A 115343-nucleotide genomic window follows, 5' to 3' on the forward strand; every position below is an offset into this window, starting at 1 on the left:
AACAGATGCCGTTAAGGTTGGCGATGCGACTTTAATTCGTTTTTGTCAGAAGCTCGGTTATTCAGGTTTTTCTGATTTAAAAATAGCGATTGCTAAAGATGAATTTACTAGTCAATATGAAGAAGAGAGTACAGATAAGTTTTATGATCAGATTCTAGATAATCAAATTAAGGTTTTGGAATCGACTAGACAACTGATTGATCCAGAAACACTTTTAGACGCCATCAATCATATTACGAATGCAAAGCGTATTTATATTATCGGAGTGGGATCGAGTGGCTTGTCTGCGGCTTCCTTGGAAAAAATGCTGTTGAGGGTAGGCGTTCATGCCAACCATACCATTGATCCGCATTTTCAAGCTCATGCCTTATCATTATTAGATGAAACTGATTTGGTGATTTGCTTTTCATTGAGTGGTCGCACAAAGGACGTCTATGATTCCTTGGCCATCGCTAAAAAGAATCATTGCCCGATTATTGCGATTACCAATTTTAAAACGTCACCTATTGCGGAATTGAGTGATATTGTTTTGCAAAGTGCGAATGAAGAGTTTTTTGATGGGGGTTCGTTAGCTGGAAAGATTTCCCAACTTTATGTATCAGAAGTATTGGTGCGAGGGTATGAAATCAATAACAAAATTCAAACAGTGGAATTACGTGAAAAAGTCTTACGGTCTATTCTAGACAAATTTATTGATTAAAAAGAGAGTGGGAAAAAAGGCGTTCAGCCCCGAATCACTGGAGCGAATAAGCGCAAGATGGTTGCAGACCATCTGAGCATGATTCGTGAAGTGGACGTCGGGGCTGCCTTTTTGAGCACATTTACGCTATATTATTCGGGTATAGGAAAGAGGTTGGTAATTTTTCCAACCTCTTTTTTTATTAAAATTCTAACGCTTTTAAGTCGTCAATTGTAACTGCTTCTTCGACATAACCATCAACATCGAAGCCGCTTAGATTCATGAATTCTTTCATGAACATGCTGTAGCCTGTTTTGTCTGAATTGAAGTTTCCTTCGTTAATCTCTTTAATGAGTGCTTCCGTTTGAGCTTGGACTTCTGGATCAAGTTCCCAGCTGTCTGGGCGTAAGCGGCCAAGTTCATCATACTCAGCTTTGTCGCCGTAGACCATATCTCTAAAGGTGCGGTCGATATGCATAATCGGTGTTTCATGCGTGCCATTGTCAGCCATCACACGGTAAAGTCCCATGCAGTAAACAGGGAAAAATGGAATAACTGAACTTGCTTTAGTCGTGACAGCTGTTGCAATGATAATGGTCGCTTTACCCTTAATGTCTGTTAATAGGTCATTAATATGAACTGCTTTTTCTTCACAATCTGCTTTGGCACGACCGAGTGTGCCGTCACCGTAGTAAGGTTTATTTAAATCAGAACCCAGGTAAGAATAGTTGGTTGTTTGAACGCCTTCTGCTAGAACATCAGCTTCTTTAAGAGCTTGCATCCAGAATAACCAGTCTTCACCACCCATAACACTGACTGTATCAGCAATTTCTTCTTCGGTGGCAGGTTCTAAAGCCTGTTCGTAAAATTCTTGTTTCTCAATGTTAATGTTTGGTCCAACAACATTTTGTCCGATTGATTTGATAACAGAGTTGATTCGTTCGCCCGTTTCAGGATTGATACGGATTCCTGAAGCCAAACTATAAACCACTAGATCAATTTTTCCGCCAAATTCTGCTTTGATGTAATCAATAACATCTTGCTTTGTTTGGTTGCTGAAGGCGTCTTGGACAAAGTTTTTAGCGATTAAGCCTTCTTTTTCTGCGGCTTGTTTAAAGTAGATGTTGTTATACCAGCCAGCAGAACCTAAGCTTCGCTCTGACTTTGGTCCTTTTTCAAAAGAAACGCCAATCGTATCAGCACCAGCTCCAAAGGCTACGTTGATACGAGAAGCCAATCCATAGCTAGATGAGGCGCCGATAATCAATACTTTTTTAGGGCCTTCATAGTGGCCTTGTTCTTTTACATAGTTAATTTGATTTAAAACATGTTGTTTACAGCCAATAGGATTCACGCCTAGAGAGACGTTCCCACGCATTTTATGTTCGAATTTAATCATCATTACCTCCAAAAGTGTTTCATAGTAATACAATAACAAAAAAGCACATCATTGGGTAGTATATCTATCATGAAAGATTCATTATTTTTTAATAGTGGTCGAATCGCAACTAGGATTGTTATAATAGAGAAAATGAAAGATGGAAGGAGAAAAATAATGACGACTCACATTCATCCTATTTCTGCTTTTACGGATAATTATATTTGGCTGCTCGAACAAGAGGGACGGGTTATTATAGTTGATCCCGGCGAATCAGAGGGCGTGTTAGCTTATATAAAACTTAAAAATCTAATTCCAGAAGGGATTATTTTGACTCACAAGCATGATGATCATACAGGTGGTGTTTTGGAAATTGTAAACCGTTACCCTGAAACGCCTATCTATGGTCCGATTGAGACCGGTCATTTAGCAACAACTGTTGTAAAAGAAGGCGACAGCATCCAACTTTTCAACCAAACCTTCGAGGTTATTAAAACGGCAGGACATACAGAAGAACATATTAGCTACCTCACTACCGATGCTCTTTTTTGCGGTGATGCCTTATTTTCTGCTGGATGTGGTCGCGTCTTTACTGGTGACTACCAAGCCCAATACGATGCCCTTCAAAAATTAAATAAGTTGGCAGACACTGTCGTCGTTTATCCAGCCCATGAATATACAGAAACTAATTTGCGTTTTGCTAAAACGCAGGAGGGCGGAAATTCAGCGATTGACCAAGCATTAGAAGAGACCATTCAATTGCGCCAAGCGCATAAACCGACCTTGCCAACGACGATGGCAAAGGAACGGATGATTAATCTATTCCTGCAAGCAGAAAATTTAGAGTCATTCATTCAATTGCGACAAGCACGAGATCAGTTTTAAGGAAAATAACCAAGTAGAATTAAAAAGAGAGCCAGTCGACATTTTTTCCGAATAAATGTCAACTGACTCTTTTTTTTCGTCACTCGACATATTCACTCCGTAACCCCACTTTGTGCCTCTAGTCGCAAACTTTTAAATGTGATAAAATGCTTGTGAAACGACTGATATGTGAAATTTTTACATCTGATAAAGACTATAAATATGGCTATGCAGCTATTAAATGTGTCTATATGAACATTTAATTTTTGATGTAAAAATAGATTGCATAATAAATGATTCACAAAAAGAAAGAAGGTTACTGAATGATTGAGTTGATTGCAACAACTGAATCGCTTGAACAAGGAAAGTTACTCCTAGAAGCTGGCGCTGACCAGTTAATAGTAGGAGAAGAGGTCTTTGGGTTGCGTGTTCCAGGTTATTTAAGAGATGATGAAATTGGTGAGTTAGTGGCTATCGCCCATCAAATGGGTAAGCAAGTTATTGTTGCTGCTAACGCGATTCTCCACAATGACAAAATTGAACAAGCACGACCATTCTTGAAGCGAATGAAAGCATTAAAGGTTGATAAACTAATGGTAGGAGACACAGGGCTCATCCAGATTATGAAAGATCCTGACTATTACATCCCCTATATTTATGATGCATCTGTGTTGGTGACGAGCCACGGCCAGATAAACTTTTGGAAAAAGTATGGGGCTGTCGCAGCGCTAATTGCTCGAGAAGTTCCCTATGTCGAGCTAGAATTGCTAGTTCCAAAAGCAGAATTGCCCGTCGTGACGCAAGTTTACGGCGCACAATGCATTCATCAAAGTAGACGAGAACTCCTTAATAATTATTTTAACTACATTGAAAAAGACGCATTAAATTTTGAAGACCGCCATCTCTTTTTATCTGAACCGGGTAAGGATGATACTCATTATGCCATTTACCAAGATAGCCACGGCACTCATGTGTTTGCCAACAAGGACTTGAACTTGATGGTGCAGTTGCCGATGCTAGCTGATATTCATGCAGACAATTGGTATTTAGATGGTCTTTATACACCGGGGCAAGCCTTTGTCGAAGTGGTCACTGTTTTCCACCAAGCGCGTACGCTAATCGAAAATAATGAGGCGACGCCTGAATTGCTGGCGCAGTTAAATGAACAAATCATCACCCATCACCCTGAAAATCGAGAAACCGATACTGGCTTTTTCCTTTATTCAGCGGATAAAGTGCGATAAGAGAGGAAGCAAATAATGAATACAACAATGAAACGCCCAGAATTACTAGCACCAGCGGGCACCTTGGAAAAATTAAAAACAGCTATCCACTATGGTGCTGATGCTGTTTATATTGGTGGCGACGCCTATGGTCTTCGGAGCCGAGCAGGAAATTTTTCTTTTGAAGAAATGGCAGAAGGGGTTGCCTTTGCCCATGAAAGAGGTGCCAAAGTTTATGTGGCTGCTAATATGGTAACCCACGAAAATGATCAAATTGGAGCAGGCGATTTCTTCCGCACCATTCGGGACATCGGCATCGATGCTGTTATTGTGTCCGACCCTGCTTTGATGCAGATTTGTGCCGCAGATGCGCCTGGCCTTGATATCCATTTATCTACCCAACAATCGGCAGTGAACTATGAAACACTTAACTTTTGGCAGGATGCAGGGTTGACCCGTTGCGTACTCGGTCGAGAGGTTTCTATGGCTGAGGTAGCAGAAATTCGTGCCAATACTGACGTAGAAATCGAAGCCTTTATTCACGGAGCGATGTGTATTTCTTACTCAGGTCGTTGTACCCTATCCAACCATATGGCTGACCGCGATGCTAATCGTGGCGGTTGTTGCCAATCTTGCCGTTGGAAATACGGTTTGTTTGACCTTCCAACACTCGGTGACCGCCAAATGGTCGGCAAGGGCGAGGAAGGAATTGACGAGGCCTTTTCGATGAGTGCTGTTGATTTATCAATGATTGAGCACATTCCTGACATTGTTGAGAACGGTATAGATTCCTTGAAAATTGAAGGTCGGATGAAGTCCATCCACTACGTTTCCACCGTTGTTAATGTTTACCGCAAGGCACTGGATGCTTACATGGCAGATCCAGACAACTACGTTTTACAAGAAGAGTGGTTGGACGAACTGTGGAAAGTAGCCCAGCGTGAGCTAGCCACAGGTTTTTACTACGGCAAACCGACAGAGAATGAGCAACTATTTGGAGAGCGTCGTCGCAAGCCTCGCTATAAATTTATCGGCCAAGTGCTTGATTATGATGAAGCAACCCAAATCGCGACTATTCAACAACGGAATCTCTTCAAAGTGGGTGACCAATTAGAATTTTACGGACCAGGCATGCGCCATCATCCAGAATTACTAGTCGAGATGTGGAATGAAGAAGATGAAAGTATCCGTTCAGCTCCTCATGCGATGCAAATTGTTAAAATGAAGGTTAGCCAAGCTGTTAAGCCGCAGGATATGATTCGAAAAACAATCGTTGAACGCAGCCGCCTTCGCCAAAAAGTAGCACAAGATTAAAAATCAGGGGACTGGGAAAAAACTCAGTCCCTGAATAAAGAAAATCCCCAACTCTTTCTAAATTGAAGGAGTTGGGGATTTTATTGTTTTAAAAGACATAGTGAGCCAAATACCTTATAATTTAAGTACGACCAAAAACCAAAGGAGTGACTCACCATGTATCAAAATTATAACACAATGGAGACGGCCTTAGCACTACAATTGGATTTTACAATCCCGAGTGATCACGAAGCACGCCTCATCAGCCGTTTCGTCGATTCGATTCCTTCGGAATTTCTCCTGGAAGAGACGTCTCATACAGGTCGCCCTGCCTTTCATCCCGCGATGCTTTTGAAGATGTGCTTATTTGCCTATAGCCGCACCACATTTTCCGGACGCAAAATGGAACGCATGAATGAAGAATCGATTCCCATGAAGTGGTTGACAGGCGACACTTCTGTTAGCTACAAGACAATCAACAATTTCCGTTCAAGCGAGCATGCATCAAAGCTTATTAAGTATGCCTTCATTCTTTTCACAACACTCTTGAGTGACAACGGCTTGATTCACGAAGATGCGTTATATATCGACGGTACGAAGATACAAGCCGATGCAAATATTTATAGTTTTACTTGGAAGAAAGCAATCGAACGCTATGAAGCAAAACTCAATGATAACGTTTCGAAATTGTATGATGAACTCGTCCAAGCAAAAGTAAACCTCGCTTTATCGGAAGAGACATTGAAAACAGCAGAAGGTATTAAAGAAATAATCGGTTCTCTCGACAAGGAACTTGTGGCCGTCGAAGCTGCGATTACAGAAGAAAAAGTGGTTCCTAAAGGTGGTTCGGAACAGAAGCGACGTCGTCGCATCCTCAAAAAATACCGGAATAAATGTAAAAAAGATTTCTTACCGCGTAAGCAACGCTATGAAGAAGCAAACGCCACATTTGAAGACCGAAACAGTTTCTCTAAAACAGATACGGACGCAACGTTCATGTGCATGAAAGAAGATCCGATGAAGAACCGTGAGTTGAAACCGGGCTATAATCTTCAGGTCGCATCGAGCAATCAGTTTGTCATCGCCTATGATATTTTTTCAAATCCGACGGATACACGCACGTTTATCCCTTTTTTGGAATCCATTCAAACGTTGGATTTATTCACGTATATCGCTGCAGATGCCGGTTATGGCAGCGAAGAAAATTACGAGGCGGTTCTGGATACCTTTGGTAAGGTTCCGCTCATCCCATACGGCATGTATCATAAAGAAAACACTAAAGCCTATCGCTCTAATCCTAAACACCGCTATAACTGGGATTATGACGAGATCGAGGATGCCTATACAGATTTAGACGGTGTACGCTTTAGTTTCTCGCATTACAGTACGCGAAATGATAAGAATGGTTTTCAAAGACAATTTAAAGTATACAAGGCTGATGTGGAACAACAGGACGAGTCGCGCAATCAATTAGCCAAGACACCGAAAGGTGCCCAGCGCCAGACAGCGGTCAACTATAACTGGGAATACTTCAAGCAGCATGTAAAAGAAAGCCTTGAGAGCGATCGTGGAAAAGAAATCTACGCACAACGAAAAATCGACGTAGAAACTGTTTTTGGTCGTATGAAAGGTGTATTTGGCATGCGCAGAACTCATGTCAGAGGCAAGCAAGCCGTTCATAATGACATCGGGATCATGCTTATGAGCATGAATCTTACAAAACTAGCCCTTGAGGCTAGAAGAAAAGCGGAAGCTTTTTACAAAAATCCAGTGAAAAATAAAAATCGCAATGAAACAATCAGAATTATGATTATTTCATTACGCTTTTTTTATTTAAGGCTAGTTATTTCCCAGTCCCCTGATTTTTATTGATGGTTATCAGCGTAGATAGCCATGGCATCGCGCATAAATAGCGCCAATCCATCACCAAATTGATCAATATTTTTTCTGAAACGATCATCGTCTACATACATCTGACCTAATCCCTTAAATGCTTCAAGAGAATAAGTCGCAATCGACTGTAAATGGAGATACCACTTTTCAATCGACTCTTGAGCTTGTTTAGAAGCCGGGTCTAAATGACGAACTTCAGCCAAATCACGGAAGATTTGATTGAATCGATCTTGATCTGTTGCCGTCATCTTACTCACGTTTTGATTGGCTTGGTCGACTGCATCGTTTCCCCAACGCTTCCGGGCCTCTTCTTTGTAAGGGTTATGTTTAAAATCAAAGCCTTTAAATTGTTCTTCTTTACTCATTTGTCTCTCTCCTTTTCCTGCTTCTATTGTTTTTTCAATGGTTTCAATCATCTGCGCCAGCTTCTTTTGCTTGTCCAGCAGCATCTGATGTTGCAATATTAATGCGTCTTGCCGGTCAAAATCGGGTTGATTAAGAATATCTTTTATTTCTTTCAAAGGAAAACCAAGTTCCTTAAAAAAGAGAATTTGCTGCAGGCGCAGGAGGTTTGTATCTGAATACAAGCGATAACCTGCTTCGGTCAGTTGGTCTGGCTTAAGTAAGTCAATGGCATCGTAGTGATGCAAGGTACGGACGCTAACACCGGTTAATTGAGCAACTTCTTTTATTTTCATCTGATTCTCTCCTTTCTTCCTTACTATAAACCATGACGTAAGGTTAGGGTCAATACTTTACGAAAAAAATAAAATTGTGACAAAAAGCACATAATGGTGAAAAGTAAAATAGGCCTGTGATATAATGATATTATCAAGAAGCAAAAGGGAGTATCCAAATGAATATTGAAACTATTATGCAAATTTTGCAAGATCAAATGAAAGTTGCTGTTTTTGCAACTGTTGATGAAGATAATAAACCTCATGCTCGTCACGCAAACATCGGAGTTGCTAACGAAAATGGTGTGTTTTTCATGACGCATCCACGAACTGACTTCTATAAACAACTCCAGCATAATCAAAATGTTGCGCTAACAGCTATGTCTGAAGAGGGTTACTTGATTCAAGTGATTCGTATTGAAGGACAAATACGCCAAATTGGTAAAGAGCACCTACAAGAAGTGTTGAAAGACAATCCATATGTGCAACATGTTTATCCCAATGAATCGGATCGTCAAGGGGCACAAGTTTTCCAACTCTATAAGGGAGAAGGATTTTATCATAGCTTAACGCAAGGCCATCGCTATGTCTTTAGTTTTGACGCTGAATAATCATTAACCTTCAGAAGGAGTGTCGCTATGGATATCGAAGAAGTCATGCAAGAATTAGCCCTATTAGGAAAAGAACGGATGAAGAAGATGTACCTGTCTAATGGTGCCCACGAACCCGTTTTTGGTGTCGCGACAGGTGCGATGAAGCCGTTATCCAAACAAATAAAAATAGATCAGCAGCTATCAGAAGAGTTGTATGCAACAGGTAATTATGATGCGATGTACTTCGCTGGAGTGATTGCAGATCCTATTGCCATGACAGAAGCAGACTTTGATCGTTGGATTGATCAGGCTTATTTTTATATGCTGTCAGATTTTGTTGTAGCCGTCACCTTGTCTGAATCACCATTAGCTCAAGGGGTTGCAGATAAATGGATTATGTCAGGAGACGATTTGAAAATGTCTGCCGGTTGGAGCTGTTATTGTTGGCTTTTAGGAAGACGAAAAGACCATGAGTTTTCTAAAGAAAAGCTAGATGGACTGCTTAGGAAAGTTGCAACTGATATTCAGACAGCTCCGGAACGGACAAAAGCATCCATGAATAATTTTGTTTATACGGTTGGTCTATCGTACCAGCCACTGCATCAAGAAGCGATTCAAGTCGCTCAAACAATTGGTACCATTGAAGTCAATCGGCCAAATAAAAAGCCGCTTGTCCTCAATGCATACGAGAGTATCCAAAAAGAAATTGAAAAGGGCAGAATTGGGTTTAAACGTAAGTATGTCCGTTGTTAATAAAGAGGTTCAAGCATCTAATTTTGCTTGAACCTCTTTTATTTACGATGACATCATATAAAAAATTAATCATCAAATCACAAATCGTATATAAAATTTTATATATTTCATTGACGAGCGAATTTATTAGGCGTATAATCAAACATGTTAAAACTTGTGAAAATAGACACAATAAAAGGGGGAGCTAATGAATATTGAACGTTTTATTTTGGCTAGGAAGGCCAGTGGCTTATCTCAAAACGAATTAGCGGAGGGGATTTGTACGCAAGCGACTCTTAGTCGGTTTGAGAATAATGGTCACGTCCCTAATCTAAAAATTCTGATACAGCTATGTAATCGACTCAATCTCCCTTTAGGTGAACTATTTCCAAAAGTAGGCGTTAAGCACTCTGAAACAATTGAAAAAATGAATCAGGCAGAGTTCTTTTTAATTACGAGTGAATTTGATCAAGCAGCTGATCTCCTTCAGACAATTGTCGGTAAAGAAGTTGATGATAACAGCTTAATCATGCGCTATCACTACTTAAGAGGCTTTGTGATGATTTTTAAAAACCAGCCAGTGATGGATATTCTATTTTTATTCGATCAGATTCTTCTAGAAGAAACGACTGATGACCTCTCCATTTTTCGACTGCTAGCCTACACCGGAACCGGAATGGTTTATGCTAGGGAAGGTGATCGTCAAAAAGCAGAATTTTATTTCAACAAAGTTCAAGAAAAGATTTATAGCTACCCGACACAGGAAATGTCAGATACGTGGCGTGTCTTGAACATTGTTTTTCAATGTGGTGTCTTTTACGCAGAAATTAATGAACTTGAAATCAGTAATGCACTCTTGGAATATGCTGTTTCGATTTGTTCAGATAATCACGTGACGTATTATTTAGCAAGAGCAGCCTTACAGCGTGCGAAAAATGCCATTGTAGAAGGTGAGCCTAAGCAAAAATTATTAGAACGTATTTATGATGCGCGTGCTTATTCTAAAATTAACCGTAATAAAATTGCTCTGAAGGAATTGGCTCAAATGGAAGCGTCGCTGGAGGAATCACAATGATACAGAAGAAAGAACGCATCCATATGATGGGGACGGTCATTGATTTACTCATTGAACATGACAATCCTGACCCAATTATGGCTGATACCATTGAGCGATTAAGGGTCTATGAGCACCGCTTTAGCGCCAATCGTCACGATTCAGAACTCATGGCGATTAACCATCAAGCTGGCCAAAGACCAGTAGTCGTCCATCCCCAACTATATGACCTGATTAAAATCGGGAAATACCATAGTTGCGCAGACGATAGTCATTTAAATATTGCGATCGGTCCCTTGATTCAAACATGGCGAATTGGTTTTCAAGATGCCAAAGTACCCTCGCAAGCCGAAATTGATGAGCTCTTAAGACTAACGAACCCTCATCATATTATCCTAGATGACCAAGAACAAACGGTTTTTTTAAAGGAAAGCGGCATGAAAATTGATCTCGGTTGCTTAGCCAAAGGATATATGGCAGATTTATTAGTCGATTTTCTGAAAACTACTGGTGTAACAGCAGCACTCATTAATTTAGGCGGTAATGTTGTTGGTTTAGGTCCTGTCAGACAGGGCCAGGCTGAGAAGTGGCGAATTGGGATTCAAGACCCACAGAAAAATCGCAACGATTACGTGACGGTTCTTGATATAGCCAATCAATCGGTGGTAACTTCGGGCATTTACGAAAGAAGCCTTAAAAAAGACAATCAAACCTATCACCATATCTTTAATCCAAAAACCGGTTACCCAACCCAAACGGATGTCGCCAGTCTAACGATTCGATCGAAACAGTCTATCGATGGGGAGATTTGGACCACGCGCTTGTACGGCCACCAATCAGAAACCATTATCGACACGCTCAATCAGTTGGACGATATTGATGGCATTGTCATCACCCAAAACGGTCACGTTTTATATTCAAAATAACCAACCATGGAAGGAAGTAAACAACTATGCAAACATTTATCGGTCTCGTAGGAACAAACTCAGAACAATCAACAAACCGTCAACTGCTCCATTTTATGAAAAATCATTTTTCTGAAAAGGTAAACATAGACGTCGTTGAAATTAAGGACCTGCCCGTTTTTAACAAGCCAGAAGGTAGTGACCTGCCAGCAGAAGTGTTGGCGTTGGCAGAAAAAATTGATCAGGCAGACGGTGTCATTATTTCAACACCTGAATACGATCATGCAGTGCCGGCGTCACTAATGAATGCCTTGAACTGGTTATCTTATGGGATTTTCCCATTTGTGGATAAGGCAGTGATGATAACGGGTGCCTCTTATGGTGTCCTTGGTTCGTCTCGCGCTCAAATGCACTTACGCCAAATTTTAGATTCACCTGAATTAAAAGCGCGAATTATGCCGAGTTCAGAGTTTTTGTTAAGTCATTCGTTACAAGCGTTTGACCAAGATGGCAAGTTGTTAGATCAAGAACAAGTTGAGAAATTAGACGGTTTGTTTGAAGATTTCTTAACCTTTGTTGAAATCACTAATCATTTGAATCATGCGCATGCGATTAAGAAAAAAGAAGCAGAAAATTTCAAATGGGAAACTATTTAAGAAAAGGGGACTATTAGGATGAAATTAGTTGGTATCGTTGGATCAAACGCAGAAGTATCTTATAATCGTACATTGTTAACATATATTAAGAAGCAATTCCAATCACTATTTGAGCTTGAAATTCTAGAAATAACGGACGTTCCGATGTTTAATCAGAGTGATGACCAAACAGACAGCCCAGTCATTCAAAATATTCACAATAAAATTTTGGCAGCAGATGGGGTTATTATTGCGACACCGGAGCATAATCATACCATTCCAGCTGGTCTAAAAAGCTTGTTAGAGTGGCTATCATTTAAAATTCATCCCTTAGAGGACAAACCGGTAATGATTGTCGGAGCATCTTATTATGATCAAGGCTCATCTCGTGCGCAGCTTCATTTGCGCCAGATTCTTGATGCACCAGGCGTAAACGCTATGGTATTGCCAGGAAATGAATTTTTATTGGGCAAAGTGAAAGAAGCTTTTGATGAAAATGACAATTTAAAAGATGCTAGAACAGTTCAATTTTTAAAAGGAACGCTAGAAAAATTTGTTAAGTTTGTGGCTCTTGTTTCTTCAATAGAAGAACCAACGCCAGCTCAAGAAGATCTTTATGCGACTGGCAAAATTGATACGACCATTGAAGGTGTCGATATGTACGCAGAGGATTGGGTGGAGCAAGCTGCTAAAAAGGTAAATGCAGTAGAAGGCAACACTTATGTGAAGCTCGATCGCGGTATTTTGACAGTTGATCAATTGAATTATTTCTTGGCGTCTATGCCGATGGAACTCACTTACGCTGACCATAACAACCAATTCCTATACTATAACCATACTAAAGAGGCAGAAGACATGTTGGCGTCTCGGACTCCTGGACAAGCAGGAAACCCATTGGCGAAATGCCATCCAGAAGGAAAGCACAACAGTGTGGCTTGGGTTATTCAACAGTTACGCTCCGGCGCAACGGATGCCGTTCGCGTTAATGTGCCAACTCATGGACCCGACAAATACGTTGTTCACAACTACCAAGCTATGTATGACAAAGAAGGAAATTATAAAGGCATTAATGAATACATCCTTGATTTCAAACCAATTATTGATTGGTACTTGAAACAAACCGGCCAAAAACTAGTCGGCGATGTGGATGCTGTATCAGGCGCATCTGAAAAAGATAGTCACGGAGAAGTTGACGCTGTGTCAGGAGCATCCGCTAATGACAACAAACCAGAAGCACCAACCGCAACAGTAGATGCAGTCTCAAGCGCAACGGTAAAAGCATAATTAATAAACCAGCTGGGAATCTTTCCAGCTGGTTTTTTTGTAGACTAGGGGATTATAAGTTCAGCCACCAATGTCTAGCTCCCAAGTCCTGACCTAGTGAAAAAAAGATAAATTTGCCCCATTGCGCGCTTCGCTGCTCGCTAACGCATATCATTCGGCTAACCCGCTGAAGCGTGAAGTCTCCTGACAATTCAGGGTCAAATTTCCTATTTTTTCATAGGCCAAGGCGGACTTGTCCGCTTTTCTTAAATTTAAAAAGCTTGGATAAGGAAGTTCAGCACGAAAAAAATGTCTGAAGTTCCTCGAATTGGCATTTCAAGGATGATCAGCGTCAAAAATTCCTCTGAAGTTCCTCCAACAACCACTACATAGGTAGAAACAGAGTGAAGCTCGAGCAATTAAACATTAGCTTCATGATTCATTACTTTTCTAGCTGCGAATAAATGGCGATGGCATCCATAACATGTAGCGGATCAACAATATCGACATAATCTGGACCAGCTTTTTGGGCACCAGCACCAAGGGTAATTAAAATGTAAGGTTCATCATTAATAATAGCTAGAGACGCTAAACAAACACCAGCTTCTTCTGTGAATCCCGTTTTAGCTCCAATAATGTAATCCAGCATTTTAGGATATTGCTCACCATGACGAAAAACAGAATTCACTAAATAAATCCCGTATGGATTCATATTCGTTGGCTCAACTTGATAGTCAATAGTCGTAAAGACTCTATAAAAATCGTCATTTTCAAGTGCATATTCCAGCAAGACACTCAAATCTTTAGCAGATGAATAATTATTTTTATCATGCAAGCCAGTAACATTACTAAATCGAGTGTGGCTTAAACCGAGTTCACCAGCTTTTTGATTCATTAAGGCAACAAATTTTTCTTCAGAACCGGCCAGTTTGTATGCTAAGGCTAAGCAAGCATCAGCGCCAGAAGGAAGGATAGCACCGTATAAAAGGTCATTGTAAGTGACGACCTCATCCACAAGAAAACCGGTAATAGCAGCCTCTTGTTCAAACAAACCATCAAAGAAGACCTCTTCCATTACCACATCCTCGTTTAGGTCATCAATCAAATCAATCGCCGTAATAACCGTCATTATTTTTGTTAAAGAAGCAGGATAGAGAACTTGGTCAGGATTCTTAGACGCAATGACTGTTTCATCATTTAGCCGAGTTAAGACAACACCGCTACTGTTTACCGCTGACAAATCAATTAAGGCCGAGTCACTCTCGATTACCGTTTCAATAAAATCATCATTTTGCTGATCAACGGCATTTGCTTGAGGATCCGGACCTTCAACGACACCTTCTACTACCGCTTTATCATTTGGGAAAAGTAAAGTCGTTTCTTCAGCAATGTAATAGCACACACTGATACAGATTGATGAAATAAGAAGTTTTTTACCAAATTTCTGTTTTCGTTTCCTATTCCGCATTTTTTTTCTCTTCAAAATTAGAACAGTCCCATCTTTATATACTATTATCGATTCTCGGTATTTTTTTCGTTCATTTTATAACTATGATACCGTTCTAATCCATTTTTTTAAATAGCGTCAGCCATTTCTTAATATTAATTTTAGTGCCCTAGCCAAGATTGTTGAAAGGGACAGGGAAAAGCTCTAGATTCATGTTATGATAGATACATTATGCCTAAGGGAGAAGGATTGTATGAAAGTACCAATATTATATGAAGATAATCATCTTTTATTGGTAGAAAAACCAGTTAATATTCCAGTTCAAGAAGATGCGAGTGGCGATAAAGACGTGCTCACACTTTTAAAAGAAGACATCAAGGACCGTTACCGAAAACCAGGTAATGTTTACTTGGGACTTGTTCATCGTCTCGACCGTCCAGTCGGTGGTGCTATGGTATTTGCAAAAACCTCTAAAGCAGCATCGCGGTTGTCAGATATGATGCGACGACAGGTGGTTGAACGCAAGTATCTAGCCGTTGTGCATGGAAAGCCTAGACAGAAAAAAGGGCAGCTTATTCACTATCTACACAAAGACAGTAAACGAAACCAAGTAGCTGTTGTTGATGCCAATCATCCGAAAGGGAAAAAAGCTATTCTAGATTATGAATGGCTAGAAAGCAAAGAAGGAATGAGCCTACTTGCAATCCAGTTGCAAACCGGCAGGCCTCACCAAATTCGTGTTCAATTATCAGCAATTGGGCATCCTATTTTTGGCGATCAAAAATACGGGGCTAAACTGAGCAAAATCGGGGAACAAATCGCCTTGTGGGCACACACGCTCATACTCGACCACCCTGTAAAAAATGAACCCATTAAAGTGCGATCACTTCCGCCAACAAAAAAACCATGGCAGATGTGGCAGTATGATTTTCAACAATGAGTACTTGAAACAACGCAAACACGATAGGACGTTTTTTTTAACGTCCTATCGTGTTTGTTATGACTGAGGTCATTTTCCATGACTTAAGTCGCAAAGTCTATTTTGTTAGCCAATTGTTGTCATAAGATTGGTGAAGAGGTCTACAGTACAACACTTGAAGAAATTGGAGAAGTATCAGAAGGGTTTAAAAAAGGAACAGTTGGTAGTAGCACGATGCCTCATAAAATAAACCCAAAATTAGCTAAAGGTATTGTCGCTGACTCACAAAAGTTATACTCACTACCTGGAGTCGGTATGTATTCAGCAGTTAGACCTTATGAAGCTGATAGTAGTTCGTACATGTTGTTTGATAGTATCTTAGAAGAAGTATTGCAATTAACGACAGAAATTCTTTTAAGGACAGAAGAGCTTACGCGAACGATGGTTCCTCACCCAGATCGGATGTTACATAATGCGCTACGTAACGCTAGCCTAGATAATTGTGAGCATGTCATGATGGAGCTAGCTAGCAAGCTTGGAAAAGATAAAGCCCATTCCTTAATGTATGATATCGCCATGAAAACAGCTGCAGAGGGAGAAGATTTCTATACAAACCTCATAGCTAATCCGTTGATTTCAAGTGAATTCACGACTGAGGAAGTAAAAGCGATGATTGATCCTCGAAACTATGTCGGTTTATCTAGCTATTTAGCACAAATGCAAGCAGACCGAGCTAAGAAAATGGTTGAAGAAATAAAAAACACTTTCTCTTAACCATTCATACATTTATGTGGAGACCTCTGGTAAAATACATGAGAGGTCTCTTCCTTTATTCTAATCTGATTGATAGAAAGGTGTGGAACAATGAATACAGATGAGAAGAGTTTAGCGTTGCACCAAGAAAAAAGAGGAAAAATTTCCGTTGAAAGTAAAGTAACGATTAATAGTCGAGAAGACTTGGCTCTTGCCTACACACCAGGAGTCGCAGAACCGTGTAAAAGAATTGCTGAGGATGTGACACAAGCATATACCTATACATCTAAAGGGAATTTAGTCGCTGTTGTAACGGATGGGACGGCTGTTTTAGGTTTAGGTGACATTGGACCAGAGGCGGCTATGCCAGTTATGGAAGGCAAGGCCATTTTATTTAAAGAATTTGCAGGTGTGGATGCATTTCCGATTTGTTTAGATACGAAAGATCCTGAGGAAATCGTTCAAACCGTAAAATTACTAGCCCCAACATTTGGTGGCGTTAATTTAGAAGATATTTCGTCACCACGTTGCTTTGAGATTGAAAAGCGTTTGGATGAGCTATTGCCGATTCCTGTTTTTCATGACGACCAACATGGAACAGCGATTGTCGTTGCGGCTGGTATTATGAATAGTTTAAAACTAGTCGGTAAGCAGTTAGCTGATGTAACGGTGGTTTTGAATGGTCCTGGTGCTGCTGGAACAGCCATTATTAACATGTTAATGGAGATGGGAATTGGTAAGGCTATTATTTGTGATGAACATGGTATTCTAGCAGGGAATCGTCCAGAGCCAATGGATGATCATAAAAAAGTATTAGCTCAAAAATCTAATCCTGAACAAATAACTGGTGATTTAGCGGATGCTATGAAGGGTGCTGACATTTTAATTGGGGTATCTGTTGGGGGGATCGTCAGCCAACCAATGGTACAATCAATGAATGCCGATGCCATTATTTTTGCTATGGCGAACCCGATTCCTGAAATGATGTATGAAGAAGCGAAAGAAGCTGGTGTTCGTGTGATGGGGACTGGACGTTCAGATTTTCCAAACCAAATTAACAACGTACTGGCTTTCCCTGGTATTTTTAAAGGTGCTCTGTCTGTACGTGCAATCACCATCAACAAGGCGATGAAAGTTGCTGCTGCTCAAGCCATTGCCGATATGATTCCAGAAGAGCAACTGCGTGAAGATTATGTGATTCCAGATGCACTAAATAAAGAAGTAGCGGAACAAGTGGCTCGCTATGTGGCTCAAGCCGCTATTGAGAGTAATGTTGCGACACTAAAGGAGGGGCTTTAATGTACCGGATTGAACGCGATTCGATGGGTGACATTAAAGTGCCAGAAGCAGCTTTATGGGGAGCACAAACGCAAAGAAGTTTAGAAAATTTCCATATCGGATCAGAAAAAATGCCCTTGAGAGTCGTTGAAGCCTTAATTTATATCAAAAAAGCTTGTGCAAAGGTCAATGAATCAGAAGGGAAACTTTCAACCGAAAAGACACAAGCGATTCAGAATGTAGCAGATCAGTTATTAGCTGATTTATCCGATTACGCGGATCAGTTTCCACTTAGTTTATGGCAAACGGGTAGTGGAACTCAAACGAATATGAATGTTAATGAAGTGATTGCCCACCTAGCTTCATCCGATGAAGCGCCGATTCATCCGAATGACCATGTTAACTTATCGCAAAGTTCTAACGATGTCTTTCCAACGGCTATGCACATTGCGGCTTATCAAGCTGTTGCAAGAGATTTATTACCAGAATTAGCGGCTTGGATAAACGAGCTAGGCGGTTTAGAAAATCGCTATCTAAAAACAGTCAAAATTGGACGAACTCACTTACAGGATGCAACGCCTTTAACCTTTGGACAGGAAGTGAGTGGCTGGAAGAGTATGATTGAACATAGTTTGGTTGCTATTCAGACAAGTTTAGCATCAATCAGCCCTCTTGCTATTGGCGGAACAGCTGTTGGAACAGCTATTAACGCTTCGTTAGAATTCGGAGACAGCGTTTCCCGAGAATTGGCTAATCTAACTGGTTTACCTTTAACAAGTGAGGCCAATAAGTTCTTTGCACTGACAAGCCATCAACCACTTAGTTACGTTCATGGTGCGATGCGCGCCTTGGCAGGTGATGTGATGAAGATTGCGAATGATATTCGTTGGCTAGCAAGTGGTCCCCGTAGTGGTTTGGGTGAATTAACATTGCCAAGTAATGAACCGGGTAGCTCTATTATGCCGGGCAAGGTGAATCCAACCCAAGCAGAGGCACTGACTATGGTTGTGACACAAGTTATGGGAAATGATACCACCATTCAAATGGCAGCTAGCCAAGGGAATTTTGAGTTGAATGTTTATAAACCAGTCATTATTCATAACTTCCTGCAATCGGTCACCTTATTAGCAGACGGCATGCAATCGTTTAGAGAAAAATGCCTTCAAGGCTTAGTCGTTAACGAAAATCGTATGGCAGACTTGGTTTCGTCATCACTCATGTTAGTGACAGCACTGACGCCTCATATTGGCTACGAAAAAGCAGCTGAAATTGCTCATAAAGCTCTTGAAGAAGGAACCAATTTAGAAGAGGCTGCAGTTTCATTGAACTATGCAACTAAAGAAAATCTTCAAAAATGGTTAGATCCTAGCAACATGATTTAAAAATGAACGCTTTCAAAAATCGTTATGGCCTTGTCCGCATTGATTTGGAAAATCGAAACCGAATAAAAAAACAATCGGCTTACTGGTATGAGGAGATGATTAACAACCGCTTCTTAGAAGTGGCAGACCAAGAATATAAATAGAATCCACCACTTGTCTATGTACAATGAACAAGAATTGATTTGTAAATACAAATCATAACTTGCATGGATAAGTGGTGTTTATAATGGCTAAATATAAAGAAATCGCAAATGAACTTAGAAAACGAATCAAAAAAGGATTCTATCATGTGGATGATCGCTTGCCTAATCAGGAAGAATTGGCAGAGGAATTTGAAACGAGCCGGATGACAATTAAAAAATCTCTGGATTTATTGAGTATCGCAGGGTTAGTTTATACCATTCAAGGATCGGGAACTTATGTTAAAAAGAATGCTGTTCGCCTAGCTGAAAAGAGTATTAAGATTGGTCAAAACATTGGCCTGACAGCAGCTGCTGGTGATAGCCTAGATTTGAAATCACACGTTTTAGATTTCAATGTTCGTTTTCCAGATGAAGAAGAGGCAGTGCAATTAAGCATCTCTCAAGAAGAACCAGTTTACGCAATTGCAAGACTGCGTATTCTCGATGATAAGCCTTATTCTTTGGAACATACGATTATCCCCATAAAGCTGGTACCAAACATTACAACCGAAGTTCTCAGCCAATCTTTGTATGATTATATGCAGCATGAATTGGGCATTGTTTTTGGTGATAACCGCCAATTAACGGTCAGTCAAACCTAATCAAGAAGACCAAACTCATCTCGATTGTCGAACAGATGATCCAGTCTTAGAGGTCGTAAAAGTAATGTTTTTAGAAAAAGGCACACCAGTTGAGTATTCAGTCGTTCACCACCATTATGACATGGTAGAAGTGTCTTTCGTTAATGTCACACGAGATGCGATTATTGGCTAAAAAAGAGATGAAAATCTGCTGTATCGTACACCTAATCTAAAAAGAAATGCAGAGCGCTTCAAAAGCGTTCTGCATTCCTTTTTTTAAACGGATAAATGAAAAGGAGTATCTTGATAAATGAGCCAGCGTAAGCCTAAAGACATGGCAGCTTCATAATCTGTAACATATTCAAAGTCAGTCCGATTAGGCTGTCTAGAAATATCGGGATGGTTGTTTAATTGATCGACTACTTTTCCAATCTCCCAATAATTGGAAGATAAAACAAAACGGTGAGGTGCAATCGCTACGTTATAAATGCCGACTAATTGAGTCAGGCGCTCAATATGCTCATCGGTTGATTGCGGTGGCTTGGCATCAATGAGGAAGGGCAGGTACTTTGCTTCACCAGCTAGCGATAGATGCCCTTCTAAAAGTTGACCATTGGTGAAGATAGTAACGCCGGGCATACTTGTATTTGGGTAATAAATGCCGACAACCGTTTCATCAAAAGGAATCTTATTCTGAATGCAATGGCCAATGGTAACGAGATGAGCATCATTTTGGACATAGAAAGGCAAATCGGTCACTATCTTGACTGCTTCAACGATTGGCCAGCCATCAAAGACGACGCCGTAACCAGATTGGATGATACCATCGTGAACTTTGCCTGGAAATAACAGACCGATTCGTTCAACATTTGGATGGTTTTTCAACAAAGCACTCAACAAATCTAAAAAATCATTCAAAGATTTATGGTTAAAACCAAATTCGTCTTTAGCTAAAACAGTACCATTTAAATCCACACACTCGACTTTTAATACCAACTGACCATTTTTTTCCAATATCGCCAAAAGGAGGGCGTGAGAATAGTTATCGTTAAAGTGATATTCAATCGCAGGGCGACCAATATCACGTTGGACTAATTCACCTTCGTAAATGCTACCAGACTCCATTAATTCTTTTAAAAGAGAGTTAATGGTTACCATACTAATCCCTGTTTCCTTAACTAAATCTGAAGCGAACATACGCTTGTGCTGGAACAACGTTCGCTGGATAAGAGTTCTGTTTTTTTCTCTAATACTATTTTTACCCATGAGAGTATCGCTCCTTAGTCTATTCATAGTCCGCCATTAGTTCAATCAGATTTCATTGCTTACTGAATCGAAATAGCGGTTATAAAACTCTCTCGTTTTTTCTAAACCCTTCACCCATAACCCAATATGCTCAATTTTCATTTCTTATACCTCGATTTCTTTTATAATTCGCGCAGGATTTCCTGCAATAGCGACATTATTCGGGAATGATTTTGTGACAACTGAGCCGGCTCCAACAACGACATTATCCCCCAGGGTCACACCTGGTAAAATAATCGCACCACCGCCAATCCACACATTATTTCCAATTGTAATTGGCTTACCAAATTCCACACCACTGTTTCGTTCAAGAGGGTCGAGAGGATGGGTTGCTGTATATAATTGAACATTTGGAGCTAGCATACAATTATTGCCAAAGCGAATGGGACAAATATCTAGTAGTGTGGCATTAAAGTTTGCATAAAAGTGCTCACCGACATGGATGTTATAACCATAGTCAAAAGCAATCGTTGGCTCGATATACACATCTTCACCGCTACTTCCAAAACTATTTTTAATCAATGCTGTACGTTGATCATTAGCGTCGCAATGGTTAATCGCTTTCATGTTTGCTCGTGCCTGTTTACGGTCTGTTGCTAATTCAGGGTCAGCTGGTCGGTAATATTCGCCAGCAATCATCTTTTCTTTTTCACTTTTTAACAAGATAACATCCTCCATCGTTTAATAAAGTTATTCTATCATCATAAAGGTTATTAATAAAGATGATTATCTAAATTATTTCTGTTATTCTAATGTAAATGTAATAAAAAGAGAGGTTTGCTATGTATTCGTACGGTCCATCACATGTTAAGCAACATAATATTCATTTTTTAAAACGCATTTTAAAAGAAGAGCGTCAACCAATGACGAAAAATCAATTATCGAAGCAAAGTGGGTTAAGTGTGGTAACGATCAATAAACTGATTCCCGAAATGGTTGAAGGCGGAGAGGTGTTGGAGATGACGAATCCGATTGTAACGGGTGGACGCCGAGCAGCTGTTTATCAACTTAACCAAAATCATCAGTTGTGTTTAGTCATGCTCTACATTGAAGAGGATAAAGAAATTAAAACCCATGTATCTGTCGTTAATTTGTATGGTGATCGCTTGGCTTGCGAAGAGGATATTTTGCAGCTGACAGACTGGGATTCAATTGAAAGTTGTATTCAGTCATACTGTCGTAAGTTCCCTAATATAAAAATGATTTCTATTGGGTTACCTGGAATGGATATGTCTAGTATCTTAACAGTAGTTGATGCGGAAACAATGAAGGGGATAATCTTACATAAAAAAATTGAAGAGCGATTTGCACTTCCTGTAATCATCGAAAACGACATTAATGCTGCCGTCTTTGGTTATAAGCATACTAAAGCAAAGCCAGATTCGATCATCGTTTCTGGCTTATACTTTCCAGAACACTATCCTCCCGGAACAGCCTTAGTTTTTGATGATTATATATATCATGGGAGTACTGGACTGAGTGGTGAAACTCAACATCTACCTGTTTTTAATGATCTCACCTTTCCTTTGTCTGAGAAATCGAACTTAACGTACATTTGTGAACAAATTGTTCAAACAGTTATAACAATGTATGACCCGAATGAACTGATTCTATATACGAAGGCTAGTGTAATGAGAAGAATTGAGTTAGAGACGATTAAAGAAAATCTGCCGCTGGTCTTTTCTTATGGAAAAGAAGTAGTGATAACCAATTCAGAAGATTTTCAAGATGATTATTACCAAGGATTAGTATTATTAGGGATTAAAGAATTAGAGATGCAAGATTATACCTTCAAAAATAAGTAGAAAGTAGGACGGATTTGTAACGTTTAAGAAAAAAATTCTCTGAAATTAATCAAACAGAAAAAGCCATCCAATTTTTGGATGGCTTTTTTAATATCCTATAAAAATTTTTCAAGCGCAACGGCGATACCGTCTTCGTCATTTGATAGCGTAATGTGGTCAGCTGCGCCTTTAATTTCATCAGTGGCGTTCCCCATCGCAACGCCGATACCAGCGTAATCAATAATAGAGCGGTCGTTTTGGCTGTCTCCAAAGGAAATGACCTCTTCAGCTGTAATGCCGCTACTAGCTAAAACCGTATGTAATGCATGAGCTTTACTAATGTCTTTAGCTGTTAATTCAAAATAGAATGGTGCAGAGAATACGCCTGTTGCTGTGTCAGCAAATGGTGTATGGATATCTTTATGTACCGCTTCTAAATAGTCTGGATGACCAGCAACTAAAATCTTATTCAGTGGGAAATCAGCAAAGGTTGCTAAATCGTCCATCTCACACAACTTAAACGTTCCAATTTCTGCTTCGTATTTAATAACATTGAAAGGCTCATCTAGCATTCCGTCGATAAAGTTGTAAACATCATTTACAAATAAATGTGTATCCTTCACGATCATTGGAATAACATCAAACTGCTTCAAGTGATTTAACATCGCTTGACCTGTTTCAATCGACATTGGTTGGTTAAACAAAACCTCGTTTGTTGTACAATCAGTTACCATTGATCCGTTATATGACAAAATAAAGCCATTATTTTCTGCTAGTTCTAGTTCACGAGCTGCTTCCCACATTCCTAAAGTAGGACGACCGGATGCTAGAATTACTTTCAGGCCATTTTTTTGCGCATCTAACAATGCCTCTTTTGTTTTTGGTGAAATTTTTTTTTCAGATGTTAGTAATGTTCCGTCCATATCAAGGACAATCGCTTTAATTCCCATTGCTCAATCTCCTATACCATTTAATTTATCTGTTCAAGTATACCATTTTCTGCTAGTAAATTAATAACTTCCGACGATTATTAGGACTATTGTTAAAAAAAACACCGATAGGATTGACAATCAGCAACATTTAGGTTAAATTGCTTAAAACGATTAAAATTTGATTAGGTGATTCTAATGATAAAACAAACCACACAAACTTTCGAAAACTTATTATTAAACTAGCAGACACTTTATTAGACGTTAAAAACGGATAACTAAAGGGTCTGCTTAGCATTGCTTAAAGTAATTACACTTTGACGCAGTGCTATTTTTTTATTCTAAATAAATGAGAAAATGAGGAGAGAATACTATGAGACAGATTCAATTTTTTGATACGAGCCTAAGAGATGGCGAACAAACACCAGGGGTTAACTTTAATACGAAGGAAAAAGTTCAAATTGCCTTGCAACTAGAAAAATGGGGAATCAATACGATTGAAGCTGGCTTTCCAATTACTTCTCAGGGGGACTTTGAAGCGGTTCAAGCAATCGCAAAAGCTGCAACTACAATGACTGTTGCGGGATTAGCTAGATGTCAAAAGAAAGACATCGACCGTGCTTATGAAGCGTTGAAAGAAGCGAAATTCCCACAAATTCATGTTTTTCTAGCGACCAGTAATATCCATATGCGCGATAAGCTGAAGATGACTAAAGAAGAGGTGATCGCTTCTATTAAGGAACATGTCTCTCATGCACGCAGTTTGTTTGAAAAAGTTCAGTTTTCACCAGAAGATGCGACACGCTCTGACCGTGACTTTTTGCTAGAAGCTGTTCAAACGGCGATTGATGCGGGTGCGACTATTATTAATGTTCCCGATACAGTCGGCTATTCTAATCCCAAGGAATATGGGGAACTGTTTGCCTTTCTTATTTCTAATATTAAGAGTGATCAAGAGATTATTTTCTCTTCCCATTGTCATGATGATTTGGGTATGGCGACTGCCAATGCGCTTGCAGCGATTGAAAATGGCGCTAATCGAGTCGAGGGCACGGTTAATGGTATCGGAGAGCGGGCGGGTAATACAGCGCTAGAAGAAGTGGCGATTGCTCTTCACATTCGTAAAGACCATTACCAGTGTGAATCATCCATTGTGTTGAATGAAACCAAACGAACGAGTGACTTGGTTTCACGTTTGTCTGGTATGGCTGTTCCACGTAACAAAGCAGTTATTGGCGGCAATGCCTACGCTCATGAATCAGGTATTCATCAAGATGGTGTTCTGAAAAATCCAGAAACCTATGAAATTATTACCCCACAATTGGTTGGTGTGCATAACAATGCTTTGCCGCTGGGTAAACTATCGGGACGCCATGCCTTTACAACGAAACTGGCAGAACTCGGTTATACCGTAACCGAAGAAGAAACAAATGCACTCTTCAAGCGGTTCAAGGATTTGGCTGATAAAAAGAAACAAGTGACTGACGAAGACTTGTTGGCACTAGTTGCTGATCAAGTTCGTTCAGGCGATGAAGCCTACCACTTGGAAGCTGTGCAATTGCAGTATGTTTCAAATGGCCATCAAGGTGCAATTGTTTCTATTAAAGATACAGAAGGTCAAGAAAAAGTGGCTTCTGCCGTTGGATCAGGAAGTATTCAAGCCATTTACAATTCAATTGACCATGTTTTCAGTCAGCATCCAACCTTAACACACTTCAAGATTGTAGCATTAACTAGTGGTGAAGATGCGCAGGCAGAAGTACGTGTCACGATTGAAGACGAAGCGACTAAGGAACAGGTCAATGGTATTGGCGTGGACTTTGACGTTCTACAAGCCTGTGCAAAAGCTTATGTTCAAGCGAGTGGTATTTTAAAAGCAAAGCGAGGAGCCTAATATGCCTAAAAAAATCGTTGTTCTAGAAGGAGACGGTATTGGACCAGAAATCATGTCGAGTGCCATTGCCGTCTTACAAGCAGCAGTTGAGAAAACAGACATCACGTTCGAATTTACTGCCTACCCATTCGGTGGAGCAGGTATTGATCAAGCAGGTGATCCCTTGCCACAAGAGACATTAGTGGCCTGCCAAGAGGCAGATGCAATTCTATTAGGAGCCATTGGTGGACCGAAATGGGATGATGCAGAGAAACGCCCTGAACAAGGCCTGTTGCAGTTACGAAAAGCCTTAAACTTATTTGCTAATATTCGCCCTATACGTGTCTCTGATGCGTTATTGCCTTTTTCACCCTTGAAAGAAAAGATTGTTAGTGGCACAGATTTTGTGGTCGTTCGTGAATTGACAGGCGGGATTTATTTTGGTGAACCGCGCCACTTGAGTGCAGAAGAAGCGTATGATACGAGCCGTTACCAACGTTATGAGATCGAGCGGATTGTCCGAGCAGCATTTGACATTGCGCAATCACGTCAGAAAAAATTAGTATCTGTTGATAAAGCCAATGTCCTCGCGGCAAGTAAGCTGTGGCGGAAAACAGTGGAAGACGTTGCCAGTGATTACCCAGATGTAGCGGTATCGCATTTGTATGTGGATGCAGCAGCGATGTTGATTGTCCAAAAACCGACATCATTTGATGTTATTGTCACAGAGAATCTATTTGGCGATATTTTAAGTGATGAAGCATCTGTTTTACCGGGAACGTTGGGCGTCTTACCAAGTGCTAGCCATAGTGAATCTGGGGTGTCCTTATACGAACCAATCCATGGCTCTGCTCCTGATATAGCTGGTAAAAATATTGCCAATCCTGTATCGATGATCTTATCAGCAGCATTGATGTTAAGACAGTCATTCGGTTTCCATGACATTGCAGATCAGATTGAGGAAGCTTGTGAGGCTGTCATGAACGCGGGTACGGTCACGGCAGATTTAGGCGGCACGACTACGACCACTGAGTTTACTCAGGCGGTTATTGAACAGTTGAAAGCTTAATTGAGACAACTAAATATTTTTTATTCGAATTAAAACTAAAAGCATATTGCTTTCCACAATAGCATCGGGTATAATTGATTAAAATTAAATGTGAAAACGATGAAGAGAAGAAGTAAATAGTGCAATTTTACGAGAGAGCTTCCGCTGGTGGAAAGAAGCAAAATGAACTATTGAACCATGGTCTCAGAGTTTTACTAGTGAGTGGTGCGATAAACAAGCTAGTAACGAAATGGCAGTCGTTAACCTGCTAAAGTCATGTTCGATGATGACTTACTGAGTCAAGTTTGTGCGAGCAGCTTGAAAAGTAAGGTGGTACCACGTTAGCTAACCACGTCCTTACCGTTTATTCGGTATGACGTGGTTTTTTTGTCGAGAAAAAATAAAGGAGGAATTAAACAAGTGAATAAACAATTGGTTTTACAGACGGATTTTGGTTTGGCAGATGGCGCTGTTAGTGCCATGTATGGGGTAGCTCTCAGCGTAAATCCGCAACTCAATATTTATAATTTAACCCATGAAATTCCCCGCAAAATGGCAGTCGTTTTTATAATCCGTTTCAATGAAATAAAGGGAGCCATATGATAGCTTTAAATGGTTAGAAGGTGAATAAAAATGACAACACAAGATATGATCTAACTCGTGGTCATGTTTCTGTTATTATTAGCAATGCTATTTATTAGTATTGCCGTTTGGCTTTGGTCTAATAATCGAGCTATTGAAAGAGGAGCGACTAGAAAAATTCAAGGAGAAGTCGTTGGCTATTCCTACAATGGTAATGGCGGTGGACCACCGATTGTTGCTTTTGAGGTTGATTGTAAAACCTATCGATCCAAGCTTCGTTACCGGAATGATAGGGTCACATCTACAAGCTTTCATAAGGAGGCAGTTGTAATAGGTGATCCACTTGATAAAACGTTCCGGATCAAACGAAATAGATACGTCTCTATGAATCCCTTAGAAAGTCATTTCCCCATTGGCTCAAGACTGACCGTTTATTATAATCCAAATAACCCCCAACAAAACTATGTCGAACGTCACGCAGGTAGTTTAATGCCACCGCTGTTTTTATTAGCGGGTATGATTCTAGTAATTATTAGTGTTGGTTTGTATGTGGTGATTTAAAAGTAAAGTGGAATAAAATCTATATTTTCTTAATACGAATCGCTATGATTTGTGCGGAGGTAGTTTAGAAGAAGGTGAACGATTAGAGGAAGCCGTCATACGCGAAGTGAAGGAAGAAACTGGATTAGACGCTACTATCAAACGACAGCTAGGAGCAGTCTCTTACCGATACCCATGCGATACCCATGGAAATATGAGCATTATACTGACAATGTACATATCGCTATCTTTTATGAAATGACTGCCTCAGACTTAAGTGTATTAGGAAAGATTTTAGAGTTTGATGGACAAGATTCTGTAGGAGGCGTTTTATGACACATCATCCAGATCACAGCAAAGAGAGTATAATTAAACGCCTGAATCGTATTGAAGGTCAAATTGGCGGGATAAAAAACATGATTATTGACGAGCGGCCTTATGACGAGGTGATTGTTCAGTTGAACTCTTCACGATCTGCATTACAAAAGATTAGTCAGATTTTATTGGAAGCTCATGCCGACCATACCTTTAGGGACGCTATTGCGAGCGGTCAAACTGAAAAAGAACTAGAGAGTTTACGTCGTGCTATTAAACAATACAGTAAGATGATTTAGGAAGGTTAATCATTCATGAAAAAATTAAAAGAAAATAAAGTCCTTTCTTTAGCAATTCCAGCCACGATTGAAAATATTTTACAGACACTCGTTGGTTTTATCGACACTCTGATGATTTCTAGAATTGGATTACTGGCCGTAACCGCTGTTGGAGTTGCCAACACTATACTAAATGTCTATTTAGCTGTTTTTATTGCCTTAGGGGTGGGTTCATCTGCTTTAATTGCTCAATATCTAGGAGCAAATAAAGAAAAAGAATCCCAAAAAGTCACCAACCAATCGGTTGTTTTAGCGACTGGTGTAGGCCTTGTTTTCTCTCTTGGCTCTCTTTTCCTTGGAGAACCTTTGTTAGCGACTATGGGTGCTTCAGCTGAAGTTTTAACGTATTCAAAACAATTCTTTTATATTGTTGGCGGAAGTTCAGTCTTTATCTCCCTCATGACTGTATTAGGCAGCATCTTGAGAGCAACTGGAGATACAAAAACACCCATGAAGGTAACAGCTGTCGTAAATATAGGAAATATAATATTAGACTATATTCTCATTTTCGGTTTAGGTCCCATTCCAGCATTAGGTGTGGTTGGAACAGCAATTGGTACTGCGATTTCACGATTAATGGGTACAATTTTGTTGTTAAATAGGGTTCAAAAATCTAGCAGTCCTATAGATTTCTTAACTATATTTAAAAAATCGAATTATCAGTCATTAATTAACCTTACTATTCCAGCTACTCTAGAACGCCTAGTTATGCGCTTAGGTCAAGTTCTTTATTTTGGTTTAATTATAAGTATTGGCGCAAAAACTTTTGCTGCTCATTCGATAGCTGGAAATATTGAGAGCTTCACTTATATGCCTGCATATGGGTTAGCTACAGCAGCAGCTACTTTGGTTGGAAATAGCATTGGGGCAAAGGACTTACCGAAAGCTAACCATTACGCTTATTCATCTGCTAAATACGGAGTGATATTTATGTCCTTTTTAGGCGTCATTTTATTTTTCGGTTCACCATTATTCGCCACACTATTTACCGATGATACAGAAGCAATTAATCAGATAGTAACAGCTCTTAGAATCGATTCATTCGCACAGCCTGTTTTAGCTATCAGTTTGATTACCACTGGTTCATTGCAAGGTATGGGGGATACCAAATCACCTTTGTACAGCACGGCATTTGGCATGTGGGTTATTCGAGTGGTTGGAGTCATTGTATTATCAAAAATATTTAATCTAGGTATAGCCGGTGTGTGGTTGTCAATCGCTATAGACTTATCTTTACGTTCTCTATTTTTAGTCTATAGATTCAAAAATAATATTAAGACCTTAGATAATAAATATCAAAATTTATAAACCAAATTAATACATGAAATTGAATAGAATCATGTATTGCAAAATAAGAGATTAATTTGACAAACCGTCATAAAAATAAAAACCAGTCAAAACTAATAATAATATAGGTATTCCATAAGCTAAAACTCTTATTAATCGATCTACTAAAAATAAATAAAAAAATTCTTTTCTTGATGAGCGTCAATTTTTTTAACGGAAATCTATCCTATACTAAATTCAGTAAAGGAAAAGGAGGAATCAAAGGAAGCTATTTTAAACAAACCAAAATTATAGGAGGAATAGATCATGACTGAAAATAAAGCTTCTCAAGAAAGAACACCCCAAGAAAGATTTCAAGAAGAACAAGAACACAAGGAACATGTCCATCATACAAAAATTAATGCAGCGGCCATTTCGGATCATCTTTTAGGGAACATGCATACTTTACATGTGAAATTGCACCAATATCACTGGTATGTAAAGGGCGCTAATTTCTTCACCCTGCATGAAAAATTTGAAGAATTGTATAATCAAAACGAAGAATGGTTCGACAAACTAGCAGAACGCTTGATTATTTCCGGTCATAAACCGGCTTCAACCACCGCTGAATTTGAAAAATATTCCATGCTTTCAGAAGATGCCATCAATAAATACGCTAAAGCAGAAGACATGGTTGAAAATATTATCGACGATTTCAGAAGTACCCGTGAATTAACGATTCGTGCTATTCGTTTAGTACAAGATGAGGGTGACGATGCTTTAGAAGATACACTGATTGCTTTTAAAAATGACTTAGATAAAAACATTTGGATGCTGCAAGCGTTCATTGGTAAAGAGGCATTGGAAGACGACGATGCGTTTGATGAGGATGAAGATTAGGTTCTTCATAAACATACATTTAAAAATTAAAGATTTTGGGGTTGGGACTCTTTCCAGCTCCTATTTTTTTGCCGTTAAAAAGACTTTTCTTGATGAGCGTCAATTTTTTTGAGCTAGGGGGCCTTTATACTAAATATAGGAAAGTTAAAAAAGGACAATAAACTGATAAAGGGGAAGAACGAATTGACTCAATATACCCAACCACATGCAGCAGGAAACCACTCAGCTTGTATCCGCTTAGTCCCGATATTCAATCATTTGGAGGAAAGCTCGATGGATCGCATCGCTGGAAAAGCTCACACGAATCACTATCAAAAAGGGGAGTTTCTGTTTCGCTCGCAAGAAAAAGATGATGCCTTGTATATTGTGAATCGCGGAAAAGTCCGCATCTATCGCTTGTCTGATTCTGGCAAAGAGCAACTAGTTCGTATTTTGAATCCGGGTGACTTTACGGGAGAATGGACGTTGTTCAATCCTGATACTGTGCACGAGGAATACGCAGAAGCTACTCGAGATACGTCTGTCTGCATGATTCAACAACATGATGTACAAGAGTTTCTAAAAGAGTATCCTGCAATTTCGTTAAAGCTGCTAGGAGAGATATCGCAGCGGTTAGAAAGCTCCGAACGTCAAACCGCACAAGTAGCCGTGGAGAGCGTCATTACCCGGTTAGTTTTGTTTTTGGCAGAAAATGTGGAACCTGAAATGGGCAACTCTCCCACCATCGCCCTGCCGATGGCAAAAAAGGACATTGCTTCCTATTTAGGAACAACACCTGAGACCATCAGTCGCAAATTTGGAGAATTGGAGGACGAGGGATTGATTCAACAGCTGTCTGGGAAAAGGATCAAGATTCAGGATTTAGATGATTTATTGCTTTACAGCGTATAATCGGACACACTTTTTTCTACACGTTGGTGTTCTGGCGCTCTTCATTAACAAGGGGACAGAACTCAGTGCTTTTGCATCCATCTGTCCGTTTTTGGCTTTTTTAAGACAGAACGACCTTCATTCATTGGAAAAATAAAAGCACAAACATGATAACCCTCAATTTTTTTGTTTTATTTTTCTTTAAGATAGGGTTGTCGAACAAAACGTAAAAATAAATAGGGGTGAATGTGCATTATTTTTGGGTAATCGTTGCCATCACGTTGTCAGCAGCGGGTGCATTCTTTGTCGTCCCTTTCACCAAGAACACGATTGGCGGCGAAGCAAAAACGTCTAACGTGTTGAGGCAGATAGGTTAGCTATGGAAAAAGAAGAGGAAGTTGTAAAAGGAGCCGGCGTAATCGGACACGGAAAAGTGGCGTATTACGAAGCGAGTGACCAGGGAGATAAAAGTGTATTCACTGTTTGGTTTCCATGGAGCTTAGCCGGAATCTTGTTCAGCATCACCCTGACTAGAATGACGCGAAAAATTGAAGAAATGGAGCAAATAGAATGGAATTCGTATTAGGCGTTTTGAATCCCCATGCGGTGGAGATTGGTTCTGTTGTGATTCATTGGTATGGAGTCATTATTGCAGTGGGCATATTAGCGGCTCTCCAGTTGAGCACCAAGGAAGCAAAGAAAAAAGGACTGGAAGAGGATACCATTATCGATATGGCCTTATGGGCAATTCCGATTGGACTCCTCGGCGCTCGGCTTTATTATGTGTTATTTGAACTTGGTTATTATCTGCAAAATCCAGGACAAATCCTTGCGATTTGGAATGGCGGCATTGCGATTTATGGGGGATTGATTGCAGGAGGGGGTACGCTATATTGGTATGCAAAGAAAAAAGGTACTTCTTTGGCACTCGTTCTTGATATTTTAGCGCCCAATGTATTGTTAGCCCAGTCCATTGGTCGTTGGGGCAATTTTATGAATCAGGAAGCTCATGGTGGACCGGTTACTCGTCAATTCTTGGAAAATCTTTATTTACCTGAATTTATCATTGAACAAATGAATATCAAAGGTACCTACTACCATCCGACTTTTTTATACGAGTCATTGTGGAGTTTGTTGGGCTTTGTCCTCATCGTCACTATACGGAACCGAAAACAGCTTTTGCGTCAAGGAGAAGTCGCTTTGAGTTACGTTTTGTGGTACTCAGTGGGTCGGTTCTTCATTGAAGGTATGCGAACGGACAGTTTATGGATTGGCGAGTGGATCCGCGTTTCGCAAGCCTTGTCCCTGGCCCTGTTTATTGGCGCGATTGTAGTATGGTTTATACGCAGACAAGACTATCCACCAATTTCTTATTATTCTGATGGCAATAAGGGGCAGAAAAAGACTATTAAGATGGTGAATTGAGCAAAAAGATAAAAAGAAGTGCAAAACTTGATATGCGTCAATTTTCGTTTGCTAAAAGTGAGCTATACTACAGTTGTAAAGAGGAAAAGGCAGTGTTCATTAATCTGCTGCCGATAAAATAAAAACACATAAAGGAGATAGGAATTATGGAAAAAGCTATATTGCAATTAGAAACGTTGTCTTGTCCAAGTTGTATGCAAAAAATTGAAGGTGCCTTGAAATCAGTTAACGGTATTGATAAAGACAGCATTAAAGTATTATTCAACTCCAGCAAAGTCAAAACCAATTTTGATTCAGCTGTCACTTCGATTGAAGAGATTCAAAAAGCTATCGAAAACGTAGGCTATCCGGTCCTTAAAGCAAAAGTCAAGGCCGCTTAACAGATTAAATGAACTAGGCAATTCTGGAAGAAAAGCTATTTTTCTGGGATTGCTTTTTTGTTGCAATCCGATTCGAGGTGCTTAGAAACGATAAAAGAGAACGTTCTAGACTTGATAGCCGTAAATTTTTATTCGATAAAAAGAGGGTATCGTTATAACTGTAAAGAGGAATAAGTGTCATTGAGGCTGTTAGATCAAAAAAATAGTGAAAAGGGACACGTATTTTTTCAAAACTTGATGTCAGTCAATTAATTACTTAGGCAATTATCTTATACTGTGTTTATCAATAAAAGAGAAATTAAATTTGGAGGGAAAAAGCATGCAACAATATATATTAAGCAAGAAAAATGTTATCACCGTCATCAGTGGATTGTTAATCGCACTCGGTTTCTTCAGTCACTTTGTTTTAGAAAACGTAGGACTTTCAGAGTGGTCTTTGATCATCGCCTCTGTCTTTGGGATTACGCCAATTGCCATTCAAGCGTTTCAAGCAATAAAAGTCAAAGTCATCAGTATTGATGTCTTAGTCAGTATTGCAGCGATTGGTGCGCTTTTTATTCAAAATTATGAAGAATCGGCTATTGTCACATTCTTATTCTTATTCGGACACTACTTGGAACAACGAACATTGAACCAAACGCGATCTGCTATCAAAGAATTGACTGAAATGGCACCCGAAAGCGCCTTGAAACAAATGGATAATGGCGAATTTGAAGAAGTAGAAGTGGATGATGTAGATGAAGGGGATATCTTGCTCGTTAAAACGGGTGCGAAAATTCCAGTGGATGGCACAGTCCTTACGGGTGAAGGGCATATCAATGAAGCTAGCATTACAGGGGAAGCTGTTCCGGTCAACAAGCTAGCTGATGCAGAAGTTTTTGCAGGAACCATTTTAGAAAACGGAACGATTCAAATCAGAGCTGACCGAGTTGGTGAGGACACCACATTTGGAAAAATTATTGAACTCGTGGAAGAAGCACAAGATTCTAAATCCGAAGCGGAACGGTTCATTGATCGCTTTTCTAAATACTACACACCAGCTGTCTTGGTTCTGGCAATTGTTGTATGGGCGTTCAGTCAAAATATTGAGTTAGCAATCACCATCTTGGTTCTAGGTTGCCCAGGCGCATTAGTTATCGGAGTGCCTGTCTCAAACGTTGCCGGTATTGGGAATGGTGCTCGTAACGGTGTTCTTTTAAAAGGGAGCGAAGTCATTCAAGACTTCAGCAATGTGGATACAATTGTATTTGATAAGACAGGTACTTTAACTGTCGGAAACCCAACCGTTGCAGCGACTGAACTGTATGAAAAAGATTCTGCTGAAACGCTTGCCTATCTGGCCAGTGTGGAACGGGAATCCGATCATCCATTAGCAAAAGCGGTCTTAAATCAAATTGGAGAAACAAACTTTTATCCTGTTGAAAGAACTGAAGTCGTGAAAGGCGGCGGAATCGTTTCAAGTGTAGCTGGACATAGAGTGGCTGTTGGGAATGTGGCCTTGATGGAAAAAGAAAATGTCACTCTCAGCAAAAAAGTGCAAAAAGATGTCAAACGGTTTGAACAACAAGGGAACTCTCTCGTTTTGACAGCGGTCGACGGTGAATTAAAAGTACTGATGGGCATTCGCGATCAAGTCCGTCCGGGTGTGAAAGCTAATTTGCAGGAATTAAAAGACTTGGGCGTGAAAAATCTAGTCGTTCTTTCAGGAGATAACCAAGGAACCGTTGATGTGGTCGCCGGCGAACTGGGTTTGACCGAAGCTCACGGCCACATGTTGCCGGAAGACAAATCGGCTTATATCGGAAAACTTCAACAACGTGGTCAAATTGTAGCCTTTGTTGGAGATGGCGTTAACGATAGTCCGTCCTTAGCTTTAGCAGACATTGGCATCGCAATGGGAAACGGAACGGACGTAGCGATTGAAACATCCGATGTCGTTTTAATGAACTCGAACTTCAGCAACTTACCTCACGCATTAGGATTAGTAAAAGCCACCGCAAATAATATGAAACAAAATATCGTGATTGCAATTGGAGTAGTGTTGATCTTGTTGACCAGCGTCTTCTTCAGCGAATGGATGAATATGTCTATCGGAATGTTGGTTCATGAAGGTAGTATCTTGGTGGTGATTTTCAACGGCATGAGATTAATGAAGTATAAGTTGAAAGGTCGAAAAGAACAAAAAGAAGTATCAGCACCTGCAGAGAAAGTAAAAATATCTTAAGAATAAATTAGAAGAGGCTGAGACAATAGTCCATCCTTGAAATGACAAAAGCGGAAACTCAGATTTTTAAATCTGGGATTTTCCGCTTTTTTGAGTTCTTGAAAAAAATAAGAGTATAGAGTATGCTCTTTATAAAATTAATTTTCGTGTAAATGATTAAAAAATTTAATAATAAAATTTAAATTCCTATTAAGTTGTAACACATGAAATTACATAGTTTCATGTATCTAAATTAATACATCCTATTCTGATATAATAATTAGCAAAGGAGTTATATAGAATGAATAAACAAATTAATTACTATATTACGCACTATCATAAGGATTTTGAAGATAGTTGGATTAGATGTAAAGCTTTATCATACTTATATAGTCGTTTTAATGACCAAATTGAAGCTAAAAAAGACACCTATTCTTCTGAGGAGGGTTATTTAGAAGCTATAGAATTAGTTGCATTAAATCAAGATGATGTTGTTATTGGAATTCTTGATATTGGTATTTTTGACGATGAGCAAAATAAAAGTTACCCATATGTAAAACATTTAAATAAAGGATCTTATATGGATATAATTGCTGTTCATCCGGATTATCAAAAATTAGGAATTGCTCAAGCTCTAATAAAGGAAGCTTTGACAATATTAAGGGAAAAAAGAATCGAGTATGTAGCTATATTTACTCGAGATGATAAACCGGCTAATAACCTCTATCAGAAAATAGGTGCATCCTTATTAACAAAAAACCATCGAGTTAAAGGGACTTTAAAAAATACAGATGAATACATTGGTTCTTTTTTAGTAAACAATGAAGCTGAAAAAATAGAGGTTTTAGACACTAAAGGTAATGAGCTGCCCTATGTTTATGATTCAGGATACTACTGGGTTTACAATCCACAGAATCTAGACTTGTTTGATATTGAAGACTGTATGGTAGAACATTCTTATGCGTTGTATCTGTGATCTTGTATTTTACAGAGTGGTATATCGGACCCAGTGAAAGTTATATTAGCAGAACCTTATTTAATTTTAGGTATGAAAAGCAGACTTATTTTTATAGTTAAAACTTCAAACAGATAAAAATCATCTAATAAATGAAATTAGATAGTTTCTTGTACTAAAAATAAAGATATAATATTTTTGATAGAGTAAATATAGAATAATTTTTAATCAAAAAATAAGTAAGGGAGGAAAAAATGGACATTAAAATTGATAAGTTAAGTCAACAAAATGCTGTAAAAATTGCTGATGAATGGAAATATGATGGTGAGTATTCTTTTTATAATATGACAGAAGATCCTGAGGATTACGAAGAAATAATCTCACCTATATTAAGAGAGAACAACTATTTTCAAGTTATAAGAAATAATGAATTGTTTGGCTTCTTTGTCTTAGAACAGACTGATGATATAGTAAATATGGGAGTAGGTATTAAACCAGAATTGACGGGAAATAGATTAGGTGTGCAATTTATCTCATTGATTTTGGATTTTATTAAGGAAAATTATTCCATACCGGCTGTACGTTTAGGGGTAGCAAAGTTCAATATAAGAGCTCAAAAAGTATATGAAAAAGTAGGTTTTACTAAAACTAGAGAATATCAGCAACCCACAAATGGAACTACGTATACTTTTGTAGAAATGGAATTTATTTTTTAGTTTTTCCCCAAATACATGAAATTATATAAAATCTTGTGTTCCAAACCTTGTGTAATCAAGCTTATTTTTCATCTTAAAAAGAAAAAAGATAGAGCATAAAATCTACTCTATCTTAATCTTGTCAGCCCTTCTAGCACTTTTTCTGAGTTTGTCATAATTAGCATTAAGACAAACTCATTTATTGAATTTGAAGAGGTTATTTTAATATCTTTTTATAAAAATTTATTTATTTCATTAAGTTGCCATTCTCGTTCAAGAGTAATTGACTCTAAATCATTAGAACTCATTAATCCTATAGTCTTTACTGCGTAATCAGAAGCTACCATTGCGTGTTCTTTCATATGGCCACTTCCTACAGCTTGGCCAACTACCCTTAATGCAGTTTTACTTATTTCTGAATCACTTTCACGAGCAATTTTGTGGATTTTGAAACCTGCTTGTCTTACATCGTACATTCTGGCTTCTTTTATTTGCCATAATTCATTTATCCTAAATCCTTCTTCTATCTCATTTATTGATTTATAATCTATATTAACAATTTTCAAGATATGTTTTGCCATTGATAAAGACCATTTTGCTACGTTTATCTGATTCATATTTTCATATATTTCATCAATTTCTTTTCTCAGTTCATTATTATCTATTATTTTTATTTTTGGTTTTGTTGGCATGGTAACACCTCCTTGAATACAAACAATTCTACTGAATTCTTGTTGGGATAAACTCAGACCTACCAATTTAAAATACACTATTTTAGATAAAATCATGTATTTAAAAAGAGAGGTAGCCGCTAAAAATAAGCGGCTACCTCTCTTAAAATTAGTCCTGTAAAAGATTTTTTATTTCAATTTCAGAGATGCTTTTTTCGTCTTTTTTCAGCGGTTAAAAATACTTTTTCTTCTTCTCTTTTGCCAATGGCCACAATCTCAATAATTTCTATTTGATTGTCTGTTGTTGGTTTAAAGATGAGACGAATACCTAATTTTTGGTTCTTTAATTCTTTAAACCCGGCTAATTTTGAATACGTTGTATTTCCAAGATCTTTCCCAATTTCAGATCCTCGGATCCTTAACCGTTCTCCAGCAGCATCTACCCATTGTTTTAACATGCCGTCTAATTTTTTATAGTCTTTTTCTGCTTCTTTCCAAAAAAACACCTTTGCCATTAATCAAATAGATCCTTATCGGATAAAGCAGCAAATGGGTTATGCTCTTGATTTGATTCAATCACTTCAGTAGCTGAAATGAGTTCGCCTGGTCCGGCTGTTACTCGATCATTTAATTGACTATAAAATAGTTTATTTTCCAGTTCGTTGTAATCTTTCACTAATTTTTCATACACGGCATTACTGAGAATAACGGCTTCAGGTTTATTATGGTTAAAAATAAAGGTTGGCTCTCCTGTTTTACTCGTGTCTTTTATAATTTTTGAAAAGTCTTTTTTAGCTTCTGTGATCGATTTTGTTTTTACATCTACCATTTTCAACATACGAAGCACCTCACTTTTTTATTTGTATAATTATTGTAACACAAAAAAGACCTTAATTAAAGCCTTAATAAAGGTCTTTTTTATATTTCTAAATACATGAAAAAGTTTATAATCGTGTATTCAGAATCTTGTACAATCAAGGTTCTCATTCATCCTAAAAAAGAAAAAATATAGCTAGTACTACCGTAGACATAATTGACAGAAAAAAATTAAATGTATACCTTTTATTGCTGGATTTTATAATTAAGTTAGCCACCTAAGCTAAAATATGATTTTTTTATCTTTAGGATGTTAAATTCAATAGTTCAATATTCTTTAATATCAGAAATTAGCATATAGTGTTTAACAGGAATATGTTCTATATAAAAGTCACCACTAATATATTTTTCAATATATCCTTGAGTCTTTATATAATCAATATTACAAATAGTCTCTCTAAGATCATCTATCTCGTCTAAAAATATTAACTCTAAATCATATCCCTCGAAATCAAATAAACCTAAAGCTCGGTCAAACAAATAATCAAATTTCTTTTTATCTATATTACCTACAGTAATTAATCTATCTATATCGCTATAATCAACTCTTGTTACACCAAAACGAATTTTTCTAGTTACATCATAAAGTTTGATTATTATCAGTAATAGATAATAGACAAGGGCTTGTTCGTAGTTCTTGTAGTAAACTTCTAAATGGTGCCCTTTCACTTTTAAACATTCTCTAAGTGGAAAGCTAAGCGGAAAGAGCCATTTCTTTTTAGAGTATTCTTCAATTAAAATATCTAATACACCTAGTTTCAATTCTTCAAAACGGATTGGATACTGGAATGATTTCCTATATCTCGCAGCCATATAAACTGGGAAATATTTATCTTTATGTGCTGATACAATGTGTTCATTATACTCAAGGATTTTCTCCCCCTCATCTGTCAACTTAAAAACTTCAGGAATATTTGAAAGGTGTATGTCGTTATCTAATAGTCGTTGTACGAGCTCTTTCTTTATTCCTTTAGACTCGATTTTATTATGTTTTAGTAATTCACTTAACTGTGCAACTGTCAGGGCATTGAGCTGCTCATGATAGTTACCATGTTCTAAAAAGTTTTTATTAAGTAATCTATCAATAGATTTAGCAACATCAACAGCATAACTACTATAAAAGTAGTTAGAAATTATTTTTTCAGCGCTTTTTGCTATATGTCTACCTCTTTTGATAGAATGAACTGACTGGAATCTATTATTATTTATTAGGGGTTGAAAAGATGAAGTGCATATTTTGTAATGAGATAAAAGAAGAACAAATATTATTAGAAACAGCTTCATTCAAAGTTATTTTTGATAGTGATCCAATACAGTTAGGACACTTATTAATCATTTCTAAGATTAATAAAGTACTTAAGTTTATTTTGAGAGGCGGATTAACTGTTTATGGTAGTATAATTTATATAAATAACGCATTCGTTTACGAAGTTTATTTTATTGGGAGGAACAGATATTGATGAAAAAATATGGACTTTATGCATTTCATTTATTGTTGTTATTGCTGGTTGTTCAAGTGGTTTGGGTGCTTATTTGGAATTATTTCTTTTTCTTGTTTTCCATGGTTGCTCTTTTAATTCCATGGCTTTTATATCCCGAGTATTTTGAAAGGCGCAACTACCAGTATAATTCTTACATTTTATTGCCGCTTACCTTTACCCTCTCAATCGTTTTCTCACGTTTTTTTCATCTGATAGTACTTTACATAGCAAAGCCAGGAATAAACAGAATTACAATTCCTGTTGCCTTACTCTTTTACGCTCTGCCTAGCTTTATCTTTAATGAATACTGGGAAATGAGAAGAGAGTATATAAATAAGCTGAATGCAAGACGGATTTTCATCGACATAGTAATCATCCTCGTTGTTTTGTTGATGGTATATATTTTTTATAATACACTTCCATGGACAGTTAATTGGGCACCAGAAGAAATACCTTATTTAAAGTCAGGAGAAGCCTACTTTGGAAGGTAAAGGCTATGAGTATTGAGTGGTGCTATTCCTCATTGTAAACACTTGACTGTCTTTAGGTATAATCAGAAAATAAAAAACCTATCAAACCGCATTAGCGAATGATATGCTCCCCCTAAAGTAGACACTTGAAAAAGTAAAACTACTTTAGGGGGAGTTTTTATGCGTTCGGCTATGGTAAAATGAGTGTAATTCATGACGATTCCTCCGTTCGAATGTTAGTGTGGTAACTTCATTCTACACGAGGGCGTCATGGGTTTCTTTTATTTTCCCCTAAGTGTTGCACTTAATATTACAATTCATCACAAAAAATAAAAAGATGATTGAGTTTTTTAGAACTCAATCATCTTTTTGATTAGCTGAGATATTTTGTCCCAACCTCGATTTTGTTATTATTCTACTTCTACTCCAGGAGTACCTGCTTCAGAATCTAATACAAAGCGTGCGACTACTGCAGCTAGAGCGCCACCTAAAAGTGTTGATACGGTGTACATCCATAGTTGTGATAGCGCAGTTCCGCCCACTAAGATTGCTGGACCAAAGCTACGAGCTGGGTTTAATGAAGCACCTGATGTTGTTCCGCCCATTAAGATCATAGCAGCTAATGTTAAACCAATAATAAGTCCTGCGAAATGTGAATCGCCATTTTTTCCAGTTGAAACTAGAATAACTAAGACAAAGATAAAGGTTAAAACAAGTTCAATCATAAATCCACCAAATAATGTTACGCCGTCAGCCAATACGTTAGCGCCAAGATTTGTTAATTCATAGCCTGATTGAGACAAAAATAATTTTAGCGTTAGTGAACCAGCTAGAGCGCCGGCTAACTGAGCGACAATATACGTTACTAATAATTGCAAATTAATGCGTTTATTGACATACATAGCTAAACTTACCGCCGGGTTTATATGTGCACCGGAAATGGTACCAATGCTATATGCCATAGCTACAAGAGCCAGACCAAAAGCAAGTCCAATTCCTAATAATCCTGAACCACCGTCTCCTAGGACGATTGTTCCCGTTCCAATAAGAACAAGTACGAATGTACCAATAAATTCTGCGATACCTTTTTTAAGCATAGATAAATCTCCTTCTGTATAAAATATTACTGCAAAAACCATTATAGCCTATTATTAAAATTTAATGAAACAAAAAGGCAGCTTAATTTAAAATAAGTCTGCCTTTAGTACTCCTATGGATTAATCTTGTACTTCTGTTGTTGAAATAAAGAAATAGTAAACACCAATTAATCCAGCTAGAATTGCAGCAGTAAAGAATGCCTTGTATGCAGTGATGAAATCAATGGTGTTAATAATCATTTCAAAGATAAAAGGACTTTCTATTGAGCTTAAAGATGAAATGGTTAAAACAAACAAAGCGAAAAGAACAGCAATAGGTATAAAAATTTTTGATTTAAAGCGATAAATGGCTAGGGTAAAGCTTGCTAGTAATAACGTTCCTAAAAATTCATAAACAATATAAGCTAGAGAGAGATACTCTTTACCGATAATAGCAAAATAATTTGAAATTGAGCCAGCCCAATCTACTTCAGAAATGCCTGTAGCAGCTGAAACAAAGATGGATAAAATGCTATAAGTGATTAACTGGGAGATAAAGTAGGTTCGTCTGGAGACACCTAACCGTATTGAAGTATCAAAAAATAATGTACCATCCCATACGGTATAGATAAGTGAAAATAAAAGCAGAGGTGCTGCTATAAGAAATAAGATAGTTACCCATATTGGTTGATCCGAGATTGAAGTCAGTATGGTTTGACCATAAAAATAAGAGATAGCAAGTGTAAGCGCAATTCCCACATAAGAAATGATAACGGCATATAAGAGTGATTTTTTGATGTTTGATAACTGAAATTTAACTGTACGGTTCATAATATCCTCCTTAAGTAAATTCTATTAGTTTTGCATAAGTTCATTAAATAACTGTTGTAGGTTTATCGGTTTAACTTCTCCGCCATTAGCTTTAATTGTATTGATATCATCATCGGATAGGTCATCATAAATGATTTGTTCAGTACGAGATCCAAAAGTAGTTTCGCTGATGACAACTTTGTTTTCCAATTGATAATTAGAAACGAGATGTGATTTTAATTGAATACGTTCTAATGTGTCAGCAATCAAAATAGCAGAATCTTTTAGAATGACAACATCTGTTAAATAGTTTTCAACCTCTTGGATTAAATGTGTTGATAACATAAATAATCGTGGATGATCGGCATAATCTTCCATCATAAACTGGAAAAAAGTTTGTCGATTAACAGAATCTAAACCATTAGTAGGCTCATCTAAAATCGTAATAGGTGCACGGGTCGCGAGACCAATTGTATTTTGAACGAGTGTTTTATTTCCGGTTGATAGTTTAGAGAACTTTTGCTTTGTTGAAATACCGTATCGTTCTAGCATTGATTCTGCATAGTCTTGATCAAATGAGTCGTACATCATGCGGTATTCCTTGAGTAAGTCTTTAATCTTACCTTGGTAAAAGCTATTGTACTTATTTACTTCGCCACCAGAGTAAACCATATTTTTCAAAAGCTTATCATTATTTTTCGTAATTTCACCATTTAGTTCAATTTGACCTTGGTAACGTGTAATCATATTAAAAATAATTTTCATGAGTGTTGTTTTTCCGACACCATTACGACCTAGAATGCCATAAACGCCTTCTGGGTTATCAAAATTTATCGTAATGTCATTCAATACGACGTGACTCCCATATTTTTTCGTGATGTTTTTAAGCTTCAACATTATAATCACTCCTAATCATTTCAAGTAATTCATCCTTCGTTATCTTTAATTGTTTAGCTTCATTCAAAAAATCAGGTAATAAGTTTTTTGTGAAATCATCTTTCCGCTGATTGACGATAATTGTTTTAGCCTCTTCTGTAACGAACATACCTAACCCTCGCTTTTTATATAAAATCCCTTGAGCAACGAGCTCATTCAATCCTTTCCCCGCAGTAGCAGGGTTCACATTCATTGATTTGGAGAACTCATTCATGGATGGAACTTTATCATCTGTAACTAAACGGTTACTAATGATCTCGTTTTCTATAAACTGTGAAATCTGTAGATAAATAGGAATATTTGAATCCAACGATAGCGCCTCCTATATAATGGTTTGTTGGTTAGTTAGTCGACTAACTAACCGATGAACTAATTTTATATGAGAATTATTAAAATTGCAACTTTTATTTTAATGACTACACGGTCATCCAAATGTATCATGCTTGTAAGCTGATAAAGCAGCAACAATCTTGACAAAGTGGCGTCGACACTGCCAATTGGAGTGGGGGAAATCGAGAAAGTATAATGTTGGTAATTTTAGAATCGATGATTTTTATTAGAGAATTTCACGAGCTTTTTGAGGTGCTATAACCGACAGATAGCGAACAAATTAATTTGGAAAAGGCTTGTTTAATCTAAAAGTATTGAGATAATAAGAAATATAATAAAATATTAAATCAAGCATAATTCGCAATAATAACATAGACTATAATAAGGTAGTAGTACCTTACATTGAAAGGAGTGAATAGATATGAAAAGAGGAAATGTGCTAGTAATTGGAAATTCAGGGGTAGGCAAGTCAACTTTAATTAATTCTGTTCTTGGGGGCGAGAAAGCGAAGACGAGGTATGGAACTTCAGGTACAACAGATAAGCTCGAGTTATATTAGAGTGAAGACATTCCCTTTAGAATTATTGATACGGTTGGATTTGAACCGTCATTGTTTAAGGAAAAACAGGCAATCAATGTTATTTGGTTTTGTGTGGAGGGTACAACACGGAAGTTATTTCCAAAAGCTATCAAAGATTTATCAAGAGCGACTGCTGTGTGGAAAACAGTTCCGGTTATTGTAGTAATCACGAAATCTTATTCTGTTCCAGAAAGAGTAGAGAACATCGAAATGGTAAAAGAAGCATTTGCAGCACAAAAAAGATATTCTAAAAACCTTAAGAATATCATTCCTGTTGTAGCAGCGACATATACACTGAATGACTCTGCTTTTGCAGCACCTGAAGGGATAACAGAACTCATCGATAAAACAAATGTATTAATGCCAGAAGGGATAAGAGCAGGAGCCCACGACGTTTATAAATTTAAGCTGAAAAGAAAAAAAGCTCTTGCTCAAAGTATCGTTGTAGCTTCAACAACAGCAGCAGTAACAGTAGGAGCTATTCCTATTCCAATTGCTGATGCACTAATCCTGTCTCCAATCGAAGTAGCCCAAATTAACTCACTAGCCAGACTCTATGAAATCAATAAAGACGAGCAAACTAAACAATTATTCAATTCAATTGTTGAGGTTGGAACAGTAAGTGTCGCAGCGAAAACCGCAATCAGTGCATTGAAAGCTATTCCAGGGATCAACATAGGAGTAAGTGTGCTGAATGCGATTATGGCGGGCGCGATTGTTGCAGCAATTGGAGAAGGTTCCATTTATGTATTTGAAAAAATATAAACCGGTGAAAAAAGCGCTGAAGATATCGACTGGGTTAAAAATGTTATGGAGTCTGAACTATCATCGCAATTTATTGAAAATGTAACAGTTATTGTAGAACAAATAGTGAAGAGTGGAAATACTAAAGATATTGGCAAACTCATTAACTCATTAGTATCAACTATGTCTACGGCTAAAGAAAAGAAGACGGCATAATAAACATATTTTACAAGATAGCAAGCTACCTTTAGATAACGAATAAGGCGGCTTTACGAAAGGAACTCCATGGCTTCCGACAGGAAACACAGAGACTATTAATGTGGAAGCAACTTTGAAAGATAGTAATTCTTTGCTGTATACTTACAAAAGATTAATTGATTTGCGGAAAACAGAGCCCGTTATAGTGGATGGTGATTACACAAAGGTAGAAACTGGGAATGCCAATGTATTAGCTTATTTGCGTGAATTGGCTGGTGATTGTTAATTTTAGTCCTAGCGATCAAAGATATCAGTTAGATTTCTTTTCTAGCGTAAAAAATGGTTAATCACAAATTATTCGGAAGAACTCTCTAGTAGCCTGGCTCCATACGAAGCTTTTGCAATAAAAATAAAATAATCAAAACCACCAGTTCACATTGGTGGTTTTGATTCAGGTAGTATTTATTCGTACTATTCTTTCATTACATCAACCAATGATGATTTTTCCTTTTGCATAAGTAATGTTTTTTGTGAATTCATCTTTTCTTAACAGACTATCAACTAATGTAATCGGTCCAACTCTGCCTGCAAACATCATGATCATAATGATAATATGACTGGCAACTCCTAAAGATGGGGTTAAGTTTACTGTCACACCAACTGTAGCAAGGGCTGAAACTGTCTCGAACATCAAATGTATGTAAGGTACTTCAGGATTCAATAATAATAGTAAAGTGGATCCAAGCAGAACAGAAAAAATAAAAATGACCGATATTACTAAGGCGTTGCGTACTAAGGATTCAGGTATGGTATGTCTAAGGACATTGACATTTTTCTGCCCTCTCAATTCATTGTAGACGAGCAAGATAACCATGACAAAGGTGGTTGTTTTCAAGCCGCCTGCGGCCCCTCCAGGAGAACCTCCTATGAACATTGAAAAGATAAAATTAATCAAAGTAAAGGGATGGACAGCGCCGTAATCAATGGTTGAAAAACCAGCAGTTCTCATGGTGATTGACTGAAAGAAGCTAGCTAGAATTTTTTCAAAAAACGAAAACGTTCCTATTGAATACACATTATTATATTCTACAACGAAAAATAAAAATGCACTAATAAAAGTTAGAGAAAACGTTGTAAAGATAGCGATCTTGCTATGTAAAGTTAATTTGCGAAATAATTGGATAAGATTAAAAGGAGATTGTTTTCTTGAATAATTATTACTTAACACACGTGCTACATCAAACCAAACGATAAATCCTATTCCACCTAATATGATTAAAAAGCTGATAACAATATTTACCAAGGGCTCATGTACATAATTATTTAAAGAAGTTGCTCCAAGATTATCAAAGCCTGCATTATTAAATGCCGAAATTGTTAAAAAAAGAGAGGTAAAACTTCCTTTTTTAAACCCTAGAGCTGGAATAAAATAAATACAAAGGGATAAGAAGCCCATGGCTTCAATAAAAAAAGTATATTTGACTATGTTACTTAAATAAGTCTTAAGGTCTTTGGCATCTGACTGATTAATTCCTTCTTGCACCGCTAGTCTTTCCCTCAATCTCATTTTCCTTCCTAACGTCGAAGCAGCACTTGCTACTAAAGTCATCAAACCTAAACCACCACATTGTATTAAAAGTAAACTGACAGAAAGTCCAAATGGTGAATAAATACTGCTGATAGGGACTCTCGATAAACCTGTCACAGATACCATCGATACAGAATGGAATAGATGATCCATATAAGTTGTTTTTACATCCTCTAATTGACTAATCGGCATGGATAGTAGAATAGAACCAACTAGAATTAAAAACAAAAAACTAGCTACTATTTTTTTTGAAGTTGTCCACTTATAAAACCGCTCTTTCATATTGTTCATTCCTCTTTCAATTTATAAGAAATAATATAGTCAGTTGTTATTATCAATCTTCAAGGTAAAAAATGGAAAAAAAGATGACCTAAATAGTTATCGAGATCACCTTCCATAGATTGTGTAAGAAATAACTTCTTTAAATTTCTCTTATTTTCTATTCATAAGGTTCTTTCAAATAGTCATGACGCTCAAATATATCAGACTCAGAAATTCCTAAAAATATTAAATCTTCTCGAACAAGTGTATCTGCTAACACACTAACGTTTAGTGGCGCATTTTTTGATTCTCGCATGCCAATCAAGTTGATGTCATATCTTTTACGTAAATCCAGTTCTTGAATCGTCTTCCCAACCCAGCTTTTAGGAGGTGAAAATTCTACAATGGAAGTGTGGTCGTCTAGCTCCATAATATCTTCAATTTTGTTTCGCATCAATTTTTTTGCGAGACGGACTCCTGATTCACGTTCAGGCAAAATCACTTCGTTTGCGCCAATTTCTTGAAGAACATCGCGATACATATTATTTTTTGCTTTAGCAATAATTTTAGGAACACCTAACTTTTTACAATGCATAACAGCCAAAACACTGGATTCTAAAACCGTACCGGTAGAGATCACAACTGCATCGCAGTCTCCAATGCCGATGGTTTCCAGTAAATCAAGGTCAGTAATGTCACCAATCACGCCTTTTGTAATAAGGGGTTCTAAATCATTAATGTTTTCTTCACTTTTATCAACTGCAATCACGTCATAATCAAACTCTGCTAATGTCCGGGCAATACTTCTCCCGAAAATTCCTAATCCTAATATTCCAATGGTTCTTCTCATTATATTACTCCATCCTATCCAATAATTATTTTTCCAGAAGCGTAGGTAATGTTTTTCGTTTCTTTATCCTTACGTACCAAACTTTCTGCCATGGTAATCGGTCCGATTCGCCCTGCAAACATGAGAACCATCAAGGTAATCTTGCTCATTATTCCTAAAGATGTCGTCAGATGTGCACGGATTCCCACCGTTGTAATGGCAGAAACAGACTCAAACATCAAGATCATAAACTCCACATCCGGATTTAATAAGGACAAAATACCTGTCCCTAATAAGAAAGCGGAAAAGAAAACTGAAAAAATGACAAATGCATTTCGTACCAGCGTTTCCGAAATTGTATGATTCCATATGTTAACGTTTTTCTGTCCACGGAAGACGTTATAAATGAGCAAGACAATCATCGCAAATGCGGTGGTTTTCAAACCACCTGCTGTACTTCCAGGAGAGCCGTACCATAAGTAAATGAGGTTTTTAAAGGTCATTAAAATTATGATTATATCAGGTATGTAGTGAATTTAAATTAGATGGGGATAGAAATATAGTTAATACTGAGTGAACATGATGCATAGGAACTAGCACGCCATCGTATAATTTAACAGAACGATTCTAGAAAGAGCCTAAATCTTAATCAAAATGGGTTAGGCTCTTCATTTACGAATCAGTACTACTTAGAAAGTACTACCCAATATTCAAATTCCATTAAAGAATCTTAAAGTGAGTTTATGTGTACATGCTATTGTAAGTGAAATAGAAATAATCAATTATAATGATAATGAACAATACATGCTAGAAATAGTTACCGATAATAATCATGAAATTTAAATGAATATGTCAGTACATTACATCTTAAAAAGAGAACAGGGATTTTCCTCGTATGGAGTTCTCCCAACCAAAAAAATAAGCTTATTCTTTCTTTAAAAGTACTTAATAGTAATACATTACCGCATTCAGATGATATAGCGAAGATTGATGATATTAGAGCATACGAAATGCGGTTTTAAAAATACTCCTATAGTTTTTACATAAGTTTATCTAATCCAAACAGTAAAGTTCATAATAGGTTTAATTTCCACTTAATTCCGTTAAAGTATACCATATAAAGATTAGGATAGAGATTTGGAAAAGCTCAGATCCATAAACTCTATGCTTTTTCAAGCGAGATATTGTGGGATATACTTGTGAATTCCAATATAATTTAGTCTGTTATGTTAGATTTTCTCCACAATATCGAGATACTTACAGATGTTTAATTTCATTCTGATAAAACAATGATATGGAATCTCCGCCAATTTGTTTTGAATGATAAAGAGCTTCGTCAGCCTTACTGATTAGTTGCTCTTTTTCTACTAGATTTGCAGAAGTAGAATGGGCAATTCCGATACTAATTGTTACTGTATCTGTAACCGTTGAAGTTTTATGTTGGATTTTTAATTTATGAATGAGATCATTCATATCTTTAGCTATATCAACGGCTTCTTCAACGGATTTCCCATCTAATAAAGCAAAGAATTCTTCTCCGCCATACCTTGCAAAGAATCCTCCAACCATATCCAATCTATTTTTCAATGATTGAGCGACTAATTTTAGTACCTCATCACCTTTTTGATGACCATATGTATCATTAAAAAGCTTAAAATAATCTATATCGATCATAAATACCGTAATTGGTTTCAATAAATCCTTGTTCATCTCCCAAACCTCTTCATAATTTTGGTCGAGTGACCGTCTATTCGGAACATTTGTTAGAGTATCAATGTTTGAAAGAATTTCGAGCTTCTGATTCAGTTGTTTTAGTTCATTTTGTGATCGCTCCAGTTGAGAAGTTCTTATTTGCACTTTTTCCTCAAGGGTGTTATTTAGTTCTCCTAAACGAATAGACAGGGTTTCAACTTTTTGAAAGGTAGATGCATATTTAATAGCAAGAACGATGGATTGAGCAAGGACAAAGATATATAATCCAACACTTGTAAAATCACCTGTATGAATCCATTCATTGTAATAAAGGACATCATTTAAGGCTGTACCAGTAAAAATGACGGTTGAGATCAATAAAATCTTTACACCTGGAACATTTCGCTTCCACGCTTTGGTCAATTCAAAAAATACATACAACATCATCGCTGTCATGATCAGTTGATAAAAGTTAATCGTATACGAAAAAACTTTAGCAGGTGTAAATAAGACAAATAAAGAATAAAGTAAACTTATAAAAACGAACATTTGTAAAATGGATTTTTTTATATAGTTAAGAAACATTGCATTAAGAAACAATAAAAATACTGGAAACGAGATTGAAATGGTCCAATATTCGATTTTTCTGAGCCATTCCCAAGAGAAATTAGGGAGTAGATCGGTTAAAACTACCTCGCCGACTATCAGCGAGCGAAGAGCAATTAGTAAACAAAGAATCCCAAAATAGAGAGCAGCTCGATCTTTTCTACGTAGAATATAAATAACAAAATGGTAAAATCCGAAAATAGTTAAACCACCAATAATAAACATTTCTTTAAGCATTCGTTTCTCAGCCATACTTATTAATTCTTCTGCATTTCCGAATAAAAACTCTCCCCAAATTCCACCGTTTCGTGCAGAGTAATTGGAAACCTGTAAAACTAGATCAATTTCTGGCTTATCTAAATCAAGAGTGATGACTTGTGGATTATAGGTTGGACGTTCATCTTTTGAGCTCATACCAATTTCACCAATTTGACTCACTAATTTCCCATTGATCCATAGTTTCGATGCATTCGAAATAAGCGGTACATAAAGGCCCTTATGAGTTGATAAGCTCTCTTCATTTACTTTTATTTTAAGTGTATATGTGGCATGTCCCTCACCTGGTAATGTCTCATTGTTCATTTCAGAACCCATCCACATATGAGGAAATGAAACAAAAGTTGAGGGATTATCTGGTACTTTTTCTGGTTTGAGGAATTTGTTCCAATATAAACCCCACTCCCCACTCATCTCTATATAATTGTGCTCTTCAAAATTTATATCACGTAAATCAAGTACCCCATTTTTTGCTGTTATCTCATTACCATGAACTGCAAAATTAACAGTTGGAGCAACTGTCAAATAAGTAAACACCATCAGAAACAATAATAAAAGGAATTTTTTAATTCTTTCCATACTTATCTCTCCATTCGTCTTGGGAGCGTCAATAATTTTGTGTAAATAAATCGTCCTTCTGCAAAATAATTAGTTACTCAGTAAACATTGAAACTAATGTATCGGTTACTTGTTGGAAACCTTTATGGCTTCTGTTTAGAAATTTTTGTTTGTATGTATCAAAAATGCTAACTAGAAAGCGTTCTAGTGATTCTTCATTTTGAAACTGCTCTTTTCTGCGGCTGTACTTTTTAATTTGCTTATTGAAAGACTCGATTAGATTGGTTGAGTAAATGGTTCTACGAATACTGGGTGGAAACTCATAAAAAGTCAATAAATCTTGGTTTTCTATGAGTGACTGCGTCACTTTAGGATAGTTTTTCTTCCATTTCTCAATCATACAGGATAAGAATGTATTCGTTTTTTCTAAGTGCGAACGGTATAATTCATTTAAATCGCCTTTAGTGACTAGAGTTTGCACAAATTCTGTAGTAAAATCATTCATAGGGAAGTCCTCTTTTCTGTGAATTGGTTGTCGTTAACTTTATTATACAGAAGGGACTTCCTTTTTTGTATGGATTTTTTTCATTTACACAAAACATTTTACACGCTCAAAACATCTAATGCTACCACAAACATTATTTTCTCCTCTCGTTCTCGTTTGGTTTGAAGGCCCCTCACTGATTCATTCCGATTCTCATTTCCTTTACACGGACTCGTGGTCCCACATACTCAACCTGATTCTGAAATGACAGTGAAGGAGCCACGTTTTTGTTTCAGACTCTTAGTGCTCGGGGCTATGGTCATACTTCCTTTCACCACTACTATATCCCCCAAAAAAAAAAGAAAATAGTAGACAGTACTTCCCGTCGGAGTTTCTGCCTACTAATCTTAGTATGTTTTTAATGTTTAAATAGTTATACCTCTTTCGAGCTTAAATAAAAGCCTTTTTGTGCTTTCACAGTGAAGCTGACCAGTTTATTTGTTGTGGGATGGATGAATGAAATACTAGATGCGTGTAGTCCCAAACGTTTCAATGGATTTGAACGCGCGCTATATTTTTTATCGCCAGCAACAGGGTGACCAATCGATTCCATATGAACACGGATTTGATTTTTGCGACCTGTCTCTAACTGGACTTCTAATAAGGAATAATTTTTATTGCCTTGGATTTTTTTGTAGTGAGTAACAGCGTGTTTTCCACCATTGTCGTAATTGTGAGAGTGAACTTTCATAGACTTAGTATTTTCTGTTAGCCAAGATGAAATTTTTCCAGTGTTATCCGTTTCTCCTTCAACTAAGGCAGTATAAGTCCGTTCTTTAACCATTTCGTGCCAGTTTTCTTGTAGTTTTGTTTTGGCTGCTTCCGTTTTAGCATAAATCATAACGCCGGAGGTATCTCGGTCTAGTCTGTGAACAACAAAAATACGGTTAGCTTTATTGCTTTCTTTCACATAAGCAGAGAGCTGGCGGTAGGCAGTTGCTTCGGAAGGATCTTTTCCAGAAACAGAGAGGATCCCTTCGTCTTTTCGAATAACGATAAGGTCATCGTCCTCATGTAAAATAGAAATGCCGTGAAGTACCGTTTTATTCATGGCTACGTGATTGCTTAAAACGCTGACGACTTGTCCAGGTTTAAGGGGGTGGTTGTGCTGAGTGATGGTTTTTCCATCAACAGAAACTTGACCACGTGTCAAAATGGCTTTGATTGCGTTACGGCCACCTTTTAAGTTCTCAAGTAGGAAGGGCAGTAATTGTGCGTCTTCTTTAATTGGGTAGTTGGTTACTCCTGTAGCTGCGGGTGCTTGTTTTTTATGATTAGGTTTGTGGTGCTTTTGTTGTTTTTTTATAGTAATCGCTCCTCGAAATGCTTGTTGTTTGTAGTATAGCAGAAAAAAAGGCGAAAATTTGGTATAATCAACAAGAATACGATGAGAAATGAGGGACAAAATGAATCATAACGACCGATTAGTGCGTTTGCGCTACGCCCTAGATATTAAAGATAACGATATGGTGACAATCTTTAAGTTGGGCGGTATGGAAAAAACCAAAGAAGACATCAAAGCCATGCTAACAAAACTAGCTCAAGAAGATGAAGAAACTAATTCAGAAAACGTCTATGAGTTAATGTGTGACGACGAAAGCTTTGAGCGCTTTTTAAATGGCTTGATTACGTCGCAACGTGGCGTACAAAAGCCTAAAGAAGGCCAAGTCGCTCAAGAACCAAAGTTAGAGTTAACAAGAGGCAATGCCAATAACCTATTATTGAAAAAAGTTAAAATCGCTTTGTCACTAACAAGTGACGATTTGCTGGATATTTTAGACGAAGCTGGCGTATCAATTTCAAATAGTGAGTTAAGCGCAGTTCTTCGTAAAGAAGGTCATCGAAACTATAAGCCTTGTGGTGACCGCTACGCTAGAAATTTTTTGAAGGGATTAGCCCTTCGTTACCGATCATAAAAGGAGCTTATTTAAAATGGAAACAATGAATTGTCCGAAATGTCAGTCAGAATATACTTATCAGGATGGTGCATTATGGGTGTGCCCAGAATGCGCACACGAGTGGGTGCCAGGAGCAGAACTAGCGCAGGATGACGCAGTCAAGGATGTAAACGGAAATGTCTTGGTAGATGGTGATGATGTTGTTGTCGTTAAAGATTTGAAAGTAAAAGGTAGTAAACAAGCCATTAAGCAAGGAACAAAAGTGAAGAGTATTCGCTTAGTCGAAGATTCGGGCGACGGCCACAATATTGATTGTAAGATTGATGGCTTTGGTGCCATGAAATTAAAATCAGAGTTCGTTAAAAAGAGCTAAAGAAGAAGGACGAATAGAATGTATCTAACGATTCAAGAAACAGCCGACTATCTAGACTTGCCTATCAGTGAGATTCATCGCTTGATTCGTGAAAAACAAATTCGGGTACTTCGTCTAGAAGATGAGATTATGATTTATCGTGAGCAGTTCAATTTATTCTTAACAGAACGAGAAAAAGAAAAGGCCACTCTAGAAGACTATCTCAACACACCTGTGCCTGAAGATATTGATATTAAAGATGAAGATTAAAATAGTCTCCAAAAAATCAGTCCAAACTGACTTTAGGAGACTTTTTGTTTTAACAGCGATAATGTCTCCTAAAGCAAAGACAAAGAGTCTCCTTTATGAATGTTAATATTACCGAAACCAACAAAAGTTTTGGTTGTAAATGTTTGTTTTGAAAGCATTTTTTGATTAAAAAACGATGATAATCGAATTTGACAGACAAATGTTAAATCGCTATAGTAGACCTACTGAAAAGATATCAGGTAAGGGAGCTAGACACATGAGCCAAATAGAAATAAAAGTAAATCCAACAGTTAAAGACATCATTTTATCTAAAGAAAGCGACATGATCGTCTTTCGTCGTTACTTACATGCACACCCTGAATTGTCGATGGAAGAGTTTGAAACGACAAAACTGATCGCAGCAAAACTAGATGAATTTGGCATTCCTTATCGTTTAACGAAACCAACCGGTGTTATTGCAGAAATCAAAGGGGCAGGTCCTGGTAAAACCATTTTACTGAGAGCAGACATGGATGCCTTATCTGTTCAACAAATGAATGATGTTTCCTACAAATCAAGTGTCGAAGGAAAAATGCACGCTTGCGGACATGATACGCACATTTCTATGCTGATGAGTGCAGCTTATGCCTTGAATGAAGTGAAGGATCAATTTAACGGAACAGTTCGCTTAGTGTTCCAACCGGCAGAAGAGATTGCGCAAGGCGCTAAGCTGATGGTCGAACAAGGGGCTGTTGAAGGTGTTGATAATGCCTTTGGTATCCACATTTGGTCAGTGGGCAAGTCAGGTACTGTTTCGTGTCCAGCGGGTCCGTCTTTCGCGGCAGCTGATATTGTAAAAATTAGTTTTAAAGGAAAGGGCGGCCATGCGGCGCAACCTAACTTAACGATTGATGCAGCGATTATGGCATCTCAATTTGTTGTGAATGCGCAATCGATTGTTTCTCGCGTGATTGATCCCTTACATCCAGCAGTTGTAACGCTTGGTAAAATGGAAGTAGGAACACGGTTCAACGTTATTGCTGAGAATGCAACGATTGAGGGAACTGTTCGAACGTTTGATCCAGCAACGCGCGATACGGTAGAAAAAGCTTTGAAGCACTATGCGAATGAAATCGCTAAGATGTACGGTGGAGAGGCTGAAGTGGTCTACGATCGCATGACTGAACCCGTTAATAATGAGGAAAAAACAGCGAATTTAGTTCAACAAATCGCTGCTCAAGCCTTTGGGGAAGAAGCGATTGATAACTGCCCACCAACCATGGGAGCAGAGGACTTTGGTTATTATATGACTCAAATTCCAGGTGCTTTTGCGACAGTTGGTAGTGCTAGCGATGACGACGCAACACAATGGCCGCATCATTCTGGAAACTTTAACGTAGACGAAAATGCTCTGAAAGTTGGGGCAGAGTTATATGCGCAATACGCATTAGCTTACTTAGGTCAAAATGAATTTTAAATAAAAAGAGAGTGGGAAAAAAGGCGTTTAGCCCCGAATCGTTGGACCGAAAAAACGCAGGGTGGTCGTAGACCATCCGAGTATTATTCGGGAAACGCATGTCGGGGCTGCCTTTTTGAGCACGTTTGCGCAACAATTATTCGTATATAAAAAAGGGACTGGAGTTATTTCCCAGTCCCTTTATGCATCTGTTAATAGGCGATTAATATGAATGGTTAAGAAGGTCACTTCATCGTCGGCAATATCAAAGTGGAAGTCTTGATAAATGTAACTTTTAATCCCTAATGCAATTTGATATTCTTTTTCAAATTGTTGGCGAATAGTCTCGTTCAGCATAGCGTTGCTGCCAGTATTTTCTTTATTAGCAATAATACGTTGTGCTAAAGCTAAAAGATGGCGTAAGAAGCGTTCGTAAGCCAAAGAGCCTTCATTGATTAAAATACCGCTTTTTATTTCGATAATGCGTAGGCAATTGGTTAATAGACTAGTGATTTCGTCAGTATGGGACATATTGCCGTCTAACTGTGCATTGATTAAATGCATGGTAATATGAGCGGCCTCATCTTCTGGCATATCCATGTTGAGTTCGTTTCTAATGAGGGTTAAGGCATACAGTCCAACTTCAAACTCTTTAGGAAACATCTTTTTAATCCAGACTTTAAAATCATTGGTTAATGGAATCCCACTCTTCACTCGCTCAACGGCAAAGTCAATATGATCGGTTAGTGTCAAAATTAAGTTCTTATTTAGTTGCTTATCGAGATAACGATGGGCATAATCAACGACTTTTGAACTAATGGAAATGGAAGAGAGTTCCACTTCCAAGAAGAGTTTCTTCATTTTAGTTGAAGAGGTGACAGTATCCATGCGGAATATTTTTTCGATTTTACTTTCGTCAACAAGATCGCCAGTTTTTAACTGCCAACCTAATCCCTTACCCATAACAATGATTTCGTGTCCATCCTTGTCAGTGGTGCTAATTAAATTGTTGTTCAGAATTTTATTCGCAATCATCTTACGAATCTCCTATCTTAAATACGGTGATATCAGTAACTTTTATAAAACAGTATGAAGATAGTACCATGTTGATCAGGAAGTCGCAAGTTTGCTGTTTTGAAATTTTATTTTAAAAGGGCTTGCATTATCTAAGTGGGCTGTGATAGAATCGTAACTAATTGCAAAGAGGGCTTGTTACGTTTAGTCGGCAATACCCAAATCAACCTATACTTGGATGGCAGTGGTGTATCCATTTTTAGGCTGGTTTGGGTATTTTTGCGTTTAGGGGAGGCTAAACCAACTGTCTTTGTCTGCAATGGGAAACAAAATAGGGGTGGAATAGATGAAAGACCAAATTTTTGGTGTGTTACAAAGAGTTGGACGCTCTTTTATGTTACCGATTGCCATTTTACCGGTAGCAGGGTTATTTTTAGGGATAGGTGGATCTTTTACTAACCCAACAACTCTAGAGACATATGGACTAACTTCTGCGATGGGGGAAGGAACGTTCATACATAATATTTTACTTGTTATGAATGCGGCTGGTAGTGTCGTATTTGATAACTTGCCACTAATTTTCGCAATCGGTTGTGCGATTGGGATGGCCAAATCTGAGAAAGCTACAGCTGCATTGTCGGCTGCTATTGCCTTCTTAGTGATGCATTCTTCAATTGGCGCAATGATCCAAGTTCAGGGTGGGGCTGAACAATACTTGGACGGATCGATTGCAACTGTTTTAGGAATCGAATCACTTCAAATGGGTGTATTCGGTGGTATGATTGTTGGTTTAGGTGTAGCGGCGCTTCATAACCGTTTCTACAAAATCCAATTACCAACTGCTTTATCTTTCTTTGAAGGAACACGCTTTGTTCCAATCGTATCGTCAATTGTTTTCTTAGTTGTCGGTATTTTAATGAGTTATGTGTGGCCGCCAATTCAAGGTGGTATTTACGCAGTCGGTGAATTAGTACAAGGTTCAGGTTACGCTGGAACTTGGTTATACGGATTCATGGAACGTTTGTTGATTCCATTTGGTTTACACCACGTATTCTACTTGCCATTCTGGCAAACAGCTGTTGGTGGAACAATGGAAGTGGGCGGACAATTAGTTGAAGGTGCGCAAAACATCTTCTTCGCACAATTATCTGATCCGTCAACAACTGTATTCAGTGTTGAAGCAACTCGCTTTATGACTGGGAAATTCCCATTGATGATTTTTGGTTTACCAGGTGCTGCTCTGGCAATGTACCGTACAGCTAAACCAGAAAATCGTAAAGTTGTTGGTGGTTTATTACTATCAGCTGCTCTAACATCAATGTTAACAGGAATTACAGAGCCGCTAGAATTTACATTCTTATTTGTGGCAATGCCGTTATATGCGATTCACTCTATCTTAGCTGGTGCAGCTTACATGTTGATGCATTTCTTCAGCGTAGGTGTGGGGATGACCTTCTCTGGTGGATTTATCGACTTGTTCCTTTACGGTATTTTACAAGGTAACGCAAAGACAAATTGGATTTGGGTAGTCCTAGTCGGTATTGTTTACTTTGCAATTTACTACTTACTATTTACATTCTTAATTAAGAAATTTAATTACAAAACGCCAGGTCGCGACGACAGTGCAGAGGAAATTAAACTGTATACACGTGCTGACATGAACGCTAAAAAAGACGGTTCAGCTGCAACTGAATCAGTTATTGAAAACGAAACAGATGCTTTATCAGCTTCTATTATTTATGGACTAGGTGGTAAAGATAACATCGTTGACGTGGATAGCTGTGCAACACGCTTGAGAACAACGATTGCAAACAGTGACTTAGTAGACGTAGAGCTATTGAAATCAACTGGTGCAGCTGGTGTTGTTCACAAGGGGACTGGGGTTCAAGTTGTTTACGGACCAAAAGTTTCAAACATTAAATCAAACCTAGAAGAATTTATTGAAAGTGGTAAAGCAGCAAAACTACCTTCAAAAGAAGACTTTTATGGTCAAGCTGCTGTTGAAGAAACAGTGGCAGTTGCAGAAGACGTTGTTGAAACGGAAGAAGTAGCAGCAAAAGACTTAGCAGTTATTGGTACCATTCAATCACCAATGGCAGGAAATCTTATTCCGCTAAGTGAAGTACCAGATGCAGCCTTTTCAAGTGGCGCAATTGGTAACGGGTTTGGAATCGATCCAACTGACGGAAAAGTAACATCACCAATCACTGGTACAGTGATGATGGTCTTTGAAACAAAACATGCCATTGGTCTTGTATCAGAAGAAGGCGTAGAAGTGATGATTCACGTTGGTTTGGACACTGTAAGTATGAAGGGCGAAGGCTTTACTGCTCACGTGGCAGCGGGAGATACAGTAAAAGCTGGAGACCTACTACTTGATGTTGATTTGGACGCTGTCAGAGCGGCTGGCCATCCAACAGTCACACCAGTTGTGATTACCAATACCGCTCAATACCAAGCAATTGAAGTGCTAAAATACGGTGAAGTCTCTCATAACGAAGAAGTCTTAACTGTTAAGTAAGCCAAAAAACACCTCGGAAGTCCTCAGCTTCCGAGGTGTTTTTTACCTTGTAGCAGGGTTAGTAGTGTTATCAGGAGAAAGGTTTTGATTAACATCTGGCTGCATCAAGTCAACTCATCTAATCAAAACAAAAAGCTTGGGCGGCTGCCCAAGCTTTTCTTATATACTAGGGGATTATAAGTTCAGCCATCAATGTCTAACTCCCAAGTCCTGGCCTAGTGAAAAAAAGATAAATTTGCCCCATTGCGCGCTTCGCTGCTCATTCAGGGTCAAATTTCCTATTTTTTCATAGGCCAAGGCGGACTTGTCCGCTTTTCTAATATACATTCTTATTCTGCGTCAGTTTCTTCAGCTGGTGCTAAGCCGAGCTCGCGTTTCATACGAGTTAACTCATCTTCTACAGCTGCAGATGTTTGGCTAGCATATTTTTCTTCTAGCTCTTTCGCTTTATCAATTGGTTCTGAGTTTAATTCGGACATAGAATTTGCTTCGTCTAATAAACGGTTTGCTTTGTCTTCCATACGTTGGAATGAACCCATAGCGCTTTGAGATTTCGATACGCTTTGTGTCACGTCATTCAGTTTCTCTTGTGTCTTAGCAACAGACATCTTACCTTTAATCATTGCGCGACGTTGTCTTAACTTTTCAATGTCTTCAGCTAATTTGTCATGCATTTGACGCATCTTAACAGCATTTTCATGCGCTGATGCGTAAGCTGTTGCTAGACCAGCACCAACATTTTCAATCTCTTGCTTTTTAGAAAGGAAAACACGTGCATCATCTTCGTTACCAGCTTCTAGTGCTTTTTTAGCTAGCTCTTCGTACTTTTTCACTTCAGCTTCATTTTGATCGACTTCGCGTTTAGCGCGTTTTTCTTCTGCCATAATGCCAGCAGTACTTTGTTTCACTTCAGCTAAATCGTCCATCATGTCACGCAAGTATTGATCGATCATCTTTTCAGGATTTTCCATGCGGTCGATAACGGCATTGATGTTGGCACTTAAAATATCTGTAAAACGGTTTAGAATTGACATAATTTATTTCCTCCTTTTAATGGGTTATTGCTTGTCATCACTGTATTTCTTAGCTAGGTCATCCGCTTCTGATGAGCCTCCAAACGTGCTAAGTGGCTTGTTTAAAATATCTTCGGTGCGCTTAGCTTCAATAGCTTGCTGTTCCTTACGCTTCTTCCACCAATAGAATAGAAGAAAGGCAATTGCAGCAGCGCCAGCGATCATAAAGACAGGAATCCATGGCGAGGTTGTCACTGTCATAATCCGATCAGCTGCATCCCTAAAGGCTTTGCTAAAGAACTGCGCATCAGTTAAATTACTTTCATAGTAATAGCGATCAATGTAGTCCAGCAAAATATCAGCTGCTTCCGTATCAATCACTTGCTTGGCTTGCGTTCCGGTGACATATTGAGTGATGTAGTTATTTGGCGTGCCTTCGTAGAAGACTAATAGCAAATGAGCTTCATCCGTAAATAAACCATCGTAAAGCGTTGCCGCAAAGGCTTCAACATCAGCTATGGTCGCTGACGACGAGCCGTTAATGGACTCGGTAATGTAAACATGTGGCTGTACGCCTGTTTCTTGATAGAAATAACGTAAGCCATCTATCATCTCTGTTTGACTCTCAATCCAACCCGCTTCATCTGTGAAGTAGTCTGTCTCGTTCACGGAACCGGCTGGTAATGGTTCACGCTCAATCGTCGAACGCGTGATGGACGATGACGAACCACTACTGCTGCTGCCACCACTAGACATCAACGGAATTAACAGAAAGAAAATAAAGCCAAGAATGAGTAGTGTGATCATCGCTGTTCCACAACCCGTGCCACAACCGCCACCACCAGATGGACCACCATAATAAGGTCCACGTCTTCTACGGTAACCACCACCAGTGTTTACAAAAATAGGACCTGTTCGCGGTCGATTATAAGAACTGCCACCGCCCCAAGAGCCGCCTCCACGACCTCCTCCGAATGAACCGCCACCGCGGCCACCAGAACTACTTCGGCCACCGGATCCTCGTGAACCGCCGAAGGATCCACCACCGCCACGGCCTCCTCCAAACGAGCCGCCACCGCCACCGCGGCCACCACCTCTTGCCATAGACACCCCTCTTTTCTTCTTTTACGCTCTTATTCCATCGGATAAAAAAATAGTGCTTTATATAATTTCAATATAGCATAAGCGAGGTTTAGAGGCAATTTACAACCCTTTTTTTGACTAAAAATCCATCTAAAGTCTGATTTTTATGCTAAGTTACTTGCGTTTCCTTTCTAATCGAAAAGCCTTATACTTAAACTAGCACAAACAGAAAGGAAGAGTGAGATGACTCATCAAAATCGACTTTCTCAAGAAAAATCCCCTTATTTACTCCAACACGCCAATAATCCAATTGATTGGTATCCGTGGGGAGAAGAAGCATTCAATAAGGCAGAAAAAGAAGACAAGCCTATCTTTCTATCTATTGGCTATTCAACTTGTCATTGGTGCCACGTCATGGCCCACGAATCCTTTGAGGACGAAGGTGTTGCTCGTTATATGAACGACCATTATGTCGCTATTAAAGTGGACCGCGAAGAGCGTCCAGATATTGATTCTGTCTACATGAAAATTTGCCAAATGATGACAGGGCAAGGCGGTTGGCCCTTAACGATTGTGATGACGCCTGAAAAACGACCTTTTTTTGCGGGGACTTATTTCCCTAAGGAGCGAAGACAGCAATTGCCAGGCTTAGTAGATGTATTGTCGCATGTTCACCGTATTTATAAGGAAGATAAAAATCAGCTAGCTGACATCGAAAAAAATGTAAAAGCTGCTTTGGATAAAACAATTGAGCGAGAAAAAGGAGAAGGCTTATCGAAAGAAACCATTGATCAAGCCTATCAAACACTTGAACAACGTTTCGATTCGGTGTTTGGTGGCTTCGGAACGGGACAAAAGTTTCCGCAAGCGCAAAACTTACTATTTTTATTGCACTATTATCAAGTGACTAAGACTAAAAAAGCCCTCTATATGGTGGAACACACGCTAGTTAATATGATAAAGGGGGGCATTTGGGATCAACTTGGTTTTGGGTTTTCACGCTATACCGTAGACCGTCGTTGGAAGACGCCGCACTTTGAAAAAATGCTCTATGATAATGCCATGCTATTAATGGTGCTAGCAAGTAGCTATCAAATAACTAAAAAGCCATTTTATAAGGAAAAAGCTCTTCAACTGGTGACCTTTATTAAAGCTGAAATGACAGCTGAGGAAGGTGGGTTTTATTCAGCCATTGACGCCGATTCAGAAGGTGAAGAAGGAAAATACTATACATGGACATTCTCAGAAATCTACGACCATTTAGATGAAGAAACGGCAGATTTGTTTGTCGATGTTTATGGTGTGTCGCCGCGCGGAAATTTTGAAGGGAAAAACATTCTTTATTTACCGCAACTTGATTTTTCAACTTATGCAGCAGACTATGGCTTATCTGAAGAAGAAATCGTTATGACATTGAATCAAGCGAATCAAAGCTTGTTAGCTGTTCGGAAGGAGCGGGTTTACCCGCATCTGGATGATAAAGTACTAACGAGTTGGAATAGTTTGATGATTGCGGCTCTAAGTCAGGCAACTGCCGTTTTCCAAGACACTGATATGCTGAAAATGGCAAAAACGGCGATTCTCTTTATAGAAGAGAAGCTTTACGAAAATGGCCGATTACAAGCCCGCTACCGTCAAGGTGAGGCCAAGTTCCATGCCTACTTAGATGATTATGCCTTTTTATCATGGGCTTATTTAAGCCTCTATGAAGCAGGGGCTGACCGCAAGCATTTAGAAAAAGCGATGGCGACGTGTAGAGAGATGGAAGATTTATTTTGGGATACGGAGTTAGGCGGCTTTTTCTTTAGCGGCAGTGACAGCGAACAAATGATTGTTCAGGAGAAAGAAGTCGTTGAAGGCGGCTTGCCATCAGGTAATAGTATCGCAAGCTTTGTTTATGCCAAGCTAGCCTTAATGACAGCTCATAGCCACTATGAAAAGCGGTTAAATGAACTCCTAAGTATTTTCAATACCGATATAAAAGAAGCACCGGCTTCCACACCAAGTTTAATGAGAAGTTTGCTCTTAACCCATTACCCAAGTCAGCAGGTCCTTGTTTTCGGCAAAGAAAAGGAGCGCTTTTTAGAAAAATTACAGACCGCTTACTTACCAAATGTGGTGACCTTGATGGCTGATGACGCAGCGGACTTGGCCGATTTGGCTCCTTATACAAGCGATTATCCGAATAATCCGGGTCAAACCATGATTTATGTGTGTCAGAATTTTACTTGCCAACGACCGACAACGGATATGCAAGAAGCAATGGCACAGATATTGGAGGGTTAGTCGTATTTTATTGAAAATTTAAAGACTCTTGTCTTGCATTCACTTTGTAAAAAATCTACACTATTGTAGGTAATGATGGACTGCGAAGATTGTTTGGTGGAGCTGGCAGTAGTCATGATGAAAGGTGAGAGATAATGCTAGAGTTAAAGAATATTACAAAAGAGTATCGAACAGGTGACGAAACCGTTCAAGCATTAAAAGGCATCAATTTGAAATTCCGCAGCAACGAATTTGTGTCTATTCTGGGTCAAAGTGGTTCAGGTAAGACAACGATGCTGAATATTATTGGAGGATTAGATCAATACAGTAGCGGTGATTTACTAATCAATAACAAATCAACAAAAGACTTTAAAGAAAAAGATTGGGATACTTACCGAAATCACTCGGTTGGGTTTATTTTCCAAAGTTACAACTTGATTCCCCATCAATCTGTTTTGGCAAACGTGGAGCTTGCCTTAACCTTATCAGGGGTATCAAAAGATGAACGCCGTGACCGTGCGCGTAATGTCTTAACTAAAGTTGGGTTGAAAGACCATATGAATAAACGTCCCAGCCAATTGTCAGGTGGACAGATGCAACGGGTGGCCATTGCGCGTGCTTTGATTAATGATCCGGAAATCTTACTGGCAGATGAACCAACAGGTGCCTTGGATTCTGAGACAAGTGTTCAAATTATGAACCTGCTAAAGGAAATTGCCTCTGATCGTTTAGTCATTATGGTTACCCATAATCCTGATTTAGCAGCAGAATATTCAACACGAATTATCAAAGTGCTAGACGGTGACATTTTGGAAGATTCCAACCCGACAGCAGAGAGCGAATTACGTGAGAGCACCGTTCTAAAAAATGAAAAAACCTTTATGTCCTTCTTTACAGCACTAGGACTAAGCTTTAATAACTTATTGACTAAAAAAGGACGGACCTTCTTGACGGCTTTCGCCGGCAGTATTGGGATTATTGGAATTGCCTTAATTCTTTCCCTTTCTAATGGGGTTCAAAACTATATCTCACGTATTGAAGAAGATACCTTGTCGTCTTATCCGCTAACGATTGAAGAGTCGACTTTGGATATGTCGGTGATTATGCAGGCCTTAATGGGTGTGAATGCTAGCGCGTCAAACGAAGCGACAGACGGTGAGGTAACGGCAACACCGATTATGAAAGATGTTATGGATACCTTGTCAAATCGCCAAGGTTCAAATAACTTAGAAGCGTTTAAAATATTTTTGGAAACCGATAGCCGTGTAGGGGATGTGACAAATGCCATTCAATACAGCTATAACCTTCCAATCAATATTTACAGCCAAGACAGTGTTGATGGTGTGCTAAAAGTGAATCCATCACAAGTTCTTGATGCTATTGGGATGGGCCAAATGATGGCAGGCGGTGGTAATCCGTTGCAAAACGCATTATCTGGTGGTAGTGCGGCTTCTTCTCAAATGAATATCTGGACTGAGATGCTAGATAATCAAGACTTATTAGAAACACAATATGATACCTTGACTGGTCGCTGGCCAGAAGAGGCAAATGAAGTAGTTTTAATTGTGGATGAAAACAATAGTGTCAGTGATTATATGTTGTATGCACTCGGCTTGTTGAGTCAAGAAACGCTAGCAGATAATTTTGAAAAAATCATGAATGGTGAAGGCGTAGATATGGAAGATGCACCTGCTTATTCTTATGACGAATTAATGGCAATGACCTTCCAATTAGTGTTAGATACCGATATGTATGAAAAAGAAAATGACCATTGGGTAAATCGCAGTGACGATGAAGCCTTTATGGAAGACGTGATTGCCAACAGTCAAGCGTTAAAAATTGTTGGGATTATGCGTCCAAATGAGGAAGCAATCACTGGACAAGAAACAGGATCGATTGGGTATACAATTCAGTTGAAAGAATGGGTTATTAACCAAACAAACGAAGCAACGATTGTAAAGGAACAAAAAGAGAACCCAGAAATTAATGTCTTTACGGGTCTGGAATTCCCAGAAGATAGTGGCGAAGAATTTAATTTAGCTAATTTATCAGATGAACAACGTGCCTATATGGCAACCTTGTCTGAAGAAGAACTGGCAGAATTAATCACTACTTATCAAGCCAATGCCAATGCCACTTATGATGCAAACCTAGCAACATTAGGTGCAGTTGATTTGGCTAAACCATCATCTATTAATATTTATGCGAAAGACTTTGAAGCGAAAGACAGTTTGGAAGACTTAATTGCTGAATACAATGATGCAGAAACAGAAGCAGGTCGTGATGAAAATACGATTACTTACTCTGACTTGGTGGGAACGTTGATGAGTTCGGTAACATCAATCATTAACATTATTTCTTACGTGTTGATTGCCTTTGTAGGGGTATCCTTAGTTGTATCTTCTATTATGATAGGGATTATTACTTATATCTCTGTTTTAGAACGAACAAAAGAAATTGGTATTTTGCGAAGCGTCGGAGCATCTAAGAAAGATATTTCTCGCGTCTTTAATGCCGAAACCTTTATTATTGGTCTCTTATCAGGTGTGCTAGGAATTGGTATTACCTTACTATTGAATGTTCCGATTAATATCATCATTAAAAATATGACAGGTATTTCAGGTATCTCTTCGCTACCAGCAATGGGTGGTATTGGCCTCATTTTAATCAGTTTAATTTTAACGGTTATTGCAGGCGTGATTCCATCTCGTATGGCAGCTAAGAAAGACCCAGTAGAAGCACTTCGCTCAGAATAATAGAAGCTAGTCAGACGTTTTTAACGTCTGACTAGTTTTTTTGTTGGCAACTGTAAGATACAACTCCCACAGCTAGCTCTGTATCTTACATTCTCATGTCAAAGTGTAAGATACAGCGCCTTTTTTTTAGTTGTATCGACAGAGGTGGTCGAGGTGGTTGCAATTGTCCAGCAGAAACAGCATCTTTCCGCAAAATGGGTTGTTTTTTTCTGACTTTCATTTCCATTTTTCGTTAACTTATGCCAAACTAGATAAGACGAGAATGACAGGAAAGAAGTGACAGAGATGAAAGCACAACGGTTGTTTTTGATGCCTAGTGAGCAGGATGAAAAGCGCTGGGTAGCTGAAATTACAGGTGAAGATAAGGTCTTTCGAGTGAAACGTGATTTTCAACCGGAAATCAGCGAGGGACAGTGGGATATTTATGATGGCTGGTATCAAATTCATGGTACTGCTAATGGCGTTAGTCCATTTACTAAGGAGTATGTCCATGTAAAAGAGGGCAGGATGCTGCGTCATTTGCCTTTCTCCTATGTGTTGGGGCATTTGGAAGAGATTAAGACAGCTCAGCCACAGCGGATGGAACGGATGCGCAAACAAATTTATGCGATTTTAAATGAGATTAAGCTAGCTGTTCCTTATGAGCCAGTGGAAGAAGCGATTGAACGCCAAAAGGAAGATTGCGATATGTGTGATGAGCCGGAACAGTTGTTAGGCGCGCTATCGACCTTATTGAAACGAAAAGAAGCGATGATTAAGGAGTATCAAAAAACATTTGAAAATTGGCAGCAAGACTGGTAATAAAAAAAGAGGGTGCTAACGTTGCAATCGGCTAGATTATCTTTATAATTAATAGAGTTGAACAGTAGCAGAGCAGAATGAAAAGTGGGGGTTTGGTATGAGTAAAATAGGCTTTGATTCCAAGAAATATATTGAAGAGCAGTCGCGTTATATTTTAGAACGCGTCAATCATTACGACAAATTGTATTTAGAATTTGGCGGCAAATTAATCGGAGACAAACATGCCAAGAGAGTCCTTCCAGGTTTTGATGAAGATGCTAAAATTAAGTTATTACAGCGGTTAAAAGACCAAGCTGAAATCGTGATTTGTGTGTACGCCGGCGATATTGAACGTAATAAGATTCGCGGCGATTACGGTATTACTTACGATATGGATGTTTTTCGTTTGATTGATGAATTTAGAGAGTTCGGCTTGCAAGTCAATAGCGTTGTGATTACACGCTACCACGGTCAGCCATCAACCAAGTTATTCATGAACAAACTGACAAAACGCGATATTAAAGTATATACCCACAACAGTATCGAGGGTTATCCATCAAATATCGACTTGATTACAAGTGAAGAAGGATTCGGCCAAAACGACTATATTGAAACCACAAAACCAATTGTTGTCGTGACGTCACCAGGTGGCGGTAGCGGGAAATTAGCAACCTGTCTAAACCAGTTGTACCATGAAAATCAACTCGGTCGTAAAGCAGGTTACTCTAAATTTGAGACGTTCCCAGTTTGGAATATCCCATTGAAACACCCCCTAAACGTTGCTTATGAAGCAGCGACCGTAGACCTAAAAGATGTGAATATGATTGACAACTTCCATTACGACAAATACAACAAGATTGCGGTTAATTATAATCGCGACATCGAAACGTTTCCGATTATCAAACGGATTATCGAGCGTATCACAGGTGAAGAATCCATTTACCAATCACCGACTGATATGGGCGTGAACCGTGTTGGCTTTGGAATTACAGATGACGCTGTCGTTCAAGAGGCTTCTAAACAAGAAATTATTCGTCGTAGTTTTGCAACAGACTGTGACTATAAAAAAGGTTTAATCGGTGAAGATATTATGTACCGTATGAAGATGTTGTTGGAAGATGTGGGCGTGCAACAAGAAGACCGTCCGCCTGTTCTACCAGCTCGTCGTTATGCAGAAAAGTTACGTGCTCAGACCGAAACCAATGATGCGAAATCAGTGATGGCCTTTGAATTAAGAGATGGTCGCATTGTAACAGGACGTACCTCTAATTTAATGGATTCTTCTTCTGCGGCTATTTTGAACGCTATTAAAGTATTAGCCAATGTTGCTGACGAGATTCCGTTATTGTCATTGACTATTTTAGAAACCATACAAAGAACTAAAGCAGATGTTTTACATAATCGTATGCCTGTTTTGAACGCCAACGAAATTTTAATTGCTTTAGCGATTAGTGCGGTGACTAACCCAACTGCCCAATTGTGCTATAATAAATTATCTGAATTATCGGGTGTTCAAGCCCATTCAACGGTGATGTTGAAAAAAGATGACGAACAAATTTTAAGAAATCTTGGTTTGAATATTACCAGCGATCCAGTTTATTCATCAGAAAACCTATATTATATTTAAGCATGAAAAATTAATCGGACTGCCGACGCTGCAATCCGATTATTTTTCGTAAAGAGGAGGGTAACAAATGTTATCATTTGAGGAAAAAAAACGTATTTTTGATAGCTATTCAGAATTAGAAAGCCAAGCAATTTCCATGAACCGCTTAAACTATCACTTTAAAGGTAGTGCAGTAGCTAAAACCGTATTGGTTCGCTTCTTACATCCGAACGGTAATGCCTTTATTTATGCCGGCTATCTACCAAAAGAAGAAACTAAAAAAGGTTATATTTCTGTTTTAGAGGAAGATGAAGAAACGATTCGCGGTCTAGTAGACGAGGCTATCAGCTTTTTAAAGAAAACAGAACTAGGTTATGAAGATGGCTATTCAGAATTGTGGTTTAGTCAAAGTGGTGACGTATTGCGCCTACAATTTGAAAATCCAGTATGGTCGGTTTTATTACCAAGCAATCAAGTAGAAGGGATTTTTAAAACAAAAGAACAAGCTGAATCCTATCTGCATGATGAAGGATTCCAGAAAGGATAGTTGAAGACAAAAAGATGGCAACAAGAGGAAGAAAGAAAAAAGATGAATTAGATGTTAGTTTAAAAGTTGTAAATGGTATTTTAGCCGCTGCAGCGGTCTTATTTATATTAATGACCCAGCCACTACCGGTAATTCAAGGGTGGATAGAGGATTTATTTTTAACAGAAACGGTACCCGCATCTGAACTTACTTATTTAGAATACGATGGCGTCAATCAAGTGATTGAAGTGAACGGCAACAAGCCGACTTTTGACGCAGATGAACTGTCGCTTGATGATGGGAGCTGGCAGTCATTTAGCGAGCTAGACCGCTTAAACCGTGTGGGCGCTGCCCACGCCATGTTGGGAACTGATTTATTCCCGCTTGAAGAACGCGAGCCATTATACATCGATCCAACCGGCTGGAAACAGAAAAAATTAGATAACGGCCAATGGTTATATAACCGTAGTCATTTGATTGGCTTTCAATTAACGGGTGAGAATAATAATATTCGTAACTTGATGACAGGGACTAGAAGTTTGAATAACCCCCATATGCTACGTTTTGAAAATGATATTGATTATTACTTAGAACAAACGAATAATCATGTGCGCTATTTAGTTGAACCGATATTTAGAGATGATGAATTGGTCGCTAGAGGCGTTCATATGATGGCTCAATCGGTTGAAGATGAAGGGTTAAGCTTTAATGTGTATATCTTTAATATTCAAGATGGCTACGAAATCAATTATCAAGACGGCAGTAGTCGTAAGAGTAAGTAATAAAAAGAAGACAGTAAGCAAGTGAGAGTGGTAAAATAAAGCCAATTAAACTTGCAAACGTTAATTGGAGGACTCACGATGAAATTAACCTTTCTGCCAAAAACAAAGTTGGGTAAGCTTTCAAATTGGGCAATGGTCTATTTTTTACTTTCCTTTGGTTTTGTCGCTGTTATTCGCAGTATTTGGGGTGGCCCAGATGTCACCCAAACGATTTTGAATTGGCTATTACTGCTCGTTCTTTTTTCAGCAGGTGTCGCTGCTTTTATTAGTCTGTTTGGTAACTTAGTGGCGATTGTTTGGCGAGAAGATCGTTCGATTATTGGTATTATTATCTTTATTTTGTCTGTTCCCTTATGTGCACTTGTGGCAAGTTTCTTGTTAGGTAGCTATATGATATAGGAGGGAATCCTCATGCAAAAATTGGTTCCAAATTTGTGGTACGATACGCAAGCTCTTGAAGCAGCCCAATTTTATACGAGTTTGTTTGATGATTCTCGTATTAATTGGATGACAATCGTTGAAGATACGCCATCTGGTGATTCAGAGCAGCTGTCTTTTACACTAGCTGGGCTTGAATTTTTCGCCATATCGGCAGGCCCTTACTTTACCTTTAATCCAGCCATTTCACTGACGGTTCGCTGTAGCCAAAAGGAAGAAGTTGACCGCTTGTTTGAACAGTTGTCCGAAGGCGGACAGGTTATGATGGAGCTTGGCAGCTATCCCTTTAGCGACCGCTATGTGTGGCTGTCTGACCGATTCGGTTTATCGTGGCAGTTGCTGTATACAGAAGAAAAATTTGACCAAAAAATTGTGCCATCGCTGATGTTCGTAGGCGACCAACATGGCCGTGCAGAAGCAGCTCTTAAGACCTATACTGCTCTTTTTCCAGATAGCCATATCCATAAAATGGATTTTTATGATGAAGGGATGGGCGAAGAGTTTGAAGGAGCGCTGGCTCTGTCTTCTTTTGAACTAGCAGGTGTCGAGCTAACAGCCATGGATGGCGGAAAAACTATGCATGATTTTCAGTTCAATGAAGCCATTTCGTTTATGGTTTACTGTGAGGATCAGCAAGAACTTGATTATTACTGGAACAGCCTATCTGCGGTTCCAGAAGCCGAAGAATGCGGTTGGTTGAAAGATCAATACGGCGTGTCTTGGCAAATCGTGCCGAGAGAATTCGACCAATTATTTTTATCTGATGACCAAGAAGCAGTGAAACATATGCTAGCCGTCTTGTTGAAAATGAAGAAAATAAGTATTGAAGAAATAAGAATGGTCTTTGATGGTGAAGGACTAGTTGAATGAACTGTTTTGTGCCATGTATGATACGTCATACATGGTTTTTTTATAGACTAGGGGATTATAAGTTCAGCCATCAATGTCTAGCTCCCAAGGCGGACTTGTCCGCTTTTCTTATTTGAATAGGCGACCCAAATATTTAATAGTTAAAGTTGATTGTAATTGTATACACCAATATACTAAGTATAAGAGGTGATGAGTATGAAAATAATTCAGAGCAGTACACAAAAATCTGGGCATAGCGTGATGACGACATTACCACCGGATGTCTTAGAGAAACTCGATATGAGCGCTGGAGATCACATTGAATATGTTATAAAAGAAAATGGTGTTGAAGTTCGTAAAGCATCTGATAGAGAAAAAGCTTTTTTAGCAACGGTTAATGCTGCGATGGACGATTACAATGCGGCACTTGAAGAGCTTATTAATCGATGATTCGTTATTTAGCTGTGATGATTAATGAAAGCTAAGTTACGCAACTACATTTACCACGTATAATAAAAACATAAAATTGACATAAATTAGTTTAAAGGAGGTTATTAAATGGATTATGACACAGACGATATTTTGTTTGAAACCATCCGTGAACAAAATAAACAATACTTGAACATTTTTGAAGCTGACTTGAAAGCAACTCATTTAAAGATGAATACTATTAGCAATCATTTGGCTACTGTTGATTTCTATATTAATACCTATCTTTTGTATTATGAACCTTTGGAAATGGCTGCTGGTTGCGGCAATGAAATTCATGGGTTTTTAGGCGACTTCTTCATACGAAAAGCTATGTGGTCAACACCTGTAACAATAAAATCAACGGCTGCAAGCATCAAGAAGTTTTATAAATCTATGCTGGAACACGGTCATGTTGATAAAGAAAGTTACTTGATTCTATGCGATGATATTAAAGAAAATATGTCAGATTGGCAAGCTGAGTGTGAGGGTTACAATAATTCCGATGATTTAGATTGGTGAGATTCTTTCGTGTAGTAATGAACGGGTATCTCCAATTTACCTAAAGAGCTAACCTTTGATGTATACTGTAAAAAACCAACTGTGAAAGAGGGATTTCATGCCATTACGTGACTTAATAACGCAATATCAAGCTTATAATCAACAAGAAATAACGGACCAAAAAGAGATGTTGGCCTATTTAGACCAGTATGACAATCTCTTAACGCGAGAAAATTCGGCTGCTCACTTTACGGTATCGGCTTGGGTAGTGAATGCAGATTGGACCAAAACGGTGATGGCTTATCATAACATCTATCAATCGTGGTCGTGGTTAGGTGGTCATGTCGATGGCGAACCAGATTTACTTCAAGTTGCTCTAAAAGAAGTCCAAGAAGAAACAGGCTTGAGCCAACTCAAACCTGTGCAAAATAGTATCTATTCGATTGAAATTTTACCTGTGCCTGCTCACGTTAAGAAGGGCCAACCGATTAAAGAACACCTGCATTTAAACATCACCTATTTAATACAAGCTGATGAAAGCGAGAAACTGAGAGTCAAAGAAGACGAAAACAGTGCCGTCGCTTGGATGCAGCTTGAAGAGGCTGTTGAAAAAAGTACAGAAGCCGAAATGAAAGTTGTTTACCAAAAACTAAATGATAAACTTGCTGAACTAAAAGCCGCGCCTCACTAAGGCAGCTTTTAGTTTTTTTAGTTGGATGTCTAGTTGTTTAGTCGGCAGCGCCACATTAATCCGCTCAAAGCCGTCACCTTCAGATCCGAATATATAACCTTCATCCGTGAAAAATTCTGCTTCTTCATGTAGAAAGTGTTCGAGCTCATCATTGGATAAACCAAGCGCTCTAAAATCAAGCCACTGCAAGTAAGTTCCTTCAGGAAGGGGTGCTTTGATCAAGGGGAATTCCTCTTTAAAGAAATCATGGACTAATTGATGGTTGGTACGAATGACTTTTAACAGCTCATCCAACCATCTTTCTGATTGGGTATAGGCGAGTTCGCATGCCTTATAACCAAAAGCATTGATGAGATCACCACGCACTAAGGCAACTTCTTTTTTAAAGCGGCTGCGAACATCAGGATCTTCAATAATAATATTAGAGAGGCCTGCGCCAGCCAAGTTAAAACTTTTAGATGGAGCGGTACAGCTAATCATCCGACTAGCTAACTGGGGATGGATGGTTGCTGTGACATGATGGTGGTGACCACTTGCCACAAAGTCATACCAAATCTCATCTGAAATCAAAAATAAATCATGTTTAATAACAATATCGGCTAGCTTTTCTAGCTCTTCTTTTGTCCACACACGACCAACTGGATTATGAGGGCTACAAAACAACAAAATCTTATTATCGCTGTGAGCAGCAGCCTTCTCAAAGGCTTCAAAGTCAATGGTGTAATAGCCATTCGTCTCGATTAAAGGCACATTGACTTCCTTGCGGTCATTATCTAGGATCGCCTCTAAAAATGGATGGTAAACGGGGCGGAAAACAATGACCCCATCGCCAACTTTTGAAAAAGCACGAATTGCCGCATAAAAAGCAGCCACAATCCCTTGCGTATGCACAATCCAATCCGCTTCAATCGTCCACTGATGGCGCTTCTGTTGCCAATCAATCACTGCTTTTTGAAAGCTCGCATAGGGAGCCGTGTAACCTAAAATACTGTCATCTAAATAAGCTTTCAGTCCCTCAATAACTTCCGGGGGATTTTTAAATTCCATATCCGCGATAGACAAAGGCACCGCGTCGGGAGAAACATCTGCCTTCCAAGCGAGCATCTGGTCCCACTTCACTGAGCCACTCCCTCTGCGATCCACCAATGATTCAAAGTCGTAAGTCATCCGCCAACACCTCCATTAATGATAGCTTTAGTGTACCATGTTAACCCCCTTTAGAAATAAAAAAAAGAGCTTCAGCTCTATAAAAGTCTCTGTATCTTACATCTAGAGCTCCAAATGTAAGATACAGCCACCGCAATAAGTCAAGTCCTAATTTATGTGTAAATTTGTAGTTACAGTTATGTTTTATTCGCATTTAAATCTTACTAACTAAAATTAGTCATATTCTTTTTATCCTGTTTCTATTTTTTGATAATTGAAGGCAACCTAAATAACCCTTCTTTTTTAGGTATCTTTCTAGGATAAGAGTGATGGTCTTGACAAGACTCCTAAGGGAGTTAGCCTTTAGGAATCTAACAGAGGAACAACACGTAAGAGTCTCCGTTTTGGCTTTTGAAATTCCTCTTGAATATCCATTAATACTGCACCAAATAATCGTGTGACTGATTCTGTATTTGGAAAAATGGAAATAACTTGTTCGCGTGAGCGTAAGTTACGATTGAGACGTTCTAGTGAGTTGGTTGATTTTAACGAGCAATGATAAGCTTCGGGTTCGTTTAGGAATTGTGTCGCATCATCAAATCCTTCCTCAAGAACACGCAGGGCGTCTGCAAAACGTTTGTCTGTACCAACGAGCTGAAATAAGGCATCTCTTCTTTCGCGTGCTAACGATAACGTGCTTGATTTAAAGATACTTTTTAAAATTTCTCGTGCTTGAACAGTATCTTTCTTCGGCATTCTAGTAACAATGTTTCTCATAAAATGAACAGCGCACCGTTGCCAAATGGCACCTGTCAATTCCTTTTGAACAGCTAAAACAAGACCTTTGTGAGCATCTGAAATGACCATTTTAGGTGTTGCTAGACCACGTTCTTTGAGTTCTGAAAAAAAGTCACGCCAGTTATGTTCAGATTCCACATCAGCTACTTTAAAGCCAACAAGTTCCCGAAACCCGTCTTCTCGAACTCCTTGAGCAATATAAACTGCCTTAGATACAATCTTTTGATTTTCTCGCACTTTAACATATAAGGCATCCGCATATAAATAAGGAAAGGCTGGTGTTAACGGTCGATGACGAAACGCTTTTATATCAGGATCAATCTTTGCGACAAGTGAGGATACCAATGATTTTGAAACACTCTCGCCAACTAGGGCTTCAACTACTTTAGTGACCTTACGAGTTGAGACACCATTAATATAGGCTTCAATTATAGTGAGAACAAGAGCCTGATCCATTCGTTTATATTTCTCGAAAACAGCTGTTGAAAACTCGCCAGATCTTGTCCTAGGGACGGTTAACGTCATTCTCCCAATGTTCGTGACAAATTCTCTTTTATAATAACCATTTCGATAATCGACACGTCCTGTAGTCCGTTCATAATGTTTCGCCTTAATATATTGGTCACGTTCGTATTCCATCGTATGATTAATCATCATGGTCAACTGACTTTTAATCAGACCTGACAAATTACTCCCCATAACTTGTTCTATTAATTCTTCCATGTTTATAGTAAAATTAATTTGAGTCATATCAATACACCCTTTCTAATGTTGTGTCGTAACTACATTATACAAGAGTATTGATAGGGCTCTTTCTTTTTACACAATTATACGGACATAACCCCGCAATAATCGTGTATCTTACATTTTGGTAGTGAAATGTAAGATACAGAGCAAAAAAAGTCGCTGTATCTTACTGGAGACAATAAAAAAAGCACCCAGCTAGTGGGTGCGCGTTCGTACTTAATCAAATGATCGTCTTTCGTCATCAATATCAACAATATGCTCGATGTCTTGCACATATTCGTAGGCTCCCATATAGGTGCCATCTTCATCACGAAGGGCTTTATAAGTCACCATCACGAAATTGCCGCGTGCACGGAACCAAAGTGTTTCAGAATCTTTGATGCCTGCTTTAAAGTCAGCAATCAGTTGACGAACCATGGGCTGGCTCTTTGGTGGGTGGCAGTTATAAACTTCACGCCCTAAGGCATTTTTAGTGCGTGGGAATAATTTTTTGCCAGGCCCATTATTAAAGTATTTTACTTTATCATTGGCATCAACAAAGGTTAATTCAAGCGGCTGTTCGTTTAGAATTTTTTCTAATTCTTTCATGGTTAAATAACCAGTCTCGAATTGGATATTACCGTCTTTGTCAGTTGGAATACCATTTGTTTGGAATTGATGGCGCTCGGGCTGCCATTTTGCTTCGGGTTGAATCATGCAGTAGCCAATTTCTTCTGATTCAGCAGCGATAGACAACCAGTCATCTTCATTGAAGAAGGGCATAATCATCGGTAACATGATTTCTTCTTCTTTGACAATCATCTCTTCGATTTCGTATTTCATTTTATCAAAAGCTTCGACTGCTTGGTCTAGTTGGTCTGTTTCGATTATGAGACGGAAATCCTTAATAAATTGACGAATCTCGTCATCGACTCCCCACATCACTTTTGGTGGTGCAGTTAGGCCGTAGCGTTCCATAATAGGAAAGAAGGAGTTTTCCTTGCGGCTATAGTGGTTGTCGATTTCCCACAGGATGTCGAGTTGCAATAGTAAACCATGCTTTAAGTCGGCAGCTTGTTCTTCTAAGTAAACAACTAATAGCTTTTCAAGACGATCAAGTGCGGTCTCGATAGCAAGATTTTCTTCCTTAATCACACGAATTGGGTGGCCAGGTTTGTCTTGTTCTTCGCTAAATTCATAGACTGATTCAATCGAACCATTAAACAAAGAAGCGTGGACATTACAGAGCAACATAATCTCTTCAGCTTGAATACCTTGGCTCATTAAACGACGTTCCATAACGGAGATTTCAAAGGCACTCACTTGTTCGAAGTGTTCTTTAAATTCAGCTTTAATGTGTTCTTCGTCTTCTCCAGCATGGAGCCGCAAAATTAAGTCTTTTAAAATGACTTGGCGTGCTTCAAACTCTTTTGAACGTTCACTTTGTAGTTTCAATTAAAGTTCAGACTCCTTTACTGTAAAACCATGCTCTGCTAATTTTTGCGCAACAGTCTCATAACTTAAACCGAATTGCTTAGCTGCACGACCTAATGTCATCATTCTGCCAGCTGTTTGAAGCATTTTATCATCGCGTAAAGGTGCAAACCCAAGGCTGATAATAACTTCACGAATTTCAGGAAATTTAGAAACTGTCTCAAATACGGTATCTTTAAGGCTAATCTCTTTCATTGTTCATTCCTCACTTTGTTCATCTATATTAATGTATGATTATTCACATAATTGCTTTTATCATAAAGAAAAGAAAGTGAGTTTGCAAGGAGATTTAGGGGGAGTTACAAAAATAGCTGAGTCGTGTTAAAATAATGGACAAAGACTAAATAAGTTAAAGAGGATAAATGATGAAAAACTATTTTAGAGCCGTGTTCTTGTTGTTATTTTTAGCAATGGGATCTACTTATTACCATGAGCAAAAAGAAAGTCAGCCAGTCGTTTCTGTTATTAAAAATAGTAAAGGTGAGCCAACCATTAGTCGTATTGATGTCATTCCAAGTCGAGATGAACAAGCTACATCTGTCGATTTAGTGCGGACGAGTGATGTGCCTTTATTTTTACAAACAGCAAATGAATGGAAAGATATTTCGTACGGCAGTGACGGTGATAGAAATATAGCTGAAAATGGTTGTGCTATTGTCACGTTAGCGATGGTAGGCAATTATTATGGCCTAGAATCCACACCCTCAACGATTAAAGATTGGGCGCAAGAAGACTATTATGTTGAAGGTGCGGGAACCAGCTGGGAAATTTTCGGTGACTTTGCCCTAGAACATGACCTTGAATTCTTGAATCTCGGTAATGATATAGAATGGGCCAAGGAAGAATTAGCAGAAGGGCACTTAGTCGTGGTGTCTGTTGATGTCAGCCAGTTTACAGAAGTCGGCCACATTATGTTGCTAACAGGAGTTAAAGATAATCAATTCAGTTTAAACGATCCGAATGATGATGAAGAAACAAAGTTCCATAATTATAATTGGCACGATAGTGACATCATTGAAGGTGCTGCTATTAACTATTGGTCGTACTCGCTCTAAATTGTAAACTAGTAATAACATCATCATCGCTGAGCTGGTTAAACTGCTCATAATAAGCACTGACAGCCCCTAAGTAATGGCGTGTGCGTTCCACAGTAACCACCTCTTGAATTGCTTGCTCCAATTTTTGAGCCATGAATTCAGGGATGACAGGAATAGCCACGACAATTGCTTTTGGGTTTTTCTTTTTAATATCATCAATGGCCGCTAGCATGGTGTAGCCAGTAGCGATGCCATCATCAACGAGAATAGCGGTTTTGCCAATTAAAGACGGATGATCGTCCTGCTTTTTATATTTAAGCCGCCTTCTTTTAATTTCATTTTTTAGCTTGGCTTCTTCATACATCAGCCAGTCATCATCTACTTTCATAATTTCAGAAGGATTATAAATGGCTTTGCCATTTTCAGAGATTGCTCCAATGGCATATTCGGTGTTAAAAGGATGACCAATTTTGTGAGTGATGAGAAGTTCTAAAGGGGCAGAAAGATAATGGGCAATTTCATTCGCAATTGGCAAACCACCTCGTGGTAAGGCATAAACAACAACATCTTGATGCTGATAGTGAGATAGCTTAGTTGCTAACTGGCTACCCGCGTCCTGTCGATCATGAAAAAGAGCCATAAGACAACACCCTTTCTGTTTTTTTTGAATGCGTTTTCTACCCTTATCATACCACGAAAGATGAAAAAGAGCACTCTGAGAAAGAGTCAGTAAGACTATAACAGTATTCAAAACAGATTAAAAAAATAAAAAAATAAGTAATAGAAGCAAATAAAAGGAATCGTAGTCGGTAAATATGGTAATATATAGATTGATCATTATGACAGAAAATATAAAGTAAGAAACAGGAAGGAGGCATAAGCATGGAGAAAATTGTACCTGAGGAAACCGTTAATCATATTGAAGAAGATGAGTCTAGCAAGATGACCCTTCAGCAGTTAGAAGATCGATTGCGTGGTATGGAGTATAATATTAAACATAATATGGCATTGAGCAGTGGACCTGTTTTACGAGAAGCTTATCAACAATACCCATACCATCCACAGGTAAATTATTTGATGGGGCTTAGTTATTATCGTAAGCACGACTACCACAAAGCCTTTGCTTATGTTCAAAAAGCAGTTGAAACCAATCCTGAAGCAGATGCTTATTTAGTTCTGTTAGCGCAACTTTATTTAAAAAAGAATTTTACAGAAGAAGCCAATCAATATGCGAAACGTGCTTATGAACTCAACCAACGCAATTGGGAAGCAGCTCGTATTTTGTCGCAGCTTGCATTCGAAAGAAATCAATTAGACCAAGCGTTAGACTTGTTGGCTGTTGTTTTAGAACGCCAGCCGAAACATTATGCTTCTTACCGTCTTCGGACTAAGATTTATTTACAACAGGAAAAACCATTAGAGGATATTTTGCAGTCGATTGATGAGTCAGAAAAGCATGGGTACGACGATGATATAGAATATGACCGTGTTTATGCTCATTATATTCATGGTGATTTTGAAGAGTGTCGAACGATTTTTGAAAATTTAAAACGGACCCGCCCACTGTCACATAGTACGGCTAGGGTAGAGTCATTAATTGACAGCATGCAGCCTAAACGTAGTAAGCGTGCGGGGATGACTAATCCATTCGGACTAGAGCCAGCCCAACCTTACAAAAAAACGCGTCCAGTTCTTGAAGATGCTTTAGATGAATTGAATCAGTTAGTAGGACTGGATGAAGTAAAAGAAACCATTAATCGGATTGTTAAGTTGATGGAATATGACAAGCGCCGTGCTTATATGTTATCGATTGAAAAGAGTGAACAGCCTAGCTACCACTTTGCTTTTTCTGGAAATCCAGGAACAGGAAAGACAACAGTCGCTCGAATTTTAGGAGACATTTTCCATTCTCTTGGGATTTTGGAAAAAGGTCAATTGATTGAAGTAGATCGTTCTGATTTAGTAGGTGGCTATATGGGACAAACTGCTCAAAAAACGCGCGAAATGATTGAAGCGGCTAAGGGCGGTGTTCTCTTTATTGACGAAGCGTATTCTCTTTCACCAGCAAATGGTGACCACGGTGATTATGGATCGGAAGCCATTGAAGTTTTGATTAAGGCAATGGAAGACTATCGGAATGACTTTATCGTAATTTTAGCTGGCTATGATGCGGGGATGAAGGACTTGTTGAAGTCTAATCCGGGATTGTCTAGCCGAATTAATATGCAGATTAATTTTGATGATTTTTCTGACCGAGAGTTGTTGGAAATCGCTACAGATCAAGCTAGATCTAACCACTACACGCTGACAGAAGAAGCAGAAAAAGCCTTCTTAGTTAAAATAAACCAAGAAAAGGTTCTCCCTCAATTTGCAAATGCGCGAGTGGTTCGTAATGTGATGGAGTCAGCTATGCGTGAACGAGCTTATCGTTTGAGTGAGCAGAAACTGACTGAGGAAGACTTAGTGATTTTAGAGCCACTTGACTTTGGGATTAATCCAGATCAGCTTTTCGGTGATGATATGAAAGATTTAATGGAGGAGCTGCAGAGTTTAGTTGGATTGGCTGATGTCAAAGAGCAAGTTCGTTCGATTATCAACTACGTTCGAGCTGAAAAACGCCGTGAAGAAATGGGGTATGGAACGAACGACTTGGCTCTCCATATGGTCTTTACTGGTCGACCAGGAACCGGGAAAACAACGATCGCCCGATTAATTAGTCAAATTCTAAAATCCATTGGCGTATTGAAGCGCGGTCATATGATTGAGGTAACACGCGATGATTTAGTTGGCCAATATATCGGTCAGACCGGCCCTAAAACACTGGAGAAAATTAAAGAAGCTTACGGTGGTGTTCTATTTATTGATGAAGCATATGCGCTTTATTCCGGTTCTGAAAATGACTTCGGTTATGAGGCAATCAGTACTTTGATTAAAGAGATGGAAGACAACCGTGATAAGTTAGTTGTGATAATGGCAGGCTATTCGCATGAGATGGCCCAAATGCTGAATATGAATTCTGGTATTCGCAGCCGTGTTTCCTATACGATTGATTTCCCCGACTACGACAGTAAAGAATTGACGGCGATTTTTGAAACAGGCGCTCACCAACAAGGTTTTGTGTTAACGGATGATGCGAAAGACACTGTTCAAGCTGTTTTTGAAAAAGAGTTCCAAAAACGAGATAGCCACTTCGGAAATGCTCGCTTTGCCAGAAGTTTATTTGAAAAAACAAAGCTGCAACAAAGTAATCGCTTGGCTCTTGATGACGAAGCTGATTTATTTGTTATTGTTGCTGAAGATATTGAAAAAGCATCATTATTGAAATAGGCTCCAGAAGGGTTTTATTACCTTTTGGAGCCTATTTATGTTGACTGACAGTTATTATTGAGCTCACTCGACAGTCTTGGCCATCAATCACTTATTTTGTCGCCAAATAATAAGGGCTGAGCAGACGGAAGCCTTCTAAAATAGCTGTTACGAGAGACTCTTGATTGGAATAGGATGCTATCTTTGGAATATCAATCTTGACTAAGACCTTACGTACCGTTTTATTGTCAACGGCTTCTTGTAAAAAGAGACGGTTTTCTTCAGTCGCCTCGTAGCGGCTGCTGACACCATTCGACTGAGCGAAATAGTAGAGTGGTGCTTGAATCGGCACAGCTAATACTTGATTTTGTCGGACGATGGTTTCTGGAACGACGCCTCTTTCAATAAAACTAACTTCTACTGAAATCCCCAAGCCATCATCTAACGTGATAAGGCGAATAGCGAAATGCGGATCGTGTTTACTTTCCTCTTCCCTTTTAAAGTAGCACCAAAAATGAGGCCGCCCAATTTGAGCCTGATTCATCCAGCCACTCACTTTCTGCATATGAAAATCTTGAAGGGACTGATCAACTGATTGGGCTAATTCGGTGAAAGCTTGACGAGCAGTCTGTCCGTCTTTTTTAAATGTTTCCATGATGTCTTTTTCTTCGCCTGCCTTTGCTGGCGCGATATATTTTTGACCGTGATAATTTAAAAAATGCTCGAGAGCGGCAATTTGAAATGCCATTTACACTCAACTCCTTTTTCTTATTATAGGAGAGGGAGCTTGGAAATGACAAACTTAATTTTTAATGAAGAAGTTAAGCGACCGCTTGCAAGGGGTTCGATGGTCGCTTATCATGGAGGTATTAAATGAAAATGAGGTCTTAGTATGTTAGAAAAATGGTGGCACCAATCTGTGGTGTATCAAATTTACCCCCGAAGCTTTCAAGACAGTAACCATGATGGCATTGGCGATATAAGAGGAATTATTTCCCGTTTAGATTATTTAAAGGGATTAGGAATTGACGTTATTTGGTTGAGTCCCGTTTACCAATCACCTAATGATGATAATGGTTATGATATTAGTGATTACCAAGCCATCCATCCCGACTTCGGCACGATGGCAGATATGGATGACTTAATCCAACAAGCCAAAGAACGCGGTATTCGTATCGTGATGGATTTAGTGGTTAATCATACATCTGACGAGCACAAGTGGTTTGTCGAAGCTAGAAAAAATAAGGACAATCCTTACCGCGACTACTACGTTTGGCGCGACCCCGTTGACGAAAAAGAACCAAACGGCATGCGGTCAACATTTAGCGGTCCTGCCTGGGAATTTGACGAAGAAACGGGCCAATATTATTTGCATTTATTTAGTAAAAAGCAACCCGACTTGAATTGGGAAAATGAAGCCGTTCGCCGAGAAGTTTACGACATGATGAATTTTTGGATTGATAAAGGTATCGGTGGCTTCCGCATGGATGTCATTGACCTCATCGGAAAAATACCCGATCAAGAAATGACAAGTAATGGGCCAAAACTCCATGATTATTTGCAGGAGATGAACCAACAAACCTTTGGAGCTGCAGATTTATTAACGGTTGGCGAAACATGGGGCGCAACCCCTGAGATTGCCAAAGCTTACTCTCATCCTGACCGTCATGAACTGTCGATGGTCTTTCAATTTGAGCACGTTGGCTTAGACCAGCAGGAAGGTAAAGACAAGTGGGATCTGAAAGCTTTATCGATTCCGGAACTCAAAGCAGTGCTTTCCAAATGGCAAGTATCGCTCGGTGAGGAAGGCTGGAATAGTTTGTTTTGGAACAACCATGACCTGCCGCGGATTGTGTCACGTTGGGGAAATGATGGCGAATACCACCGTCAAAGTGCCAAGATGTTTGCGATTTTGCTGCATATGATGAAGGGGACGCCTTATATTTATCAAGGCGAAGAGATTGGCATGACTAATTATCCAATCGCTGATATTTCTGAAGCCGACGATATTGAAACGATCAATATGTATCATGAACGCCTTGCGGAAGGTTATTCAAAAGAGAGCTTGCTGGCATCTATTAATGCCAAGGGTCGCGATAATGCGCGCCGTCCTGTGCAATGGGATAGCAGTGACCACTCTGGTTTTACAGATGGCACGCCATGGCTGGCGGTTCATCCCAATTATCAAACCATTAATGTGGCTGATAGTTTAGCCGATGAGGATTCTATTTTCTATACCTATCAAAAACTGATTCAGTTGCGCAAAGAACATCCAATTATCGTTTATGGGAGCTATACTTTGTTACTGGAAGAAGATCCAGTTATTTTTGCTTACTTGAGAGAGTATGAAGGGAAACGGTGGTTGGTGTGTGCCAACTTTAGTGAAGAGATTCAAAATCTACAACTAGAAGTGGATGAAACAGAGTCGAAACCGATTATTCAAAATTATCAACGCGACTTTTATGACCTTTCGGAGCTAGTTCTACAACCCTATGAGACATTTGTAGTTGAATTAGACTAAGAGAGTGAATAGAAAGTTGAAAAATCGTTTCTATTCACTCGAAACGACAAAAGGCACACCGAAAGTTAATCGGTGCGACTTTTGTCGTTTCATTTTTCGATACCTGCAATACCAAATGCAGCTGGGCCGCAGTGGCAGCTAATGACGCAACCGGCTTGAACCCAGTCAAAGTGGTGGAAGCCACGTGCGATAAGTGATGCTTCGACAGCTTCTTTAATGCTATCATCTAGCCCAATAGAATAAATCAGATAAAGTTGGCTATTATCTAATTGATAACGAGTAAAATAATCATCGAGTAAATCGTTAACAGCTCGTAACATTTTACCGCGATATTTTTTAGTGGATACCAATTTGCCATCGACTAACTCGATTAATGGCTTGATTTTTAAGAGCTGCGCACCTAAGTATTGGGCGTTCGATACTCGTCCGCCGGCACGCAAATACTCTAGTTGACCAGGTAGAAAGCTTAATCGTGTCTTGGCAACCGTTTGCTCGATGGCAGTGATGAAGTCCTCGAGGGATATGTCCGGCTTTTCTTCTAATAATTTTGCTGCGTAGAGAACGACTGCTCCTAAACCGGCAGTAACGTTTAAGGCGTCAATAAAATGAATATTTTCAAATTCTTCTCCTGCGATCAAGGCATTTTGGAATGAGGATGATGCTTTAGACGTGTAGCCAATATGAACGATGGTAGCATCAGGATGTTCTTGGCGAATCTCGCTGAACAATGCCTCATATTCATTGGGGTTGGTCGAAGTTGTTGACGGGATTTTTTTCGTTTTGTCGTAATAGTCAAAAATAGCAGTGACTGGAAAATGGCCATCCTTGTAGTCGATGTCATCCATAATCACATGCATGGGAACAACGCGAATCGGGTAATGCTTGATAAGTGATTCTGATAAATCTGCACCACTTTCGGTGGTAAGAATAATGTTACGCATAATGTCTCCTTTGGCTATTAAGCCGATGTTTTTTTAAATCATACCATTCTTTTTTGTGCTATAGTAGTAAAGATTAGAGCAAGTGATAAGGAGTTTTTAAATCATGACAAAATCATTAGTTTTAGCTGAAAAACCCTCTGTTGCTAGAGATATTGCAAAGGTTTTAAACTGCAATAAGCAGGGTAACGGCTTTTTAGAAGGTGCACAATACGTGGTGACTTGGGCGCTTGGTCATTTGGTGACGCTAGCCGAGCCTGAACACTACGATCAAAAATACAAAACATGGCAGCTAAATGACTTGCCCATGCTTCCTAAAGACTTAGAATTGACGGTTATTCGTCAAACCAATAAACAGTTTCAAGCTGTCAAAAAGCAACTGCAACGTCAAGATATTACGCAAATCATTATCGCAACGGATGCCGGCCGTGAAGGGGAATTGGTTGCACGCTGGATTCTTGAAAAAGCAAAAGTTCGTAAACCAATCAAGCGTTTGTGGATTTCCTCGGTTACTGATAAAGCCATTAAAGAAGGCTTTAGCCGTTTGAAACCAGGTAAAGACTACGACAATCTTTATCAATCAGCTGTTGCGCGTTCAGAAGCAGACTGGTATGTGGGCTTGAATGCAACGCGCGCGTTGACGACTAAGTTCAATGCCCAACTCAATGCTGGCCGTGTGCAAACGCCGGTCGTTGCAATGATTGCCAAACGCGAAGAAGACATCAATCAATTCAAACCGAAAACCTATTATGGAATCAAAGCTGTTACAGAAGACGGTATGACCTTAATTTGGCGAGACAGCCAAACGAAACAAACCCGCTCCTTTGACCGTGAAAAAGTAGAGAAGTTAGTTCAGAAAATTGGTCAACAGCCACTAACCGTTTCGGCTGTCACGAGAAAAGAAAAGAAAAGTTACTCGCCAGGTCTCTATGACTTGACCGAATTACAGCGTGATGCCAACCGTTTATTTGGCTATTCGGCTAAAGAAACGCTGACAACTATGCAGAGTTTATATGAGCGCCATAAAGTATTGACTTACCCAAGAACGGATTCGCGCTATTTATCGGCGGATATTGTTGCGACCATTCCTGACCGTTTAAGAACGATTGCCACTCCGCAGTACCGCAGTCTAGCAAACAAGGTCATGAGTAAGCCGATTAAAGCCAATTCGTCCTTTGTTGACGATAAAAAAGTATCCGACCACCATGCGATTATTCCAACTGAACAATCGATTCCTTTGCAAAAATTGTCAGACCGCGAGCGTAAAATTTATGACCTAGTCGTGAAACGCTTTATCGCAGTCATGCTGCCACCGGAAATTTGGGAACAGGTGACCATTGAAGCAGAGAGCAGCGGTGAACAGTTTATCGCCAAAGGGAAAACCGTTCTGCAAGCTGGTTGGCGAGAAGTCTATGATAACCAAGCCGATGATAACTCTGACGACGATGATATCAAAGAACAAGTTCTACCTAAAATTGAAAAAGGAAACACACTAGCTTTATCTTATGTGTCCCAAACCAATGGTCAAACCAAGCCACCAGCACCATTTACGGAAGCCACACTCTTATCGGCTATGGAAAATCCAACCCAGTATATGGCGTCTAATGACAAAAAAATCAGCCAAACGCTGAAAGAAACAGGCGGATTAGGAACTGTAGCAACGCGGGCGGATATCATCGACAAGCTATTTAGTTCCTTTATGATTGAAAAAAGAGGAACAGCAATCCATACAACCGGAAAAGGACGCCAACTATTGGAGCTTGTACCAGCAGATTTAAAGTCAGCTGAACTAACGGGCGAATGGGAATTGAAACTAGAAAAAATTGCTAAAGGGCAGTTGAAAAAAGATAGCTTTATCAATGAGATGAAAGACTATGCCAAAGCAATTGTTTCTGAAATTAAAGCCAGTGATGCTAACTTTAAACATGATAACCTCACTCATAAGCTATGCCCAGACTGTGGCAAGCCTATGCTAGAAGTCAATGGCAAGCGTGGAAAAATGTTAGTTTGCCAAGACCGTGAATGCGGCCATCGCAAGAGCCTCTCTCGATTGACCAATGCCAGATGTCCTGTTTGTCACAAAAAACTGGAAATGGTTGGTGAAGGAGACGGTCAGATGTTTGTCTGCAAGTGTGGTCACCGTGAGAAGCTGTCTGCCTTCCAAGAACGCCGGAAACATTCAGGTGGTAAAAAAGCAGATAAGCGTGATGTGCAAAAATATCTGAAAAACCAGCAAAAAGATGAACCAGTCAACAACGCTATGTTTGAAGCCTTGAAAAAACTACAATTAGATGACTAACAAAAAAGCATTTGGACTAGCCGTCCAAATGCTTTTTTGTCCAAGCGTGTAAGATACAGCTAGATAAAATGAGCTGTATCTTACATCTCACAGCCCCAATGTAACTTACAGGCGAGTATTAGGGAGCTGTATCTTACATTTACACCACCCAATGTAAGATACAGCGCTCAAATTATTTCTGTACGGTACATTCAGTCATATTTTTACTACTAACATTCTCTTTGAACAGGTACAATGGAATCAAAATGGCTGAAAGGTGGTGCAATCATGGACTTACATCATTTTTTGGAAATGATTATTCCAATATTAGTAAGTTTGATTGAAATTGTAGGTGTATTAGTTGTTGTTTATGGCGTAGGCCGCTCTATTTTGCTATTTATACTGGCAGGTGGGGACTTGATGGTCAGTGATCCCAAGTTGGACTTGGCCAAAGCCCTCGCTTACAGCTTGGAGTTTAAATTGGCAGCTGAAATTCTAAAATCAGTTGTGGTTCATACCCTAGATGAATTTATTAATTTGGCGGCGATTGTCTTTTTACGCGTGATTCTAACCTTTGTGATTCATTGGGAAATTGAATCTAGCGAAAAAAGTGCTGCTATTGAACACAAAAATCTAGGTCAGCGCTTCAAAAAGAAAGGGGATTAAGTTTGCGAGTTGATAAAGTATTAGAAGAAAGACAATTCGGATCACGCAAAACGGTCAAGCGTCTCATCCAACAAAAACGTGTAAAAGTGGATGGTATCGCCATCACAAATGGGAGTTTCAATGTTGAACAAACCATTCACCAATTGACTGTGGATGATGATCTCATCGCGATTCCGCCTCACCGCTATTATATGTTGCATAAACCAAATGGTGTTGTGACTGCTAAAACAGATGCCAATTGCCAGACCATTTTTGACCTCATTTCGGATGATGATCAAAACGATCAGCTCTATCCAGTCGGACGACTAGATCGTGATACTGAAGGCTTGCTATTGGTTACCGATAACGGACAGCTCGGCTATCAGCTACTTTCGCCCGATAAAAAAGTCGAAAAAGTTTACGAAGCCACTATTAATGCCATCGTAACTGAAGCTGACGTTACGGCTTTCGCTGAGGGTATTGTCTTTATCGGTGGTGAAAAATGCCAGCCAGCCAAGCTTGAAATTTTGAATGATCACAGCACTTATAGCCACGTTCGTGTCACCATCCAAGAAGGTAAATTCCACCAAGTGAAAAAAATGTTTCTCGCCTGTGGCAAAAAACTAACCTATTTGAAACGAGTCGAAATGGGACCACTTGTGCTCGACCCACATGTAAGAGTCGGCGAATATCGCCCATTAACGACAAACGAGCTTCTCGCATTAAAACCCTATTTTCGCTACAAAACAACATAAAAAGGATGCTGAGACAAAATCCCAGCATCCTTTGTCTATTCATCTTCTTTTTCACTAGTCTCTTCAGACTCATCAGCAATCACATTACCGTTAGCATCTGTTTGAACCGTGTCGCCAGCTAAGTCAGGATCAATCACATAAGGCCCGTCAGCCATAGCATAGTAGCGGTTGTAACGTTTTTTGAATTTCTCAAAGAAGTATTCGAGCAACACTTTAATAATCGCGAACAAAGGTACACCTAAAATCATTCCAACAATACCTAACAAATTACCCATGATGAGTAAGACAATGATAATCGTCAATGGATGCATCTTCAATGTTTTACCCATAATACTTGGTTCGATGACATTACCTTGAATGAATTGTGCAATCACCCAAACAATGGCCATCTTGAGTAACATAAAAGGTGAGGTAAAGGCTGCTACAATTAAAGCAGGTATGATCCCAATTGTTGCTCCGATATAAGGGATAATCGCCGTTACAGTTGCAATAATAGCTAATACAAAGGCGTAATCTAATCCGATAATCAAATATCCGGCTAAGAGCAAGACACCTAAACTTAATGCTACTAATGATTCACCGACAATATATGACCCCACCACATTTGTCATACGGTTAGATAGGACAGTCACATCATGACGGAAAATGGGAGGCAGGTATGACATCACAAAGGGATGGAATTTACCACGTTCTGATAGCATAAAGAATAGAATGATCGGGAAAGTCACAATGACAACAAAGACATTGGAAATCGTTGAGAAGACATTAACAATTTTTTGTGATGAATTACTAACCCAATCCCAGATCATGGATGGAATGTCGCCGACAATACTATTGAGGTTTTCAACACCATCATCGTAGTAGGATTCAAAAATACTACCTGATGCAAAATTTTCTATATTTTTAGTTAAAGCATCAATATAGTCGGGAAAATCACCCACAAAATTAGTGATTTGATCAACTAAAACAGGAACTAGTAAAATAAGTCCATAGGCCAATAATAAAATAAAGGCCACAAAGACAATGGCTGTTCCAATAGTTCGATTGAGTCCTTTTTTTTCTAGCCAAGTAACAAGCGGGTTAAGGATATGGAAAAAGACGACAGCTAAAATAATGGGCGCTATAATTGTAGAGAAAATTACTTGAAGTGGGCGGAAAATAAATGATATATGATTAAAAATCATAATCAAAACGCCAAGCATAATAAGTGCAGCAAATGTAAAGATGAGCTTTTTCCCACCCCAAAATTTGATAAAGCGCATATCGTCTTTTTCAGATTGAATCCTATCACGATTTTTTTCCATAAAAGACACCTCTTTTTTATATAATGATACTGTTAGTTTAACATAGTCCCTCTAAAAACTTCTCATCCCAAGGTCGCAGATATCGCCTAAACATCAAAAATAACATACAATAGTGAGAAAGGAGTTGTATAAAATGAGCTATTCTATTTATACCCGAACAGGGGACAAAGGAAAAACAAGAATTGGTGGCGGAAAAGCTGTTGAAAAAAACAACGCGCGTATCCATGCGTTTGGTGAGGTCGATCATATTAATTCATGGTGTGGTGTTCTAGAAGCGAAACTAAGCCAAGATGACCAAGCTACCGATATACAATCGGATATTCGGAACATCCAACAATTTTTATTTGACTGTACGTCAGATTTATCCGTACCAAGAGGTCACCGAGAAGATAAGATTACAGCAAGTCATATTGAGTGGTTAGAAGGGCTGATTGATCGCTACAGCACTGAACCACCAGAAACTATGTACTTTATTATTCCGGGTGGAACCGAAGCATCATCGTGGGCACATGTTCTAAGAACCACTACCCGCAATGCCGAACGTGTTATCGTAACCTTTATGCAAGATGAGCCAAATGAAGTCAATCCGTTTGTTTTAACCTTTATTAACCGTCTATCCGATTACTTTTTTATCATTGCTCGTGTATTGAATGTTCGCCACAATCAAGTGGATGTTCCCTACGAACGCAGCGAAAAAGTATTCCACGTTTCTAAAGAAACAAGAGACGCAGATAAAGACTAATTAACCATATCGTTAGTCATTTCCAACTATTATTGCTACAATTTTCATGTAACAGTGAAGCAAACGAATAGGAGGAAACGACATGACGGATAAAGAAAAAGACATAATTGAAACAGAAGAGCCGAAAAAAGGGTACTTCCAAGACGATGACAGTCACGCTATGAGTCCCGAAGAACAAATCGACAATCCTTATTACCGAGCTGCTAACAAGTTAGAGGGGAAGGTTGCTGTGATTACCGGTGCTGATAGCGGGATTGGTGCAGCAGCAGCGGTTGCCTTCGCCAAAGAAGGAGCGAAGTTAGTCCTCACTGATTTAGATAATGAGGCCGATGCAGAGAAAACACGCCAGCTATGCGAAAAATATGGAGCGGAAGTCTTGTGGCTAACGGGTGACGTTGGTGATGAAGCATTTGCAGCTGAGATTGTCAGTCGTACTGTTGAACATTTTGGCGATATCGATATTTTAGTCAACAATGCTGCCCAACAACTAGAGCAAGAATCAATCTTGGATATTAGCGCAGCCCAGTTAGACCGAACATTCCGTACCAATATATTTGCCATGTTTTATTTAGTGAAGGCGGCCTTAAAGCATTTGGCTAAGGGCGCAAGCATCATCAATACAGCATCCATTACTGCCTACCGTGGATCGCCCAAGCTGCTTGACTACGCATCAACAAAAGGTGCCATCGTTGCCTTTACCCGGTCTCTAGCCCTTAACGATGAGATTACTGAACGTAAAATCCGCGTTAATGCCGTAGCACCAGGCCCAATTTGGACACCACTTATTCCAGCAACAGTCGGTCGTACGAAAGAGGAACACGGTGGCAGCCAGCCACTAGGTCGTGCCGGCGAATCGTACGAGTGTGCGCCAGCCTATGTTTACCTAGCAAGCGATGATTCCAGTTATGTGACTGGTCAAACCATCCACATTAACGGCGGCGAAGTCGTTAATGGCTAGAAAAAGATGCAGTAGAAATCGAATGACTGATTTCTACTGCATCTTTTTTTATTTCTTCAAAACAACATGCAAGGCTTCGATAATATCGGATGCCATCATGCTGTATTCATTTTTTTCTTTGGCAGCTTGATCGCCAGCTAAACCATGGATATAAACGGCTAGCTTGGCTGCTTCAAATGGTTCTAACCCTTGAGCAAGCAAGCCAGCAATAATACCCGTTAAAACATCACCACTGCCAGCAGTTGCCATACCGCTATTACCTGAATCATTGATATAACGTTCATGATCATGGGTCACAATCGTTCGGGCATCTTTAATCGCATAAATCAGACTAGAATCCTTCGCACACTGGTCAGCTGTCGTTAATAAATTGTCTTGTAAGTCAGATATGCTTCGATCCATTAAACGAGCAAGCTCTTTTAAGTGCGGTGTAATAATAGATTGGGCGGGCAATGTATTTGAGAACTCATTTAAACGCACACAAGTATTGTTGCGCAATAATGGGAACGTATCGTAGTAATTCGAAATCACATTAATCGCATCTGCATCAAAAACAACGGGATTTTCGACATATAAGGTAACTAAGTCAAGCAGTTGATGACTTGTTTCTTGAATGCCAATCCCTGGTCCAATCACGACGGTATCAGAGCGCAAGATGGCTTCTTTGATTTTATTTTTTTCATCAACATCATTAAGCATGTCAGGATTATAAGTAGTTAAAACAGCTTCTGGAACTTGAGCTTGGATAATATTGCGGTTTGATTCAGTTGTTAATACTTCGACAAAACCTGCGCCAGTTCGGTAAGCTGCCTTAGCTGAAAGGTAAGCTGCACCACTCATATTTTCAGAACCTGCAATGACTAAGACACGGCCAAAAGTCCCTTTATTAGAATAAGCTTTTCGACGAGGCACTGTAGCTAAATCGGATTGATCATAACTATAGTAGTGTGAGGACACAGATTCCATTGCAACTGGAGGAAAGCCAATGTCAGCAATGCTGACTTCGCCACAGTAGTCACTTCCAGGGAATAACAATTGCCCAATTTTACTGTAACCAAAGCTAATGGTATAGTCAGCTTGCACAGCGACTTTCATGACTGTACCATTGTCAGCCGAAATACCAGTTGGCATATCCACCGCAAAAACTAAACCTTCGTGTTCGTTTATTTTGTTTACGACGGTCATATAGTCATCACTTAGATCAGCCTGCAAGCCAATCCCAATAAGGGCATCGACAACTATTGTGTAATTACTAATATTAATTTCATCAATAGAGTCCCAAATAACCATATCTAACTTTTCAATAATCGCCATTTGTTTTGCTGTTTCTGTTGTTAATGAGGACTCTTTACCTGCAAAAAAGACATCCACTTGGTAACCTCGATTTAAAAGGATTCGGGCAATAGCCATGCCGTCACCACCGTTATTGCCGCTGCCACAAGCAACTAGGATAATGTCTTCTTGGCTAATATGGTCAGCCATATGATGAACCACTTGGTTAGCAGCATTTTCCATTAAGACCAATGACGGTATCCCAATCGTTTCAATTGCATAATCGTCAATTTGTTTCATTTGCTGGCTATCTACAATTTTTTTCATCTACATACAACTCCTATTTTTCGTTCATTTTCATTATAACACTTGAATCCGATCAAATAAATTTATCTCCCTTTAACTTAAAAAAGGTAAAAAGAAATAGAGCCCTAAAAAGAGCTCTAGCTTAATTATTTATTAGGATTAGGTTGAAGGAGGAAGTTGCAGCTTCCATTTCAGGTTAATCAGAAAAATATCAGGTTTGACTATATATTACTGGAAAGATGTGAAGACTTCTTGAAAGTATTGTAATAGTTTAGCGAAAGTTTGATTAAAATTTATAAAAAGTATTCTCACAAAAAAAGATAAGTTATTGTTTTAACAAAATCATTCTGTTATACTAATCAAAGCAAAATCCTTTAAGCTGATCCAGAGAGATCAAGAAGGGTACAAATTCCATATTTGATACCACTAATAGGCCCTTTTGCGAATTTATTCAAAAAGAGAGGCATTTTTTTATGCCCAAAATTAGGAGGAAGTCAATATGGCGATTAATACAAAACCCTTATTATTAGATGTGGATGAGAAGCCACCCGTACTAAAAGGTATTTTATTGAGTTTTCAACATGTTTTTGCAATGTTTGGAGCAACAATTTTAGTTCCGTTAATTTTAGGAATGCCTGTTTCTGTTGCTTTGTTTGCAAGTGGAATCGGAACGCTTATTTATCAAATTGCTACAAAAGCGAAAGTTCCTGTTTATTTAGGCTCATCGTTTGCCTACATTACAGCGATGGCCGTAGCCATTGAACAAATGGGTGGCGACATTAGCGCTGCTCAAACAGGTGTGATTCTTGTTGGTTTCGTTTATGTGGTTGCTGCCATTTTAGTTAAGTTAGTCGGAACAAAATGGATTGATACCTTATTACCACCGATTGTTATCGGACCGATGATTATGGTTATCGGTCTAGGATTAGCTAACTCTGCTGTGACTAATTCAGGCTTTGTCAGCGGGGGCGACTGGCGTAATATTTTTGTTGCAGTCGTAACTTTTCTGATTACCGCATTTGTTAACACAAAAGGAAAAGGCTTCTTCAAAATTATCCCATTCCTATGTGGTGTTATTGGTGGTTATATCGTTGCTATGATGGTTGGTATTGTTGATTTAGCACCAATCGGACAAGCAAACTGGTTTGAATTGCCACAGTTTTACCTGCCCTTTAAAACAGAATATTTCCAAAGCTACCGTTTATACTTTGGTCCTGAAGCCCTAGCTATTATCCCGGTTGCATTAGTAACCATTTCAGAACATATCGGTGACCACACAGTATTAAGTAAAATTTGTAACCGTCAATTTTTAAAAGAACCTGGTTTATCACGCACCTTAATTGGTGATGGCGTAGCTTCACTTGTATCAGCTACTATTGGTGGACCTGCTAATACGACTTATGGTGAGAATACAGGAATAATTGGAATGACGCGTATCGCATCTGTATCGGTTATTCGTAACGCAGCTATCTTTGCTATGATTATGAGTTTCTTAGGTAAATTTACTGCTCTTATTTCAACCATTCCTAATGCTGTTTTAGGTGGGATGTCAATCTTGTTATACGGTGTTATCGCAAGTAACGGATTGAAAGTGTTGATTGAAGAACAAGTTGATTTTGGTAAAATTCGTAACTTAATTATTGCTAGCTCGATGTTAGTATTGGGATTAGGTGGCGCAACATTGGATATGGGCTATCTATCATTATCAGGAACGGCATTGAGTGCGCTGGCAGGTATTATCTTAAACCTTGTTTTACCTCATGAAGAAGATTATCAAGCAGAAGGAAAATAAATTTTGGAAAGCTGGCTCTAATAGGAGCTAGCTTTTTTGTCTTCTCTCTCACTGTGGTATAATAGTGAGAGAGAAAAATTTGAAGGGATGGTTCCATGGGAAAACGCTTGAGTATTGCCATTGATATGGATGATGTGTTGTGTCAAACGACAGAACGTTTGATCGAACGATTTAACGCTCATTTTCAGCAGCAACTAAGTGCAGATGATCTCGGACACATGATGAAAAAAAGCGAATTACCTAAAGAAATGATACAGTTTGTTTTAGGGGAGTTTAATCAGCCGGGATTTGCCCGTAAATTGGAAGTCAAAGAAAATGCCGTTGAAGTTGTTCGTGCTTTAAATGATCAGTATGATGTCTATATTGCCACCGCAGCAATGGAAGTTCCTGGAACTTTTACCGATAAATTTCATTGGTTAGAAGATCATTTTCCATTTCTAGATCCTCATTATTTTATTTTTTGTGGCAACAAAGAGGTTGTTCGTGCCGATTATTTAATTGATGATACAGTTAAACAGCTGCATCAATTTAAGGGGACGGGTATTTTATACACAGCTCACTTTAATCGAGGGTTGGAGACTCCCTTTAAACGAGTGGATCAATGGTCTGATGTTTACGATCATTTTATTAAGCAATTTGACGAACGTCTAACAGAAAGGGCAAAATTTAACTAATCCCTAATAAAAAAGTCATCAAATCGTCTTATTTTAAGCGTATAATTATTTTATAAAAGCGAACCTTAAGGGAGGAGAACACTATGCCATTATTTTTTCCAATGGACAGCACCTATATTTTGGTGATGATTGGTTTAGTTATTTCGCTTGCAGCACAAGCTTATGTGAAAAGTAGTTTTTCAAAATACAGTAAAGAATTGAGTAGAAAAGGCTATACAGCAACTCAAGCAGCGCGCTATATTCTTGAAAAATCTGGTATTCGTGATGTGAGTGTGGAGCGGATTGCAGGGGATCTAACAGACCATTATGATTCAAGAAATAAAGTCTTACGACTATCAGATGCGACAGCACAATCAACATCGGTTGCAGCTATTGGGGTAGCAGCTCATGAAGTGGGGCATGCTATTCAAGACCAAGAGAACTATATTCCGTTGCGTGCTCGTGCCGCTTTGGTACCAGTTGTTAATATTGGACAATCTATTTCAATGCCAATGATTTTAATTGGATTCTTTTTGAACAGTAACTCATCATACTTCTTGATTCAATTAGGATTGTTACTATTTTCATTGACCTTTATTTTTCAAGTGGTGACATTACCGGTTGAATTTAATGCATCAAGACGAGCGTTACGTATTTTGAGTAACGGTGGTATTTTAGAGCAAGATGAAGTACCAAAGGCTCGAAAAGTACTGAATGCAGCAGCTCTGACTTATGTTGCAGCGGCGATTATGAGTTTCTTGCAATTACTTCGTTTAGTCTTGCTATTTGGTGGCGGCAGAAGAAGAGATTAGCCTAAAAAAGCTTGAGCAATTGCTCAAGCTTTTTTTGTAGTATAAGGGATTATAAATTAAACGCTGATAGGACGCAGTTGGTTAACGTTTTGTCTCTAGATTTTATGAGGGTGAGTGGGAATAATGCTGATACTTTTGAATGCGACGGGTGGAAAAGAGTCACAAACGCATGCCACTGGGTTCATACTGTGGGATGAACCAGAATTCGTGTTCCATCGTGCACATACCACCGTATGAGTCAGAATTCGTGTTCCATCATGCACGTATCACTGTATGAACCAGAATATGGTGGTTTCAAGTTTATTCTACAGTACTCACCCCGTGGGGTGAGTTTGTAGCCACAAAATTTGTGTGCAACCACTTGCCCAGCTGTTTTGATGAAAATCTCGTGGAGATTTTCGACATCCTCTCAAAGCACAATAAGGAAGGCGAGCCAACGCTCGCCGGATTGGAAGATAAGATCAAAAAGCGGATGCTTTTTCATTTTTATAAGTTCTGTAATATTTAGAATCTAGATTATTTATTCTGGTAAACTCCTTACTTATAATTCCCAAAATGTGGGCCCACGCCTGTGGCTCCTTGTAGTTCTAGTAGTTGGGAGACAGTGACGAAGGTATAGTCTTGGTTTTGGAGATTGGTTAAGATCGTTGGTAGTGCTTGAGCTGTTGCATCATGGATATCATGTAACAAGATGATAGAACCGGGTACGGTTTGTGACGTAACCATCTGATTAATCGCTACTGGATCTTGCGATTGCCAATCAAGTGAGTCAACAGACCACATAATGATTTTCTGACCATAGTTGACTGCTTGGTTAATGACGGAACTATTATACGCGCCATATGGTGGTCGGAACTGTGTTGGATAATACCCGATAATGTCTTTGATGCGCTCGTTTGTAAAGGCGAACTCATTTTGCAGTTGGTCTTGTCCAATTACGGTTAAGTCAGCATGTGTTTGACTATGAGTACCCACTTCATGACCTTCTTGGGCGACTTGTTGGACTAAGTTTGGATAGAAATCGACTTGGTTCCCCAGCATAAAGAAGGTGGCCTTTGCATTAAAAGTTCTTAGGGTTTCCAAAACTTGTTCGGTTACTTTTGGATGGGGACCATCATCAAAAGTAATCGCTACATATTTACCATCTACCTGTGGTCCGGCAGACGGAGGTGGTGTAGGCACGGTGGCTATTTCACCAGATGGTTCTTGATCTTCTGGTTCTTCGGGTTCCTGTTCCTCTTGCTCGACGGATGTTTCTGGCTCTTCAACCACTTCAATCTGTAAGATGTCATGCGCTGTTGTGGTTAAGAGGTGCTCGATTTCGGCGAGTGGAACCTCGATTTGAATATTTCCGACTGCTCCAATGGCGATTTCGTATTTGTCCCAGTAAATCGTAAGTGCATCTTTGGTTATTGTCCATTGTAGCTGGTCGATCTGTTTGAGTGAGTCAGTCAGGGCGTCTTCCCTAAGGTTTTGCTGTAAGTTTTCATCAGCATTTAGTTTGTTGCGAATGAGCTCCTGGAAAGCTGTGTGGTTCTCGTTTTCTATATGAAGGAAATCATACAAGGTATACATTTTATCTTCGGCAATATTGATGACGAATGTTTTTGCTTCAGATATTCCATTAGCACCGCCGTTTATTTCATAGACATTAAAAATGATATTATACATCGTTTCTGAGAGGGGCAGCATCTCAAGCGTAATGTTTAAATCTGCCGGTCGCTCAGAATTTGCAAATTCTTTTACATTTGCTATGAACGTTTCTTTTTTATTGGTGAGCCAAGTTTGTATCGTTTCTGTTAGTGGCTCGCTGTCTGTTGTGAGAGAGTGAATAGCATAGTGGTAAGTGTCTGTGTCCGCCGTTTGAATTTCGAGATGCAGACCGGGATAATTACTTTCGGCGACTTCGACTTGTTCGATTTCAGTCGAATCGGGTTCATCTGGAGTCTCCGGTTCTTCGGTATTTGGTACGTCTGCTTTAAAGAATGAGGGCAAAGTAAAGCCAACGATGAGTATAATAAGTGCTAAAAGACTGAAAAATATTTTTCCACGAGTTGTTAGTTTTTCCATGAATGAAAACCTCCCGAGTAATCGTGTCTATAATATCACTTATAATTTTCGGAATCAATTCATAATATAAGTAAACAAAATTGAGTTTTATGCTACCATGAATGTAAGAAGATGTAGGTTGAGTGCTAGGAAAGAATGAAGTTGAGAGGAGGAGTGATTATCAAGAAAACAGTAGATAAGAAACGGATTGGAATTATCGCGATCATCCTATCGGTATTTGTACTTGGTGCAGCGTCATTATTGAGTAAGAATGTTCAGTCTGAATCCAATATTATTGGAGGAAGCGACGGACCGACGGATATCTGGGTTACAGATGAAGGCGAGTAATTGAGAAGATGAATAGAAGAGACAAAAATTAGTGTCTTATTTTCGATGGGAATCGAAGATAGGACGCTCTATTACTTTAATTCCCTCTTTCAGTAGTTAGACAAAAGATAGTTCGTGGCGAGGGTATGACCAATTCAAAAGATCGCATCAAAAAAGCTCACCGCTAAAAACGCAGGGAGCCTTGATTTAACAAGTTTTCTGCTCTTTTTGTGAGTTTGTCATACTTACATTTAAGACAAACTCAGTCTCTGATGAATCGCTGCTTCAAACTTAATTCGAGATATGCTGTTTAATAAAAGCGATCCATTCTTTCTCTTCTATTGAAGAGGAGAAGAAGTGTTTTGGAATAGCCATAGGCTTTTTCTTTCGCGTGTATAAAAGAATCATTCGCTTTAAAAAACAACTTTATTTATATCACTTCACTGGACACTTCTTTTTCTTTATTCCCATATAAAAGTCCTTCTTCACTAAGTTGTATCACCCTTTCATGAAGTCTCTTACTTAAGCGCCTATATTCTCTCACTTAATTTTACAACTTATCATATTATTTAATTTTTTAAAATATTATTATAGCTATTAATATTTCTAATGTATAATAATCTTAATGCACATAAGTAAACGCTTATTTATTGTGAGGCTAATACTTATAGGAGAGGGTTTGTTTTACGACTAAAAAAAATCGTTTTGTAGTATTTTTTTCTTAGGAATTTTCGCATTCACATCTTTATTTTCTGTTGATCATGTAGAGGCAGCCACAGTTAACGGTGAACGTATAGACTGGAATAGGAGAATGACTCAAGGAGTTGATATAAGTTATCGAATTAATTCTGGGGTAAAATATACAGTTTCTATTCCTAGAGCAGTACAAATGCTGATGTACCCTGGAGGTGGTTTGTCTAACAGACTTATTTTGAGTCAGACATCCTCATATAATGCTTCAAAGATGGATTTCTATCAATATCGAAACACTAATGATGCTGCGGTAGCTAAAACTAAAAACTTTAGAAAAAATTCGAGTGGAAGTTACTATGCAATGCCGGTTGTCACAAAAGATACTTATGATTGGGTGTATGCTGAGGTACATATAAATGATGGTCGTATCTATTCATCAAATGGAACCCAATTATTTTCTAATAGTAAAATACAAGCTGTTTTAATTCACGAGATGCTGCATGGGTATGGTTTAAAGGATTTATATAATTCATCGAATAGAAATTCAATTATGTATGGTTATGTAAGTGGTACAGCTACTGGTTTAACAAGTGATGCCAATAAAGTTCTGAATTCAAAATATTAAGGAGGTATGTCATGTTTAAGAAAATTATTATTACTTTAATCACTATATTAGGTTTAACTGCATGTAGCACTAAGACAGAAAATGAAGCGACTAACAATAATATTGATCTTCCAGAAGATAATGTGATTTTAGAAACAAAAGAAGATGATAAAATAATTATTCCTGTAGATATTGAAAAAAGTTGGGCTTTTGACGTGTCACAACCCGAGGAGATTTTTAAAGATGCAGAATTAGCGGCAGCAGTTCGCATTAACAGCGTAGATGAACTAGGTTTTTTTATTGACCCTAAAGCAAGTTCACCTGTAACTCCTATTCACGTTGATATTATTGATGTACTAAAAGGGGAAATTGAGAATAACGAAGTAACATTCTATCAATGGGGTGGTCTAATTTCTGTACGCCAAGAGATAAACATTTCTGATCCTGAACGTATCAATAAGTATGGATGGGATGAACTAACAGAAGAAGAGTTGGATCAAACATATTTTGATTACAAAGGGGAAGATTTTTTTGATTTTATTCCTGGAAATGAGTATGTAGTAACGTTGCAACAAGATGAGGTTACTGGAGATTTGTACCTTGGTGCTAATGGTTATGATGTCTTTATTCATTCCGAAAATAATATAGCAAATTTTTCAAGTTCAAAGGATGCAGTACTGACTAATGTTTTGACAGATAACGAAATCACTTTGTCAAAAATAGATGATCTAGAGTAAATAAATTTGTGGACATGTAACTATGAATTTATACCCAAGGCAAGTTTCTTCCTGAAAAAGGACTTGATCTTGGGTTTTTGTCTTTTTAAAAGAGGTTTTGCGTAGCAATGCTATCTTAAACATTTCTTTGAACAAATAAAATGTTTTGAGTTTGTTTCAATTCTTATTGTGACAAACTCGTTCTTCTTCGTTTAAATCTTATTTTAAATTATATCATAAACTATGATCCAGTAGCTTTTTAAAAAAGTGTCAGCGTCAAGTAGAATTGTGATATGCTCCCCCTAAAGTAGACACTTAAAAAAGTAAAATTACTTTAGGGGGATTTTTATGCGTTCAAACAGTAAACATACAACTGAAGAAATCGAAAGATATATTTTGATGTATCTGAATGAAGGAATCAGTTTCAAAGAATTAAAAGAAGCCTATGGTTTATTAATTAATTGGACGTCCTTTTGGGATAAAGTCTTAAGATACCAAGAGCATGGAATTAGTGGGATTCAAGTTAAATCTAAGTCCAATAAATATAGCAAAGAATTTAAGGACTTAGTCGTGAAAGAATATTTAGAAGATAGATTACCTATAGGTCAGCTAGCTGTTAAATATAATATCCCAAAAGTTGATACTGTCAGGAGCTGGATAAACAAGTATACTAAAGGGGAAGAAATGAGGAGCTATTCTCCAAAATCCGAGGTGTATACGATGACAGATAAAAAATCAACACAAGAAGAAAAAATCAAAATAGTCCAAGACTGCCTAGCTAATAGTTTATCTTATAAAAAAACTGCTGAGAAGTATCAGGTATCCTACAATAACGTGTATTCATGGGTTCAAAAATATAAGAAGCATGGTCCTGACGGACTAGTAGATGGACGAGGTCGCGGCAAACCAAACTCTGTTCAAACGGAAGAAGAAAGAATCCGGGCTGAAAATGCAGCTTTAAGAGCACGAAATGAGTATCTAGAAACGGAGAACGTAGCGTTAAAAAAGTTAGAAGAAGTGGAAAGAGAGTTGATGTCACGCAAACGAGGTATGAAGCGGAATACCAAACGATCAAGAAACTACAAAAAGAAGGATACAAAGTAATCCATCTCTGTGATGCTTTGGGTGTGAGCAGAGCGGGTTATTATAAGTGGTTGAAACGCAAGCCGACTGCGTCGGAAAAACGGCTTCGAAAGCTTGTTGAATTAATCCTTCAAGTCTATGAAAAGCATAAAGGTATTTATGGCTATCGTCGAATAACTATCTATCTGAACCACTTCATGAACGCTAAAGTAAACCATAAGTGTGTCTATCGTTTGATGAAATTACTGAACTTGAAAGCTGTTATCCGTCGGAAACGATATCGTTACAAGCCCCACAATCCTGCACATATCGCCGATAATGTCCTCAATAGAGAATTCCGAAAGGACTATCAATCGATGGAAGTCTTATTAACCGATGTGACTGAATTTAAGTATGGAGAGAACGCCAAAGCTTATCTTAGTGCCATATTGGATTATGGCGAAAATAAGATCGTAGCCTTTAAACTATCGAAACGTAATGATAATGCCTTAGTTCGTGATACAGTTCGCCAAATTGAAGACAAGATTATATCAACCCAAACGCTTATTCATAGCGATCGGGGATATCAATACACGTCATACGACTTTAATAATTTTGTGAAGAAACATCAACTCACCCACAGTATGTCTCGTGTGGGAAAATGCATTGACAACGGTCCAATGGAGAACTTTTGGGGCATTATCAAAGAAGAAATGTATCGGCTGAAGACTTATATGAGCTTTGAAGAATTAGAGCGTGATATTGAACAATATATTGGTTTTTATAATACCCAACGGGTGACATTAAAAATGGGCTTAAGCATTCCGGCATAAAAAAACCATGCATGAACAGTATCATACATGGGACAAAGATTTTGTTTATTTACCTGTCTACTTGACAGGGGGCAGTTCATTGAACAGTTAACGCCAATTAATTTTGAACACTTTCGCTCACAAACATGCTCTGGCGATGTTTCATACGGTAGCTAGCTTCATTCATGTGAACGACCTCCGCTCGATGCAGAATACGGTCTAAGATAGCCATTGCGACTCCCTCATCGCCCAATAATTCTCCCCATTGGTCGGGGCTCTTATTGGAGGTCAAGATGATTGAACTCCGTTCATATAGATGATTGATCAAATGAAAAAACAGGGTAGCCTCCCTTTGATCCATTGCCATATACATCAAATCATCAATAATCACTAAATCAGATGCTCGGATCCGATTGAGCTGGACCTGCGATTTCCGCGTGAATTCTTCAGTTTTCAGAAGGGAGAGTAGTTCTCCCATTGTCACGAATGTTACCTGAAACCCCTTCTGGATGGCCTCCATGCCTAAGGCAATGGACAAGTGCGTTTTCCCCACACCGCTCGGACCCAAAAAGATGAGATTATACTGCTGCTCAAGCCAAGTAAGCTCTTGGAGCTGGGTAAGCTGCCGTTTGCTCAGAGAAGTCTGATCTGATAGGTCGAATTCCGTCAGTGTTTTGTGGTACGGGAACTTAGCCCATCTCAATCGTTTCTGAACACTTTTTTCCTCGCGCTTCCTTAATTCGAAGCACACAATCTCCTGCACCAGTTCCCGGTAGGTCCAGGAGGCTTGTTCGGCTTTACGTAACAGCTCGGGCAACTCGCTCGCAGTTTCCACCAACCGCAACTGTCTGAACTGGCTTTGCAGCGCGTCCATGCTATCATTCATGAGGCGGCACCTCCCAGAATTTCCGTATAGGTACTCATCGGATGCGTCTCCACGTTGATATCAGCGCAATCCGATCGGACTGCTTGTACGGGTGGAACAGGCGGCGTCTCTTTCCGAGGGGCAGCCAAGTATTTAGCCACATCCGTAAAGTCATTCGCACTCATCAGATGTTCAGACATACACTTCTGTAGGGCCTCATCAATGACAGTGGGGTATTCGAGGGTCGCTTTCTGTAGAACGGCCAGTTGGTCTCTTTTATAGCGCGGATACTTCTCCATCAAGATATCAATGTATCGTGAGGCAAGCTCCAAATCTTTGAACTGCTGCGCAACGGTTTCCTTATAGCTTTGAATGCCCTTCGAACGATCGCGCCCATGGTTTTTATTTTTGATCAGTTTGCCTGTTGAAGTTTCCAGAGGATGGTTCGCCAGAATTTCCCCATCGGGCTGTTTTCTGATAATAAGCCGTTGTTGATCGTTCGTATCTTCCTTGATTTCAATAGCCACTGTATTCAGGCCTTTCGGTCTGTAAGTGCCTAGTGGCACGGAATAACGGTTTGATTTATAAAAAACTGTATTGTCCTTGTTTACCGTTCTTGTTATACTTGAACCGGTGATACTCTCGGTTGAGAGTAGTTTAGAGACTGGTTTTAAGTGTTGCTTTTCGAGGAGAAACACTTCTACCGGTCTCTTTTTTGTTGTTCCATGAACCCTTCGGTTGCCCGTTCTTTCCAACCAGGCTAAACAGCGCTCATTCCAGTTCTCGATTGTCGTATAAATCCGGCTATCGGCGAAATTTCGTTTCACATACTTTACCGTACTCTCCACTTTTCCTTTGGATTCGGGGTCGGCTTTGCGGCATAAATGGACTCTGAACTTCCGTTGCTGTTTGTACGCTTGAAATTCAGCGGTCAGAATCATGTCTCCAGCGTGCTCACTCACAGTGATGAGGTGGTCCTGATCATAAACGATTTCTTCCGGCATGCCACCAAAGAATTCAAAGGCATTCTCGTGGCTTCGAATGGCATCACGAGTCGTAAAGGGTCGGTTTTGCCATTCCACATAGCGGTAGCGTGAATGGGAAAGTAAGAAACAAATGCAGTATAATTTGATTTCTCTTTGATCCTGTGTCTTTTGACGCGTTTCGCCCCAATCGACTTGCACCTGTTTTCCCATCGGTTGCTCTTCGACCGCCTCATATTGCCTCACAACTTTAGTTTTAGCTATCTGATATTCTTCGCGTATTTGATTCACATATAACCGCATCGTACTTTCACCAACGGTGAAGTCGGAGAATTTCTCAAGCAGCCAATCCTGTATTTGAGACGCATTCAGATGCGGATACTCTTGAAGCCAAGCAACAATCCAATCCTTGTATGGGTCCAATTTCTTCTTCCTCGAACCTAATGAATTGACCCATTCGAAAGCTTCTTCCGGTGTCTTCTCCATGTAGTTATAAACCGTTGTGCGGGATACCTTCAACTGCTTTGCGATTTGTTGGATGGAAAAGCCCCGCTCCTTCATCTGTTGAATTTCCAAATATAACATTAACTTCTTCTTCACCTTTCGTCCTCCAATAACCTAAGATACCTTTAAAAGTATACAGGATTGGAGATATTTTTTGCCGAAAGTGTTCAATCTTGTTCATCGAAAACTGTTCAATTTAGTTTAGCACTGACAAAAAGATGCAGATAAAAGCATTTTATTTTCAATCTTGTAGAATAAAATATCTGACTAATAGTTTCCATCCAGATATCGGTGTGATATTATATAGATAGCATAAAGATAGCACCTCTGATAGCAGTGATAGCAAAAGTGATATCAAGATGATTGAGATTTTAGAAGGACAATTAGCTAAAAAAGATGAACAAATTGAACAGATGCAAAAGCTACTCGATCAGCAGCAACAATTAACTTTACAAACCAATCAGCAAATACAACACCTCCAACTAGAAGAAACCAAAGAAACTGAAAAGAAATTAGAAGCTTTTGAGGAAAAAGAAGCCAAGAAAGGATTCTTTAGTCGTTGGTTTGGTTCTTGAAATAAAAAACTTGCCCCCTGCTGAAAAGCTAAGGGGGTTTTTTATTGCCGTGCTTTAAAGTCGATACAGCTTCAATAAAATAGCTGTATCTTACAAAACACCATAAAAAAACCGTCAGAAAATATTCTGACGGTTTTAGACTTATTCTGCTGCTCGTCCTAAAAAGGCATTTAGCATCCAGATTTGTTTGTCATATTCAGTTTTATAGCCAATTAATAAATCTTCAGTAACAGAGTCGCCAACTTCCGATGTCAATTCAATGGCATCTACTAGAAGTTTCACAATAGCATGAATATCGCTAATTGTATCGCGAACCATATCCATATCGGCTGTCTTTTTACTTTGAGGGTAATCTTCCAGAGCAGAATGTTCAATAAACTCTGTCATTGAGCTATAAGGTTGACCGTCGATTGCCAGTAACCGTTCTGCAACTTCATCAAATACCTCTGTAGTATGGGTGTATAGCTCCTCAAATTTTTCATGTAGGGTGAAGAAGTGAGAGCCTTTAACATAAAAGTGACGATGATAAAGTTTGAAAAGGTAAACAGCTTCTGTAGCGACCACTTTATTAACAATGTCTTGTACCTTTTTATTGTCTTCGTTTGATACATGTGGGTGGGACGTATGTTCCATAGTCATTCCAATTCTCCTCTCTGTTAGACGTGTCAATTATCAAAGGATAGTCTAGCTTCCTTATAAATAAATTATAGTGCTTCTAGATTGGATAAGCAAATCATTTGGATGTTACTCAACAAGGGTATTAATAGTCAACTTACTATCTAAAACTGTTGTGAAACGTAAGGGTTCTAGCTATAATAAGTCTAATAGAAGTCACTCATGATTAGAGGAGGCCGTTATGAAAACAAGTGCCAAGCAAACAGACCGCCGTGTCATTAGAACGAAAAGAGAGATTTTAAATGCCTTAACAGAATTGTTAGAACAAAAAGCAATTGAGGAAATTACTGTTAAAGAAATAACAGACCTAGCAGGTATTAACCGTGGAACATTCTATCTTCATTATATTGATAAGTTCGATTTATTCGAAAAGAGTGTAAACCAATTACTGGTTGAATTCCGTGAAATGGGAACCTTTATCATTTCAAAAGCAAGTACAAAAGATTCAGGTAAACAAAAAGAAGAAATTATCCAAAAAATTACGAGTGTATTTGAATATGTGAAAGAGAACCATCGATTTGTCAAAGCACTGACAAGTAAAAATAGTAGTTACTCTTTCCACCATAAATTTAATGAAATTTTGAAGGATCACTTAGTAGGACTATTCGAATCGATTGATGGTTCCGTGCCAGCTGTTTATTTAGCTACGGCATTGTCGTATGCTTACCAAGGGCTGATTCAAACATGGATTCAAAATGATATGCAAGAAAGCAGTCGAGAGATGTCGGAGTATGCCTATCAACTCTTCCACCACTTTGAGACGAGCATGTTTAACGGTCAAGATAATTAAAATTAAACAAATAAAAAGAGAAGCTGTCGTAAAACAGCCTTCTCTTTTTTGCTAATAAAGGAGTTGATTTACGATGGGGAAACAGACTGTTGATTTAACGTTAGTTGAAGACTTACTAAATAAGACACAAGAGGAAATCAAGAATATGACACCCGTCAATGTCATGCTCGTTGGAAAAACAGGTGTCGGGAAAAGTACCCTTGTTAACAACATATTTCGTGAAAAACTAGCAACAACAGGCGTTGGAAAGCCCGTAACGAAACATTTAAGACGTATTCAAAAAGAAGGCGTACCGATTGTCCTCTATGATACAAGAGGACTAGAGTTGAGTGAAACAGTCCAATCCGATGTTCGAAAAGAAATTATAACGACTATTAATGAAAAGAAGTCGTTAGGCATCGACCAAGCCATTCATGTCGCCTATTATTGTATCAATGCCAACAGCTCTCGCATTGAAGAAGCGGAAATTAATTTTATTAATGAATTAGCCCAGCTGTTACCGGTTATTGTCGTTCTCACACAAGCAATGGGTCAGCATGCAGAGGTATTTAAAACATATATTGATCAGTTGAATCTTCATATTGTCGGTGTCTTACCTATCATGGCAGAAACGTTTATCATTTCAGAAACAATGACCATTCCTCAGAGTGGTTTGAAAGAATTGATTGCACTAACGTTTGATGTTTTGCCTGAGGATAGCCGCAAAGCTTTTATTAATGCCCAACAAGTGGATATTGAGCGTAAGGCTAAGGCAGCCAGGCGTTGGGCGAGGAGCTATGTGGCAACAACGTTTGGTGTTGGCTTTGTGCCCATTCCATTTTCAGATGCTACCTTACTCGTACCGATGCAAATAACGATGATGTCACACATAACGGCTATCTTTGGCGTATCGCTAGATCGTGCAAGCGTGGCCACTATATTAGGAGCGATTGGTGGAACTAGCGGAGCCACTTATTTAGGCCGTTACATTGTATCGAATTTAGTGAAGTTAATCCCAGGAGCTGGAACTGTAGCAGGAGGTATTATAAGTGGAACGACGGCGTCCGTTTTAACATCAGCGCTGGCAATGAGTTATATTGAAGTGCTAACTTTAATGGCTAAGCGAGAATTGAAGGGAGAGGCTGTTAGTTTAAGTGAGATTAGCCAAGCGATGAAAGAGAACTTACAGTCAAGATTGAAAAAGCAGGAAACGAAAGAAGAACAATCAACTAATAAAGGATTTTTCACAAACCTTGTTGAAAAAATAAAAAGAAAGCGTCACAACCCTAGTTAAGTAAACTAGGGTTTTCTTTATTGATAAAGATGAAAGCATATTCATGTTTAAGTTGTTAAAAATTGAACATACAAATCAATTTTGAAAAAATATTGATTGTGACAATTTTGTTATATAATATGATAATTCACAATCTAATTGATTTTTAAATGCTGTTTTAACAACAATTTCAAAAAAGTTAGTTAAATCGGTTTGGCAAAGTTATGAAAATGAGTTATCATAATCTTGTGATTAGTTAATATAACTAAACAAAAGGATTTTCAAAGGATGGTGACAACTATGTCAGTAGGAACAAAAAAATATCTAAACGAATTAAAAAAAGCAATCGCTCTTTATGGAAACTCAATTAACAACAGCTACTAAACCAACTGCTCAAGAGGAGTTTCATAATGACAATTAAATTATTATACGACCAGAAGGAAGCCAAAGCATAAACTTTGCCTTCCTTCTTTTTGTTTCTTTATAGGAAATGGATTTTAACAAAGAGGGAAAGCTCCTTACAAAATAACCATTATTGGAAAAGAAACAAAAGACCTACGTTTTAAATCAGATGATCCAAGTGATCCTGCTAAGTTTTATGTGGTATCTACACCAGCTCATAAAGTATACCCAACTGTAAAAATTGCAATCGATAACATTACTCCGATGGTAACAGGTGATAGCAAAACGTTAAACCACCGTCGTATTTACCAATACATTCATCCAAATGTATGTGAGAGCTGCCAACTACAAATGGGTTACACGATTCTATCAGAAGGAAGCGCATGGAACACGATGCCCTCGCATACATATGAGCGTCGTATGGAGACATACTTATACTTTGATATGAATGATGATACACGAGTTTTTCATATGATGGGCGAACCAACTGCTACAAAACACTTAGTAGTTGGAAACGAACAAGCGATTATCTCACCAAGCTGGTCTATTCACTCTGGTGTTGGAACAGCCGACTATACATTCATTTGGGCAATGTGTGGCGAAAACATTACTTACGATGATATGGACTTCATCCCAACACAAGACTTGAAATAATCTTACATCCGTTCAGGAGGAACAAACATGACAAACTTTAATATGGATTCATTCTCATTAAAAGGTAAAGTAGCACTTGTAACAGGTGCTTCATATGGTATTGGTTTTTCAATCGCAAGCTCATTAGGACAAGCAGGAGCTAAAGTAGTCTTCAATGATATTAACCAAGAATTAGTTGATAAAGGACTAGCAGCTTATAAAGAAGCTGGCTTAGAAGCTTACGGATATGTTGCTGACGTAACAAATGAAGAGTCTATTACAGCGCTTGTTAAACAAATTGAAGAAGAAGTTGGCGTTATTGATATTCTTGTTAACAATGCAGGAATTATTAAACGTATTCCAATGACAGAAATGACGGCTGCTGAATGGCGCCAAGTAATTGATATTGATTTAACAGGTCCATTCATTATGGCTAAGGCAGTATTACCTTCAATGATTGAAAAAGGTCACGGAAAAATTATCAACATCTGTTCATTAATGAGTGAACTTGGACGTGAAACAGTAAGTGCTTATGCAGCTGCTAAGGGCGGACTTAAAATGTTAACGAAAAATATTGCTGCTGAATATGGTGAGCATAATATTCAATGTAATGGTATTGGACCAGGTTACATCGAAACGCCACAAACAGCACCATTACGAGTAGAGGGTCATCCATTTAATGACTTCATTATTGGCAAAACACCAGCTGCACGTTGGGGAACGCCTGAAGACTTAAAAGGACCAGCTGTATTCTTAGCTTCAGATGCATCAAACTTCGTAAACGGGCACATTTTATATGTTGATGGTGGAATTTTGGCAACATTAGGTAAACAACCGTAAGGAATATTGTCTAATACACATAAAATAGGTTAGAATCGTAAGGACAGCTTAGATGTTTCATCTACGCTGTCCTCTTTTGTTAAAGAGGAAAGAGAGGGGGCGTTAGGATGGCTGAAACCACAGATAAAAAATTATATGGCACGGTATTAATTAAAGCAGATCTTATTTTAGAATACCTATTTGAATCAGATGAACCGCAAGCACTGGCTAGTATTGCGGAAAATACCGGTCTGACAAAGTCAACAGCATCGAAAATTTTAGATACACTTGAACATATTGGTTACGTGATTAAAAACAAAAAGAATCGAACGTATTCGATTGGATTTAAATTGATTAAGTACTCCTCTAAAGAGATGAGTCGGATGGATTTGGAATCACATATCCATGATCAATTAGAAGCGCTTCATGATCACTTTGACGAGACAGTCCATCTAGGCGTTTATCAGAACGAAAAGATTGTGACAGTGAATAAATTCCAATCAAGTCGACCAGTTGTTTGTATTTCATCAGCAATAGGTGAAACAAAAGACTTGTATAGCTCTGGTATGGGGAAAGCTGTTTTAGCAGAACTCGATGATAAAAAGTTAATTAATTACATTAACAACCATGATTTTGTTGCGAAAACCGATAAAACAATCGCCAACACGCAAATGTTGCTATCTGAATTAGAAGAAATTCGTCAGTTAGGTTATTCTGTGGACGATGAGGAAAATGAAGAAGGCGTTTATTGTATAGGCGCTGCAATTACTAACACAACGGCAAGTGGTCAAAAGATTATTTTAGGCGCTTTCAGTATCAGTATTCCAATCTTTAGAGCAAATGATGCGCTATTGAAAGAATTGAGCCAAGCTATTTTACAAGTGAAGGAAACGATCAATGCTAGTTTTAACTAATGATGAGTAAATATTTTGAAAATTTCCATAGTCAATTCAAACCAAGAATTATTGGCAGAAAAAACAATTTCTGAACGCGGTTATTTATTCTATGAAAAAGCTTATCAAGAAGGGGACCGTATTCAAATTGAGTTACCATGTGCTAGACAATTTCTAAAGGTTAAAATAGACGATGCCATGGCAGAAACGATTATTTTTGTAGCTGGAAAAAATTGGCATTTTGAAATACCATCCGAGCAAAATTTGAGAAGTTATCCGCTTCATGCTTTTTCGGGCGAGAGACATTATATCTCGGTTGCAGTTCCAGGAGAAGATGAAGTTTATGCTTATCGTAATTTAGCCTTTAATCCAATTGATCAAAATAAAAAAGAGGACGCCTATCCTCACGCTGTTGCTAACGTGGAAACACGTAATGAAGCAACATTCTTTGCACGTAATGCGATTGATGGTGTATTAGCTAATGAAGGACACGGCTATTGGCCATATCAATCGTGGGGAATTAATCAGCAAGCAGATGCTGCCTTGCGTGTTTACTTTGGACAAGAGGTAGAAATTGATCGCATTGCTATTGCCTTGAGAGCAGATTTTCCACACGATAGCTATTGGACACAAGCCACACTTGCTTTCTCCGATGGTAGCCAAGAAGTTGTGCCATTGGAAAAAGCACTTGACCTTCAATTCTTTCCAATCGATAAACGACTAGTGGAATGGGTTGAAATAAAAGAGCTCATCAAAGCAGACGATGAGTCGCCGTTTCCGGCTTTATCGCAATTAGAAGTTTATGGAAAATACGTGAAATAGAACAAGAAAGCTGGGACTTAGTGTTCGAGCTTTCTTCTTAATTTAGAATAAGGAGGCAGTTAATGTTTGGTTTAGAAACAATGGAAGTTCTTATGCTAGTTTTAGTAGCAGTGATTGTCGGCTTTTCCAAGGCAGGAATTCAAGGAGCAACTATTCCAGCAGTAGCCATGTTAGCCTTAATTTTTGGAGGTAAAGAATCTGCAGGGATTATGTTACCCATGCTTATAGTAGGTGACCTAGTCGCTATTTTTAAGTATGGCAAACAAGGCAATATCCGTGATGTGGTTAAATTAATGCCCTCAGTTATTGTCGGGATTGTCTTAGGATCAATGATTGGCAATAGGATGAATGACCAACATTTAAGATTATTTTAGGAATCATTGTACTCATTTGTTTGCTACTACTAGTCGTTCGCCACTTTCAAAAGCAAGTGGTTGAATTACCTGATAATAGACTGTTACACTGGCTTGTAGGCGTAGTAAGTGGTTTTTCATCCATGGTAGGCAATGCATCGGGTCCCATTTTTAATGTCTATATTCTTGCTCAGAATTTAAAAAAGGAATCAATGATTGGGACGACTGCCTGGTTTTTCTTCTTAATGAACCTATTGAAGGTTCCCTTCCATATCTTTTCATGGGGAACCATCACAATGGACACTATGAAGTACACCCTTTTTTCTGTTCCCTTTATAGGGATTGGCGCTCTAATCGGGATTTGGATGATCCGTCATATCAGTGAAACCACTTATAAATACGTCATTATGGTCATGACCGCTATTACGGCTATCAGATTATTATTATGAAAAAACAGTTCACATCCGCTAAGGCTGTGAACTGTTTTTGTTATCCTATAATGTTTCTACTTCTTCGGCAGGATCGACTTCTGGTCGATCTGGATTAAGTCTGGCTGCACGGTGAACGTGGATGGCTTCTAAGATCGGCATCATAAGAGCGGCAATTAAACCACCCGCAAAACCATTGTTATAGAGATTAACGCCACCGTGCAAAAAGCCGACATTAACGACTAGTGTTAAATGCAACATACCCGCTATCATACCTACAAACGAACCGTATCGTCCCGTTATAGGGGATAGGGTTGTTGAAAATAGAACGGCGATAAGGATAGATGGTGACTGAATATCGTGTAGGGTAATGAGTGCCATCAAACTGACACCTAGCATGATGGGTGCAGACGTTAATAAATCTTTTCCGAATGCGCCAAAGCCTACGACACTAAAAATGCCACCAATTACTGGACCGCTTAATTCGCCTCCTAGCATTAAAATAAACACTGTAGAAAAGATACCTAACCAGCCCATATTCATAATGGTTGCGCCAATTCCACCAATTTCAATATAATCGGTTGAAAGCTGACCAGTATGACGATAGATTTCTTTTATTCCGTGAAAGGTCTTGTGGTTTAGAAAAAAGCCAAAGACAGATAAAACAGTAAAAAATAGAAGTAAGATAACGGCAAATGGGAAGGTATAGTCGGTTGAAATAATGGATGCTGCGCCGACTTGCATACCGAAACTCCGCATCAAGGAAATAAAGATTGTTCCTACAAAGCCACAGGTAAAGCCCACATTATATAAACTAAAGCCTTTAGTAAAGGTAATAACATGTCCTGCTAGAGGTGGTATAGAGAAGCCAGCGATAAAACCGGCGATAATTCCTAAAGCCATACCAAGAGGTAGAGGAAGTCCTTGGTTAAACGATAGCTCACTGACCAAGGGGCCGAGAGCCGTTCCAAATAAAGCAGCCAAAAGTGACTTCTCTAAAGGGTTATGGGTAATCCAAGCATAAGCTAATGCCCCCGCCACAATCGGCATAGAATTATAGAAGTTTTTCCCAAAAAAGGAGAAGCCTGCTATTAGAAATAAGGCTGCGATAACAGGTCCGTTTATTTTAGCTCTACAAAAATAAACAATGTACAGCGCCTGCAGGGTCATCACAGCTGCGTTCATCAAAGTTGCACCTGGACTAGTAAGTGCCATATAATCAGTTAGCAAGTTGGCGGGCGACCGCATAATCAGCCAAAAACCACTGAAAATCTCGCTGGGACTATTAAATAAAAAAGCCAATGAGGCTAATAAAAAACCAAACAGTAAAAAAAGTTGATACTTGGTTTTTTCAGGTAGAGTCTCAAAGCCTGAATCTGACTCGGTGGGTATTGTCGTCATAGTGGTCCTCCTGATTTTAGGATGGGTAAGTGGACGGCATGTTAATAATTTTTTTTTAGTTTAACAGAACTGATATAAAATTGGCAATACAATATAGTGACTTATTTTCTATTTATTTTTTTAGTCAATATGGCGACTATTTGGATCGCTTTACATAATTAGTTGGTGAGCTACCATAATACTTTTTAAATAATTTACTAAAATAATAGGCGTCATCATAACCGATTAAGCGTGAGACTTCTGACACACTGATATCATCAGAAGATTCCATCATCGTTTTGGCTTTCTCTAGGCGGTAACGAATTAAATAATTAATCGGTGTATCACCTAATTGCTCTTTAAATACCCGTGAAATAGTTGCGGGACTTGAGAATAAATCTTTAGCAATTTGATTGAGTGTGAGGTCTTTCGTATGGTTTAACTCAATGTAGTCTTTAATGTCGGTTACTAGTTGCTGACGTTTTTGTTCATCTTCGGATAGTAAGAGAGCCTTATCCTCTAGAGGTTGCGTCTCTTTATCTCTTAATAAATAAACCATTAACTTCAAAACGAGTGATTTTAAGATTAATTCATGACCATTTTTTCCTTCATGGCGTTCACGAACCATTTCCCAGCAGATATTGAAAAAGTCGTCGTGGTATTCTGATAATTGAACGCTTGTAGCATCTAATGGGAAATAATCACGTGGAAAACGGTCAATTGTAAAGTGGCGAATACCAATGTGAAGTTGTTTATTGCTTTTGCCTTCTGGAATATATTCATGGTGTTCTACGCCTGGATTAAAGAGTAAAATCGTTCCAGCTTTAACTAGCTGTTCTTGACCGTGTATTTTATAAAAGGATTCGCCTTCTAATAGGACCGTCATTTCAAAAAAATCATGGTAGTGGTTCTTTCCAGAGTGAGGGCCAGTCGAATCAGCATCAAAGACATAGAGCACATCAGGGTTGAATGTTTTAGCTTTTATTGTGAGCAGGTTTCTCACCTCCTAGTCGTTTTTATTTCTTCATAAAGTATATCACGAATGTAAGCAGTTGCAATAAAGTTGATTGTAGTTTTGACGAAGCCTTTTGACAATAATGTCCATCTGTTTTGAGGGCATAGTCCATTCGAAGCAAGGGGTATTTCCTTTAAACTATCTGTAAATTAAGAAAGAAAGGCGGCTAGTTTAATGAGTAGTACAAAATGGGTAACTAAGTATTTAACCCCGTATTGGTTTGGGTGGACATGGGCAAGTTTGTTAACGATATTGACGGCTTTTATGAACGTTATCTCTCCTTATATCGGTGGTG

General features: G+C 38.7%; 110 protein-coding genes, 8 pseudogenes and 1 other annotated feature (2 of these 119 running past the window's edge). Of the genes and pseudogenes, 80 read left to right on the forward strand and 38 right to left on the reverse strand.

All coding sequences use genetic code 11. The features are described 5' to 3' along the window. Positions 1 to 700 carry the 3' portion of a MurR/RpiR family transcriptional regulator gene (locus tag BW721_RS10020; RefSeq protein ID WP_076768338.1) on the forward strand. Its footprint begins 119 nt before the window's first position, so the window shows 700 of its 819 coding nt (coding positions 120–819); the start codon falls outside the window, past its left edge; the stop codon is at positions 698 to 700. 181 nt (positions 701 to 881) lie between these two features. Here BW721_RS10020 and fabV read toward each other — a convergent pair whose 3' ends face one another. Further along, positions 882 to 2081, reverse strand: coding sequence for an enoyl-ACP reductase FabV (fabV, locus tag BW721_RS10025; RefSeq protein WP_198031349.1), 1200 nt, complete (start codon positions 2079 to 2081; stop codon positions 882 to 884). 153 nt (positions 2082 to 2234) lie between these two features. Between fabV and gloB the strand changes: the two genes are divergently transcribed. The 4 genes from gloB (at position 2235) to BW721_RS10045 (ending at position 7309) form a co-directional block, all read left to right on the forward strand. Beyond that, complete coding sequence (gene gloB, locus BW721_RS10030) at positions 2235 to 2942, forward strand: hydroxyacylglutathione hydrolase (protein ID WP_076768339.1); 708 nt, start codon at positions 2235 to 2237, stop codon at positions 2940 to 2942. A gap of 302 nt (positions 2943 to 3244) precedes the next feature. Beyond that, the gene (locus tag BW721_RS10035; RefSeq protein WP_076768340.1) at positions 3245 to 4165 is read left to right on the forward strand and encodes a peptidase U32 family protein; all 921 of its coding nucleotides are present in this window, start codon (positions 3245 to 3247) and stop codon (positions 4163 to 4165) included. 15 nt (positions 4166 to 4180) lie between these two features. Then, the gene (locus BW721_RS10040) at positions 4181 to 5458 is read left to right on the forward strand and encodes a peptidase U32 family protein (RefSeq protein WP_232222916.1); all 1278 of its coding nucleotides are present in this window, start codon (positions 4181 to 4183) and stop codon (positions 5456 to 5458) included. A 156-nt stretch (positions 5459 to 5614) separates the two neighbouring features. Continuing rightward, positions 5615 to 7309, forward strand: coding sequence for an IS1182 family transposase (locus BW721_RS10045; protein ID WP_076768341.1), 1695 nt, complete (start codon positions 5615 to 5617; stop codon positions 7307 to 7309). On the opposite strand, the gene BW721_RS10050 is transcribed toward BW721_RS10045, so the two are convergent. Then, a complete protein-coding gene (locus BW721_RS10050; RefSeq protein ID WP_076768342.1) occupies positions 7303 to 8028 on the reverse strand; it encodes a MerR family transcriptional regulator in 726 nt (241 codons plus the stop codon). The two genes, BW721_RS10045 and BW721_RS10050, sit on opposite strands and share 7 nt — an antisense overlap. A 158-nt stretch (positions 8029 to 8186) precedes the next feature. Between BW721_RS10050 and BW721_RS10055 the strand changes: the two genes are divergently transcribed. From BW721_RS10055 to BW721_RS10080, 6 genes are all read left to right on the forward strand, one after another. Further along, on the forward strand, positions 8187 to 8618 hold the full coding sequence (locus BW721_RS10055; RefSeq protein ID WP_076768343.1) for a pyridoxamine 5'-phosphate oxidase family protein: 432 nt from the start codon (positions 8187 to 8189) through the stop codon (positions 8616 to 8618). A gap of 27 nt (positions 8619 to 8645) precedes the next feature. After that, positions 8646 to 9353: a DNA alkylation repair protein gene (locus tag BW721_RS10060; RefSeq protein ID WP_076768344.1), complete on the forward strand. Its 708-nt coding sequence runs from the start codon at positions 8646 to 8648 to the stop codon at positions 9351 to 9353. 187 nt (positions 9354 to 9540) lie between these two features. Next, on the forward strand, positions 9541 to 10407 hold the full coding sequence (locus BW721_RS10065) for a helix-turn-helix domain-containing protein (RefSeq protein ID WP_076768345.1): 867 nt from the start codon (positions 9541 to 9543) through the stop codon (positions 10405 to 10407). Further along, positions 10404 to 11312, forward strand: coding sequence for an FAD:protein FMN transferase (locus BW721_RS10070; protein ID WP_083686862.1), 909 nt, complete (start codon positions 10404 to 10406; stop codon positions 11310 to 11312). Before BW721_RS10065 ends, BW721_RS10070 begins: the two co-directional genes overlap by 4 nt. Positions 11313 to 11338: 26 nt before the next feature. Next, on the forward strand, positions 11339 to 11947 hold the full coding sequence (locus BW721_RS10075) for an NADPH-dependent FMN reductase (RefSeq protein ID WP_076768346.1): 609 nt from the start codon (positions 11339 to 11341) through the stop codon (positions 11945 to 11947). A gap of 18 nt (positions 11948 to 11965) precedes the next feature. Beyond that, a complete protein-coding gene (locus BW721_RS10080; RefSeq protein WP_076768347.1) occupies positions 11966 to 13210 on the forward strand; it encodes an NAD(P)H-dependent oxidoreductase in 1245 nt (414 codons plus the stop codon). 421 nt (positions 13211 to 13631) lie between these two features. Here BW721_RS10080 and BW721_RS10085 read toward each other — a convergent pair whose 3' ends face one another. Next, a complete protein-coding gene (locus tag BW721_RS10085) occupies positions 13632 to 14657 on the reverse strand; it encodes a D-alanyl-D-alanine carboxypeptidase family protein (RefSeq protein ID WP_076768348.1) in 1026 nt (341 codons plus the stop codon). 232 nt (positions 14658 to 14889) lie between these two features. Between BW721_RS10085 and BW721_RS10090 the strand changes: the two genes are divergently transcribed. The 7 genes and pseudogenes from BW721_RS10090 to BW721_RS12190 all read left to right on the forward strand — a co-directional run. After that, on the forward strand, positions 14890 to 15576 hold the full coding sequence (locus BW721_RS10090; RefSeq protein WP_076768349.1) for an RluA family pseudouridine synthase: 687 nt from the start codon (positions 14890 to 14892) through the stop codon (positions 15574 to 15576). 102 nt (positions 15577 to 15678) lie between these two features. Continuing rightward, positions 15679 to 16329 carry a lyase family protein gene (locus BW721_RS10095; protein ID WP_198031351.1) on the forward strand — a complete coding sequence of 217 codons (651 nt, stop codon included), beginning with the start codon at positions 15679 to 15681 and terminating at the stop codon, positions 16327 to 16329. 90 nt (positions 16330 to 16419) lie between these two features. Continuing rightward, positions 16420 to 17607 (forward strand): NAD(P)-dependent malic enzyme, encoded by a 1188-nt coding sequence (locus tag BW721_RS10100; protein ID WP_076768350.1) that lies wholly within the window; start codon positions 16420 to 16422, stop codon positions 17605 to 17607. Next, positions 17607 to 18968, forward strand: coding sequence for a class II fumarate hydratase (gene fumC, locus BW721_RS10105; protein WP_076768351.1), 1362 nt, complete (start codon positions 17607 to 17609; stop codon positions 18966 to 18968). The genes BW721_RS10100 and fumC overlap by 1 nt, the downstream gene beginning before the upstream one ends. A 2-nt stretch (positions 18969 to 18970) precedes the next feature. Continuing rightward, a complete protein-coding gene (locus tag BW721_RS11860) occupies positions 18971 to 19111 on the forward strand; it encodes a family 1 glycosylhydrolase (protein ID WP_156892240.1) in 141 nt (46 codons plus the stop codon). A gap of 83 nt (positions 19112 to 19194) precedes the next feature. Continuing rightward, positions 19195 to 19752, forward strand: a complete 558-nt coding sequence (locus BW721_RS10115; RefSeq protein ID WP_083686864.1) for a GntR family transcriptional regulator — start codon at positions 19195 to 19197, stop codon at positions 19750 to 19752. A 49-nt stretch (positions 19753 to 19801) separates the two neighbouring features. Then, a pseudogene (locus BW721_RS12190) lies at positions 19802 to 19924 on the forward strand (GntR family transcriptional regulator); the annotation flags it as partial. A gap of 83 nt (positions 19925 to 20007) precedes the next feature. Here the strand turns inward: BW721_RS12190 and BW721_RS10120 are convergent. Then, positions 20008 to 20997, reverse strand: a complete 990-nt coding sequence (locus BW721_RS10120; protein WP_076768352.1) for an ROK family protein — start codon at positions 20995 to 20997, stop codon at positions 20008 to 20010. 150 nt (positions 20998 to 21147) lie between these two features. Further along, a pseudogene (locus BW721_RS10125) lies at positions 21148 to 21714 on the reverse strand (sugar O-acetyltransferase); the annotation flags it as partial. A gap of 104 nt (positions 21715 to 21818) precedes the next feature. On the opposite strand from BW721_RS10125, the gene BW721_RS10130 reads away from it, so the two are divergent. After that, positions 21819 to 22841, forward strand: a complete 1023-nt coding sequence (locus BW721_RS10130) for an ROK family protein (RefSeq protein ID WP_076768353.1) — start codon at positions 21819 to 21821, stop codon at positions 22839 to 22841. Positions 22842 to 22936: 95 nt separating this feature from the next. Here BW721_RS10130 and BW721_RS10135 read toward each other — a convergent pair whose 3' ends face one another. Beyond that, the gene (locus BW721_RS10135; protein WP_076768354.1) at positions 22937 to 23770 is read right to left on the reverse strand and encodes a Cof-type HAD-IIB family hydrolase; all 834 of its coding nucleotides are present in this window, start codon (positions 23768 to 23770) and stop codon (positions 22937 to 22939) included. A 352-nt stretch (positions 23771 to 24122) separates the two neighbouring features. Here BW721_RS10135 and BW721_RS10140 point away from each other — a divergent pair, with 352 nt between their 5' ends. From BW721_RS10140 to BW721_RS10210, 15 genes and pseudogenes are all read left to right on the forward strand, one after another. Continuing rightward, positions 24123 to 25643: a 2-isopropylmalate synthase gene (locus tag BW721_RS10140; RefSeq protein WP_076768355.1), complete on the forward strand. Its 1521-nt coding sequence runs from the start codon at positions 24123 to 24125 to the stop codon at positions 25641 to 25643. Position 25644: 1 nt separating this feature from the next. Next, positions 25645 to 26691 (forward strand): 3-isopropylmalate dehydrogenase, encoded by a 1047-nt coding sequence (leuB, locus tag BW721_RS10145; RefSeq protein WP_076768356.1) that lies wholly within the window; start codon positions 25645 to 25647, stop codon positions 26689 to 26691. A gap of 90 nt (positions 26692 to 26781) precedes the next feature. Continuing rightward, positions 26782 to 27032, forward strand: a binding site (T-box leader). Between the two features lie 58 nt (positions 27033 to 27090). Next, a pseudogene (locus tag BW721_RS10150) lies at positions 27091 to 27216 on the forward strand (SAM-dependent chlorinase/fluorinase); the annotation flags it as partial. 120 nt (positions 27217 to 27336) lie between these two features. After that, positions 27337 to 27813 carry a DUF3592 domain-containing protein gene (locus BW721_RS10155; RefSeq protein WP_156892241.1) on the forward strand — a complete coding sequence of 159 codons (477 nt, stop codon included), beginning with the start codon at positions 27337 to 27339 and terminating at the stop codon, positions 27811 to 27813. Positions 27814 to 27862: 49 nt separating this feature from the next. Further along, positions 27863 to 28054, forward strand: coding sequence for an NUDIX hydrolase (locus BW721_RS12345; RefSeq protein ID WP_076768358.1), 192 nt, complete (start codon positions 27863 to 27865; stop codon positions 28052 to 28054). Positions 28055 to 28124: 70 nt separating this feature from the next. Next, positions 28125 to 28406, forward strand: coding sequence for a metal-sensitive transcriptional regulator (locus tag BW721_RS10165; RefSeq protein ID WP_076768359.1), 282 nt, complete (start codon positions 28125 to 28127; stop codon positions 28404 to 28406). A gap of 15 nt (positions 28407 to 28421) precedes the next feature. After that, positions 28422 to 29753, forward strand: coding sequence for an MATE family efflux transporter (locus BW721_RS10170; RefSeq protein ID WP_076768360.1), 1332 nt, complete (start codon positions 28422 to 28424; stop codon positions 29751 to 29753). Positions 29754 to 30038: 285 nt separating this feature from the next. Further along, the gene (locus BW721_RS10175) at positions 30039 to 30611 is read left to right on the forward strand and encodes a Dps family protein (RefSeq protein WP_076768361.1); all 573 of its coding nucleotides are present in this window, start codon (positions 30039 to 30041) and stop codon (positions 30609 to 30611) included. 183 nt (positions 30612 to 30794) lie between these two features. Beyond that, the gene (locus BW721_RS10180; RefSeq protein ID WP_156892242.1) at positions 30795 to 31502 is read left to right on the forward strand and encodes a Crp/Fnr family transcriptional regulator; all 708 of its coding nucleotides are present in this window, start codon (positions 30795 to 30797) and stop codon (positions 31500 to 31502) included. 227 nt (positions 31503 to 31729) lie between these two features. Continuing rightward, positions 31730 to 32067 (forward strand): annotated as a pseudogene (locus BW721_RS10185) (hypothetical protein). Further along, positions 32052 to 32906 (forward strand): prolipoprotein diacylglyceryl transferase, encoded by an 855-nt coding sequence (lgt, locus tag BW721_RS10190; protein ID WP_076768363.1) that lies wholly within the window; start codon positions 32052 to 32054, stop codon positions 32904 to 32906. Before BW721_RS10185 ends, lgt begins: the two are co-directional and overlap by 16 nt. Positions 32907 to 33052: 146 nt before the next feature. After that, positions 33053 to 33286, forward strand: a complete 234-nt coding sequence (locus tag BW721_RS10195) for a heavy-metal-associated domain-containing protein (protein ID WP_003125439.1) — start codon at positions 33053 to 33055, stop codon at positions 33284 to 33286. Between the two features lie 319 nt (positions 33287 to 33605). Beyond that, positions 33606 to 35510 carry a heavy metal translocating P-type ATPase gene (locus BW721_RS10200; protein ID WP_076768364.1) on the forward strand — a complete coding sequence of 635 codons (1905 nt, stop codon included), beginning with the start codon at positions 33606 to 33608 and terminating at the stop codon, positions 35508 to 35510. Positions 35511 to 35790: 280 nt separating this feature from the next. Then, positions 35791 to 36465: a GNAT family N-acetyltransferase gene (locus BW721_RS10205; protein WP_076768365.1), complete on the forward strand. Its 675-nt coding sequence runs from the start codon at positions 35791 to 35793 to the stop codon at positions 36463 to 36465. Between the two features lie 233 nt (positions 36466 to 36698). After that, positions 36699 to 37160, forward strand: coding sequence for a GNAT family N-acetyltransferase (locus tag BW721_RS10210; protein ID WP_076768366.1), 462 nt, complete (start codon positions 36699 to 36701; stop codon positions 37158 to 37160). Positions 37161 to 37372: 212 nt separating this feature from the next. On the opposite strand, the gene BW721_RS10215 is transcribed toward BW721_RS10210, so the two are convergent. From BW721_RS10215 to BW721_RS10230, 4 genes are all read right to left on the reverse strand, one after another. After that, positions 37373 to 37831: a putative immunity protein gene (locus BW721_RS10215; RefSeq protein ID WP_076768367.1), complete on the reverse strand. Its 459-nt coding sequence runs from the start codon at positions 37829 to 37831 to the stop codon at positions 37373 to 37375. 179 nt (positions 37832 to 38010) lie between these two features. Next, positions 38011 to 38325 carry a hypothetical protein gene (locus BW721_RS10220; RefSeq protein ID WP_076768368.1) on the reverse strand — a complete coding sequence of 105 codons (315 nt, stop codon included), beginning with the start codon at positions 38323 to 38325 and terminating at the stop codon, positions 38011 to 38013. Then, a complete protein-coding gene (locus tag BW721_RS10225; protein ID WP_076768369.1) occupies positions 38325 to 38648 on the reverse strand; it encodes a type II toxin-antitoxin system Phd/YefM family antitoxin in 324 nt (107 codons plus the stop codon). Before BW721_RS10225 ends, BW721_RS10220 begins: the two co-directional genes overlap by 1 nt. Positions 38649 to 38953: 305 nt before the next feature. Beyond that, on the reverse strand, positions 38954 to 39970 hold the full coding sequence (locus BW721_RS10230) for an SAP domain-containing protein (protein ID WP_076768370.1): 1017 nt from the start codon (positions 39968 to 39970) through the stop codon (positions 38954 to 38956). A gap of 172 nt (positions 39971 to 40142) precedes the next feature. Here BW721_RS10230 and BW721_RS10240 point away from each other — a divergent pair, with 172 nt between their 5' ends. Then, complete coding sequence (locus BW721_RS10240) at positions 40143 to 40658, forward strand: hypothetical protein (RefSeq protein ID WP_156892244.1); 516 nt, start codon at positions 40143 to 40145, stop codon at positions 40656 to 40658. Between the two features lie 389 nt (positions 40659 to 41047). Here the strand turns inward: BW721_RS10240 and BW721_RS10245 are convergent, their stop codons facing one another. From BW721_RS10245 to BW721_RS10260, 4 genes are all read right to left on the reverse strand, one after another. Then, on the reverse strand, positions 41048 to 41734 hold the full coding sequence (locus BW721_RS10245; RefSeq protein WP_076768373.1) for an MIP/aquaporin family protein: 687 nt from the start codon (positions 41732 to 41734) through the stop codon (positions 41048 to 41050). Positions 41735 to 41854: 120 nt separating this feature from the next. After that, positions 41855 to 42544, reverse strand: a complete 690-nt coding sequence (locus BW721_RS10250; RefSeq protein ID WP_076768374.1) for a hypothetical protein — start codon at positions 42542 to 42544, stop codon at positions 41855 to 41857. A 24-nt stretch (positions 42545 to 42568) separates the two neighbouring features. Beyond that, positions 42569 to 43420 (reverse strand): ATP-binding cassette domain-containing protein, encoded by an 852-nt coding sequence (locus tag BW721_RS10255; RefSeq protein WP_076768375.1) that lies wholly within the window; start codon positions 43418 to 43420, stop codon positions 42569 to 42571. Further along, positions 43407 to 43769, reverse strand: coding sequence for a GntR family transcriptional regulator (locus BW721_RS10260; RefSeq protein WP_076768376.1), 363 nt, complete (start codon positions 43767 to 43769; stop codon positions 43407 to 43409). Before BW721_RS10260 ends, BW721_RS10255 begins: the two co-directional genes overlap by 14 nt. A 441-nt stretch (positions 43770 to 44210) precedes the next feature. Between BW721_RS10260 and BW721_RS12350 the strand changes: the two genes are divergently transcribed. From BW721_RS12350 to BW721_RS12120, 4 genes are all read left to right on the forward strand, one after another. Continuing rightward, positions 44211 to 44348, forward strand: coding sequence for a GTPase (locus BW721_RS12350; RefSeq protein WP_198031353.1), 138 nt, complete (start codon positions 44211 to 44213; stop codon positions 44346 to 44348). Positions 44349 to 44504: 156 nt separating this feature from the next. Next, on the forward strand, positions 44505 to 45134 hold the full coding sequence (locus tag BW721_RS11960; RefSeq protein ID WP_198031355.1) for a DUF697 domain-containing protein: 630 nt from the start codon (positions 44505 to 44507) through the stop codon (positions 45132 to 45134). Positions 45135 to 45179: 45 nt separating this feature from the next. Beyond that, positions 45180 to 45329 carry a hypothetical protein gene (locus BW721_RS11965; protein ID WP_198031356.1) on the forward strand — a complete coding sequence of 50 codons (150 nt, stop codon included), beginning with the start codon at positions 45180 to 45182 and terminating at the stop codon, positions 45327 to 45329. Positions 45330 to 45432: 103 nt separating this feature from the next. Further along, complete coding sequence (locus BW721_RS12120) at positions 45433 to 45597, forward strand: hypothetical protein (RefSeq protein WP_442905234.1); 165 nt, start codon at positions 45433 to 45435, stop codon at positions 45595 to 45597. Positions 45598 to 45798: 201 nt separating this feature from the next. On the opposite strand, the gene BW721_RS10275 is transcribed toward BW721_RS12120, so the two are convergent. From BW721_RS10275 to BW721_RS10300, 6 genes and pseudogenes are all read right to left on the reverse strand, one after another. After that, positions 45799 to 47181 (reverse strand): TrkH family potassium uptake protein, encoded by a 1383-nt coding sequence (locus BW721_RS10275; protein ID WP_076768377.1) that lies wholly within the window; start codon positions 47179 to 47181, stop codon positions 45799 to 45801. Positions 47182 to 47338: 157 nt separating this feature from the next. Then, positions 47339 to 48013, reverse strand: coding sequence for a potassium channel family protein (locus BW721_RS10280; protein WP_076768293.1), 675 nt, complete (start codon positions 48011 to 48013; stop codon positions 47339 to 47341). A gap of 11 nt (positions 48014 to 48024) precedes the next feature. Beyond that, entirely contained in the window at positions 48025 to 48492 is a 468-nt protein-coding gene (locus BW721_RS10285) for a potassium transporter TrkG (RefSeq protein WP_076768378.1), read from the reverse strand. 754 nt (positions 48493 to 49246) lie between these two features. Continuing rightward, entirely contained in the window at positions 49247 to 51142 is a 1896-nt protein-coding gene (locus tag BW721_RS10290) for a sensor domain-containing diguanylate cyclase (protein ID WP_076768379.1), read from the reverse strand. Between the two features lie 73 nt (positions 51143 to 51215). Further along, positions 51216 to 51548: pseudogene (locus BW721_RS10295) on the reverse strand (transposase); the annotation flags it as partial. A gap of 490 nt (positions 51549 to 52038) precedes the next feature. Next, positions 52039 to 53070, reverse strand: coding sequence for an RluA family pseudouridine synthase (locus BW721_RS10300; RefSeq protein WP_232222918.1), 1032 nt, complete (start codon positions 53068 to 53070; stop codon positions 52039 to 52041). Position 53071: 1 nt separating this feature from the next. Here BW721_RS10300 and BW721_RS10305 point away from each other — a divergent pair, with 1 nt between their 5' ends. The 4 genes from BW721_RS10305 to BW721_RS10320 all read left to right on the forward strand — a co-directional run bounded on the left by BW721_RS10305 (position 53072) and on the right by BW721_RS10320 (position 55641). Then, positions 53072 to 53581, forward strand: a complete 510-nt coding sequence (locus tag BW721_RS10305; RefSeq protein WP_076768380.1) for a DUF1456 family protein — start codon at positions 53072 to 53074, stop codon at positions 53579 to 53581. A gap of 16 nt (positions 53582 to 53597) precedes the next feature. Beyond that, complete coding sequence (locus BW721_RS10310; protein WP_076768381.1) at positions 53598 to 53936, forward strand: zinc ribbon domain-containing protein YjdM; 339 nt, start codon at positions 53598 to 53600, stop codon at positions 53934 to 53936. 18 nt (positions 53937 to 53954) lie between these two features. Next, entirely contained in the window at positions 53955 to 54185 is a 231-nt protein-coding gene (locus BW721_RS10315) for a helix-turn-helix domain-containing protein (RefSeq protein ID WP_076768382.1), read from the forward strand. Between the two features lie 256 nt (positions 54186 to 54441). Further along, positions 54442 to 55641 (forward strand): amidohydrolase, encoded by a 1200-nt coding sequence (locus BW721_RS10320; protein ID WP_076768383.1) that lies wholly within the window; start codon positions 54442 to 54444, stop codon positions 55639 to 55641. Positions 55642 to 55821: 180 nt separating this feature from the next. On the opposite strand, the gene BW721_RS10325 is transcribed toward BW721_RS10320, so the two are convergent. Continuing rightward, positions 55822 to 56655 carry a PRD domain-containing protein gene (locus BW721_RS10325; protein ID WP_076768384.1) on the reverse strand — a complete coding sequence of 278 codons (834 nt, stop codon included), beginning with the start codon at positions 56653 to 56655 and terminating at the stop codon, positions 55822 to 55824. A gap of 325 nt (positions 56656 to 56980) precedes the next feature. Between BW721_RS10325 and BW721_RS10330 the strand changes: the two genes are divergently transcribed. Continuing rightward, positions 56981 to 59155 (forward strand): PTS transporter subunit IIABC, encoded by a 2175-nt coding sequence (locus tag BW721_RS10330; RefSeq protein WP_076768385.1) that lies wholly within the window; start codon positions 56981 to 56983, stop codon positions 59153 to 59155. A gap of 329 nt (positions 59156 to 59484) precedes the next feature. Here the strand turns inward: BW721_RS10330 and BW721_RS10335 are convergent, their stop codons facing one another. Further along, complete coding sequence (locus tag BW721_RS10335; RefSeq protein ID WP_076768386.1) at positions 59485 to 60189, reverse strand: PspA/IM30 family protein; 705 nt, start codon at positions 60187 to 60189, stop codon at positions 59485 to 59487. Between the two features lie 24 nt (positions 60190 to 60213). After that, positions 60214 to 61272: a TPM domain-containing protein gene (locus BW721_RS10340; RefSeq protein WP_076768387.1), complete on the reverse strand. Its 1059-nt coding sequence runs from the start codon at positions 61270 to 61272 to the stop codon at positions 60214 to 60216. Between the two features lie 222 nt (positions 61273 to 61494). Between BW721_RS10340 and BW721_RS10345 the strand changes: the two genes are divergently transcribed. The 11 genes from BW721_RS10345 (at position 61495) to BW721_RS10395 (ending at position 72913) form a co-directional block, all read left to right on the forward strand. Beyond that, positions 61495 to 63537: a thioredoxin domain-containing protein gene (locus tag BW721_RS10345; protein WP_076768388.1), complete on the forward strand. Its 2043-nt coding sequence runs from the start codon at positions 61495 to 61497 to the stop codon at positions 63535 to 63537. A 134-nt stretch (positions 63538 to 63671) separates the two neighbouring features. After that, positions 63672 to 66272: an ABC transporter ATP-binding protein/permease gene (locus BW721_RS10350; protein ID WP_076768389.1), complete on the forward strand. Its 2601-nt coding sequence runs from the start codon at positions 63672 to 63674 to the stop codon at positions 66270 to 66272. Between the two features lie 285 nt (positions 66273 to 66557). Then, positions 66558 to 67073, forward strand: coding sequence for a hypothetical protein (locus BW721_RS10355; RefSeq protein ID WP_076768390.1), 516 nt, complete (start codon positions 66558 to 66560; stop codon positions 67071 to 67073). Positions 67074 to 67170: 97 nt separating this feature from the next. Then, positions 67171 to 68679 (forward strand): DUF1846 domain-containing protein, encoded by a 1509-nt coding sequence (locus BW721_RS10360; RefSeq protein ID WP_076768391.1) that lies wholly within the window; start codon positions 67171 to 67173, stop codon positions 68677 to 68679. A 67-nt stretch (positions 68680 to 68746) separates the two neighbouring features. Beyond that, positions 68747 to 69205 (forward strand): hypothetical protein, encoded by a 459-nt coding sequence (locus BW721_RS10365; protein ID WP_076768392.1) that lies wholly within the window; start codon positions 68747 to 68749, stop codon positions 69203 to 69205. Between the two features lie 14 nt (positions 69206 to 69219). Then, positions 69220 to 69966 (forward strand): DNA/RNA non-specific endonuclease, encoded by a 747-nt coding sequence (locus tag BW721_RS10370; protein WP_076768393.1) that lies wholly within the window; start codon positions 69220 to 69222, stop codon positions 69964 to 69966. Between the two features lie 78 nt (positions 69967 to 70044). Next, a complete protein-coding gene (locus BW721_RS10375) occupies positions 70045 to 70365 on the forward strand; it encodes a hypothetical protein (protein WP_076768394.1) in 321 nt (106 codons plus the stop codon). Between the two features lie 12 nt (positions 70366 to 70377). Then, positions 70378 to 71274, forward strand: coding sequence for a VOC family protein (locus BW721_RS10380; protein WP_076768395.1), 897 nt, complete (start codon positions 70378 to 70380; stop codon positions 71272 to 71274). 195 nt (positions 71275 to 71469) lie between these two features. Then, entirely contained in the window at positions 71470 to 71703 is a 234-nt protein-coding gene (locus BW721_RS10385; protein WP_076768396.1) for an AbrB/MazE/SpoVT family DNA-binding domain-containing protein, read from the forward strand. A gap of 108 nt (positions 71704 to 71811) precedes the next feature. Continuing rightward, complete coding sequence (locus tag BW721_RS10390) at positions 71812 to 72243, forward strand: hypothetical protein (protein WP_076768397.1); 432 nt, start codon at positions 71812 to 71814, stop codon at positions 72241 to 72243. 97 nt (positions 72244 to 72340) lie between these two features. Continuing rightward, positions 72341 to 72913: an NUDIX hydrolase gene (locus BW721_RS10395; protein WP_076768398.1), complete on the forward strand. Its 573-nt coding sequence runs from the start codon at positions 72341 to 72343 to the stop codon at positions 72911 to 72913. Here BW721_RS10395 and BW721_RS10400 read toward each other — a convergent pair. The 4 genes from BW721_RS10400 to BW721_RS10415 all read right to left on the reverse strand — a co-directional run bounded on the left by BW721_RS10400 (position 72893) and on the right by BW721_RS10415 (position 77272). Next, positions 72893 to 74080 carry a MalY/PatB family protein gene (locus tag BW721_RS10400; protein ID WP_076768399.1) on the reverse strand — a complete coding sequence of 396 codons (1188 nt, stop codon included), beginning with the start codon at positions 74078 to 74080 and terminating at the stop codon, positions 72893 to 72895. The genes BW721_RS10395 and BW721_RS10400 overlap by 21 nt on opposite strands. A gap of 342 nt (positions 74081 to 74422) precedes the next feature. Further along, positions 74423 to 75607 (reverse strand): IS256 family transposase, encoded by a 1185-nt coding sequence (locus BW721_RS10405; protein ID WP_076767262.1) that lies wholly within the window; start codon positions 75605 to 75607, stop codon positions 74423 to 74425. A gap of 213 nt (positions 75608 to 75820) precedes the next feature. Then, complete coding sequence (locus BW721_RS10410; protein ID WP_076768400.1) at positions 75821 to 77038, reverse strand: DUF438 domain-containing protein; 1218 nt, start codon at positions 77036 to 77038, stop codon at positions 75821 to 75823. Continuing rightward, the gene (locus BW721_RS10415; RefSeq protein ID WP_076768401.1) at positions 77039 to 77272 is read right to left on the reverse strand and encodes a DUF1858 domain-containing protein; all 234 of its coding nucleotides are present in this window, start codon (positions 77270 to 77272) and stop codon (positions 77039 to 77041) included. It abuts the gene before it with no gap. 170 nt (positions 77273 to 77442) lie between these two features. Between BW721_RS10415 and BW721_RS10420 the strand changes: the two genes are divergently transcribed. Further along, positions 77443 to 78132, forward strand: coding sequence for a C39 family peptidase (locus BW721_RS10420; RefSeq protein WP_076768402.1), 690 nt, complete (start codon positions 77443 to 77445; stop codon positions 78130 to 78132). On the opposite strand, the gene BW721_RS10425 is transcribed toward BW721_RS10420, so the two are convergent. After that, entirely contained in the window at positions 78107 to 78754 is a 648-nt protein-coding gene (locus BW721_RS10425; protein ID WP_076768403.1) for a phosphoribosyltransferase, read from the reverse strand. The genes BW721_RS10420 and BW721_RS10425 overlap by 26 nt on opposite strands. Before the next feature lie 242 nt (positions 78755 to 78996). Here BW721_RS10425 and BW721_RS10430 point away from each other — a divergent pair, with 242 nt between their 5' ends. Further along, positions 78997 to 81441 carry an AAA family ATPase gene (locus BW721_RS10430; protein WP_076768404.1) on the forward strand — a complete coding sequence of 815 codons (2445 nt, stop codon included), beginning with the start codon at positions 78997 to 78999 and terminating at the stop codon, positions 81439 to 81441. Positions 81442 to 81532: 91 nt separating this feature from the next. Here the strand turns inward: BW721_RS10430 and BW721_RS10435 are convergent, their stop codons facing one another. Continuing rightward, entirely contained in the window at positions 81533 to 82168 is a 636-nt protein-coding gene (locus BW721_RS10435; RefSeq protein WP_076768405.1) for an HI_0552 family protein, read from the reverse strand. 144 nt (positions 82169 to 82312) lie between these two features. Between BW721_RS10435 and BW721_RS10440 the strand changes: the two genes are divergently transcribed. Next, on the forward strand, positions 82313 to 83941 hold the full coding sequence (locus BW721_RS10440) for a glycoside hydrolase family 13 protein (protein ID WP_076768406.1): 1629 nt from the start codon (positions 82313 to 82315) through the stop codon (positions 83939 to 83941). Between the two features lie 89 nt (positions 83942 to 84030). Here the strand turns inward: BW721_RS10440 and BW721_RS10445 are convergent, their stop codons facing one another. Then, complete coding sequence (locus BW721_RS10445) at positions 84031 to 84882, reverse strand: DegV family protein (RefSeq protein WP_076768407.1); 852 nt, start codon at positions 84880 to 84882, stop codon at positions 84031 to 84033. Between the two features lie 103 nt (positions 84883 to 84985). Here BW721_RS10445 and BW721_RS10450 point away from each other — a divergent pair, with 103 nt between their 5' ends. The 3 genes from BW721_RS10450 (at position 84986) to BW721_RS10460 (ending at position 88557) form a co-directional block, all read left to right on the forward strand. Then, complete coding sequence (locus tag BW721_RS10450; RefSeq protein ID WP_076768408.1) at positions 84986 to 87178, forward strand: DNA topoisomerase III; 2193 nt, start codon at positions 84986 to 84988, stop codon at positions 87176 to 87178. A 267-nt stretch (positions 87179 to 87445) separates the two neighbouring features. After that, on the forward strand, positions 87446 to 87823 hold the full coding sequence (locus BW721_RS10455; protein WP_076768409.1) for a DUF1622 domain-containing protein: 378 nt from the start codon (positions 87446 to 87448) through the stop codon (positions 87821 to 87823). Between the two features lie 2 nt (positions 87824 to 87825). Further along, positions 87826 to 88557, forward strand: coding sequence for a 16S rRNA pseudouridine(516) synthase (locus BW721_RS10460; RefSeq protein WP_076768410.1), 732 nt, complete (start codon positions 87826 to 87828; stop codon positions 88555 to 88557). A 35-nt stretch (positions 88558 to 88592) separates the two neighbouring features. Here the strand turns inward: BW721_RS10460 and BW721_RS10465 are convergent, their stop codons facing one another. Continuing rightward, a complete protein-coding gene (locus BW721_RS10465) occupies positions 88593 to 89861 on the reverse strand; it encodes an AI-2E family transporter (protein WP_076768411.1) in 1269 nt (422 codons plus the stop codon). Between the two features lie 133 nt (positions 89862 to 89994). Between BW721_RS10465 and BW721_RS10470 the strand changes: the two genes are divergently transcribed. Then, positions 89995 to 90603 (forward strand): cob(I)yrinic acid a,c-diamide adenosyltransferase, encoded by a 609-nt coding sequence (locus BW721_RS10470; RefSeq protein WP_076768412.1) that lies wholly within the window; start codon positions 89995 to 89997, stop codon positions 90601 to 90603. Between the two features lie 82 nt (positions 90604 to 90685). Next, on the forward strand, positions 90686 to 91561 hold the full coding sequence (locus BW721_RS10475) for a glucose 1-dehydrogenase (RefSeq protein WP_076768413.1): 876 nt from the start codon (positions 90686 to 90688) through the stop codon (positions 91559 to 91561). Positions 91562 to 91609: 48 nt separating this feature from the next. Here the strand turns inward: BW721_RS10475 and BW721_RS10480 are convergent, their stop codons facing one another. Further along, a complete protein-coding gene (locus BW721_RS10480) occupies positions 91610 to 93160 on the reverse strand; it encodes an NAD(P)H-hydrate dehydratase (RefSeq protein WP_076768414.1) in 1551 nt (516 codons plus the stop codon). 478 nt (positions 93161 to 93638) lie between these two features. Between BW721_RS10480 and BW721_RS10485 the strand changes: the two genes are divergently transcribed. From BW721_RS10485 to BW721_RS10495, 3 genes are all read left to right on the forward strand, one after another. Then, positions 93639 to 94931: a uracil-xanthine permease family protein gene (locus BW721_RS10485; protein WP_076768415.1), complete on the forward strand. Its 1293-nt coding sequence runs from the start codon at positions 93639 to 93641 to the stop codon at positions 94929 to 94931. Between the two features lie 95 nt (positions 94932 to 95026). Next, positions 95027 to 95605 carry a 5' nucleotidase, NT5C type gene (locus tag BW721_RS10490; RefSeq protein WP_076768416.1) on the forward strand — a complete coding sequence of 193 codons (579 nt, stop codon included), beginning with the start codon at positions 95027 to 95029 and terminating at the stop codon, positions 95603 to 95605. Between the two features lie 83 nt (positions 95606 to 95688). Further along, positions 95689 to 96396, forward strand: coding sequence for a zinc metallopeptidase (locus BW721_RS10495; protein WP_076768417.1), 708 nt, complete (start codon positions 95689 to 95691; stop codon positions 96394 to 96396). Between the two features lie 537 nt (positions 96397 to 96933). Here the strand turns inward: BW721_RS10495 and BW721_RS10500 are convergent. Continuing rightward, positions 96934 to 98466: a polysaccharide deacetylase family protein gene (locus BW721_RS10500; RefSeq protein WP_076768418.1), complete on the reverse strand. Its 1533-nt coding sequence runs from the start codon at positions 98464 to 98466 to the stop codon at positions 96934 to 96936. 141 nt (positions 98467 to 98607) lie between these two features. Here BW721_RS10500 and BW721_RS11870 point away from each other — a divergent pair, with 141 nt between their 5' ends. From BW721_RS11870 to BW721_RS10520, 5 genes and pseudogenes are all read left to right on the forward strand, one after another. Continuing rightward, positions 98608 to 98793 (forward strand): hypothetical protein, encoded by a 186-nt coding sequence (locus BW721_RS11870; protein ID WP_156892245.1) that lies wholly within the window; start codon positions 98608 to 98610, stop codon positions 98791 to 98793. Between the two features lie 790 nt (positions 98794 to 99583). Continuing rightward, positions 99584 to 100090 carry a hypothetical protein gene (locus BW721_RS10505; protein ID WP_076768419.1) on the forward strand — a complete coding sequence of 169 codons (507 nt, stop codon included), beginning with the start codon at positions 99584 to 99586 and terminating at the stop codon, positions 100088 to 100090. Between the two features lie 11 nt (positions 100091 to 100101). Continuing rightward, positions 100102 to 100806 carry a hypothetical protein gene (locus tag BW721_RS10510; protein WP_076768420.1) on the forward strand — a complete coding sequence of 235 codons (705 nt, stop codon included), beginning with the start codon at positions 100102 to 100104 and terminating at the stop codon, positions 100804 to 100806. A gap of 699 nt (positions 100807 to 101505) precedes the next feature. Next, positions 101506 to 101889, forward strand: coding sequence for a helix-turn-helix domain-containing protein (locus BW721_RS12125; RefSeq protein ID WP_172545084.1), 384 nt, complete (start codon positions 101506 to 101508; stop codon positions 101887 to 101889). After that, positions 101847 to 102680: pseudogene (locus BW721_RS10520) on the forward strand (IS3 family transposase); the annotation flags it as partial. The gene BW721_RS12125 and the pseudogene BW721_RS10520, both read left to right, overlap by 43 nt. Positions 102681 to 102777: 97 nt before the next feature. On the opposite strand, the gene istB reads toward BW721_RS10520, so the two are convergent. Together istB and istA are read right to left on the reverse strand one after the other, a co-directional pair. Next, complete coding sequence (gene istB, locus BW721_RS10525) at positions 102778 to 103545, reverse strand: IS21-like element helper ATPase IstB (RefSeq protein ID WP_068561764.1); 768 nt, start codon at positions 103543 to 103545, stop codon at positions 102778 to 102780. Next, entirely contained in the window at positions 103542 to 105092 is a 1551-nt protein-coding gene (gene istA / locus BW721_RS10530) for an IS21 family transposase (protein WP_232222984.1), read from the reverse strand. Before istA ends, istB begins: the two co-directional genes overlap by 4 nt. A gap of 278 nt (positions 105093 to 105370) precedes the next feature. Here istA and BW721_RS10535 point away from each other — a divergent pair, with 278 nt between their 5' ends. Beyond that, the gene (locus BW721_RS10535) at positions 105371 to 105586 is read left to right on the forward strand and encodes a DUF536 domain-containing protein (RefSeq protein WP_083686868.1); all 216 of its coding nucleotides are present in this window, start codon (positions 105371 to 105373) and stop codon (positions 105584 to 105586) included. Positions 105587 to 105727: 141 nt separating this feature from the next. Here the strand turns inward: BW721_RS10535 and BW721_RS10540 are convergent, their stop codons facing one another. Beyond that, positions 105728 to 106225 (reverse strand): Dps family protein, encoded by a 498-nt coding sequence (locus tag BW721_RS10540; protein ID WP_232222919.1) that lies wholly within the window; start codon positions 106223 to 106225, stop codon positions 105728 to 105730. Positions 106226 to 106442: 217 nt separating this feature from the next. Between BW721_RS10540 and BW721_RS10545 the strand changes: the two genes are divergently transcribed. The 7 genes and pseudogenes from BW721_RS10545 (at position 106443) to BW721_RS12265 (ending at position 112674) form a co-directional block, all read left to right on the forward strand. After that, positions 106443 to 107051: a TetR/AcrR family transcriptional regulator gene (locus BW721_RS10545; protein ID WP_076768422.1), complete on the forward strand. Its 609-nt coding sequence runs from the start codon at positions 106443 to 106445 to the stop codon at positions 107049 to 107051. A gap of 73 nt (positions 107052 to 107124) precedes the next feature. Further along, on the forward strand, positions 107125 to 108324 hold the full coding sequence (locus BW721_RS10550) for a YcjF family protein (RefSeq protein WP_076768423.1): 1200 nt from the start codon (positions 107125 to 107127) through the stop codon (positions 108322 to 108324). A 513-nt stretch (positions 108325 to 108837) separates the two neighbouring features. Continuing rightward, positions 108838 to 109359 (forward strand): annotated as a pseudogene (gene kduI / locus BW721_RS10555) (5-dehydro-4-deoxy-D-glucuronate isomerase); the annotation flags it as partial. Positions 109360 to 109386: 27 nt separating this feature from the next. Beyond that, positions 109387 to 110178, forward strand: a complete 792-nt coding sequence (locus BW721_RS10560) for a gluconate 5-dehydrogenase (protein ID WP_156892246.1) — start codon at positions 109387 to 109389, stop codon at positions 110176 to 110178. 107 nt (positions 110179 to 110285) lie between these two features. Further along, positions 110286 to 111071: an IclR family transcriptional regulator gene (locus BW721_RS10565; RefSeq protein WP_076768424.1), complete on the forward strand. Its 786-nt coding sequence runs from the start codon at positions 110286 to 110288 to the stop codon at positions 111069 to 111071. A 15-nt stretch (positions 111072 to 111086) separates the two neighbouring features. Beyond that, positions 111087 to 111872 carry a hypothetical protein gene (locus tag BW721_RS10570; protein WP_232222920.1) on the forward strand — a complete coding sequence of 262 codons (786 nt, stop codon included), beginning with the start codon at positions 111087 to 111089 and terminating at the stop codon, positions 111870 to 111872. Positions 111873 to 111964: 92 nt separating this feature from the next. Next, positions 111965 to 112674, forward strand: a pseudogene (locus BW721_RS12265) (sulfite exporter TauE/SafE family protein). Positions 112675 to 112719: 45 nt separating this feature from the next. Here the strand turns inward: BW721_RS12265 and BW721_RS10580 are convergent. After that, on the reverse strand, positions 112720 to 114054 hold the full coding sequence (locus tag BW721_RS10580) for a DUF1576 domain-containing protein (RefSeq protein ID WP_076768426.1): 1335 nt from the start codon (positions 114052 to 114054) through the stop codon (positions 112720 to 112722). Positions 114055 to 114190: 136 nt separating this feature from the next. Continuing rightward, on the reverse strand, positions 114191 to 115036 hold the full coding sequence (locus BW721_RS10585) for a helix-turn-helix domain-containing protein (protein WP_083686872.1): 846 nt from the start codon (positions 115034 to 115036) through the stop codon (positions 114191 to 114193). A 186-nt stretch (positions 115037 to 115222) separates the two neighbouring features. On the opposite strand from BW721_RS10585, the gene BW721_RS10590 reads away from it, so the two are divergent. Beyond that, positions 115223 to 115343, forward strand: the start of a protein-coding gene (locus BW721_RS10590) for an ABC transporter ATP-binding protein (protein WP_076768427.1). Its footprint extends 1634 nt past the window's final position; only the first 121 of its 1755 coding nucleotides appear in the window; it begins with the start codon at positions 115223 to 115225; its stop codon lies off the right edge, out of view.

Origin of the sequence: Jeotgalibaca sp. PTS2502, from assembly GCF_001975685.1 — a bacterium.
Lineage (GTDB): Bacteria > Bacillota > Bacilli > Lactobacillales > Aerococcaceae > Jeotgalibaca > Jeotgalibaca arthritidis.

What these genes read in the sequence shown, in the direction of transcription:
- fabV (WP_198031349.1), bottom strand. Translation starts at nt 2,081, where the DNA reads ATGATGATTAAATTCGAACATAAAATGCGTGGGAACGTCTCTCTAGGC.
- gloB (WP_076768339.1), top strand. Translation starts at nt 2,235, where the DNA reads ATGACGACTCACATTCATCCTATTTCTGCTTTTACGGATAATTATATT.
- BW721_RS10035 (WP_076768340.1), top strand. Translation starts at nt 3,245, where the DNA reads ATGATTGAGTTGATTGCAACAACTGAATCGCTTGAACAAGGAAAGTTA.
- BW721_RS10040 (WP_232222916.1), top strand. Translation starts at nt 4,181, where the DNA reads ATGAATACAACAATGAAACGCCCAGAATTACTAGCACCAGCGGGCACC.
- BW721_RS10045 (WP_076768341.1), top strand. Translation starts at nt 5,615, where the DNA reads ATGTATCAAAATTATAACACAATGGAGACGGCCTTAGCACTACAATTG.
- BW721_RS10050 (WP_076768342.1), bottom strand. Translation starts at nt 8,028, where the DNA reads ATGAAAATAAAAGAAGTTGCTCAATTAACCGGTGTTAGCGTCCGTACC.
- BW721_RS10055 (WP_076768343.1), top strand. Translation starts at nt 8,187, where the DNA reads ATGAATATTGAAACTATTATGCAAATTTTGCAAGATCAAATGAAAGTT.
- BW721_RS10060 (WP_076768344.1), top strand. Translation starts at nt 8,646, where the DNA reads ATGGATATCGAAGAAGTCATGCAAGAATTAGCCCTATTAGGAAAAGAA.
- BW721_RS10065 (WP_076768345.1), top strand. Translation starts at nt 9,541, where the DNA reads ATGAATATTGAACGTTTTATTTTGGCTAGGAAGGCCAGTGGCTTATCT.
- BW721_RS10070 (WP_083686862.1), top strand. Translation starts at nt 10,404, where the DNA reads ATGATACAGAAGAAAGAACGCATCCATATGATGGGGACGGTCATTGAT.
- BW721_RS10075 (WP_076768346.1), top strand. Translation starts at nt 11,339, where the DNA reads ATGCAAACATTTATCGGTCTCGTAGGAACAAACTCAGAACAATCAACA.
- BW721_RS10080 (WP_076768347.1), top strand. Translation starts at nt 11,966, where the DNA reads ATGAAATTAGTTGGTATCGTTGGATCAAACGCAGAAGTATCTTATAAT.
- BW721_RS10085 (WP_076768348.1), bottom strand. Translation starts at nt 14,657, where the DNA reads ATGCGGAATAGGAAACGAAAACAGAAATTTGGTAAAAAACTTCTTATT.
- BW721_RS10090 (WP_076768349.1), top strand. Translation starts at nt 14,890, where the DNA reads ATGAAAGTACCAATATTATATGAAGATAATCATCTTTTATTGGTAGAA.
- BW721_RS10100 (WP_076768350.1), top strand. Translation starts at nt 16,420, where the DNA reads ATGAATACAGATGAGAAGAGTTTAGCGTTGCACCAAGAAAAAAGAGGA.
- fumC (WP_076768351.1), top strand. Translation starts at nt 17,607, where the DNA reads ATGTACCGGATTGAACGCGATTCGATGGGTGACATTAAAGTGCCAGAA.
- BW721_RS11860 (WP_156892240.1), top strand. Translation starts at nt 18,971, where the DNA reads ATGAACGCTTTCAAAAATCGTTATGGCCTTGTCCGCATTGATTTGGAA.
- BW721_RS10115 (WP_083686864.1), top strand. Translation starts at nt 19,195, where the DNA reads ATGGCTAAATATAAAGAAATCGCAAATGAACTTAGAAAACGAATCAAA.
- BW721_RS10120 (WP_076768352.1), bottom strand. Translation starts at nt 20,997, where the DNA reads ATGGGTAAAAATAGTATTAGAGAAAAAAACAGAACTCTTATCCAGCGA.
- BW721_RS10130 (WP_076768353.1), top strand. Translation starts at nt 21,819, where the DNA reads ATGTATTCGTACGGTCCATCACATGTTAAGCAACATAATATTCATTTT.
- BW721_RS10135 (WP_076768354.1), bottom strand. Translation starts at nt 23,770, where the DNA reads ATGGGAATTAAAGCGATTGTCCTTGATATGGACGGAACATTACTAACA.
- BW721_RS10140 (WP_076768355.1), top strand. Translation starts at nt 24,123, where the DNA reads ATGAGACAGATTCAATTTTTTGATACGAGCCTAAGAGATGGCGAACAA.
- leuB (WP_076768356.1), top strand. Translation starts at nt 25,645, where the DNA reads ATGCCTAAAAAAATCGTTGTTCTAGAAGGAGACGGTATTGGACCAGAA.
- BW721_RS10155 (WP_156892241.1), top strand. Translation starts at nt 27,337, where the DNA reads ATGTTTCTGTTATTATTAGCAATGCTATTTATTAGTATTGCCGTTTGG.
- BW721_RS10165 (WP_076768359.1), top strand. Translation starts at nt 28,125, where the DNA reads ATGACACATCATCCAGATCACAGCAAAGAGAGTATAATTAAACGCCTG.
- BW721_RS10170 (WP_076768360.1), top strand. Translation starts at nt 28,422, where the DNA reads ATGAAAAAATTAAAAGAAAATAAAGTCCTTTCTTTAGCAATTCCAGCC.
- BW721_RS10175 (WP_076768361.1), top strand. Translation starts at nt 30,039, where the DNA reads ATGACTGAAAATAAAGCTTCTCAAGAAAGAACACCCCAAGAAAGATTT.
- lgt (WP_076768363.1), top strand. Translation starts at nt 32,052, where the DNA reads ATGGAATTCGTATTAGGCGTTTTGAATCCCCATGCGGTGGAGATTGGT.
- BW721_RS10195 (WP_003125439.1), top strand. Translation starts at nt 33,053, where the DNA reads ATGGAAAAAGCTATATTGCAATTAGAAACGTTGTCTTGTCCAAGTTGT.
- BW721_RS10200 (WP_076768364.1), top strand. Translation starts at nt 33,606, where the DNA reads ATGCAACAATATATATTAAGCAAGAAAAATGTTATCACCGTCATCAGT.
- BW721_RS10205 (WP_076768365.1), top strand. Translation starts at nt 35,791, where the DNA reads ATGAATAAACAAATTAATTACTATATTACGCACTATCATAAGGATTTT.
- BW721_RS10210 (WP_076768366.1), top strand. Translation starts at nt 36,699, where the DNA reads ATGGACATTAAAATTGATAAGTTAAGTCAACAAAATGCTGTAAAAATT.
- BW721_RS10215 (WP_076768367.1), bottom strand. Translation starts at nt 37,831, where the DNA reads ATGCCAACAAAACCAAAAATAAAAATAATAGATAATAATGAACTGAGA.
- BW721_RS10220 (WP_076768368.1), bottom strand. Translation starts at nt 38,325, where the DNA reads ATGGCAAAGGTGTTTTTTTGGAAAGAAGCAGAAAAAGACTATAAAAAA.
- BW721_RS10225 (WP_076768369.1), bottom strand. Translation starts at nt 38,648, where the DNA reads ATGTTGAAAATGGTAGATGTAAAAACAAAATCGATCACAGAAGCTAAA.
- BW721_RS10230 (WP_076768370.1), bottom strand. Translation starts at nt 39,970, where the DNA reads ATGAAGCTGTTTCTAATAATATTTGTTCTTCTTTTATCTCATTACAAA.
- BW721_RS10245 (WP_076768373.1), bottom strand. Translation starts at nt 41,734, where the DNA reads ATGCTTAAAAAAGGTATCGCAGAATTTATTGGTACATTCGTACTTGTT.
- BW721_RS10250 (WP_076768374.1), bottom strand. Translation starts at nt 42,544, where the DNA reads ATGAACCGTACAGTTAAATTTCAGTTATCAAACATCAAAAAATCACTC.
- BW721_RS10255 (WP_076768375.1), bottom strand. Translation starts at nt 43,420, where the DNA reads ATGTTGAAGCTTAAAAACATCACGAAAAAATATGGGAGTCACGTCGTA.
- BW721_RS12350 (WP_198031353.1), top strand. Translation starts at nt 44,211, where the DNA reads ATGAAAAGAGGAAATGTGCTAGTAATTGGAAATTCAGGGGTAGGCAAG.
- BW721_RS11965 (WP_198031356.1), top strand. Translation starts at nt 45,180, where the DNA reads ATGGAGTCTGAACTATCATCGCAATTTATTGAAAATGTAACAGTTATT.
- BW721_RS10275 (WP_076768377.1), bottom strand. Translation starts at nt 47,181, where the DNA reads ATGAAAGAGCGGTTTTATAAGTGGACAACTTCAAAAAAAATAGTAGCT.
- BW721_RS10285 (WP_076768378.1), bottom strand. Translation starts at nt 48,492, where the DNA reads ATGACCTTTAAAAACCTCATTTACTTATGGTACGGCTCTCCTGGAAGT.
- BW721_RS10290 (WP_076768379.1), bottom strand. Translation starts at nt 51,142, where the DNA reads ATGGAAAGAATTAAAAAATTCCTTTTATTATTGTTTCTGATGGTGTTT.
- BW721_RS10305 (WP_076768380.1), top strand. Translation starts at nt 53,072, where the DNA reads ATGAATCATAACGACCGATTAGTGCGTTTGCGCTACGCCCTAGATATT.
- BW721_RS10310 (WP_076768381.1), top strand. Translation starts at nt 53,598, where the DNA reads ATGGAAACAATGAATTGTCCGAAATGTCAGTCAGAATATACTTATCAG.
- BW721_RS10315 (WP_076768382.1), top strand. Translation starts at nt 53,955, where the DNA reads ATGTATCTAACGATTCAAGAAACAGCCGACTATCTAGACTTGCCTATC.
- BW721_RS10320 (WP_076768383.1), top strand. Translation starts at nt 54,442, where the DNA reads ATGAGCCAAATAGAAATAAAAGTAAATCCAACAGTTAAAGACATCATT.
- BW721_RS10325 (WP_076768384.1), bottom strand. Translation starts at nt 56,655, where the DNA reads ATGATTGCGAATAAAATTCTGAACAACAATTTAATTAGCACCACTGAC.
- BW721_RS10330 (WP_076768385.1), top strand. Translation starts at nt 56,981, where the DNA reads ATGAAAGACCAAATTTTTGGTGTGTTACAAAGAGTTGGACGCTCTTTT.
- BW721_RS10335 (WP_076768386.1), bottom strand. Translation starts at nt 60,189, where the DNA reads ATGTCAATTCTAAACCGTTTTACAGATATTTTAAGTGCCAACATCAAT.
- BW721_RS10340 (WP_076768387.1), bottom strand. Translation starts at nt 61,272, where the DNA reads ATGGCAAGAGGTGGTGGCCGCGGTGGCGGTGGCGGCTCGTTTGGAGGA.
- BW721_RS10345 (WP_076768388.1), top strand. Translation starts at nt 61,495, where the DNA reads ATGACTCATCAAAATCGACTTTCTCAAGAAAAATCCCCTTATTTACTC.
- BW721_RS10350 (WP_076768389.1), top strand. Translation starts at nt 63,672, where the DNA reads ATGCTAGAGTTAAAGAATATTACAAAAGAGTATCGAACAGGTGACGAA.
- BW721_RS10355 (WP_076768390.1), top strand. Translation starts at nt 66,558, where the DNA reads ATGAAAGCACAACGGTTGTTTTTGATGCCTAGTGAGCAGGATGAAAAG.
- BW721_RS10360 (WP_076768391.1), top strand. Translation starts at nt 67,171, where the DNA reads ATGAGTAAAATAGGCTTTGATTCCAAGAAATATATTGAAGAGCAGTCG.
- BW721_RS10365 (WP_076768392.1), top strand. Translation starts at nt 68,747, where the DNA reads ATGTTATCATTTGAGGAAAAAAAACGTATTTTTGATAGCTATTCAGAA.
- BW721_RS10370 (WP_076768393.1), top strand. Translation starts at nt 69,220, where the DNA reads ATGGCAACAAGAGGAAGAAAGAAAAAAGATGAATTAGATGTTAGTTTA.
- BW721_RS10375 (WP_076768394.1), top strand. Translation starts at nt 70,045, where the DNA reads ATGAAATTAACCTTTCTGCCAAAAACAAAGTTGGGTAAGCTTTCAAAT.
- BW721_RS10380 (WP_076768395.1), top strand. Translation starts at nt 70,378, where the DNA reads ATGCAAAAATTGGTTCCAAATTTGTGGTACGATACGCAAGCTCTTGAA.
- BW721_RS10385 (WP_076768396.1), top strand. Translation starts at nt 71,470, where the DNA reads ATGAAAATAATTCAGAGCAGTACACAAAAATCTGGGCATAGCGTGATG.
- BW721_RS10390 (WP_076768397.1), top strand. Translation starts at nt 71,812, where the DNA reads ATGGATTATGACACAGACGATATTTTGTTTGAAACCATCCGTGAACAA.
- BW721_RS10395 (WP_076768398.1), top strand. Translation starts at nt 72,341, where the DNA reads ATGCCATTACGTGACTTAATAACGCAATATCAAGCTTATAATCAACAA.
- BW721_RS10400 (WP_076768399.1), bottom strand. Translation starts at nt 74,080, where the DNA reads ATGACTTACGACTTTGAATCATTGGTGGATCGCAGAGGGAGTGGCTCA.
- BW721_RS10405 (WP_076767262.1), bottom strand. Translation starts at nt 75,607, where the DNA reads ATGACTCAAATTAATTTTACTATAAACATGGAAGAATTAATAGAACAA.
- BW721_RS10415 (WP_076768401.1), bottom strand. Translation starts at nt 77,272, where the DNA reads ATGAAAGAGATTAGCCTTAAAGATACCGTATTTGAGACAGTTTCTAAA.
- BW721_RS10420 (WP_076768402.1), top strand. Translation starts at nt 77,443, where the DNA reads ATGAAAAACTATTTTAGAGCCGTGTTCTTGTTGTTATTTTTAGCAATG.
- BW721_RS10425 (WP_076768403.1), bottom strand. Translation starts at nt 78,754, where the DNA reads ATGGCTCTTTTTCATGATCGACAGGACGCGGGTAGCCAGTTAGCAACT.
- BW721_RS10430 (WP_076768404.1), top strand. Translation starts at nt 78,997, where the DNA reads ATGGAGAAAATTGTACCTGAGGAAACCGTTAATCATATTGAAGAAGAT.
- BW721_RS10435 (WP_076768405.1), bottom strand. Translation starts at nt 82,168, where the DNA reads ATGGCATTTCAAATTGCCGCTCTCGAGCATTTTTTAAATTATCACGGT.
- BW721_RS10440 (WP_076768406.1), top strand. Translation starts at nt 82,313, where the DNA reads ATGTTAGAAAAATGGTGGCACCAATCTGTGGTGTATCAAATTTACCCC.
- BW721_RS10445 (WP_076768407.1), bottom strand. Translation starts at nt 84,882, where the DNA reads ATGCGTAACATTATTCTTACCACCGAAAGTGGTGCAGATTTATCAGAA.
- BW721_RS10450 (WP_076768408.1), top strand. Translation starts at nt 84,986, where the DNA reads ATGACAAAATCATTAGTTTTAGCTGAAAAACCCTCTGTTGCTAGAGAT.
- BW721_RS10455 (WP_076768409.1), top strand. Translation starts at nt 87,446, where the DNA reads ATGGACTTACATCATTTTTTGGAAATGATTATTCCAATATTAGTAAGT.
- BW721_RS10465 (WP_076768411.1), bottom strand. Translation starts at nt 89,861, where the DNA reads ATGGAAAAAAATCGTGATAGGATTCAATCTGAAAAAGACGATATGCGC.
- BW721_RS10470 (WP_076768412.1), top strand. Translation starts at nt 89,995, where the DNA reads ATGAGCTATTCTATTTATACCCGAACAGGGGACAAAGGAAAAACAAGA.
- BW721_RS10475 (WP_076768413.1), top strand. Translation starts at nt 90,686, where the DNA reads ATGACGGATAAAGAAAAAGACATAATTGAAACAGAAGAGCCGAAAAAA.
- BW721_RS10480 (WP_076768414.1), bottom strand. Translation starts at nt 93,160, where the DNA reads ATGAAAAAAATTGTAGATAGCCAGCAAATGAAACAAATTGACGATTAT.
- BW721_RS10485 (WP_076768415.1), top strand. Translation starts at nt 93,639, where the DNA reads ATGGCGATTAATACAAAACCCTTATTATTAGATGTGGATGAGAAGCCA.
- BW721_RS10490 (WP_076768416.1), top strand. Translation starts at nt 95,027, where the DNA reads ATGGGAAAACGCTTGAGTATTGCCATTGATATGGATGATGTGTTGTGT.
- BW721_RS10495 (WP_076768417.1), top strand. Translation starts at nt 95,689, where the DNA reads ATGCCATTATTTTTTCCAATGGACAGCACCTATATTTTGGTGATGATT.
- BW721_RS10500 (WP_076768418.1), bottom strand. Translation starts at nt 98,466, where the DNA reads ATGGAAAAACTAACAACTCGTGGAAAAATATTTTTCAGTCTTTTAGCA.
- BW721_RS10505 (WP_076768419.1), top strand. Translation starts at nt 99,584, where the DNA reads ATGACTCAAGGAGTTGATATAAGTTATCGAATTAATTCTGGGGTAAAA.
- BW721_RS10510 (WP_076768420.1), top strand. Translation starts at nt 100,102, where the DNA reads ATGTTTAAGAAAATTATTATTACTTTAATCACTATATTAGGTTTAACT.
- BW721_RS12125 (WP_172545084.1), top strand. Translation starts at nt 101,506, where the DNA reads ATGACAGATAAAAAATCAACACAAGAAGAAAAAATCAAAATAGTCCAA.
- istB (WP_068561764.1), bottom strand. Translation starts at nt 103,545, where the DNA reads ATGAATGATAGCATGGACGCGCTGCAAAGCCAGTTCAGACAGTTGCGG.
- istA (WP_232222984.1), bottom strand. Translation starts at nt 105,092, where the DNA reads ATGTTATATTTGGAAATTCAACAGATGAAGGAGCGGGGCTTTTCCATC.
- BW721_RS10535 (WP_083686868.1), top strand. Translation starts at nt 105,371, where the DNA reads ATGATTGAGATTTTAGAAGGACAATTAGCTAAAAAAGATGAACAAATT.
- BW721_RS10540 (WP_232222919.1), bottom strand. Translation starts at nt 106,225, where the DNA reads ATGACTATGGAACATACGTCCCACCCACATGTATCAAACGAAGACAAT.
- BW721_RS10545 (WP_076768422.1), top strand. Translation starts at nt 106,443, where the DNA reads ATGAAAACAAGTGCCAAGCAAACAGACCGCCGTGTCATTAGAACGAAA.
- BW721_RS10550 (WP_076768423.1), top strand. Translation starts at nt 107,125, where the DNA reads ATGGGGAAACAGACTGTTGATTTAACGTTAGTTGAAGACTTACTAAAT.
- BW721_RS10560 (WP_156892246.1), top strand. Translation starts at nt 109,387, where the DNA reads ATGACAAACTTTAATATGGATTCATTCTCATTAAAAGGTAAAGTAGCA.
- BW721_RS10565 (WP_076768424.1), top strand. Translation starts at nt 110,286, where the DNA reads ATGGCTGAAACCACAGATAAAAAATTATATGGCACGGTATTAATTAAA.
- BW721_RS10580 (WP_076768426.1), bottom strand. Translation starts at nt 114,054, where the DNA reads ATGACGACAATACCCACCGAGTCAGATTCAGGCTTTGAGACTCTACCT.